Here is a 113,407-nt window from a genome sequence, read left to right as displayed (position 1 = left end):
GTTTCGCAGTCCGCGCCGCTACTATCCGGCGGTGATCGCCTCGGTCGTGCTCGGCTACCTGTGCACGCGCCTCGGCGGTGCCTACGTCTCGGCGCCGTTCGGCGTCTTCCTCGGCGGTCTGGTGCTCGGCGCGGTCAGCAACGTGTTCGCGCGCGTCTGGAAGCGTCCCGGCGCGCTGATCCGCGAACCGGGCATCATCCTGCTGGTGCCGGGCAGTGTCGGCTTTCGCACGCTGAGCTTCGTGCTCGAGCGCGACGTGATGCTCGGCCTCGATACGGCGGTGACCTTGCTGACGCTGCTGATCGCGCTGGTGGCGGGGTTGTTGTTCGGGGATTTGCTGGTGCCGCCGCGGCGCAAGTTGTGAGGGGGCTGCGGTCTTGGTGTTGCGCGGGTGGCGTGATTGGCTGGCCGCATCGAGGGATTGAGTGGTCCCTTCTTTCTCTTCTTGGTAGGCGGGCGGCGTCCGTGCCTTTTCCTGCGCGCCTCGGGGCGGGCGGGTCCTTTCGCTGGCGATCGATCTGGGAGGCTTTCCTTCGTAGGGAGGCGGCGTCCCTGCTTTTTCCGCTCGCCTCCGGGCGAGCGGGTCACTTTCTCTTGCATGCCCACTGCGCCGCAGGAGCGGCGCGAACGGCGAAGCCGGCCCGGAGGGCGGAGCGCAGGATGCGCGGAGTCAGAGAAAGTAACCAAAAGAGAAGGGCACCCCGGAGATGCGCCCTCCGGGCTTCCTGCCCTGCGGGTGCGTGGACCGGCGCCGGGGTTCGTCGACAGCACCTCCTGTGCTGACGACGAACGCGCGGGCCTCCTGCCCGCGCCCCTGCGGACTGACTAATGAGAACGGTTTGCGTTGGCAAACCGGCGATGGGCGCGAATGGGCCCGATCGCGCCAAGTAAGGTCCGTCGCCAGCGATGAGGTAACGGTTCATTGAGAAAATGTTAATTGTTGCGCCCGTTTTCATCCCATCCTCAGTTCATCCCACCCCGAGGGCGTTCCGATGGCTTCCTACCGCATGCCGTTCCCCCGTCTGCTCCCCGCGCTCGGCCTCGCCGCTGGCCTGGCCTCGATCGCCGCTCCCGCCGCGGCGGCACCTTCCCAGGCGCTGGACCGCATCAGCGTCTGGCTCGGCGGCTATCGTGCCGATGCCGACCTCGACCTGACCCTGCGCGAGAGCGAGAGCGGCCTCGACAGCGGCCGCCTCGACGTCGGCGATTTCAAGGACACGGTCGGCCGGGCGCGGCTGGATTTCCTGATCATGGATTCGCAGGGCTTCTCGTTCGACTACTACGGCCTCAGTCGCGACCGCTCGCTGACCCTGGTCGAGCCCTTCAGCTTCGGCGGCACCGATTTCGACGCCAATGCCGTGCTCGATACGCGCCTCCAGTTCGACGTCGGCAATGCGGCCTACCGCTGGTGGTTCGGGGGCGACCAGACCGTGTTCGGCTTCGGTCTCGGCGCGGCCTGGTACCGCCTCGACGCGCGCGTGCGCGGCGAGGCCACGTTCGACGGTCAGACCGTTACGGCGACCGAACGCTACAAGGACGATGCGGTCGCGCCGCTGGTGCAGCTCGGCTGGCGTCATGCGTTCTCGGACAACGTGCGCACCTACATCGACATCTCGGGCGTCAAGAAGAACGGCGGATCGCTCGAGGGCCACATCTACAACGGCTCGCTGGGTGTCGAATGGTTCCCATGGCAGAACCTCGGTCTCGGTGCCGAGTACAGCGTGTCGCGGATCAAGCTCGACGGCAGCGAAGGCAGCTACGACGCGACGGCCGACATCAAGCTGCACGGCCCGTCGGCTTATCTGCGCCTGCGCTTCTGACCGGCGCCGCCGGCCGGATGCATTCCGGCCGGCTTGGGCCCGGCCCTGAAAGCTTCGTCCGGACCGCGCCGCCCCTGCGGTAGCGGCGCGGCGGCGCCGTCCGCGCGAGCGGCCATCCTGCGCCGATCGCGGTTCACCCGCCGCGTGGCCGGTCCTCGCCGGCAAGGTGGACGTCGGTCTCGCGCCAGTAGCCCTCCTCGACATGGCGCCAATGGCGAGGCGCCGCGGCGCCTTCGGCGGACCAGACCTGTTCGCTCAGCGCCGGCCGCCCGGCGGCATCGATCGTCACCAGCGTGCTCGCCCGCGTGCCGTAGCGCTCGCCGCGCACCAGGATCGGTGCCAGCTGCCGCTCCAGTACCGGTCCGATCCCGGTGTCGGGCAGTTCGTCATCGCCGGGCTGCGTGTCGTCGGCGAGCAGCGCCAGCCAGCGGTCCCCGTTCGCGCCGGGATCGTCCGCGTGTGCGGCGAAGGCGCGGCCGAGGCGCTCGGTCTTCGGCCAGCGCGTGCCGTAGGCACCGTTGCTGACGACGTGAATGCCGTGCCCGAGATGATGGATCTGGGTCGATCCGCTCGAGAGCAGCCAGGCGCCGTGCGCGTCGCCGACGATCAGATTGAATGGTCCGTAGGCGTCCATCTCCGCGCGCACGGCGGCGAGATGGGCCGCCGGCGACTGCGTGCCGCGCAGGTAGTCGGCGACCAGCTGGCCGCGCGAACGCGGCGCCGTCGCGGGCAGGCCGTTGCGCAGATTGGTGACCGCGGCGTAGCGGCCGCCGCCGTCGATCGCCAGCCACGAGCCGCCGGCGACGAGGTCGCGGCCGCCGAGGATCTGGGGCGCATCCGGCCAGGGCGCCGCGGCCGTCGACGGCCGGGCACGGAATTCGTCGCGGTTGCCGAGCAGGACGATCCGGTGCCGGGGCGTATGGTCGACCGCAATCAGCAGCAGGCACATCGCCGGATGCCGCTCAGCTGCCGCCTTCGGGCACGCTGCGCAGGCGCGCCTCGAGCGGGCCGACGCGCGGGTCGGCGGGGCTCAGCTTGCGCACCGAGTCGAGCGCGCGCGTCGCGTCGGCGCGCCGTCCTTCGGCGATGCGCGCGGTGGCCTCGTCGATGAAGGCGTTGACGAGCTGGCCCTGCAGCGGTCCGATCGCCGGATCGGCCGGCGCGAGCTGGCGCAGCGCTTCCCATTCGTCCAGCGCTTGCGGCAGCTGGCCGACCTTCAGATGCTCGGCGAACAGCTCGCGCGCGCGCACCGGCAATACCGACAGGCCGCGCTGGGCGTCGGCGTTGTTGCGGTCGATCGCGAGCGCCGCGCGGTATTTGTCGTAGGCGCTGTTGCCGGGCGGCACCAGCAGCCGCCCCTGCGCTGCCGCCTCTTGGGCCTCCTCGATCAGCGTGCGGACGCGTTCGGCCGCCGCCGGCGTCAGCGGCGCCTGCGAGCTCTCGATCGCCAGACGTTCGCGCAGCTCGCGCAGCTGGCTGCGCACGCCGGCGGCCCCCGGCAGGCCCGGTGCGATGCGCACGGCTTCGGCGATCAGGCGTTCGGCGCGTTCGGTATTGCTGTCCTCGACTGCCGTCTGTGCCTGGGCGAGCAGGGCGGTGGCCGCGCGGCGCAGCCCGTCGCGGGCCTGGGCGTGGTCGGGCTGCACGGCGAGCACCGATTCGAACAGCGCGACCGCGCTGTCGGCATCGCCGACGATGCGCCCGGCGCGCAACTGGGCCTGGGCGCGCTGCACGCTGCGCTCGAGTTCGGCCTGAGCGGCATCGCGGGCCTGGGTCAATTGGGCCTGGAGTTCCGGCAGGCCCGCGTAGTCGGACGCGATCTCGCCGAGCTCGGTCATCCGCTGCGCCGCCGTGGAGAGATCGTGCTCGGCCAGCGCCGCGCGTGCTTGCGCCGCCAGCGCATCGGCGGACCTGCGCAGGCCGGCCATCGCCAGCGCATTGCCGGCATCGGCGGTCAGAATGCGCCGGTACAGCGTGCTCGAACCGTCGGTTCCGACGATGCGGCCGGCGTCGAGCGCGGCCTGCGCCTGGCCGAGCAGCACCTCGATCTCGGTGCCGCGCGACTCGATCTGGACCAGCCGTCGCTCGAGTTCCTCGATCGCGCTGCCGCCGCCGAGCAGTTCGCGCGCGGCCGAGATCGACTCGCGTGCGACGCCGAGGTCGCCGCGGCCGAGCGCGTCGCGCGCCCGGTCGAGCAGCCGGGCACCCACCTCGCGCAGGCCGTTGCGCGCGATGTCGTTGTCGGGCTCGCGCGAGCGTGCGCCTTCGAACAGCTCGCGGGCGCTGTCCGAGCTGCCGCTCAGACGCCCGGCCGCGAGCGCCTGCTGCGCTCGCGCCAGGGTGTCGTTGAGTTCGGTATCGGGCAGCAGCGTGCGCAGCCGGTCCTGGTAGCGCCAGGCACCGGCGCCGCCCGCTACGGCCAGTGCGACGACGACGGCCAGCGCGATCGGACCGCGGCGCCGTGCCGGACGGCGCGGCGGCGGCGTCGAGCCGCCGCGCGAGGAGCGGCCTGGTCCGTTGGCGACTGCGACGATGTCGTCGAAGCGGCCCATGCTCGGCTCGGCGCGCTGCCGGTCGACCGCCTCGGCCGGCGCGACCGCCGCGATGCCGGCGGTGGCCGGCAACGGCGAAACGCGCGTATCGGACCGCCGCGCCTGACGCCGTGACGCGCGCGGTTTGGCGTCGGGCAGTTCGGGCCATTCGCCGCTGGCGGCACGCTGCTCGATCGCGGCGATCGCCGCCGCCGTCTCGCGACCGCTCTGGAACCGCTGCTCCGGCTCCTTGGCGAGCAGCCCGTCGATCAGCGTCTGCAGCGGCGCGAGTGGTTCGGGCAGCTCCGGAACCGGCTGCGTGATGTGCATGATGCCGACGGCGAGGGAGTCGTCGGCGTGATAGGGCACGCGTCCGAGCAGCATCTCGTGCAGGACGATGCCGAGCGCGTACAGGTCCGAGCGTCCGTCGATCTGCCGTCCACGCGCCTGCTCAGGACTCATGTAGTGCGGCGTGCCGACGACCGCGCCGGTCTTGGTCATCCGCGTCACCGCGTCGCTGGCGCGGGCGATGCCGAAATCGGTCAGCACGCTCGAATCGTCGTCGCGCAGCAGGATGTTGTCGGGCTTCACGTCGCGGTGGACGAAGCCCTTCTCGTGCGCGTAGGCGAGCGCGCCGGCGATCTCGCGGATGATGCGCAGCGAGAACGACACCGGCCGCGGACGGCCGTCCTTGAGCAGGACCGGTCCGCCGGCCAGGTACTCCATCGCGATGTAGTGGTAGTCGCCGGCACGGCCGACGTCGTGCACGCCGACGACATGCCGGTGGTGCAGGCGTGCGGCGATCTTGGCCTCGCGCAGGAACCGCTCGCCGAAGTTCGGATCGATCAGCAGCGCCGGCGACATGACCTTCAGCGCGACTTCGCGATCGACCGATTCCTGGATCGCCAGATAGACCGTCGCCATGCCCCCACGGCCGAGTTGGCGCAACAGGCGGTAGCCGGGTATCTCGATCACGTGGGCATCATGTCCGCGGCGGTGGTCGGGTGCCCCCGGGCACCCCGTCTCGTCCGCGAAGCATAGCAGGGGGCCGCCGCTCAGACGATGCGGCGCGCCTCGATGACGTTGGGCAGCGCGAGCAGACGGTCGAGCACGTCGCTGAGCTGGCCGAAGTCGGCCACGCGCAGGCCCAGATTCATCTCGGCGATGCCGCGCGCCTGGTCGATGCGCGAGTGCACGCCGACCAGGTGGACATGCGTGGCCGCGATCGCGGCGGTGACGTCCTTGAGCAGTCCCTTGCGGTCGTAGCCGCGCAGCAGCACGTCGACCTCGTAGGACTGCGCGGACGATCCCCATTCCACCTCGATGAGGCGCGAGGCATCGCGCGCGCGCAGCCGCGCCAGCTGCGGGCAGTCGCTGCGGTGCACGCTGACCCCACGTCCGCGCGTGATGAAGCCGGCGATCGGATCGCCCGGCAACGGCTGGCAGCAGCGCGCCAGCACGGTCAGCAGATTGCCGACGCCTTCGACGACGAGACTGCCGCGCGGCGGCGCCTTGATCGCCGCGGGCGCCGGCGGTGGCGCGGCCGCGGGCGGCGCCGCCCGCTCGTGCAGCACGCGCGTGACCTGGCCGGGCGTGACGTCGCCGAGCGCGAGCGCCTCGTACAGCTCTTCCGCCGATCTGAGCTTGAACAACGCGGGGATCGTGTCGAGCTGCGCATGCGAGAGGCCGACGCGCCTGAGTTCGCGGTCCAGCAGGGCGCGGCCGGCTGCCACGTTCTGCGCGAGGTCGATCCGCTTGAACCAGGCGCGAACCTTCTCGCGTGCGCGATGCGTGGCCAGGAAGCCGTGATGCGCCGACAGCCAGTCGCGTCGCGGTTCGGCGGTCTTGCCGGTCAGGATCTCGATGCGGTCGCCGGTCTCGGGCCGGTGGTTCAACGGAACGATCCGGCCGTTGACCTTGGCGCCGCGGCAGCGGTGGCCGACATCGGTGTGCACGTGATATGCGAAGTCCAGCACCGTCGCGCCGCGCGGCAGGTCCTTGACCTCGCCCTTGGGCGTCAGCAGGTAGACGCGGTCGTCCATGATGTCGGTGCGGAAGCCCGCCATCAGCGCCGCATCGTCGTCGTGCTCGTCGCGACTCTCGAGCAGCTGGCGCATCCAGGCGATCTTGCGTTCGAAGCCGGCGTCGCCGCCGCCGCCTTCCTTGTAGCGCCAGTGCGCGGCCACGCCGAGCTCGGCCTGGGCGTGCATGTCGTGGGTTCGGATCTGCACCTCGAGCGGCCGGCCGCCGGGGCCGATCACCGCCGTGTGCAGCGACTGGTAGTGATTGCCCTTCGGATTGGCGATGTAGTCGTCGAACTCGCCCGGAATGAACGGCCACAGCGCGTGGACGCTGCCCAGCGCGAGGTAGCAGGTCGGCACGTCGGCGACCAGCACGCGCAGCGCGCGCACGTCGTAGAGCTCCGAGAACGCCAGCCCCTTGCGCTGCATCTTGCGCCAGATCGAGTAGATGTGTTTCGGACGGCCGGAGATCTGCGCGCGGATCCCGGCCTGCGCGAGCGAGGCCTCGAGCTGCCGGCGCGCCTGTTCGATCCAGCTCTCGCGATCGCCGCGCCGCTCGTCGAGCAGCTGCGCGATGCGCTTGTAGGTGTCGGGCTGCAGGTAGCGGAACGCCAGATCCTCCAGCTCCCACTTCAGCTGCCAGATGCCGAGGCGGTTGGCCAGCGGTGCGTGGATGTCGAACGTCAGCTGCGCGAGCGCGTCGCGTTGCGGTCCGGGCCAGCCGGCCGCCTGCTGCAGGCGCGCGGCCTGGCGCGCCAGCAGGATGAAGACCACGCGAAGATCGCGAATGATCGCCAGCAGCAGCCGGCGCAGGCCCTCGGCGCTCGAACGCGCCGTGCCTGCGTGCAGGATCCAGATCTTCTCGGCCGCCTGCTGGCCCTCGAGCAGCTCGCGCACCGTCGCCGGGAACGAGGCGAGCTCGTCCCCGAGTGCGATCCCGGCCTGAGCCGCGGCATGCAGGATGCAGGCGGCGAGCGCATCGGGCCCGACCTCGAGCTGTTCGAGCCGCGACAGCGTAGCGGCCAGTTCCGCGCCGCCGTCGAGCTGCCAGCGCGCGCTCGCGGCAGGGTCCGCCGCGAGCGCGGCTTCGAGCAGCCGAGCCGCGCGCGCGGCCTCACCCGTCAGCGAACGGGCCATCGGCAACGCGGGATCGAAGGCGGATTTCACGGTGCGATGACGGCGAAACGAAAAGAGCGCCCCCGAGGGCGCTCTTCTTCGAAGCGAGACCTGGAGGCAGGTGGCGCCGCTTACTGGGGCGGCAGGCTGAAGACGACGTTGTCGCCGACGTAGCGATCGGCTTTCGGAACGCGCGGATCGATGAACGCGGCCGCCCCTGCCAGCGGCTCGGCGCCCAGCGGCTGCGAGCCCTGGATCACCCGATGGACGATGACGTAACGGCGCTTGGGAGCGCTGTCCAGATAATACGAGATCTCGATGTTGCCGCTGGTCGCCTGTGCCGAGGGACAGAGCGCCCGCAGATCGAGGTTGCCGGCGGGAATCTGGTCGAGCTCACAGGTCCAGGCGGTATTGCCGAGCCGCGTGGCGTCATAGGCGTCGCGAACGCGCAGGTTCACGTTCGGACTGGTGCTGTTGATGCGATTCTCGCCGTAGACCTCGAACATGTACATGTACACCCAAAGGCCGCCGCTGACGTAGGTCTGCGTCAGCATCCTCGGTGCATAGCCGCCGGTCGACGTCAGGCCGCTCACGGATGCCAGCACGTTTTCGTTCGCGCCGTAGGGATTGGCGGGCAGCTGGAACTCGAACGTGTCGTAGAACAGGCCGCCCTGGAACGGCGTGACCGGCCAGCCCTGGGTGGTGGCGACATGGCACACGAGCGACGATGGGGCGCTGAAGCCGCCGTTGTTGATGCGAATCTGGTTACCGCCGACACCGTACGTGAACGTGCCGATGTCCTTCGCGGTCGGCAGTGCCCAGCCGCCGTATTCGGGCGTGAGCGCGATCGTCGAGAACTGGGGAGTCTGATTGGGTGCCAGCGGATTGGCGCAGAGAATGAAACCCTGGGTGGGAACACGCAGCTCGACGCCACCGCCCCCGAACGCATAGCTCATGCCGGGCGCCGTGATCGACATCGGCGGGAGATCCCTGATGAGGACCGAGGTTTGCGCGCCGGCGGCTGCGGGTGCCAGCACTGCAGCAAGAAGGAGGAAGCTGGTTGCGGACTTCGATGAGAACATTGAGGCGGATCTCTGCGGGAGCGGGACACAAGTGCATGCACACAGGCCTCACGGCGTCGTCCGTGACGGCGCGAACGACGGGACAGTCCGATACGACCCTTTCCCCTGTTCACACGCGACACCCGTCGTGCGGGCGCGCGATCACGCCATGCTACACTTGCGCTGAAGGCAATTGTAACGCCTTGTTTTGCTTGCTGCATCTGTTAAGTTCGCATTAGAGCGTGATCACCTCCGCCATTTTCCCATTCCGGCCTCACCGTCGACCGATAACCATGCGTCCAATCCGCCTAGCTCTGTGTCTGGCTCTCGCTGCCTCTGCCGCCTCCGTCGCTGCCCAGTCCGAGTTCTCCTCCCTCGAGGAGCGCATGACCCAGGGTGATTTCACCGCCGCCGGTCTCGACAAGCTGTCCCCTGAAGAGCTGAAGTTCCTGAACGAATGGCTGCGCCGCCAGGGGGCCAGCGTGCCGTCGACCGTCGTCGGCAAGCCGTCCGCGTCGCGCTATTTCTATCCGGAAGGCGGCCAGCGCGAGACCGTCAGCAGCCGCATCGAGGGCGAGTTCACCGGCTGGCGCGGCAATACGGTGTTCAAGCTCGAAAACGGCCAGGAGTGGCAGCAGGTCCAGACCGGCCTGAACGACATCTCGCTGCCGTCGCCGGCCGTGAAAATCCAGCCGATGATGTTCGGCAGCTGGCTGATGGAAGTGGAAGGCTGCGACTGCCGCCTGCGCGTGCGGCGCATCCGCTGACGGTTCCTGCGTTCTCGACGGCGGCCGGGTAAGCGGCCGCCGCCTCACGGCAGGGCCGCGACGACCTTGGCGAGCCGCTTCGGCGATACCGGTTCGGGCGTCTTCAGTTCCTGCGCGAACACCGACACGCGCAGTTCCTCGACCAGCCAGCGCAGCTCCTCGAGCGCGTCCGTATCGACGCCGCTGGCGCGGCGCTTGAGGTACTCGCGCCAGTACAGCTGCACGCCGAGCATCTTGGCCTGATCGCGCGCCGGATCCTGGCGCAGCCGCTCGGCGCGCAGCCGCATCGCCTGCAGGTAGCGCGGATAGTGCTGCAGACGCGCCGGCGCGACCTCGCGCAGGAAGCCCGGAAACACCAGCTCGGCCAGCTGTTCGCGCAGGTCGTCGTAGTTGGCGCGCGCGAAACCGATGATCGGCGGCTCGAGCCAGGGGGCCAGCGCGGCGTACGCTTCGATGATCGTCTCGGCGCGCGCGAGACCCTGCACGGCGGCGCGGAACAGTGCCTGGGCGATGCCGGCCTTGAGCCGTTCGTAGCCGCCGCGGTCGCGCACGTCGAGGTCGCTGCCGGCCAGCAGGCCGTTCAGCGCAGCCTCGACGAGGTCGCCGCGCAGCGTCTCGGCGCTGCCGAGCGGTGCCCATTTCAGCGCGGTCTTGCCGTTCAGCGGCAGCTGCCGCCGCGCCTGCTTGATCTCGGCGGCCAGGCCGCGCCGCAACAGGCGCTCGACACCGCGACGGTGTTCGGTCAGCGCTTCGTCGCGGTGCTCGAAGACGCGCAGCGCGACGCTCTCGCCGAGATCGACCAGGGCCGGAAACGCCTGGAGTCCGGACGGCGATGCGACCTGCTCGGGTATCGTCTCGAAGTCGAAATCGGCGACGTCCTCGCGCGTCAATTCGGCGTCGGCCTGCTGTGAGAACGCGCTGCGCGCGGCCTGGCTCCACTGGGCCCGGATCGCGGTCAGATCGCGGCCCTCTGCCAGCGTGCGGCCGTCGGCGTCGTAGACCCGCAATCTCATCGTCAGATGCGCCGGCAGCTCGATTCCGGCGAAGGCGGCCGGCCCGATCTCGACGCCGGTGACGCGGCGCAGATACGCCGCCAGCACGACCAGCAGCGGTTGGTCGCGCGGGCTTTCGGCTTCGACGAACGCGCGCGCGAAGTCGGGTGCCGGTACGAAGTTGCGCCGCAATGCCTTGGGCAGGCCGCGGATCAGCTCGGTGACCTTCTCGGCGAGCAGGCCCGGCACCAGCCATTCCATGGCTGCGGTCGGCAGCGCGTTGACGAGGGCCAGCGGCACGTTGAGCGTGATGCCGTCGGCCGGATCGCCCGGCACGAAGCGGTAGTCGTAGCGCAGCGCATGGCCGGCCAGCTCCATCCGGGCCGGAAAATCGCGCGCAGACGATCCGCCCGCGCCGGTCAACACATCGGCCAGCGACCAGCGCAGCGCGGCCTGCTCGGCCGGCGCGGCACGGCGATACCAGGCATCGAGCGCGGCCGTGGTGTGGATGTCGCCGGGCAGCTTGCCGGCGAAGAACGCGGCCAGTTCGTCCTCGGACCGGATCAGGCCGGAGCGGCGCTGCTTGGCTTCGATATCGCGTGCTTCGGCCAGGACGCGGGCATTGGCGCGCACGAAGTCCGCGCGTGCGTCGAGCTCACCGCGGACCAGTGCCTCGCGCACGAAGATCGCATGGGCCAGTTCCGTATCGCGCGCGCCGAACTGCACGATCCGCTTCTCGACCAGGGTCAGGCCGAACAGCGTGACCTGCTCGTAGGCGAGCACGGCGCCGCGCTTGCGCGACCAGTGCGCGTCGCGCCAGCTGCGCCGGACCAGATGGGCCGCCTGCTGCTCGATCCAGGCCGGCTCGATCCGTGCGCAGCTCATCGCGTAGATCTTGCCGATGTCCAGGATCTGCCCGGCCAGCAGCCATTGCGGCGGCGACTTGGCGAGCGCCGATCCCGGGAAGATCGCGAATCTGCGTTCGCGCGTGCCGCGATACTGGCCGCGCTCGTCCTTGAGGCCGACCTGGGTCGGCCAGCCCGACAGCAGGCTGCGATGGATCGCCTCGTAGGCTTCCGGGGGGGCTGGCGCCGTTGCGCCTTCGGCCGCGGCGACGGCGGTATTCGCACCGCTCGCCTCCTTCATGTTTGTCGCGGCGGCCGCGCCGGACCGGCGCGAGCGCGGCGGCCGGCCGTCGAGCGCCCAGTCCAAATTGCCGGCGACGACCAGCAGCTGACGGTGCAGCTCGCGCCATTCGCGCATGCGCAGGAACGACAGGAAGTGTTCGGCGCACCAGTCGCGCAGTCTGGACTGCGTCAGCGCCTCGTGAGCCGCGCTGTAGGCGGTCCACAGCTTCAGGACGCCGAGGAAGTCGGACTTGGGCTCGACGAAGCGTGCGTGCGCGGCGTCGGCCTGCTGGCGCGCGTCGGCCGGGCGTTCGCGCGGATCCTGGATGCTCAGGAACGACACCAGGATCAGCAGCTCGCGCAGCACGCCCTGGCCGCGCGCCTCGAGCAGCATGCGCCCGAGCGCGACGTCCACCGGAATCCGCGCCAGCGCCTTGCCGATGCCGGTCAGGCGGCGCTGCTCGTCGATCGCGCCGAGCTCGGCGAGATGGCGATAGCCGTCGCCGATTGCGCGGTCGGCCGGCGGCTGGACGAATGGAAACTCAGCGACGTCGCCGAGTTTGAGGTCGAGCATGCGCAGGATCACGCCGGCCAGCGAGGTGCGCAGGATCTCCGGATCGGTGTAGCGCGGTCGGGCCGCGTAGTCCTCTTCGGCGTAGAGGCGATAGCAGATGCCCGGGCCGACGCGGCCGCAGCGGCCCTTGCGCTGGTCGGCGGCGGCCTGAGAGATCGGCTCGATGTGCAGGCGCTCGAGCTGCGTACGCGCACCGTAGCGCTTGACGCGCGCGGTGCCGGTGTCGACGACGTAGCGGATGCGCGGAACCGTCAGCGAGGTCTCGGCGACGTTGGTCGCGAGCACGATGCGGCGCTGCGCGCCTGGACGGAACACGCGATCCTGCTCCTGCGCGGACAGGCGCGCATACAGCGCGGCGACCTCGGTCGCGCGGTACTTGCGGCGCGAGATCGCCAGGTGCGCGTCGCGGATCTCGCGCTCGCCCGGCAGGAACACCAGGATGTCGCCGCGCGGATCCTCGGCGGTGATCTCGTCGATCGCCAGCGCGACCTGCTCGGCCGTGCTCGCCTCGCCGCGCTCGGGCGGCGGGCGCCAGCGCACCTCGACCGGATACGCGCGTCCCTCGACGTCGACCACCGGCGCGCCGCCGAAGTGCTCGGCGAAGCGCGCCGTGTCGATCGTCGCCGAGGTGACGATCAGCTTGAGGTCGGGCCGCCGCGTCAGCAGGCGCTTGAGGTAGCCGAGCAGGAAGTCGATGTTGAGGCTGCGCTCGTGCGCCTCGTCGAGGATCAGCGTGTCGTACGCGCCGAGCCAGGGGTCGGACTGGGTCTCGGCGAGCAGGATGCCGTCGGTCATGAACTTGACCAGCGCCTGGTCGGAGGTCTGGTCGGTGAACCGGACCTGGAAGCCGACCAGGGCGCCGATCTCGCTGCCGAGCTCGGCGGCGACGCGCCGCGCCACCGTGCGCGCGGCGATCCGGCGCGGCTGCGTGCAGCCGATCAGGCCGGCGCTGCCGCGGCCGGCGGCCAGGCACAGTTTCGGCAGCTGCGTGGTCTTGCCCGAGCCGGTCTCGCCGGCGAGCACGATGACCTGATGACGGCGGATCAGATCGACGATCGCATCGGCGCGGGCCGCGATCGGCAGGCTCTCGTCGACGTGGATCGGCGGCAGGCGCGCGGCCCGCTCGGCCACCTGCGTGCGCGAGGCGGCCGCGGCCTCGATCAGGGCCGCCACGGCCTGTCCGGGCGCACCCTCGCGCTGGGCGGCCAGCTTGCGCCAGCGGCCGATCAGCCGGCCGCGGTCGCGCGTCCGCACGCCGTCCAGCAGCAGCTCGAGAGAGGGCAGGTCGTTCATGGGGTCTCTTGGGGCCTTTCCGCACGCCGGCCCGCGACGGGCGGCGCGGCGAACCGGCAATGATAGCGGCGCTCGATGAGCGCGATCCAACGCGTCGATTTCCCTTGCCCGGGTGACCGGTTCACAATGCGCCGGCTTCTTCCCCCGACACGGAGACGGTGATGGCCATCGATATCGGTATCGACCAGAAAGATCGCAAGAAGATCGCCGACGGCTTGTCCAAGCTGCTGGCGGACACCTACACGCTGTATCTCAAGACGCACAGCTTCCACTGGAACATCACCGGCTCGATGTTCAACAGCCTGCACACGATGTTCGAGACCCAGTACAACGAGTTGTGGAGCGCGGCCGACGTGATCGCCGAGCGCATCCGCTCGCTGGATTTCCCGGCGCCGGGTTCGTACTCGCAGTTCGTCAAGCTCTCGGCGATCAAGGAAGAGCCGGGCGTGCCGGACTGGCGCGGCATGGTCGAGCAGCTCGTCGACGGTCACGAGACCGCGGCGCGGACCGGACGCACGGTCTTCAAGCTGGCCGACAAGGCCGACGATCAGCCGACCGCGGACCTGGTCACGCAGCGGCTCGAGGCGCACGAGAAGACCGCCTGGATGCTGCGTTCGCTGCTGAAGTGAGCTTTCGACCGCCGCCGGGCCCGGCGTCCGGCGGCGGCCGTTGCACCTCGGCGCGAAGCCTCGAGTGCGCCGCCGCGGCCGCTCAGCCGGCCGGCTCGAAGCGCAGACCGCCGGTCATCGCGACCGGTGCGTCGATGTAGTGGTCGGCCAGCAGGAACGCGAACAGCACCATCAGATAGACGATCGAGTAGTTGAACACCTTCATCGCGAAGAACTCGTCCGGCGGATCGAGCAGGACGATCGCGTGCCACAGGAAGCCGGCGCCGAGCACCAGCGCGCCGCCGAGATAGAACACGCCGCTCATGCCGGTCAGATACGGCAGTACCGTGACCAGGACCAGCAGGATCGTGTAGGCCAGCACGTGCCAGCGCGTGTAGGTGACGCCGTGCGTGACCGGCAGCATCGGCACCTGCGCGCGCGAGTAGTCCTCGCGCCGGAAGATCGCCAGCGCCCAGAAGTGCGGCGGCGTCCAGATGAAGATGATCAGGAACAGCAGCAAGGCATACGGATGCACCTCGCCGGTGACCGCGGCCCAGCCGAGCACCGGCGGTGCCGCGCCGGCAGCGCCGCCGATCACGATGTTCTGCGGCGTGGCGCGCTTCAGATAGGCCGTGTAGACGATCGCATAGCCGATCAGCGAGGCGAACGTCAGCGCCGCGGTGAGCGGATTGACCAAGCCGATCAGGATCGCCATCGACGCGGCGCCGAGCGCGATCGCGAAGGCCAGGACCTGCACCGGCGACAGCGCGCCGGTCGCCAGCGGGCGGTGCGCGGTACGCACCATCAGCCGGTCGATGCGCTGGTCGATCAGATGGTTGATCGCCGCCGCCGAGGCGGCCGCGAGCCAGATGCCGATGAAGCCGGCGACCGACTGGCGCAGCGGCGGCAGACCGGGCACGGCCAGGAACATGCCGATGATCGCGGTGAACACGATCAGCGCGACGACGCGCGGCTTGGTCAGTTCCAGGTACTGGCGGGCGAGACTGGCCATGCGATCCGGATCGGTCAGAGGGGGCGGGGCGGCGCCGCCGGCAGCGGCAGCTGGGTGCGCACCAGCAGCGCCAGCAGCGCCAGCAGCAGCAGCGCGGCGACGCCATTGTGCGCGGTCGCGACCGCCAGCGGCAGGTCGAGCAGGACGTTGCCGATGCCGAGGCTGACCTGCAGGCACAGCAGCGCGCCGATCACCAGGCCGAGTCCGCGCCGGCCGCGCCGGATCGCCAGCCAGGCCAGCGCGCCGACGTGGCCGAACACGATCAGCGCGCCGATGCGGTGCGTCATCTGGATCGCCGTGCGGGCCGGTCCGTCGAGGATGCCGCCTTCGTAGTTGACGCCGATGCCGCGCCACAGCACGAAGCCTTCGCCGAAGTCCATCGGCGGCCACCAGCGGCCCTGGCAGGTCGGGAAGTCCAGGCCGCACGAGAGCGCGGCATAGTTCGCGCTGACCCAGCCGCCGAGCGCGATCTGCGCGGCGAGCAGCACCAGGCCGACCACGACCATCGGCTGCAGCCGGCGCAGCGCGGCCGTCGGCGCGGCCGTCCACGACAGGCGCAGCGCGACGTAGGCGATCAGCACCAGAGTCAGCAGGCCGCCGAGCAGGTGCGCCATCACGATCACCGGCTTGAGCAGCCAGGTGACCGTCCACATGCCGAGCATCGCCTGGAAGACGATGACCGAGAACGCGACGATCGCCACGCGCCATGGCGCGGGCCGTTCGATCCGCCAGGCAGCCAGCAGCGGCAGGATCATCGCGATCGCCGCGAGCGATCCGGACAGCCCGGCGTGGCCGAGCATGTACGCGCGCACCGCGCAGGCGGCCGCCAGCGCGGCGACGCCGAGCGCGCCGACCCAGGTCCAGCGCCGCCAGGCGGCGGCGGTCGCGATGCCGAGCACGAGCAGGCCGAGCGTGCCGGCGATCATGCGGTGCACCTGCTCGCGCCAGGCGCGGTGGGTCTCGACCGGCCGGTCGAAGTTGGCATTGGCGTGCGCGATCTCGTGCTCGTGGCCGGGCCAGGTCGCCTTGCCGTAGCAGGTCGGCCAGTCCGGGCAGGACAGGCCGGCATTGGACAGGCGCACGAACGCGCCGAACACGATCACGCCGAGCGCGAACACGGTGGCGATCCAGGCGAGGCGGCGGAGCACGGTGGTGGCGGACATGTCAGTGCCGGGAGCGGATCAGGCGGGAGAGGTCCTTGCGCAGGCCGGTGCCGTCGTAGCCGGCGCGATAGCGCAGCGCATAGAAGCCGGAAGGATCGACCAGAGCGGCCGCCAGATCGTCGGCGCCGGGTCTGATCTCGGCGAACAGCGCATCGGCGTCGTGGCCGGCGATCATCGGCGCGAGCGCGGCGAGCTGCTCGGACGACAGCGCCGTGTCGAGCACGACCAGGCGCAGGCGCTGGGCGTTCTGGTTCAGCGTCAGACGCGCGCGGCGCAGTTCGTCCAGGCGCTGCAGGCAGCGTTGCGCGCAGCCGGGACCCGGCACCGCCAGCAGCGTCCAGTGCTCGAGCTCGGGATCCTTCCAGGCCAGCGTGCTGCCGTCGGCGAGCACGATCGGATGCGCGCTGATGTCGCGCGCCGGCGTCAGCAGCTCGCCGTGGTTGCGCGTATGCGACGGCTTCCAGCCGGACAGGAACAACGCGTAGGAACCGACCACCGGAATCACGAACAGCGCGGTGATCAGCGTCAGCGCGAGGCGTTTGCGGCGTTTGGCGGTCTGGACGGACAGGTTCATGAGGGATTCTTGCGCCAATGCAGAACGAGAAAGATCACGATCGCCGCGGCCGCGAACGAGAACCATTGGAACGCGTAGCCGCGATGGCGCTCGGGCGGCATCAGCTCCGGCGTCCAGACCCGCTCGAACCCGCTGGCCGGATCGGGGTCGAGCAGCAGCACGCGATCGTCGACGCGCCGCCCGATGTCGGCGGCGATCTCGGCGGTATCGAGGTAGATCGTCGTCTTCGGCCAGGTCGTCTGCTTCGGCAGCGCATTGCCGCCGAGCCGCAAACCGCTGCCGGGAGGCGGAGCGTACAGGCCCGACAGCTCGATCGGGCCGTCGGCGAGCGGCGGAACCTCGATCCGGCGGCTGTCGCGGCGCGGCAGAAAGCCGCGGTTGACCAGCAGGGCCGGGCCGCCTTCGCGCGGCTCGAAGACGCCGTAGACGACCACGCCGGTCCGCCGATCGCGGATCTGATCGTCGAGCAGATAGGCGTGCTCCGCATCGAAACGGCCTTCGACGCGCACGTGCGGAAAATGCCGCGCATCGGCCTGCCGGCGCGCTTGGGCCAGATCGACCGGCGCGATCTGCGCCGTACGCGCGAACGCGGCGAGCAGCTGTTCCTTTTCCGCGCCGCGGCGCAGCTGCCACAGGCCCAGCGACACGAAAGCGGCCGTGCCGAGCGCCGTGAGGATCACGGCGAAGGCGCCGGGACGGTGCCAGCGCCGCGTCACGGCCGGACTATACTGGCGTCGATGGGGGGCAGCGGCTGCCCCGTGGAAACCCTAGACATGCTTTTTGCCAAGATCGTGATCGTGGTCGCCCTGGCGGCGATCCTGTGGAACCTCGGCGCCGGCCTGTACTACATGATGACCGACCGCAGCGGCAGCGACCGCGTCGTCAAGGCGCTGACGCGGCGCATCGCCCTCTCGGTCGGCCTGATCGTCGTCGTGGCGATCCTGATCCTGACCGGCGTCATCCAGCCTCACGGCATCTGACGATCGAAAGCCGGCCGCGTCGAGCGACGCCGCCGGCCGTTCGCGCTTCTTACAGCACGTAGACGAACAGGAACAGGCCCAGCCAGACCACGTCGACGAAGTGCCAGTACCAGGCCACCGCCTCGAACGCGAAATGGTTGTCGCGCGTGAAGTGGCCCTTGGCGCAGCGGAACCACATCACCGTCAGCATGATCGCGCCGAGCGTGACGTGCATGCCGTGGAAGCCGGTCAGCATGAAGAACGTCGAGCCGTAGACGCCGCTGCCGAGCGTGAGGTTGAGGTGCTGATAGGCCTCGATGTACTCGTGGGCCTGGTAGTACAGGAACACGCCGCCGAGCAGGATCGTCGCGGCCAGCCAGACCAGCAGGGCGGTGCGGTGGCCGGCGCGCAGCGCGTGATGCGCCAGCGTGATCGTCACGCCCGAGGCCAGCAGCAGCATCGTGTTCAGCAGCGGCAGGCCCCAGGCCGGGATCGTCTCGAACGTGCCGCCGATGTTGCCGGGGCCGTTGGTCGGCCAGGCCGCGGTATAGCCTTCCCAGATGAACTGGTTGGTCAGCGCGCCGTGGCCCTCGCCGCCGATCCACGGCACCGACAGCATGCGCGCATAGAACAGCGCACCGAAGAACGCCGCGAAGAACATGATCTCCGAGAAGATGAACCACATCATCCCCATGCGGAACGAGATGTCGACCTGCTTGTTGTAGAAGCCCGACAGCGATTCGCGGATGACCGCGCCGAACCAGCCGAAGAACAGCACGACGAAGACCGCGATGCCCGCGAACATCAGCGGACGGCCCATCAGCCCGGTCGAATCGTTGATCCAGTTGGCGGCGCCGACCGCGGTCATCAGCATCGCGGCCGATCCGACCAGCGGCCAGATGCTGTGATGCGGGACGTAGTACTGCTCTTGGCTGGTAGCTGCTTCGGACATGGTGAGGCCTCTCGAGGATCCGCTCGTCAACCCGCGTGGGGCGGCGCGCCGACGGTTTCCGCGACCCGGCGGGTCGCGTCGGTGTTTTCGTAGAACGTGTAGGACAAGGTCAGCTCGGTGACGTCGCGCGGCAGCGCCGGGTCGACGATGAATCGCACTGGCATCCGCCGCGACTCTCCGGCCGCGAGCAGCTGCTCGGTGAAGCAGAAGCACTCGGTCTTGTTGAAGAACGCCGAGGCTGTGTTCGGCGCGATGCTCGGTACGGCGTTGCCGACGATGGCCCCGTCCGAGGTGTTGGCCGCGTCGAACCAGACCTCGGTCAGCTCGCCCGGATGCACGTCGATCCGCGTCACTTCCGGCGCGAACGTCCACGGCAGCTTGCTGTTGACGCTGGCGAGGAACTGGACCCGCACGCTGCGGCTGGTGTCGACGCTGGCCGCGGCGAGCGCCCGTCCGGTGACCGGTCCGTCCTCGAGCTTGATGCCGAGCACCTGCTCGCAGGCGATGCGGTACAGCGGAATCATCGCGAAGCCGAACAGGAACGCGCACGCGCACACCATCAGCGTGATGCGGACCACGCCGCGGGCGTCGCGGGTCGGAGCGGCGGCGTTCATCGGGCGAGCAGGGCCTTGAGCAGGATGCCGGCGTAGACCAGCGCCGCCGCGCCGCCGACCAGCCAGGCGGTGCGGCGCGCCTTGCGGCGGGCTGCTTCGCTGACGTCGTGCGGCTGTCGGATCGGAGTCACGGTGCTACCTCGGTCGTTCGGACGGGCGGCCGGCGCCGGCCGGCCGCCCATCGCGTCAATGCGAAACGTCGTCGTGCGCCAGCATGCCCGGCTTGAGCACCGGCGGCACCGAGAAGGTGTGGTGCGGTGCCGGCGAGGGCACTTCCCACTCCAGACCCCTGGCGCCTTCCCAGACGCGAGCCGGAGCCTTGACCTTCGAGAAGAACGCGCAGTGCACGACCACGCCGAGGAAGATCAGCTGCGACAGGCCGAACCAGAAGCCGCCGATCGAGGAGATCATGTTGAAGTCCGCGAACGCGACGTTGTAGTCCGGGATGCGGCGCGGCATGCCGGCCAGACCCAGGAAGTGCTGCGGGAAGAACAGCACGTTGACCGAGATCACGCTCGACCAGAAGTGGATCTTGCCCCAGCGCTCGCTGTACATGTGGCCGGTCCACTTCGGCAGCCAGTAGTAGGTGGCGGCCATGATCGAGAACACCGCGCCGGTCACCAGCACGTAGTGGAAGTGGGCGACGACGAAGTAGGTGTCGTGGTACTGGAAGTCGGCCGGCACGATCGCCAGCATGACGCCCGAGAAGCCGCCGATCGTGAACAGGATGACGAAGCCGATCGCGAACAGCATCGGCGTCTCGAACGTCATCGAGCCTTCCCACATCGTGCTGACCCAGTTGAACACCTTCACGCCGGTCGGAATCGCGATCAGCATCGTGGCGTACATGAAGAACAGCTCGCCGCCGAGTGGCATGCCCACCGTGAACATGTGGTGGGCCCAGACGATGAACGACAGGAACGCGATCGAGGCCGTCGCGTAGACCATCGCCTGGTAGCCGAACAGCGGCTTGCGCGCGAAGGTCGGGATGATCTCGCTGACGATGCCGAACGCCGGCAGGATCATGATGTAGACCTCGGGGTGCCCGAAGAACCAGAAGATGTGCTGAAACATCACCGGGTCGCCGCCGCCGGCCGCGTTGAAGAAGCTGGTGCCGAAGTACTTGTCGGTCAGCAGCATCGTGACCGCACCGGCCAGCACCGGCATCACCGCGATCAGCAGGAACGCGGTGATCAGCCAGGTCCAGACGAAGACCGGCATCTTCAGCAGGTCCATGCCCGGCGCGCGCATGTTGAGGATCGTCGCGATGATGTTGATCGCGCCCATGATCGAGCTGATGCCGGCGACGTGGATCGCCAGGATCGAGAAGGCGATGCCGTTGCCGCCCTGCAGCGACAGCGGCGGATACAGCGTCCAGCCGCCCTGCGGGCCGCCGCCCGGCATGAACAGCGTCGACAGCAGCAGGCCGAACGCGACCGGCAGCAGCCAGAACGACCAGTTGTTCATGCGCGGCAGCGCCATGTCGGGCGCGCCGACCATCAGCGGGATCATCCAGTTGCCGAGGCCGACGAAGGCCGGCATGACCGCGCCGAAGATCATGACCAGGGCGTGTACCGAGGTCATCTCGTTGAAGAAGTCCGGTTCGACCAGCTGCATGCCCGGCTGGAACAGCTCGGCGCGGATGATCATCGCCATCGCGCCGCCGATGAAGAACATCAGCAGCGAGAAGATCAGATACAGCGTGCCGATGTCCTTGTGGTTGGTCGAGAAGCACCAACGGGCGATGAAGCCCTGCGGCTTGTGATCGTGATGGTCGTCGTGAGCGACGTGATCGTGGGTGGCTGCGTGCGCCATGGCCTTGAAACCTCTCGACTCTTGAATCCGGTTGGTGCGCCTCAGCCCTGCGTCTGCGACGCGGGGGCGGCGGTCTGGGCGGTGCCGCTGGCGGCGGCCTTGGCCGCCTGCTGCTCGGCGAGCCAGCGTTCGAACTCGTCCTTGGGCAGCGCCTTGACGACGATCGGCATGAAGCCGTGATCCTTGCCGCACAGCTCGGCGCACTGGCCGCGATAGGTACCCGGCTGGTTGATGCTGGCCCAGGCGCTGGTGACCATGCCCGGGATCGCGTCCTGCTTCCAGCCCAGGACCGGCACCCACCAGGAGTGGATGACGTCGTCGGCGGTGATCACGAAGCGGACCTTGACGCCGACCGGCAGCACCAGCGGATTGTCGACGTCGAGCAGATAGGTCGATTCGTTGCCGACCTTGACGCTCTTGGGATCCAGGCCCGATCCGACCTGGCGCACGAGGTTGGAATCGGCGTGCAGGGTCGACATGAAGCCGATGTCCGGATTCTGCTCGTAGTAGTCGACGTACTCGTAGCGCCACTTCCACTGGTAGCCGGTGATCTTCACCGTCATGTCCGAGCCGTCGGTCTGCGCCATGTCGACCAGCAGCCGCGTCGCCGGCCAGGCCATCACGATCAGGATGACGATCGGCGTGACCGTCCAGATCACCTCGAGCTTGGTGCTGTGGTTCCAGGTGGCCGGCACCGCGCCCTTGGATTTGCGGAAGCGCAGCATCGCGTAGATCATCGCGCCGAACACGACGACGCCGATGGCGACGCAGACCCAGAGGCTGATCATGTGCATCGTGTGCACGCGCTCGGAGGTCGGCGTGACGCCCTTGGTCAGGTTGAGCTGCCAGGGCTCGGGGTTCGCGAGCGCCGCCACCGGTGCCAGGCTCAGAGCCGCCAGGCTTGTCGTCACGTAAGCGCGCCGCAGGCGCGCAATCCAGACTGAAATCATCGCCACCATCCCGATCGAGAACTAGTGATCGCCGCGGCGGATGATCGGCCGCCGGCGGGTCGCCAACCGTATTCGCGGGTCGTGTCCGACCGGATCGGTTGCGCACTGGCGCGGCCGGCGCCGCCGCGACAAAGCCTTCAGGCCCTGTCCGCGCAACCGCCCCACGTCCCCGATGCACGGCCCGCGAAACCCATGCATGATAGTGGACCCCTTGCGAGCCGGGCAAGGACGCAGATCGCGCACAGGCGCTACCTCTGCGTCAATCGGCCGCAGCCTGCGACGGCGGCGCGGACCGCCGCCGCGCTGCGGGAGCGCCGCTCCGGTCGACCCGACCCGATGCCCGCCGCCGGCACGGTCCGGTGGCGCGACCGGTCGCCGCCTTGGTCGTGGTGTGTCCCGGCGCGCGGACACGATCTAGACTATGCGGCTGCCGCACGCATGCCGGCCGCCGTCGGCGGCCCAATCCGCACATCTTGTCCGAGAGCGCCGCCTTGAGCGAAATCCTCACTCCCGAACTGCCCGGCGCGGCCGAACCGGCCCGCGCGCGCATCACCGCCGCCTGGACCCGCGACGAGACCGACGCCGTCAACGAGCTGCTGGCCCAGGCCAGCCTGCCGCCGGCCGAGCGCGAACTGGTGCTCGCCAAGGCCTCGGAACTGGTCGCGCGCGTGCGCGCCAAGGCCTCGAACCAGAGCGCGGTGGAATCGTTCATGCGCGAATACGACCTCTCCAGCGAAGAGGGCGTGCTGCTGATGTGCGTGGCCGAGGCGCTGCTGCGCATCCCCGATGCCGAGACCGCCGACAAGCTGATCCGCGACAAGCTCGGCGAGGCCGACTGGAAGAAGCACGTCGGCGCCAGCGAGTCGCTGTTCGTCAACGCCTCGACCTGGGGCCTGATGCTGACCGGCCGCCTGGTCGGCCTGGCCGAGGAGACGCGCAGCAACTTCACCGGCGCGCTCAAGCGCCTGGTCGGCCGTGCCGGCGAGCCGGTGGTGCGGCTGGCGGTGCGCCAGGCGATGCGCATCATGGGCCACCAGTTCGTGATGGGCCGTACCATCGAGGAGGCCCAGGACCGCGCCGAGCACAAGGACAACCGCGCCTACCGCTATTCCTACGACATGCTCGGCGAGGCCGCGCTGACCCAGGCCGATGCGGACCGCTACCTGCAGGCGTATCGCGACGCGATCACCGCGCTCGGCCGGCGCGGGCCTTGGCCGGACGTGCTCGACGCGCCGTCGATCTCGGTCAAGCTGTCGGCGATCCATCCGCGCTACGACGTCGCCAACCGCGCCCGCGTGCACGCCGAGCTGACGCCGCGCGTGCTCGAGCTGGCGCAGCTGGCCAAGTCCCAGGCGATCGGCATGACCGTCGACGCCGAAGAAGCCGATCGGCTCGAGCTGTCGCTGGACGTGATCGGCGCGGTGTTCGCCGACCCTTCGCTGGCCGGCTGGAACGGATTCGGTCTGGCGGTGCAGGCCTACCAGAAGCGCGCGCCGCTGGTCATCGACTGGCTCGCCGAGACCGCGCGCAAGGCCGGGCGGCGCTGGTGCGTGCGCCTGGTCAAGGGCGCGTACTGGGACTCGGAGGTCAAGCGCGCGCAGGAGCAGGGCCTGGCCGGCTATCCGGTCTACACGCGCAAGCCGAACACCGACGTGTCGTACCTGGCCTGTGCGCGCCAGATGTTCGAGGCCGGCGCCGACCTGATCTATCCGCAGTTCGCGACGCATAACGCGCACACGATCGCGGCGATCCACCACGTCGCGCGCGGCCGTCCGTACGAGCACCAGCGCCTGCACGGCATGGGTGCCGATCTCTACGCCGAGGTCATCGGTCCCGGCAACCTCGGCGTGCCGTGCCGCGTCTACGCGCCGGTCGGCAGCCACGAGGACCTGCTGCCGTATCTGGTCCGGCGCCTGCTCGAGAACGGCGCCAATACCAGTTTCGTCAACCGCGTCGTCGACGAGGACGTCTCGATCCGCGACCTGGTCGCCGATCCCTGCGAGCTCGTGCGCCACTTCGACAGCAAGCCCCACCCGCGCATCCCCCAGCCGATCGCTCTGTTCGGCGAACAACGGAAGAATTCCATGGGCGTCAACTTCGCCAACGACCTCGAACTGCGCGCGCTGGCCGACAGCGTCAACGCCGCGCTCCGCCCCTGGATCGCCGGCCCGCTGGTGCCGGGCGCCGCGACCGCCGAGCCGGCCAAGCCGGTCACCGATCCGTCCGACCGCCGCCGCGCGATCGGCGAGTACCGCCCGGCCGACGCCGCGACGATCGAGAAGGCGCTGGCCAATGCGGTCGCCGCGCAACCGGCCTGGGACGCGCTGCCGGCCGCCAGCCGCGCCAAGATCCTCGAGCACGCGGCCGACCTGCTCGAGTCGCGCCGCGCCGAGTTCATCGCGATGGCGGTGCGCGAGGCCGGCAAGACCTTGCCCGCGGCCGTTTCCGAGGTGCGCGAAGCGGCCGACTTCCTGCGCTACTACGCGGCGATGGCGCGCAAGCTGTTCGGCCAGCCCGAGATCCTGCCGGGCCCGACCGGCGAATCGAATCAGCTGTTCCTGCACGGGCGCGGCGTGTTCGTCTGCATCAGTCCGTGGAATTTCCCGCTGGCGATCTTCATGGGCCAGGTCGTCGCCGCGCTGGCCGCCGGCAATGCCGTGCTGGCCAAGCCGGCCGAGCAGACCACGCTGATCGGCTACGCGGCGACACGCCTGCTGCACGAGGCCGGCGTGCCCGAGGACGTGCTGCAGTTCGTGCCGGGCAAGGGCTCGGCGATCGGCAAGCTGCTGCTGACGCGGCCGGAAGTGGCCGGCGTGTGCTTCACCGGTTCGACCGAGACCGCCTGGACGATCAATCGCACGCTGGCCGCGCGCGACGCCTCGATCGCCGCGCTGATCGCCGAGACCGGCGGCCAGAACGCGCTGATCGCCGACTCCTCGGCGCTGCCCGAGCAGCTGGTCAAGGACGTCGTCGCCTCGGCCTTCGATTCGGCCGGTCAGCGTTGCTCGGCGGCACGGATCCTGTTCGTGCAGGACGACATCGCCGACAAGGTCAAGACGATGCTCGCCGGCGCGATGCAGGAACTCAGCGTCGGCGATCCGGGCCTGCTCTCGACCGACGTCGGCCCGGTCATCGACGAAGCCTCGCGCGAGACGCTGGCCGCGCACGCCGAGCGCATGGACCGCGAGGCGAAGAAGATCGCCGAGGTCAGGCTCGGCGCCAGCACCGCGCACGGCACGTTCTTCGCGCCGCGTGCCTACGAGCTGCCGTCGCTGGACCTGCTGCAGCGCGAGGTGTTCGGCCCGATCCTGCACGTGGTGCGCTGGAAGGCCGGCGAGCTCGACCAGGTGATCGACGCGATCAACGCGACCGGCTACGGCCTGACGCTCGGCATCCACAGCCGCATCGACGACACGATCGACCACATCGTGCGCCGCGCTAAGGTCGGCAACTGCTACGTCAACCGCAACCAGATCGGCGCGGTGGTCGGCGTGCAGCCGTTCGGCGGCGAGCAGCTCTCGGGCACCGGCCCGAAGGCCGGCGGACCGCACTATCTGCTGCGTTTCGCGACCGAGCGCACGCTGACCGTCAACACCACCGCCGCCGGCGGCAACGCCTCGCTGCTGACGCTCGACGAGTGAGGCGCGCGCGTCCGGCCGGTCCGGACGCTCAGGCCAGCAGCGTTGCGGTGCCGGCCTCGACGATCGCGTGCGGCAGGAAGCGCGCGCCGTCGCGCGTGATCGGCGAGGCGTCCTCGCGCACGCCGATGCCGCAGGCGCGGTCGCCGACGACCCAGCTGCCGACCAGCGCATGGCGGCCGTCGAACTGCGGCAGCGGATGGAACGCCTGGCGGATCGCCGGTCCCGAGTAGGGGCCGGCGGTTTCGATGCGCTGCCCGTCGGGCAGGGCGATCCGCACGTTGGCGCCTTCGCGCGAATGCAGCGGCTTGCGCACCCAGCCGGCCGGCAGCGGCTCGGTCTCCTCGTCGAAGTACGCCGGCAACAGGTTCGGATGGCCTTCGTGCGCTTCCCACAGCAGCGGCAGGATGCCCTTGTTGCTGAGCACGGCCTTCCACGGCGGCTCGACCAGGCGCAGACCCGAATCGGGCAGGTGGCGCCCGAACGGCTCGCGGAACAGGTCCTCGAGCGGATACAGCTTGAACAGCGTGCCGATCACGGTGTCGTCCAGATCGGTGTAGCGGCCATCGGCGCTGAGCCCGATGTCCTCGATCGCCAGCGCGGCACATTCGATGCCGGCCTGCAGCGCGCAGTCGCGCAGGTAGTCGCTGGTGCCCTGATCCTCGACGGCATCGCGCAGCGCCGCGAAGCGGATCGGGCGCGGCAGCCGTGGCGCGATCGTCGCCAGTGCCTCGACCAGCGATTCGTAGATCGAATTGAACTGGTCGGCCGCCACCGGCAGGCGGCCGTCGCGCTGCTGGTCGTCGAGCCACTGCCACTGGAAGAACGCCGCCTCGAACAGCGACGTCGGCGTGTCGTAGTTGAACTCGTAGAGCTTGGCCGGGCCGTGGCCGTCGTAGCCCAGATCCATGCGGCCGAGCAGATGCGCGTCGCGCGCCTGCCAGCTGCGCGCGATCCAGTCCCAGAACGGCTCGGGAATGTCGAGCCGGCGCAGCTGTTCCTCGCTGGCGACGATGCCGCCGACCAGATCCAGCGCCATCGCGTGCAGCTCCTCGGTCGGCGCTTCGATGTCCTGCTCGATCTGGCGCAGCGTGAAGGCGTAGTACGCCGACTCGTCCCAGTACGGCTCGCCGTCGATCGTGTGGAAGCGGAATCCGCTGTGTTCGGCCCGTTCGCGCCAGTTCGCGCGCGGCGGGATCGCGACCCGCCGCATCAGCCGCCGCTGCCGGCGCTGCGCGATCCGAAGCCGCCGCGGGTCACCGTCGGTGCACGGTCGGGCTGGGCCGCGATCGGCGCCATCGCGGTCGTGCCGAGACTGCCGGGCCGGTAGACGCCGCCGCTCGCCGGCGTCGCCGGGCGCTGCCAGTTGCCGGCCCGGTCCTGGAACGCGGGCGAGCCGTTGAGGCCGACGGTCTGGCCGCCGCGCATCAGCTGGCCGATCAGGAAGCCGGTCATCAGCGGCATGAAATAGGAGTGGCCGCCCGCATCGCTGCGCGCCTGGCAGGCATTGGCGCCGTGCGCGGCCACGCAGTCCTCGCGCGAGGCGTAGCGCGGCGCCTCGGTGTGGGCCTGGCGCTGCGCTTCGTCGAAGGCCTGCTGGCAGTTGTAGCTATCGTTGGTCTGCGCGACGCAGGCCTCGACCGAGGTATAGAGGCCTTCGGTCTGGGTCTCGCGGCTGCACGAGGTCAGCGCCAGCGGGGTGGCGCCCATGATCAGCAGGGCAGCCGTTCGCGATCGTTTCATGAGTGTTCGTCCATCGGTCCAGGGGCGGAGCTTGCCCGCTTCCGGGTACCGAGGGGAAGAGTCCGGCGCCGGGCGTGGTGCCGCTCCTCAGCCCTCCGTTGGCTGGGCGGCGCGCGGGCTAGAGGATGCGGCGCTGCGCCCAGCGCCGGCGCGAACCGGAAGAGCGCGGCGGCGCCGGGCGTCCGCGTGCGGACAAGCGCGACCGTCCGCGATCGGACCTTCGGCCGTCCGATCGCGCCGGCGTGACTTTCGGACTAGCAACCCAAGTCCTTGTTCGTGCATCTCATTCGCTGCAGGTGTCGAGGATCGCGTGATTGGCATGGTGCTTGCGATACCCAACCTGCAACCCACCCCAGGAGTTTTCGCCATGAGCATCCGCACGTCCTTGGTCCCCCTCGCATGTCTGCTCGCGGGCCTCGGCGGCACCTTTGCCGCCGCCGTCGCCGGCGAATCGGCCATGGTCGAGGCTCGCGAGCCCCTGCAGGCCACCCTGCTGCCGACCGTCACGGTCGTCGCCAATCCGGCCGATCCCGACGGCCCCGTGCGCTGGCACGTCGACGCGGCCGCGCCGCTGCCGGTCACGCTGATGCCGACCGTGCACGTGACCGCGCACGCCGAACCGGCGGCCCTGCCGGTGCTGCCGACGGTCACGGTCGTCGCCGACCGCGCGCCGCCGGTGCAGGCCAGCATGGCGTCGAACCAGCCGGTCGAGTCCGCGATCCCGTATGAGTCCGCGTCGCAAGCAGCTGATTTCCGACAGGATCTGTGGGTCTGGCTGGCGCTCTGATCGATCGTTTCGCGGTGGCCGGCAGCGGCGCCGGCCACCGCGCCGACCGCCCGCTCGCGACGGGCGGAGGGCGCTCGGCCGGATCGGAAATCGGTTAGTCTGCGCCCCCATTTTGCGGAGACTCCCATGTCCGACCTCACCGCCGTATTCGCGACCGCGCGCGGCCCGATCCGCGTCAAGCTGTTCGCCGATCAGGTCCCGGTCACCACCGCCAGCTTCGTCAATCTGGCGCGCCGCGGCTTCTACAACGGGCTGAGCTTCCATCGCGTCATCAGCGATTTCATGATCCAGGGCGGTTGTCCGAACGGCACCGGTACCGGTGGACCGGGCTACCGGTTCGACGACGAGATCGTGCCCTCGCTCAGACACGATGCACCGGGCGTCCTGTCGATGGCCAACGCCGGCGTCCAGGGCGGCAAGGGCACCAACGGCAGCCAGTTCTTCATCACGCACGGACCGACGCCGTGGCTCGACGGCAAGCACACCGTGTTCGGGAAGGTCGTCGATGCGGACGACCAGAAGGTCGTCGACGCGATCCGCCAGGGCGACGCGATCGAGTCGGTCACGATCGAGGGCGACACCGCCGCACTGTTCGAGAAGACCCGCGCGCAGCTCGATGCGTGGAACGCGGTGCTCGACGCGCGCTGAGGCGCGCTGTTGCGTGAAACCGCGGCAGGGCCGGTCGCCGGCGCCTGCCGCGGGCGGGGCTCAGCGCTTGCGCGTCAGCAGGCCCCAGAGGATCAGCAACACGATCGCGCCGACCACCGAGCCGATGAAGCCGGCAGTCTGGCCCGGCTGGTACCAGCCCATGCTCTTGCCGACGAAGGTCGCGAGGAACGAGCCGGCGATACCGATCAGCGTGGTCACGATGAAGCCGCCCGGATCCTTGCCGGGCTTGAGGAACTTCGCGATGATGCCGACCACCAGGCCGATCAGGATCGTCATGATGATCCCGTAGGTGCCGCCGAATACTTCCATTGACGTCTCTCCGCAAGAACGTTGAGGGGATGTGCCGCGCAGCCGTTCGTGCCGGCGCGGGCGGCGGCCAGCATACTCCGCCGTCGTGTCATCCAGCGTCCCGCACCGGGAATTTTTGGCTCGCGTAACGATTGTTTGGAGCTGCCTCGGCGAGGCGGCATGCATGCGGACCCTGCGCGCGGCGCGCCAGCGCTTCGCTGCGGCGCGTCGGCCGGGCGTGCTAAAATCAGCTGTTGTCCCGCGTGTCTTCCGCCCGCTTTTCCCACGAGGTTTTTCCCATGCCTTCACTTGCCGCGCGCATGAGCCGCGCCAAGCCCAGCGCCATCATGGCCGTCGCCGAGAAAGCCAAGCGTCTCAAGGCCGAGGGGCGCGACATCATCAGCTTCTCGATCGGCGTTCCGAACTTCCTGCCGGGCGAGCACGTCTACCAGGCGGTGCGCGACGCGCTGGCGAAGGACTCGGGCCAGTACGGCTCCAACCGCGGTCCCGACGCGCTGCTCGACGCGTTCATCGCGCACCTGGAAGGCAGCGGGCTGAGCGGCTACGGGCGCAAGAACATCGCGACCGGCATCGGCGCCAAGCACGTGCTGTACAACCTGGCCGAAGCGCTGCTCGATCCGGGCGACGTGATCGTCTTCCCGACGCCGTACTGGACGACCTACGTCGACATCGCCGACATCGTCGGTGCGCAGACCCGGCTGCTGCCATGCCCGGCGACGCAGAACTACAAGCTCACGCCGGCGCAGCTCGACGCGGCGCTGCCGGGTGCCAAGGTGTTCCTGTTCAACAACCCGTCCAATCCCACCGGCATGGTGTATTCGAAGGACGAGATCGCCGCACTGGCCGATGTCCTGGCGCGCCATCCGGACGTGTGGATCGTCTGTGACGACATCTACAACCGCATGGTCTTCGACGGCATCGGCTACCACAACTTCGTCAATGCGCGGCCCGAGCTGCGCGACCGTACGATCCTCGTCGATTCGCTCTCCAAGACCTACGGCATGCCGGGCTGGCGCGTCGGCTTCGTCGCAGGACCGGAAACGGTCGCCCAGGCCGTGGTGACGCTCAACTCCAACCACATCACCAACGTGCCCGAGATCGTCAACGCGGCCGCGATCGCCGCGCTGAGCGGCCCGCAGGACGTGCCGACTGCCAAGAACGCCGAATTCGCGGCCAAGCGCGACACCGTCATGGCCGCGCTGGAGGCGATCCCCGGCGTGGTCTGTCCGCGTCCGCAGGGCGCGTTCTACGTGTTCCCGGACATCTCCTGCGCGTTCGGCAAGTCCTACCAGGGACGGCTGATCGCCAACGACGTGGACTTCTGCAACGTCCTGCTCGAAACCAAGGGCGTGGCCTGCGTGCCGGGCAGCGCCTTCGGCGAACCGCGCGCGCTGCGCATTTCCTACACCTGCCCCACGCCGCAGCTGGCGCCGGGCATGCAGCGCATCCAGGAATTCTTCGCCGAGCTGCGCTGATGATCGCGCGCCTGCTGGTCGGTCTGACGCTCGCCGCCGCGCTGGCGGGCTGCGAGCGTCAGCCGCGCGCCGGCGCCGATGCCGCCGCGTTGCGGCAGCTGGTCGGGTCCGAGCCGGTCGTGCTGTTATCGACGCGGCACTGCGGCTACTGCATGAAGCTGCGTGCCGACCTCGGTGCCTGGGGCGTGCGCTATCGCGAAGTCGACGTCGAGCGCTCCGATGAAGGCCGTCGCGCGTTCGCGTTGCTGCGCTCGGCCGGCGTGCCGATCGTGCTGATCGACGACACCGTGGTGCACGGCTACGCGCCGCGGCGCATCCGCCGCCTGCTCGCGGAGGCCGGCCAGCTGCCGGCCGGCGATGCGGCCCCGTCTTCCTGAAGTTCCTCTCCCACCGTCCCCCCGATGAGGTTGTTGCGATGAAAGCTCCCGTCCGCGTTGCCGTCACCGGCGCTGCCGGCCAGATCGGCTATGCCCTGCTGTTCCGGATCGCCGCCGGCGACATGCTCGGCCCCGACCAGCCGGTGATCCTGCACCTGCTGGAGATCACGCCCGCACTGCCGGCGCTCAACGGCGTCGTGATGGAACTCAACGACTGCGCGTTCCCGACCCTGCACGGCGTGGTCGCGACCGACGACGTCAACGTCGCGTTCAAGGACGTCGACTACGCGCTGCTCGTCGGCGCGCGCCCGCGCGGCCCCGGCATGGAGCGCAAGGATCTGCTCGAAGCGAACGGTGCGATCTTCGCGCCGCAGGGCAAGGCGCTCAACGATCATGCCAAGCGCGACGTGCGCGTGCTCGTGGTCGGCAACCCGGCCAATACCAATGCCCTGATCGCGCAGCAGAACGCGCCGGATCTGGATCCGGGCCGTTTCACCGCGATGGTCCGCCTCGACCACAACCGTGCGATCAGCCAGCTCGCCGAGAAGACCGGCGCGCTCAACACCGATATCGCCAAGGTCACGATCTGGGGCAACCACAGCTCCACGCAGTATCCGGACATCCACGCGGCCACGGTCGGCGGCAAGGCGGCGCTGTCGCTGGTCGACCAGGCCTGGTACGAGAACGACTTCATCCCGGTCGTGCAGCAGCGCGGCGCGGCAATCATCAAGGCGCGCGGCGCGTCATCGGCGGCCTCGGCGGCCTCGGCCGCGATCGATCACATGCGCGACTGGACGCTCGGCACGGCGGAAGGCGACTGGGTGTCGATGGGGATTCCGTCCGACGGTTCCTACGGCGTCGAGCCGGGCGTGATCTTCGGCTACCCGGTCACCGTCAGCAACGGGGCGTACCAGATCGTCCAGGGTCTGGACATCAACGCGTTCTCGCGCGGGCGCATCGAGGCCACCGACAAGGAGCTGCGCGAGGAGCGCGCCGCGGTCGAGCACCTGTTCGCCAAGCGCTGATCGCGATATCCGCGCGTCCGGCACGCACGTATGCGTGCCGGACGCATGGCGGCTGGCCGGCCGGATGATCGCGGCGGCTGGCCGAACGGCGGCACGGTCAGCGCCGCCGCCGCGCTCAGCCGTCGACCGGCCGCTGCGGAGCGACATCCGCCTCGTCCGGCGCTGCCTGCTCCTGCGCTTTGGCGATCCAGCCGAGCACGATCGGCGCGAACGGCGATCGCAGCGCCATGCCGGCCAGTGCCCCGACGGTCGAGCCGGCGCGCGCGAACGCGCGGACCGGCAGCAGGCTCACGATCACGCCGGCGGCCATGCCGCCGCCGATGACCAGCGCCGTGCGATGCCGGCGCCACAGCCGCGCCAGCGGACTGCCGGCTCGCTGCAGTTCGCGCTTCATGACGATCGCCCGGATTTCCGCGGCCTGCGCGGCCCGGCGGTCCTGTCTGAGACTCATGCCTGCACCTCCCGTCGTGCTTCGTCGAGCATGCGGCGCGTTCGCGGCAGCGACAGGTCGCGCCAGCAGTGGCGCATCGCGAACAGCACCCAGGCGATGCCGCCGAGATTGGCCAGCGCGACCGCGGCGATGCCGACGAAGACGTTGCCGGTCAGCTGATAGATGCCCGCCGCGATGGCGGCGCTGGTCGCCAGCCAGGCGCCGACGCCGAGGAACACCAGGCCGAACCCCAGCCAGACCAGGTTCAGCGCGGAACTCCGTGCCAGGCGCAGTTCTGCCCGCACCAGGCCCAGCGCGGCTTCGGCGGCGCCGACCGCGGCATCGAGCGTGTCGCGCAGGTCGGTCAGCGTCGGCGTCGCATCGGCGGCCTGCGGCGCCGGCGGCTGCTCGTTCGGCCGTTCCCCTTGCGGCTCCATCGCGGTGCCCTTCAGCGACGCAGCCAGCGCGTGACGATCATGCCGGCGGCGAAGGCGATGCCGAACGCGGCCAGCGGATGTTCGCGGATCTGCTCGGCGGCCGCATCGCCGAACTTGCGCGCGCCGTCGGTGAAGCGCTGGCTCGCATCGCGCAGCTCGTCCTCGAGCTGGGATCCGTTCGCGCGCAGGCGGTCGCCGAGGCGATGCAGCTCCTCCGCGGTGTCCTTCAGGCCTTCCTTGATCGTCTCGCCCGCGCCGTCTGCCGCATCGGCAAGATCGTCGGCAGTCTTCGAGGCGCCCTGTTTCATGTCGCGGATGGTGGCCATGCTGATCTCCAAGTCAGTGCAGGTCGGGAAATCCCGGTCGGCCGGGTCATCGGACTGTAGGTCGGGCCGGCTGAGGGAAACATGACCGCCGTCAAGCGCGGCGCGGTCGGGGCGCAGGTCGCAACTGCCAAACGCGTCCGGTTATGCGAATTGCCGTATTTGCAAAGACTGCGTTATGGTTACGCGGGCCAGGGGGCCAGTCGAACAGCCAGGCGGCGGACGGTCGGGCAGCACCGCGCGGGCATCGGAGGCCTGCTCGTTCTTCTAGCGGGCGTCAGTGTCCAGCCTTTGGGGGGGCTTTTCGGCATGACCAACCAATGCCATCGGGTTCTTTTTCCGCGAAGCGCCGGGCCGCGGCCGCTGATCCTCGGGGCGCTCTTCGTCGCCACGCTGATGCTCGCGGCCTGCGGCGAATCGCCGGCGCCGACGACACCGGCCGCACCGGCGGCTCAGCCGGCCGCACCGGCCACGCCGACCGCCACGCCCGACGCACCCGCGGCGCCGGCTGCCGCGCCGACCGCGTTCGACACCCTGAGCGTGGACGATCTGTTCCAGAGAGCGAACGAAGCGGTCTCGGACAATCGGATTGCGGCGCCGGTCGGCAATAACGCGGTCGAATACTACCTGGCGATCCTCGCCCGCGAGCCGAATCGGGACGGTGCCCGCGACGGCCTGCGCGAGCTGTTTCCGTTCGCGACCGGCGTCGTCGAGCAGGCGATCAATCGCGGCGACGTCGACGAGGCCGAACGCGTGATCGATCTGCTCGCGCGCGCCGATTCGAACAACTACAGCCTGACGATCCTGCGCAGCAAGCTCGACGTACGGCGGCGCCAGGTGGAGCGCGAAGCGGCCGCGCAGACCGCGCAGCAAGCCGCCCAGGCCGCGGCCGCCGCGCAGGCAAGCCGTCCGCCTGCGACGCCGGCGCCGCAGCGCCCCGAGCCCGCAGCGCCGACCGCCGACACGCGGCCGGCCACGCCGTCGCCGGCCGCGACGCCGGCGCCGCCTCCGGCACCCGCCGCGACGCCACCGCCGTCGCCGCCGCCCCCGGTCGGAGAGACCCGCGACGCGGGCATCGTCAGCAGTGCCAGTCCGGACTATCCGGCTCGGGCCTATCGCGATCGCCAGGAAGGCTGGGTCGAGGTCGAGTTCACGGTCACGCCCGACGGCAGTCCCAGCGGCGTCCGTGTGGTCCGCTCCAATCCGCCACGCGTGTTCGACCGTGAGGCGATCCAGGCGATCGAGCGCTCGACGTTCCGGCCGCGCCTGGAGAACGGCGTCGCGGTCAGCTCGACGCTGCGGCGGCGCATCGAGTTCACGATGGGTAACTGAGCGGCGGAACGGAGTCCGCGGCGCGCGGTGCCGCGCGGCGCCGACGGTTGAGAGTTCCCGGCCGCTTGCCTAGAGTAGGCACCTGCTCGCGCAGGTGCCCTCGTCTTGAATCGAATCCGCCGCTTCGCCGTTTGCACCTCCTGTGCATGGATCGTCGCCTTGATGCCGGCCACGGCGTTGCCGGAGATCACCGATCCGCAGGTGTTGAGCTTCGCCGCCGAGCTGGCGCGCGACGACGGCTTGTCCGAGACGCAGGTGCTGGCGACGCTGGAAGAGGCCAAGATCCAGCAGTCGATCCTCGACGCGATCGCACGGCCGGCCGAAGCCAAGCCCTGGAAGGACTACCGGCCGATCTTCATCAGCGACCGGCGCATCGACGACGGCATCATCTTCTACCGGCAGCATCGCGAACTGATCGACCGGATATCGGGCGAGTTCGGGGTGCCGGCCGCGATCATCGTCGCGATCATCGGCGTGGAGACCAACTACGGCCGCAACACCGGCCGCTACCGCGTGCTGGACGCGCTGTACACGCTGGCGTTCCACTACCCGCCGCGGTCGGCCTATTTCCGCGGCGAGCTGCGCCAGCTGATGCTGCTCGGCGACGACCGGCTCGCGTTTCCGGTCGACCAGCTCAAGGGCTCGTACGCGGGCGCGATGGGGCTGGGCCAGTTCATGCCGACCAGCATCGCCAAATGGGCGCGCGACTACGACGGCGACGGCCGCATCGACCTGTGGAACTCCTATCCGGACATCGTCGCCAGCATCGCCAACTATTTCGTCGAGCACGGCTGGGAGCGCGATGCGCCGGTGACCGTGCGCGCGGTCCGCGACGCCGCCGCGCAGCCGGTCGAGCGCACCGGCCTCGAGCCGCTGCTGACGGTCCAGCAGCTGGAAGCCTGGGGCTATGCGCCGACCGCGCCGGTCAGCGCCGAACGGGCGGCGACCCTGCTGACGCTGGATGGCGCCGAGCAGGAGGACTGGATGATCTTCCGGAATTTCTACGTGATCTCGCGCTACAACCGCAGCCCGCTCTACTCGATGGCCGTCTGGCAGCTGTCCGAGGCGATCGCTCGCGGTGCGTCGGACGAGGGGCCGTGACCGGAACGCGCTGGCTGGCGGCGGCGCTGGCCTGGGTGGTGCTGATCGCGACCGTCAGCGGTTGCGCCGGCGGCAAGAAGCGGCCCGATCGTCCCGGTGCGGTGCCGCCCGCGGCCGGACAGAACAATGACGGCCGCGGCCAGGCGTCCGAAACGAGCCGCCCCCAATCCTCGCGCTATCGTCACGGCCGCGACGGCGAGCCGACGCTGCCGATCCCCGACATCGCCGCGCTGCCCGAGCCGGTGCCGCGTGTCGAGCCGCGTTCACGTTATGGCAACAAGTCGCCGTATACCGTGCTCGGTCGCACCTACACCGTGCTGCCTTCGGCCAAGGGCTACAAGGAGCGCGGCATTTCCTCCTGGTACGGCCAGAAATTCCACGGTTACATGACATCGAGCTTCGAGCCGTACGACATGTACCAGTTCACCGCCGCGCACAAGTCGCTGCCGCTGCCGAGCTATGCGCGCGTGACCAACCTGGAGAACGGCAAGAGCGTGATCGTCCGCGTCAACGATCGCGGGCCGTTCCACGAAAACCGCGTGATCGACCTGTCCTATGCCGCCGCCGTGCGGATCGGCATCTGGCCCAAGGGCACCGGGCTGGTCGAGGTGCAGGCGATCGATCCGGAGCACCCGAAGGATCTGCCGGCGCCGAGCCGCGCGCAGCCGGACGCCGGCGGACGCCTGTTCCTGCAGGTCGGCGCGTACGCCGAGCGCGCCAATGCCGAGCGCGTGCTGCGCCAGATCGAGCAGGCCGGCATCGGACCGGTGCGGATCGAGCGGATCGTCGCCGCCGACGGTCGCCCGGTGCATCGGGTCCGGATCGGTCCGGTCGCCGACGTCGGCGAGGCCGATGCGCTGACGCCGCGCATCCGTTCGCTTGGTCTGGGATCGCCGCGTGTCGCGATCGACGACCGCTGAGCCGCTCCGCCCCATCATTCCCTTGGACTCACCCAGAGATTCCCGCCGCAGATGAAACCGACTCCGCTTCTTTCCGCCGCCGCGCGCGCCCGCCGCTGGTCCGTGTGGCTGTCCGCCGCGCTGTGCGCCGCCGCCGTCACCGCCCAGACGCCGACGCCCGCGCCCCAGCCCACGCCTCAACCTGCCCCGCAGCCGGTCGCCCGGCCGGCCGCGCCCGCGGCGGCCGCGACGCCGACGCCGCCACCGCCGGCCATCGAGGGCACCAGCTGGGTGCTGATGGATTACGCGACCGGGCAGATCCTGGCCGAATCCAATGCGGACCTGCGCGTCGAGCCGGCCTCGATCACCAAGGTCATGACGTCCTACGTAGTGTCCTCCGAGCTCGCGCTCGGCAAGATCAAGCGCGAGGACCCGGTGCGGATCTCCGAGAACGCCTGGCGCTCCGGCGGCGCCGGCACCGACGGCTCGACCAGCTTCCTCGCGCTCGGCAGCGAGGTGCCGCTCGATGCGCTGCTGCACGGCATGATCATTCAGTCCGGCAACGATGCCGCCATCGCGCTGGCCGAGCATACGGCCGGCTCCGAGCCGGTCTTCGCCGACCTGATGAACCGCTACGCCGCACAGATCGGCATGACCGGGACGCATTACGTCGACGCCAGCGGCCTGCCGCATCCGGACCACTACACGACCGCGCGCGACGTCGCGATCCTGTCGCGCGCGCTGATCCGCGACTTCCCACAGGACTACGCGATCTACGCGATCAAGGACTACGAGTGGAACGGCATCAAGCAGCACAACCGCAACACGCTGCTGTGGCGCGATCCGACCGTGGACGGCATCAAGACCGGCCACACCAGCTCGGCCGGCTATTGCCTGGTGACCTCGGCCAAGCGCGGCGAGCAGCGCCTGATCGCGGTGGTCATGGGCTCCTCGGGCGAAAAGCGGCGCGCCGACGACAACCAGGCCCTGCTCAACTACGGCTTCCGGTTCTTCGAGGCGCACAAGCTCTACGAGGCCGGCAAGCCGCTCGCGCAGCCGGAACTGTGGAAGGGCACGACCGCGACCGTGCCGCTCGGCATCGCCGAGGATGCCGTCGTGACGATGCCGCGCGGACGCTACGATCAGCTCAAGGCCAGCCTCGAACTGCCTTCGCGCGTGATCGCCCCGCTGCCGAAGGGGCAGGCCGTGGGCACCTTGAAAATCGAACTGGACGGCAAGACCTTGCTCGAGCGCCCGCTGGTCACCCTCGAGGACGTCCCCGAAGGCGGCTTCTTCAAGCGCCTGTACGACGGGGTCTGGCTCTGGTTCAAGGGTGACGACGGCGGCAAGGTGTCCTCCGCCCCCAATACCTGACGGTCCTGCCGATGAAGAACCTCGACGACATCCAGCCCACGCGACCCGACCAGGGATTCCAGTTCCCGGGCGTCTTCGAGGTCAATGCGATCGGCACCGCGGGCGGCGGCATGGAAGCGCGCGTCGCCGACATCATTGCCGGGCTGGGACTGTCGGTCCTCGAGGGCAGCCGCCGCGTGCGGCCGTCGCGCGAGGGCCATTACGTCTCGATCGCGGTCAGCTTCACGTGCCCGTCGCGGGAAGCCTACGAGCAGGTGCACGCGGCGCTGCGCGCCGACCCGGACATCCGTTGGACGCTGTGACCGGGCGCCCGCTGCTGGTCCGGCGGTTCGGCCGGATTCCGTATCGGCCGGTGCTCGAGGCGATGCGGCGGTTCACCGACGCCCGCGGCGAGGACACGCCCGACGAGCTGTGGCTGCTCGAGCACGACCCGGTGTTCACGCTCGGCCAGGCCGGCAAGGACGAGCACGTGCTCGCGCCCGGCGACATCCCGGTCGTGCGCGTCGAGCGCGGCGGCCAGGTCACCTACCACGGGCCGGGGCAGATCGTCGGCTACCCGTTGATCGACCTGCGCCGGCTCGGCGTCGGCGTGCGCGATCTGGTCTGCCGGCTCGAGCAGGCGCTGATCGATACGCTCGGCCACTGGAACATCGAGGCGGTGCGGCGGCCCGGCGCCCCGGGCGTCTACGTCGCCGGCGCCAAGGTCGCCGCGCTGGGCCTGCGCGTGCGCCGCGGCTGCACGTTCCATGGCCTCGCGTTCAACGTCGACATGGACCTGGAGCCGTTCCGGCGCATCAATCCGTGCGGCTACCAGGGGCTGGCGGTGACCCAGATGCTAGACTTGGGCGGCCCCGGATCGCTTTCCGCCGTGGAGGACGTCCTCGTCGCCGAGCTCGCCGGGCAGTTCGGATTCGCGCCGGTCCCGGCCGCCGCGGAACTCTTCCCACCCGTGGACAACGGCGCATCGGTCGCCGCATCGGCATGAGCGCGACAGACAAGACCATTCCCCTCACCGTCGTCGGCGAGAAGCAGCTCGGCGAAGACAAGATCGCGCGCAACCGCGCCGGCTTCGCCGAGGCGCCGGTACTGCGCAAGCCGTCGTGGATCCGCGTGCGGATTCCGCCCGGCAATGCGGTCGCCAAGCTCAAGTCGCAGCTGCGCGCGAACCGCCTGGTCACGGTCTGCGAGGAGGCGTCCTGTCCGAACATCCACGAGTGCTTCGGCAAGGGCACCGCGACGTTCATGATCCTCGGCGAGGTCTGCACGCGGCGCTGCTCGTTCTGCGACGTCGCGCACGGCCGGCCCAAGCCGCCCGATCCGATGGAGCCGATCCATCTGGCCGAGACGATCCGCGACATGCGTCTGCGCTACGTGGTCATCACCTCGGTCGACCGCGACGATCTGCGCGACGGCGGCGCCGGCCACTTCGCCGCGTGCATTCGCGCGGTCCGCTTCGAGAGCCCGGACATCCGCATCGAGATCCTGACACCGGACTTCCGCGGCCGCGGCCGCGTCGAGCGCGCGCTGGAACTGCTCGCGACCGACCCGCCGGACGTGTTCAACCACAACATCGAGACCGTCCGCGAGCTCTATCGCGAGGTGCGTCCCGGTGCCGACTACGACTGGTCGCTCGATCTGCTGCGGCGCTTCAAGGCGCAGCATCCGGACGTGCCGACCAAGTCCGGCATCATGCTCGGCCTCGGCGAGACGATGGAGCAGGTCGTGCGCGCATTGAACGATCTGCGTGCCCACGATGTCGACATGGTGACGGTCGGCCAGTACCTGCAGCCGACCGCGCATCACCATCCGGTGCTCCGCTACTGGACGCCGGAGGAATTCAAGGAAATCGAGACGGTCGGGTACCGGCTCGGCTTCCAGCACGTGGCATCCGGTCCGCTGGTCAGGTCGTCCTACCATGCGGACCAGATGGCGCACGCGGCAGGTTATGTTCAGGTGGCCTGATCGGACAATCACCGGCCGTTCGCGCAGCCGCCCACTTCCGGAGAGTCTCATGCGTCGTTTCCTTCTCGCCCTGGCTCTGGTGTCGCTGGCCGGCCTGGCGCAGGCCAAGCCGGTCGCCGATTCCGGCGCGCCGGTCCTCAAGCCGACGCCGACCCAGGGCGAAGCCGCGGTCTGGTCGGCGCGTTTCCTGACGCGTTTCCACTACAAGCCGCTGCCGCTCGACAAGGCGATGTCGGAGAAGATCTTCGAGAACTATCTCGAATCGCTCGACGGCGAGAAGCTGTTCTTCACCCAGGCCGACATCAACACCTTCGGCGCCTCGCGCGACAAGCTCGACGAGGCGATCTACAACAAGGACCTGAGCGCGCCGTTCGCGATCTACAACATCTATCTGCAGCGCGTCGGCCAGCGCGTCGCCTATGCGCGCTCGCTGCTCGCCAAGGGTTTCGATTTCTCCAGCGACGAGAGCTACCGCTACGACCGCGCCAAGGCGCCGTGGCCGAAGGACGACGCCGAGATCGAGGACCAGTGGCGCCAGCGCATCAAAAACGACTGGCTGCGCCTCAAGCTCACCGGCAAGTCCGACAAGGACATCCGCGAGACGCTCGACAAGCGCTACGCGAACTACCTCGACCGCGTGCACCAGATCAACAGCGAGGACGTCTTCCAGACGTTCATGAACGCTTACGCGACCGCGATCGAGCCGCATACCAACTATCTCGGCCCGCGCGCGAGCGAGAACTTCGACATCGCGATGAAGCTCTCGGTCGAGGGCATCGGCGCAGTGCTCCAGCGCGACAACGAGTACACGGCGATCCGCGAGATCGTGCCGGGCGGGCCGGCGTCGCTGTCGGGCAAGATCCAGGTCGGCGACCGCATCCTCGGCGTCGGCCAGGGCGCCAACTCGGCGCTGCAGGATGTGATCGGCTGGCGCCTCGACGACGTCGTCGACAAGATCCGCGGCCCGCGCGACACCGTGGTCCGGCTCGAGGTGCTGCCGGCCGATGCCGGTCCGGACGGCAAGTCCTACATGATCGAGCTGGTCCGCAAGAAGGTCACGACCGAGGCGCAGGCCGCCAAGAAGTCGATCATCGAGGTCAAGGACGGCGAGGCGACGCGGCGGATCGGCGTGATCTCGCTGCCGACGTTCTACCAGGACTTCGAGGCGCGCCGCCGCGGCGACCGCGACTACAAGAGCGCCACCCGCGACGTCGAGCGCCTGCTCGGCGAGCTCAAGCAGGAGCGCGTCGACGGCGTCGTCGTCGACCTGCGCAACAACGGCGGCGGCTCGCTGTCCGAAGCGACCGATCTGACCGGCCTGTTCATCGAGCGCGGCCCGGTGGTGCAGGTCCGCAACGCCGCCGGCCGCGTCGACGTGGAGAACTCCACCTCGCGCACGATGGCCTGGGACGGTCCGCTGGCGGTCGTCGTCAACCGGGTGTCGGCATCGGCCTCGGAGATCTTCGCGGCGGCGATCCAGGATTACGGCCGCGGCGTCATCATCGGCGAGCCGACGTTCGGCAAGGGCACCGTGCAGAACCTGGTCGACCTCGACGACGTCGCGCAGAGCGAATCGGCCTCGCTCGGCGAGCTCAAGATGACGATCGCGCAGTTCTTCCGCATCAACGGCGGCTCGACCCAGCTGCGCGGTGTGTCGCCGGACATCAGCTTCCCGATGACCGTCGGCGCCGAGGATTTCGGCGAGTCCAGCTACGACAACGCGCTGCCATGGACGTCGATCCCGGCGGCGCGCTACCAGCCGCTGGCCGACCTGTCGCCGATCGTGCCGCAGCTGATCGCGCGCCACGAGACGCGCACCGCGCAGAGCCGCGACTGGAAGAACTTCCGCGACGACCTCGCCGATGCGCGCAAGCTGCGCGAAGAGAAGACCATCTCGCTCAACGAGGCCGTACGCCGCAAGGAGCGCGACGAGCAGGAGGCCAAGCGCAAGGCGCGCCAGGCCGAGTCCGAGCAGGTCGCCGACGGTACAGCGGCCGACGCGGACGGCGTGCCGGCCCCGGTCGCGCTGCAGGACGACGGCCTGCAGGCCGACGAGCGCAGCATCCGCGACGACGTCCGGCGCGAGCAGGCGCGCAAGGACAAGCCGGACTTCATCCTGATCGAGGCCGCGCACATCCTCGCCGACGAGATCACCCTGGTCCGCGCCGACACCAAGCTCGCCTCGCGCGTGCTGCCCTACAGCGCCGCCTTCCGCGTCAACTGAGCGCCGCGCTCCGGATCGCCCGCAGGCGATCCGGAGCCGCACCGCGCCTGCATCCGGGCTAACATCGCGGTTTTCCCGGCTGCGGATGCGATCGACCCCATGAAGACCCTGCTGGTCACCGGCGGCGCCGGTTTCATCGGCGGCAATTTCGTTCACGACGTGCTGGCCACGGGCGGCTACCGCGTGGTCAATCTCGACGCGCTGACCTACGCCGGCAACCCGGACACGCTGGCCTCGCTCGCCGGCCACCCGGACCACCGTTTCGTGCACGGCGACATCGGCGATCGCGCCTGCGTGGCCGCCCTGCTGGCCGAGCATCGCCCCGCCGCGATCATCAACTTCGCGGCCGAGTCGCACGTGGACCGCTCGATCGACGGCCCGGCCGCGTTCGTGCAGACCAACGTCGTCGGCACGCTGGCGCTGCTCGAGTGCGCGCTGGCGTACTGGCGCGAATTGCCGATCGATCGCCAGGACGCGTTCCGCTTCCTGCACGTGTCGACCGACGAGGTCTACGGCTCGCTCGGACCGATCGGGCGCTTCAGCGAGACCTCGCCGTACCAGCCCAATTCGCCGTACTCGGCGTCGAAGGCCGCATCGGACCATCTGGTCCGCGCGTTCCACCATACTTACGGCCTGCCGACGCTGACGACGAACTGCTCGAACAACTACGGGCCGTTCCAGTTTCCCGAAAAGCTCATCCCGCTGATGATCCAGAAGGCGCTGGCCGGCGAGGCGCTGCCGGTCTACGGCGACGGACGCAACGTGCGCGACTGGCTCTACGTGCTCGACCACTGCCGCGCGATCCGCCGCGTGCTCGAGATCGGCCGCACCGGCGAGGTCTACAACGTCGGCGGCGACGCCGAGCGCGAGAACCTGCACGTGGTGCGCACGGTCTGCGCATTGCTCGATGCGCGCCGCCCGCTACCGGACGGCCGTCCGCGCGAAGCGCTGATCCGCTACGTCACCGACCGGCCCGGGCACGACCGGCGCTACGCGATCGACGCGTCGAAGATCCGTCGCGATCTGGACTGGCGTCCGCTCGAGAGCTTCGAGAGCGGCATCGAGCGCACGGTGGACTGGTACCTGGCGCACCAGGACTGGGTCGGGCGCGTGCTCGACGGCAGCTACCGCATGGAGCGCCTCGGCGGCGCGAGCTGAGCCGCCGATGGACGCGGCCGGCCTGCAGCGGATCTGGTATGGCGGCGCCGCGGTGCCGGGGTGGCTGTCCGCGCTGGTACCGGTCTACCGGCTGCTGCGCTGGCTGCACCGGATGCCGTATCGCCTCGGCTGGCGGCGCGCGACGCGCCTGCCGGTGCCGATCCTCGTCGTCGGCAATCTGACCGCGGGCGGCAGCGGCAAGACGCCGCTGGTGATCGCGCTGGTCGAGGCCCTGCATGCGCGTGGCTGGCGGCCCGGCGTCGTCAGCCGCGGCTATGGCGGGCGCACGCGCACGCCGCGCCTGCTCGATGCGCATCCGGACCCGGCCGAGGTCGGCGACGAGCCGGCGCTGATCCGGCGCAGGACCGCCGTGCCGGTGGCGGTCGGCCGCGACCGTGCGGCTGCCGCGCAGCTGCTGCTGGCCGAGGGCGTCGATGTCGTGATCGCCGACGACGGCCTGCAGAATCCGGCGCTGGCCCGTGACCTCGAGATCTGCGTGATCGACGGCGAGCGCCGTTTCGGCAACGGCCGTCTGCTGCCGGCCGGACCGCTGCGCGAGCCGCTGACGCGGCTTGCCACGCTGCCGTGGCGGGTCTGCAACGGCGGCACCGCGCAATCCGGCGAGGTGCCGATGCGCCTGCACGGTGATCGTGCGGTCAACCTCGCGACCGGGCAGGTGCAGCCGCTCGCGGACTTCGCCGGGCATGCCGTGCATGCGATCGCCGGCATCGGCCATCCGGAGCGCTTCTTCGCGGCGCTGCGCGCGCGCGGCATCGACGTGCAGGCGCATCCGTTTCCGGACCATCACGCCTACGTGCCGTCCGATCTCGCGTTCGGCGACGGTCTGCCGGTGCTGATGACCGAGAAGGACGCGATCAAGTGCGCCGCGTTCGCCGCCGACCTGCAGTGGAGCGTGCCGGTCGATGCCGAGTTGCCGGGCGATTTCGTCGACGCGCTGACGTCGGCGCTGGCATCGGCGCGCGCGCGATGAGGCGTCCGGTCACGGCACGCGACGGCAGCCCGACGGTCCGTCACGGTCTGGCGCGCGTGTTGTCCAAGCTCGGCGTGTGCTCGCGCAGCCAGGCGGCGCGTCTGATCGCCGAGGGCCGCGTCAGCGTCAACGGCCGCATCGTGCGCGATCCGGAATGGCCGACCGATGCACGCGCGGACGCGCTCGCGATCGACGGCACGGCGCCGGCCGCGGCCGAGCGCGTCTATCTGGCGCTCAACAAGCCGCGCGGACTGGTCACCAGCGCCGCCGACGAGCGCGGCCGAGCCACGGTCTACGCGCCGTTCGCGGCGGCCGGCCTGCCATGGGTCGCGCCGGTCGGACGGCTCGACCGCGCCAGCGAGGGCCTGCTGCTGCTCACCAACGACACCGCCTGGGCGGCCGCGATCACCGACCCGCGCACGCATCTGGACAAGCGCTATCACGTGCAGATCGACCGGCTGCCGGACGCCGCGCTGCTCGAGGCGCTGCGGACCGGCGCCGACGTCGACGGCGAGCGGCTGGCGCTGAAGGCGGTCGAGGTGCTGCGCAGCGGCGAGCGCAACGCCTGGCTCGAGGTCGTGCTCGACGAGGGCCGCAACCGCCACATCCGCCGCGTACTGGCCGCGTTCGACGTGGCGGTGCTGCGCCTGGTCCGCGTCGCGATCGGCCCGGTCGTGCTCGGCGCGCTCGCCAAGGGCGCCTGGCGTCATCTGGAACCGGCCGAGATTGCTGCATTGCAGCCGCCGGCGCGAGCGAACGCACCGGCCGGCGCCCTACGCAGCGGCGGACATCTGCGGTAACGTTCGCGCTTCGCCTGAGCCGGGGAGCCTCGATGAGCAGCACCGCAGCACCGCAGTTGACCGTTCGCGCGGTCGTCCTCTCGATCGTCCTCGCCGTCATCCTCGCGGCGGCCAATACCTATCTCGGCCTGTTCGCCGGCATGACGATCGCCTCGGCGATCCCGGCGGCGGTGGTCTCGATGGGCGTGCTGCGCCTGCTCGGCGGCGGCGGCATCCTCGAGAACAACATCGTGCAGACCGGTGCCTCGGCCGGCTCCTCGATCGCCTCGGGCGTGATCTTCACGATCCCGGCGCTGGTGATCCTCGGCTACTGGACCGAGTTCAAGTATTCCTGGGTGCTCGCGATCGCCGGACTCGGCGGCCTGCTCGGCGTGATCTTCTCGGTGCCGCTGCGGCGCTCGCTGATCGTCGACCAGGGCCTGGCGTTCCCCGAAGGCAAGGCCGCGGCCGAAGTGCTCAAGACCGGCGAGAACCCGGGGCAGGGCATCCGCACGCTCGGCGTCGCCGCCACGCTCGGCGGTCTGGCCAAGCTCGGTGCCGAGAGCGGCCTGCGCCTGTTCCCCGATGCGGCGGCCTCGGCCGCCTGGGTCGGCAAGGGCATCGCCTACGTCGGCACCAACCTGTCGCCGGCCCTGCTCGGCGTCGGCTACATCGTCGGCCTCAATATCGGCATCGTCGTGCTGCTCGGCGGCATCATCGGCTGGAACGTCGCGATCCCGATCTACAGCACGTTCTTCCTCGACACCGATCCGGCGCTCGCCGCGCGCGTCGCCGGCGCCAGCGCCGCCGATGCGGCCGGCATGATCTGGTCGGCGCAGATCCGCTATCTCGGCGTCGGCGCGATGCTGATCGGCGGCATCTGGACGCTGATCTCGCTGCGCAACTCGCTGTTCTCGGGCATGCGCAGCGGCTTCGCCGCGACGCGTGCCGGCGCCGGCACGGTGATCGCCGACACCGAGCGCGACATCCCGATGAAGCTGATCGCGATCGGCCTGGTCGTCTTCACGCTGCCGCTGCTCGCGCTGTACCAGAACATCGTCGGCCAGTGGAGCGCCAGCGTGCCGATGACGATCATCATGATCGTGGCCGGCTTCCTGTTCGTGTCGGTGTCGGCCTACATGGCCGGCCTGGTCGGCTCGTCGAACAATCCGGTCTCGGGCATCACGATCTGCACGATCCTGTTCGCAGCCTTCGTGCTGGTGCTGCTGCTCGGGCGTGATTCGCAGATCGGTGCGGTCGCCGCGATCATGATCGGCGCGGTGGTCTGCTGCGCGGCCTGCATCGGCGGCGACAACCTGCAGGACCTCAAGGCCGGCCACATCGTCGGCGCGACGCCGTGGAAGCAGCAGGTCATGCTGGCGATCGGTGCGGTGTCCTCGGCGCTGATCATGGCGCCGATCCTGCAATTGCTAATGACCGCCTACGGCGTCGCCGGCGCGCCCGGATCCGAGGCGTTTCCGCGTCCGCTGCCGGCGCCGCAGGCCAACCTGATGGCCTCGGTCGCCAAGGGCATCTTCGGCGGCCAGCTGCCGTGGACGACGATCGGCATCGGCGCGCTGATCGGCGCGGTGATCATCGCGGTCGACTCGTGGCTGAAGGCGACCGGCAAGAAGTTCCGCATTCCGGTGCTGGCCTGCGCGATCGGCATCTACCTGCCGATCGAGCTGATGGTGCCGATCTTCCTCGGCGGCCTGCTCTCGCACTTCGTCGAGCGCGCGCTCGGCGGCGCCCGCAACGAGGAAGAGCACGGCCGCATCCATCGCAAGGGCATGCTGTTCTCGGCCGGCCTGATCACCGGCGAGGCACTGATGGGCATCATCATCGCGATCCCGATCGTGGTCACCGAGAACAAGGACGTGCTGGCGCTGCCCGACTCGCTGCACTTCGGCGGCTGGCTCGGCCTGGCGCTGCTCGCCTTCATCGCCTGGCTGCTGTACCGCTACGCGGTGCGCCGCGATCCGGCCTGACCTGGCGGAATGACCTGTGGCGGTTGGCCCGACCTGATCCGAATCCGTACCATGCGCCTCCCTTCGTCTTCCGGGGCTGTCCGATGAAGTCTTGCTGCGCGATCCTGATCCTGTTGGCCGCCGCGTCGGCGTCGGCCGCGCCGCGGCCGTTCGAGGTTCGCGATCTGGCGACGCTCGACCGGCTCAGCGACCAGGTGCTGTCTCCGGACGGCCGTCATGCGGCGATCCAGATCCGCCAGACCGACTTCGAGGCCAACCGCGGCGTCAACGGTATCTGGACCGTCACCACCGATGGCCGCGGTACGCCGCGCCGGCTGACCGACCAGGCGCTCGGCGCGACCACGCCGCGCTGGTCGCCGGACGGCCGCTGGCTGTACTTCCTGGCCGCGAAGGACGGCGTCAGCCAGCTGTGGCGGATGCCGGCCGAGGGCGGCGAGGCGACCCAGCTCAGCGTGCTGCCGCTCGACGTCGGCGGCTACAAGCTGTCGCCGGACGGCCGCCGCGTCGCGCTGTCGCTGGAGGTGTTCGTCGACTGCGCGACACTGGCCTGTACGCGCGAGCGCCTCGATCAGGCGGAAAAGAGCAAGGGCAGCGGGCGCGTCTACGAGCAGCTGTTCATCCGCCACTGGGATACCTGGTCCGACGGCCGCCGCTCGCAGCTGTTCGTCGCCGAGTTCGGCGCGGACGGCAAGCTCGCCGGCGAACCGCGCCGGCTCTCGCGCGGCATCGACAACGACGTGCCGTCCAAGCCGTTCGGCGATGACAGCGAGTACGCGTTCTCGCCCGACGGCGCGACGGTCTACTTCGGCGCGCGCAATGCCGAGGGCAGCAGCGAGGCCTGGTCGACCAACTTCGATCTGTATGCGGCCAGCGTCGACGGCAGCGCCGCGCCGCGCAACCTCACCACCGCGAACCCGGCCTGGGACGCCTATCCGCTGCCCTCGCGCGACGGCAAGACGCTGTACTACCTCGCGATGAAGCGGCCCGGTTTCGAGGCCGACCGCTTCGGCATCCGCGCGCTCGACCTCGAGACCGGTGCGCTGCGCGAGATCGCGGCCGACTGGGACCGCTCCGCGTCGGCGCTGAAGGAATCGTTCGACGGCCGCACGCTGTACACCGCGGCGGACGACCGGGGCCGGCATCCGCTGTTCGCGATCGACGCCGCCAGCGGCAAGGTCCGCCAGCTGGTCGAGGACGGCACCGTCGCCGGCTTCGACGTCGGTGCGCGGCAGCTGCTGATCGCGCATCAGACGCTGCAGCGGCCGAGCGATCTGTTCGTCGCGCCGCTCAAGGGCGGCACGCTGCGTCCGGTCGCGCGCTTCAACGCCGAGCGGCTGGCCGGTCTCGCGGTCGGCCAGAGCGAGTTCTTCACGTTCAAGGGCTGGGGCAACGAGGAAGTCCAGGGCTACGTGGTCAAGCCGGTGGACTTCGATCCGGCCCGCAAGTACCCGGTCGCCTTCATCATCCACGGCGGCCCGCAGGGCGCGATGAGCGACGGCTGGAGCTACCGCTGGAATCCGCAGACCTATGCCGGTCAGGGGTTCGCGGTCGTCACGATCAATTTCCACGGCTCCACCGGATACGGCCAGGCGTTCACCGACTCGATCTCGGGCGACTGGGGCGGCAAGCCGCTGGAGGATCTCAAGCTCGGCTGGCAGGCCGCGCTCGACCGCTACGCCTTCCTCGACGGCGATCGCGCCTGCGCGCTCGGCGCCTCCTACGGCGGCTACATGATCAACTGGATCGCCGGCAACTGGAACGCGCCGTGGAAGTGCCTGGTCAACCACGACGGCGTGTTCGACACGCGCTCGATGGGCTACGTCACCGAAGAGCTGTGGTTCACCGAGTGGGAGAACGGCGGCACCGCGTTCGCCAAGCCCGATCACTACGAGCGCTTCAATCCGGTCAACCATGTCGGCAAGTGGCGCGTGCCGATGCTGGTGGTGCAGGGCGAGAAGGACTATCGCGTCCCGGTCGATCAGGGCATCTCGACGTTCACGGCGCTGCAGCGGCGCGGCATCCCGAGCCAGCTGCTGTACTTCCCGGACGAGAATCACTGGGTGCTCAAGCCGCAGAACAGCGTGAAGTGGCACGACACGGTCAACGCCTGGCTCAAGCGCTGGACCGGCGCCCGCTGATACCGCGCGAGCCGCCGCGATGAGCGCGATCGAACTGCCGCCGTCCGAAGCCATCGCCGAGGACGTGCGGCGTGCCCTGGCCGAGGACATCGGCAGTGGCGACGTCACCGCCGACCTGCTGCCGGCCGAGGCGCAGGCGCGCGCGCGCGTGATCACGCGCGAGGCGAGCGTGCTGTGCGGACAGGCCTGGTTCGACGCATGCTTCCATCAGGTCGACCGCCGCGTCGCGGTCGAATGGGCCTGCGACGAAGGTGCGCCGGTCGCGGCAGGGGCCGTGCTGTGCCGCCTGACGGGACCGGCGCGCGCGCTGGTCACGGCCGAGCGCGCGGCGCTCAATTTCCTGCAGACGCTGTCGGCGACCGCGGCGACCGCGGCGACCTACGTCGAGGCGGTGCGCGGCACCCGCGCACGCATCCTCGACACGCGCAAGACGCTGCCGGGTCTGCGCCTCGCGCAGAAGTACGCGGTGCGCGTCGGCGGCGCCAGCAACCATCGTCTGGGCCTCTACGACATGGTGCTGATCAAGGAGAACCACATCGCCGCGGCCGGCTCGATCGGCGCCGCGGTCGAGCGTGCGCGCGCGCTGCATCCGGGCGTGCCGGTCGAGGTGGAGACCGAGAACTTCGTCGAGCTGCGCCAGGCCCTCGCGGCCGGGGCCGACCGCATCATGCTCGACGAGTTCGAGCTCGACGAACTCGCGCAGGCAGTCGCCGAAGTCGACGGACGCGCCGCGCTCGAGGTATCCGGCGGCGTCGGCCTGGACCGGGTGCGCGCGATCGCGCAGACCGGCGTGAACTTCATCTCGATCGGCGCGCTGACCAAGCACGTGCGCGCGGTCGATCTGTCGATGCGCATCGAGGTCGGAGCGGCCTGAGCCGCCCGGCCGGTCCCTCCGCCTAGTGCGGAATCAGACCGGTGAACCAGGCGGCCGCGGCGAGCGCCGCCAGCGCGACGATCACGATCGCGACGACCAGACCGGTCCGCGAAGCGACCTTCTGTTCCGGCACGGCGGTGCTCGCGGCCGCGGCCGCGCCGGGGTTGAGTTCGGCGCCGGGCGTCAGCAACAGGAAGCGCACGGTGTCCAGGCGCAGTTCCTCGCCGGTCCGCAGCAGGCCGCCCTGCACGCGCTTGCCGTTGATGTAGGTGCCGTTGGCCGAGCCGAGATCCTCGACCAGCAGGCCGTCGGCGGTCGCCTGGACGCGCGCGTGGTGGCGCGAGATCTCCTCGGTCGCGACCGTGATGTCGCAATCGGCCTGCCGGCCGATCGTCATCGTGCCGTGGATCGGAAACGCCTTGCCGAAGGTCGGGCCCGACACGCCGCGCAGCACGAAGCGCGGCAGCGCGATGCGCAGCCGCGTGCTGCCGGACTCGTCGACGCTGGCCTTGGCCGGCGGCACCGCCGCAGCGGCGCGTTCGACCGCGGCCAGGCGGCAGCCGACCGGTCCGATCGTGATCAGGTCGCCGGGCTTGAGCGCTGTTTCGGCCGCGACCGGCCGGCCGTTGACGGCCAGCGCCGCGCCGGCCGCCAGGCCCTGCACGCTGACGGCGCCGCCGGCGACCTGCAGCTGGGCATGGCGCGGCGCTACCCCCGGCAATGCGATCGCGATCTGCGCATCGGCGGCGGAGCCGACGATCCAGCGGCCGTCGGACAGGTCGACCGACGCATGCTCCCCGTTCGGAAAGATCAGCTTCATCTGCTTGCGTTCCCCTTCGATGTCACGGCGCGATCTCGCGCGCGATGCGGAATCCCACGCTGTTGAGCGCCACGTCCTCGCCGTAGCTCTCGACGTTGCCGACCGCCTCCTTGCCCGGCATCGACAGCCAGCCGCGTCCCTTGACCGTGTGTTCGCGGCAGCCCGGCTTCAGCGGCGCCCCCTTGCCGCAGCCGGCGACCCATTCGCGCACGTTGCCGTCGATGTCGAACACGCCGACCGAGATCGACGGGTAGCGGCCGACCGGCGAGGTGCCGGCCGCGCCGTCGTCGCAGTCCTGGCCTTGCTGGGTCTCGTAGCGGCGCCGATAGGCCTGGTCGGCCAGATTCGCCGTACGGCAGTCGGCGGTGGTCGCCGAGCGCGCAATGCGATCCCATTCGGCCGGCGTCAGCAGCCGGTAGCGCTGGCCGGTGCGTTCGCTGAGCCAGGCGGCGTAGCGCTGCGCCTGCGCGAAACCGACGCAGACGACCGGATGGTCGTCACCCTGCTCGAGGTCGGGCTTGAGCCAGCTGCGATTGCGCGAGGAGCGGAAGAACGACTCGCGATCGCGGCAGGCCTGCGCGCCTTGCGCCGCATCGCCGGCGGCCTGCGCCCAGCGTGCGAACTCGCCGCGCGTCACCGGAAACTGTCCGACCGCCAGCGTCGCGTCGAGCACGACCAGCGACGGACCGCTGCCGCCGTCGACCGCGTCGCGGAACACGTAGCCCGGCGCACCGACGCGCTGCAGCCGGCGCTGCGCCTCGAGCACGGCGGCATTGCCCGGGTCGATCGCGAGCGCGCGCTCGTACAGCGCACCGGCGCCGGCCTTGTCCCAGGCCTCCACCAGCGGGCGCGCCTGCTCGATCAGGCGAGCGGCCTCGCGGCTGCGCCGCTCGCGGATCTGAGCGAGGACGGCCTTGCCTTCCTCGCCGGCGAGCGCCCCGACCGTGCCGGCCTTGTCGAGCTGTTCGAGGAAGGCGTCGGTCTGACCGGCCTGATGGGCATTCTCGGCCAGATCGAGATAGCCGCGCGCGACCTGGGCGATGCCCTCGCGCGCGGCGCGCGTGCGCGGATTGATCTTCAGCGCGAGCTGGAAGCGCTCGAGCGCATTGCGCTCCGGCGGCAACGTCAGGCGCTGCGCCGCCAGATCGGCGCGGCCGAGCCGGACCAGCTCGGCGACCGGATCGACGACGGTCGGCAGCAGGCGCAGGTCGATCGGCGCGATCGGCCGGCCTTCGGCGTCCAGGCGCGGATCGGACAGGAAATCCGGTTCGGCCGGTGCCGCGGCGGGCGGCTCGGCCGGATCGGCCGGTAATGGTTCCGGCAACTCGATCGGATCGGGGACGCTGGCCGACAGCGCCGGCTGGCTCGACGGCGCGCGCGAGGCCCACAGGCCATAGCCGACGCCGCCGATCAGCAGCACGCCGAGCGCAGCGATCGCGATCGGCAGCCAGGCGCCGTCCGCGGCCGCGCCAGGTGGCGCCGGTGCGTCGCCATGACTTGCCGGCGCTACGTGGCCGTCGGGAGCGCTGCCGGCCACCGCGGCGGACGCAGACGCAGCCACGACCGGTGCCGGCGGCGGCGCGCTCGGGATCTTCGGCGGCAGCGCCGGCGCAGCGGCGCCTTCGCCGGCAGTGACATCGATCGAAGCCAGCGCGGCCAGCAGGGCTTCGGCGCTCTGGAAGCGCTTGTTCGGATCGGCGGCCATCGCCTTGTCGAGCAGCGGCTGCCAGTGCGCACGCTCGGGCGGCAGGCGCGGGACCGAGGGTGCGGCGTCGCCGGCTTCGGCCGGCGAGCGGCCGCTCAGGCCGAAGAATGCGACCGCGCCGAGACTGTAGATGTCCGAGCGTGCGTCCGGCGCGTCGCCGCGCGCGACCTCCGGACCGACGTAGCCGTCCGTGGCGGCCGGTGCGGCGTCGCCCTCGGCGGCCAGCTTGCGCCGCGCCGCGAGCAGGCCGAAGTCGCTGAGGATCGCCGTGTCGTTGGCGTCGAACAGGATGTTGTTCGGACTGATGCTGCCGTGCACGTGGCGGCGGCGATGGATGTAGCCGAGCGCGCGCGCGACGCTCTCGAGGATGCGCCGCAGCTCGCGCTCGTCGAGGCCGCGCCTGACCCGGCTCGCGAGATTGCCGCCGGACAGGTACTGCATCGCGTAGTACGGAGCGGGCTCCAGCCCGATGTCGTAGACCTGCACGACGTTCGGATGCGCGAACGAGGCCAGCGTCCGCGCCGACTGCAGGAACTGCTCGCTGATGTCCGGATCGGCGGCGGGACCGGGCGACAGGATCTTCAGCGCGACGTCGCGTTCCAGCGAGGTCTGCGTCGCAAGCCTGACGCTGGCCAGCCGGCTGGAGCCGAGCTTGTCGACCGGCCGATAGTCGGGGATGTCGATCGTCGCCATGTCCGGATCAGCGCACCTCGGGCTTCGAGGTCGCAGCGTGCCCCTGATGTTCTGGTTATGACGGGGATTCTAGCGAAAACGGTGCCGGCCGCCGCGACCGGCCGCCGGCCGTGCGCCCGCGCCGGTCGGACCGGGCACCCTTGCAAGGCCGACCGGCCGTCTCCACACTCGGGCGATGCTCAGTCAATGGATTCCCCTGCTGCTCATCGGCGCCGCGATCGCGCTGTGGTTGCGCGCGCTGCGCGCGCGCGAGCAGGCGGGGCGCCTGGCGCGCGAACTGTGCCATCGCGCCGGCGTGCAGCTGCTCGATCAGACCGTGTCGCTGCGACGGGTCGGGCTGGCACGCGTCGACGGCCGCCTGCGGCTCAAGCGCCGCTACGGTTTCGAGGTCAGCACGCACGGACACGATCGGCATCCGGGACATCTGGACCTGCTCGGCGACGCCTTGCGGACCTGGAGCATTCCGGTCGCGCAGACCTCGCCGGTGCTGCAGACACAGGCGCCGGGACAGCGGCCGTCAACGATCGAGGCGACGATCGAGGTCGACCGCAGCCTGGAAGCCCGCCGCCTGACGACGGAAGCGCAGCGTCAGCAGCAGCGCAGCCATCGTGAGCCCGGCGATCAGTCCGATCCACATGCCGCGGGCACCGTATCCGGCCTGAAAGGTCAGCCACCCGCCGACCGGCATGCCGACGCCCCAGTAGGCTAGCAGCGTGATGACCATCGGCGTGCGCGTGTCCTTGAGGCCGCGCAACGCGCCGTTGGCGGCGACCTGGATGCCGTCGGACAGCTGGAACATGCCGGCCAGCACCAGCAGCTGCGCGGCCAGTGCGACGACGACGGCATCGCGCGTGTAGAGCGAGGCGATCGCATGCGGCATCGCGAACAGCACGCTTGCCGACAGGCACTGGATCGCCAGCGTCAGCGCGAAGCCGGCGCCGCCGGCCAGGCGCACGCCGACGCCGTCGTTGCGCCCGACCGCATGACCGACCCGGACCGTCGTCGCCATCGCGATGCCGAGCGGCACCATGAACGCGAACGAGGCGACGTTGATCGCGACCTGGTGGCTGGCGACGACGTCGGCGCCGAGCCGGCCGATGATCAGCGCGACCGCGACGAACAGGCTCGCTTCCATGAAGACCGCCACGCCCATCGGTGCGCCGATGCGCAGCAGCTCGCCGATCGCGCGCCGCTCGGGCCGCTCGCGCCGGCCGAACGGCTGCACGCGCCGGTACGCCGGGTGCCGCGCCACATAGGTCAGCAGGCTTGCCATCTGGATCCACAGCACCAGCGCGGTCGCAATGCCGGCGCCTGCCGCGCCGAGCCGCGGCAGGCCGAACCGGCCGTACATCAGCACGTAGCCGATCGGCGCCAGCAGGGCCGGGCCGAGCAGGCCGAACATCATCGTCGGCCGGGTCAGGCCGATGCCTTCGCTGAGCCCGCGCAGCGCGAAGTAGAGCGCCATCGCCGGTGCGCCGAACGCGATCGCGTGCAGGAAGCGGCGCACGTCCTCGGTCAGGACCGGGTCGACGCCGATCAGCTCGAACAGCAGCGGACCGCCGAACGCAGTCGCCAGGCCGAGCGCAGTGCCGAGGCCGCCGGCCAGCCACAGCGCTTGGCGCAGCAAGGCGCCGATCGCCTCGTGGCGGCCGGCGCCGTGCAGCTGCGCGACCGATGGCGGCACCGCCATCATGACGCCGAGCGAGGCCACCAGCGCCAGCGACCAGATGCTGGTGCCGACCGCGACCGCGGCCAGCGTATGCGCATCGAGATGCCCGGCGAGCAGCGTGTCGATGACGTTCATGCCGACTGCCGACAGCTGGCCGAGCACCAGGGGGCCGGCCAGACGCGCGGTATCGGTCAGCTCGCGCGCGAAGCGCTGCCGGTCGGTAGCAAGCCAGGTCATTGCAGGAGAGAAGACGACGAGTTGCGGTCGTCAGTGTAGAGCCTGCGCCGGCCGGCGCGTGAGCGGCGGCGCCGGCCCTTCGCGGCGAACGTCAGAACGGGCGCCAGTCCGCGTTGCGATGCCGGGCGAGCGGGCTTGGCGGTGAGGAGGTGCGGCAGCGCCGCAGCCGCGCGGACGGGGGCCGTTCGATCGAAGAGCGTCGGACGAATCGGGCGGCGCGCCGCGGCCCGGCAGTTCCGGCGGCCATCTGTGACGAGGTCGTTGGCGCATCCGGGTGCTGGCGCGGCGCATGCGGATCGGCGCCGGCGCCGGTGCGCGGACGCGAACAGGGCCCGGCGTATGCCGGGCCCTGCAACGGGCCAGGGCGATCCCTCGCCGCGTCGCGCTACGGTTCGAACCCGTCCTCGAAGATCAGATCGGCCAGGCCGCCGCAGACCTCGCAGCCGCCCTCGAACGCCGGCGTCGGAATCAGCTCCCAGTCGACCAGGGTGCCGGTGTCGATGTTGGCGTGGTCCGAGATCGTCAGCACCCAGTTGCCGAGCGTGCTCTGGCCGTCGAAAGCCGACAGCGGCTGGGTCGGACCGGCATCGGTGACCGGCCATGCCGCGCCGGTGCCGGCCGTATCGCAGACGGCTTCCGGATCGGACTGGCCGTCGGCGAACGTGAGGTCGAGATCGTTGTTGTTGCAGCCGTTGGTGGTGGCCGGTACGCCGGGGCGATCGAGCAGCGTCACCGTCGTGCCGGCCGGGCTGGTCAGCTGGACGATCAGATCGCCGACCCAGGTGTGGGTGGCCCGCACACGCACCTGCAGGTCGGTCAGCGTCAGGTTCTGGGTGACCGCGATCGTCGAGCTGATACCGGTGGGGTTGTTGTCGGGAATCGCCACCGGCACGTCGGCGGGCGCCGGCGATGCCGGGGCGCCGACGGTCACGTCGATCGATCCGGTCGCACTGCCCTCGTTGCTGGTGACGGCCAGCGGCAGCGTGAAGTCGCTGAGGCAGGTGAAGCTCTTCTCGACGCGAATCTGGAAGTGGGCGGTCGCGCTCTGGCCGGCGTTCAAGGTGCCGAGGTTCGCGCTGGATACCACATACACAACCGAGCCCGGTGCCGGTAGCGCGAGGCTGGCGACGACGTTCGTGAAGTTGCCGCCGGTCGCATGCACCGGCACCGCGATGTCGACGGTTTCGCCCGGCTCGACCACGCCGTTGTCCTGCGCCGGATTGGCAGCGCACGAATCGGTCAGCATCGCCGCAGCGGTATCGAAGGCGAGTGCCGGGCCGGACGGTCCCTCGAGCACGAACGGCAGGCCCTGCGTGGTACCGCTGCCGGTGTCGAGCAGGGGGCCCCAGGTGGCGGCAGTGGGTTCGAACTGCATCGCGTTGCCGGTCGTCGCCTGACCGGCGATCACGATCGGCGGCGCCCACGGTCCGCTGGCGAGCGAGCCGCCGGTCTGCCAGTCGATCCAGTAGGTGCCGCTGCCGAGCGGCGGGCAGGCCGACAGGTCGACGTGCTGCACCATGACCGGGCGCGTGCAGTCCGGTCCGCTCTCGAGCGTGCGGAAGACGCCGGACGCGGCCGTGGCATCCATCCGGTTGGTCGTCGTATCGCCGCAGACCACGGTGCCGGTGCCCGGTACGCCGTTCCAGATACGCACGTTGACGGCGTTGATCGTCGAGGTGGCTCCCGAGCCGGTCTGGTACGCGAAGAAGTTTGCGCCGGTCACGTTCCAAGTCTGGCCGCCCGGCACGACGAAATCATCGGCGACGCGGAATCCGCTGCTGACCGCATGGCCCGCGCCGAACGTGCTCATCGCCAGCGCCGCGTCCTGCAGGATGCTCGCGTTGCCGGCGTCGCCCGAACAGCCCGGCGCGGTGCCGCTGGTCAGTGGACCGTTGTCGTAGATCGCGTTGGCGGGCGGCTGCCAGATCGCGCGCGGCGCGGCCGCATCGGCCGTGAGCTGCGCTTTCGCGCCGGGTCGCCAGGGGGCTTCGTCCAGTTGCTGGGCGTGTACCGTCGCGCTCGCGATCGCTGCGGTCACGCAGGCGGCGACCAGCGCTGCGCCGGGCGGGTGACCTAGTCTCGATAGCTTGGACATCACTGAAATTCTCCTTTTTCACGGATGATCATCGGGTCGGGGACCGATGCAGGGCCCAGTAAAAATAGATTCGTATGCGAGACGCCCCAGGGACCTGACGGTGGTCGTCGGCAGATGCTCAACGCAATTCCGCTGCGAGCTAATGAAGGAATTGCATCTGTCAAGTGCCGACCGTCCTACCATAGCACGGGTTCCGCCGGTCGAATGCGAGCGGATCGGCGTCTCGGTCCGGGCTCCGCCAAGCCCGAATGCGGGCGCGCGGGGCGCGGCGCGGACCGCTGCGCCGGCCGTCCGCCTGACCGCACCGGCGGCCGTCGAAAACGGTTATCGTCCGCCGTTTGGCGAGCGCGTTGCGGCCTCGCGGAGACCTCTGTCGATCGATGAACAACGATCCGAAGACATCGCTCGGCGGCGAGTCGGCCGCCGCGCTGCCGGCCGATTCGCTGCCGGTCACGGTGGCGGTCGCCGAGCCGGCTGCGCCGCCGCCGCGGTTCTCGGCGTGCGGCAACTGCGCCTCGCCGCTGTACGGCGGGTATTGCTACCGGTGCGGCCAGCCCGAGAAGGGCATGATCCGCAGCCTGCGCGAGGTCGGCTCGGATCTGGCCGACATCGTCTTCAACGTCGATTCGCGCATCTTCCGCTCGATCTTCGACCTGTACTTCCGGCCCGGCTTTCTGACGACCGAATACTGCGCCGGCCGCCGCGTCCGCTATGTCACGCCGTTCCGCCTGTTCTTCGTGCTGTGCGTGCTGTCGATCTTCGCGGTGCAGCTGACGATGGAAGATCTGTTCCAGAGCGACGGCATCGGCGTCGTGGTCGATGCCGGAGATGATGCCGAAGGGACCGAGGCCGCTACCGAGCCGACCCAGGCGGCGACCGCGCCGTCCGGCGAAGCCGCTCCCCCGCGGTCCGCGAGCCCGTCCTCACCGCCGCCGGCCGAGGGCGCAAACGACCCGGGGTCGGCGGACAGCGGCGCCCGGACACCGGCCGCCAAGCCCGGCGAAACAAAGCCCGACACCGCCGAGACGGTGCTCGACGTGATGTTCACGTTCAACGACCGGCCCTGGGACCCCGTCACCAATCCGGTACAGATCGCCTGGCTGCCCCAGGCCGTCAATCGGCGCATCAACGCTTCTCTGGAGCACATGCGTGCCAACGCGAGTCTGGCGGCCAAGAAGCCGGCGCTGTTCGCGACGGCGCTGTTCTCGGTGCTGCCGCAGACGCTGTTCGTGCTGATGCCGATCTTCGCGGTGCTGCTGAAGATCGTCTACGTGTTCAAGCGCCGTCTGTACATGGAGCATCTGATGGTGGCGTTGCACAGTCACGCCTTCATCTTTCTGTCGATGCTGGTGCTGATCGTGCTGTACGCGCTGCGCGACGCGCTGGTCACCGTGCCGGCGGCGGCGACGTCGCTGGGCTGGCTGATCACGGCGGCCTGGGTCTGGCTGCCGCTGTACCTGCTGCTGATGCAAAAGCGCGTCTATCGCCAGGGCTGGTGGATGGGCGTGATCACGTACGGGGTGGTCGGCACCTGCTATTCGATCCTGCTGTCGCTCGGGATCGTCGCCGCGCTGGTGATCGGACTGGCCGTCACCTGAGCCGCTTGCGGCCGCTTGTCAAGCATTTTGTGCACAGGCAGCACGAGGACGGCAGACGTGCCGCCGTGCGTCATCGCGGTGTCATCCGCCGCGCGCAGCCATCATGCAAGTCATTGATCCACCAGTACCATTTAAGATTGGTTAAACATTCACCAACATGACCGCGAGCGCGTCGCTGTGCGCTCCGCAAGCGGCTCGCGGCCGCTCGTCCACAGACTTATCCACAATGCTTGTGGATAAGCGACAAATGCCCGGCGCCACGGCCACTTGGCGATGCTTCCGCGCAGTGAGGGTGAGAAGAAGGCGATAAACGCGCCGAACTTCGGAGCTGCCGCTAGACTGGGGCGATGTCCGATGCCGTCGATCCCGGGCCGCCGACGATCGTTCGCGTCGCGGTCCCGGTGCCGCTCACCCAAGCCTTCGACTATGCCGTCCGCGACGGCGACCCGGTGCCGCCGGTCGGCAGCCGCGTGCGCGTGCCGTTCGGCCGCCGCGACACGGTCGGCGTCGTGATCGGCCATGCGACGGACGCGAGGGTCGCCGCCGAGAGGCTCAAGGCGGTCGAGGCGGTGCTCGATCCGGTTCCATGGCTGACCGGGGAGCTGCTGGCCAGTCTCGACTGGGCGGCGCGCTACTACCACCATCCGCTTGGCGAGGTGCTCGAGACCGCGTTGCCGCTGGCGCTGCGCGGGCCGCGCACGCCGTCGCCGGACCAGGAGGAGCTCTGGTCGCTCGAGCCGGCCGGCCGCGAGGCTCGTCATGCGCCGCGTCATCGCCGCGGCGCGCGGACCGACACCCTGCTCGCGCTGCTCGAGGACGGCGCACTGACCGCCGGCCAGCTCGACGAGCGGCTGCCGGGCTGGCGCACCGCGGCACGCGCAGCGCGTCGGCGCGGCTGGATCGAGCGGCAGCACGTCGCACGTGCCGAAGCGCCGCCGCGACCGCTGCCCGGCCCGCCGCTCAATGCCGAGCAGCGCGATGCCGTCGAGACGGTTTCGTCCGCGTTCGGCCGGTTCGCGCCGATCGTGCTCGACGGCGTTACCGGCAGCGGCAAGACCGAGGTCTATCTCGAGCTGATCGGCCGGGCCATGGCCGCCGGGCGGCAGTCGCTGGTGCTGGTGCCCGAGATCGCACTGACGCCGCAGATGCTGCGCCGATTCCGGCAGCGGCTCGGCGTCGACATCGCCGTCCTGCATTCGGGGCTCGGCGAGACCGAGCGCGCGCGCGCCTGGATGGCGGCAGCCCGTGGCGACGCGCCGGTGATCCTCGGCACCCGCTCGGCGGTGTTCGTGCCGTTGCCGCGGCCGGGACTGCTCGTGATCGACGAGGAGCACGACACCTCCTACAAGCAGCAGGAGGGCTTTCGCTATCACGCCCGTGACTTCGCGGTCGTGCGCGCGCGCGCGCAGCAGGTGCCCGTCGTGCTCGGCTCGGCGACGCCGTCGCTCGAATCGCTGGCCAATGTCGAGGCCGGGCGCTACGCATCGGTGTCGATGCGTCAGCGCGCGGGCGACGCGCGGCCGCCGACGCTGCACGTGCTCGACGTGCGGCGCCAGCCGCTGCAGCATGGTCTGGCCGAACCCACGCTGGCCGCGATCCGCGACTGCCTCGATCGTGGCGACCAGGCCCTGGTGTTCCGCAACCGGCGCGGCTTCGCGCCGGTGCTGCAATGCCGCGATTGCGGCTGGAGCGCGCAGTGCCGCCACTGCGACCGGCCGCTGACGCTGCATCGCGGCCGGGCGCGCCTGATCTGCCACCATTGCGGCGCCGAGGAGGCCGTGCCGAGGGCATGCCCGGATTGCGGCGGTCTGGCGATCCAGCCGCAGGGCCACGGCACCGAGCGGCTCGAGGACGGATTGCGGCTGCGCTTCCCGGACGTGCCGATCGTCCGCATCGACCGCGACACCACGCGCAGCAAGCGCGCGCGCGAGACCTTGCTCGAGGGTCTGACCGAGGCCGGGCCGCGCATCCTCGTCGGCACCCAGATGCTGGCCAAGGGCCACGATCTGGCCGGCCTCAACCTGGTCGTGCTGGTCAGCGTCGACGAGGGTCTCTTCAGCGCCGATTTCCGAGCCGGCGAGCGCCTCGGCCAGCTGGTCGTCCAGGTCGCCGGCCGCGCCGGACGGGCGGCCCGGCCGGGCCAGGTCTGGCTGCAGACGCACCATCCGGACCATCCGCTGCTGACGATCCTGCGCAACGGGGGTTACCGCGCGCTGTCGCGCAGCCTGATCGAGGAGCGCCGGGCGGCGGGCCTGCCGCCGTACGGCTGCATGGCGCTGCTGCGTGCCGAGGCCAAGGAGCCGTCTCGATTGCAGGGTTTCCTGTCGGCGGCCTGCCATGTGCTCGACGTGCCCGCGCCGGTGCGGCTGCTCGGACCGCTGGCGGCGCCGATGCCGCGCCGCGCCGGCCTGCACCGCGGCCAGATCGTGCTGGAGGCCGACGAGCGCAGCGCCCTGCAGGGGTATCTGTCGAGCTGGCTGCCGGCGCTGGCCGCTCTGCCGGCGCAGAGCGGACTGCACTGGTCGATCGACGTCGATCCGATCGACATGGGCTGATCGTGGTACGGAAAAACCAACGGCCCCGTTGCCGGGGCCGTCATCGCCGGCGCCTGCGCGCCGGCATCGTCAGGTGATCGGGCCGATCAGGCCACGAACAGCGTGCGCATCTTCTTCATCGCGTTCGCCTCGATCTGGCGGATGCGCTCGGCCGACACGCCGTATTCATCGGCCAGCTCCTGCAGCGTCGCCTTGTCGCTCTCGCGCAGCCAGCGGCGCTGGATGATGTCGCGGGAACGGTCGTCGAGCTTGGCCAGGCCGCGCTGCAGCGTGTCGAGGCTCGACTCCTCCTCCGATTCGCTCTCGATCGCGCCGTACGGATCGGCCGTGTGGTCGACCAGGAACATCGCCGGCGACGGCTTGGCGTCTTCGTCGTCATCGGTCGGCGCATCGAACGCGATGTCCTTGCCCGACAGCCGCGCTTCCATTTCGAGCACCGTGGCCGCCGGCACGCCGAGCTCGCGCGCGACCGTATTGACCTCTTCGGCATTCATCCAGCCCAGGCGCTTCTTCGACTTGCGCAGGTTGAAGAACAGCTTGCGCTGCGCCTTGGTGGTCGCGACCTTGACGATGCGCCAGTTGCGCAGGATGAACTCGTGCATCTCGGCCCGGATCCAGTGCACCGCGAACGACACCAGGCGCACGCCCTGATCGGGGTCGAAGCGCTTGACCGCCTTCATCAGGCCGATGTTGCCCTCCTGCACCAGATCGCCGAGCTGCAGGCCGTAGCCGGAATAGCCGCGGGCGACGTGCACGACGAAGCGCAGATGCGACATCACCAGCTGCTTGGCGGCGTCGAGGTCGTCGGCGTCGATGAAACGGCGCGCCAGCGACTGCTCGTCTTCCTGACTGAGCATTGGAAAACGGTGTACCGCCGCCACATAGGCATCGAGGCTGCCGATCGCGCTCGGAACCGGCAGGTTCGAGATCGGCAGGGTGCTGGCGACCATGGCATTGCTCATGTGGATGTCCTCCTGATCGAGTGGCAAATTAGCACTCCCGCTAAGAGAGTGCTAACCGCGCCGGAAGTTCCGGTCGGAACGACCGCGGCGGCCTTTTCTGAACTGACCGGTATACTACACCCGAATTCGTGAATCGCCAGTTATTTCTGTGCTGCCCTGCGGTGAACAATCGCGGCCGGGCGGCCGGCGTTCACGGCGACAGTTCGGCGGCCGGCGGCAGCCGCCAGTCGATCGGGGTCAGGTCGCGCTGCGCCAAGTACTCGTTCGTGCGGGAAAAATGTCCGCAGCCGATGAAGCCGCGGTGCGCCGACAGCGGGGATGGATGCGGCGCCTTGAGCACGCGATGGCGCCGACCGTCGATCAGCTTGCCTTTGGCCTGGGCGTAGCTGCCCCAGAGCAGGAACACGAGATTCTCGCGCTCGCGATTGAGCGCGTCGACGCAGGCATCGGTGAAGCCTTCCCAGCCCTTGCCCTGGTGCGATCCGGCATGGCCGCGCTCGACCGTCAGCACCGCATTGAGCAGCAGCACGCCCTGGCGCGCCCATGGGATCAGGCAGCCGTGGTCGGGCCGCGCGATATGCAGATCGCGCTCGATCTCCTTGAAGATGTTCTCGAGCGAGGGCGGCACGGCGACGCCGGGCAGCACCGAGAAGCACAGGCCGTGCGCCTGGTTCGGGCCGTGATACGGATCCTGGCCGAGCACGACGACCTTGACCGACTCGAACGGCGTCGTGTCGAGCGCCGCGAAGATCTTCGAGCCGGGCGGATAGATGATCTTGCCGGCCTGCTTCTCCTCGCGCAGGAAATGGCCGAGCGCGATCATCTCCGGCCGATCGAACCAGTGCCCGACCCGCTGCTTCCAGCTCGGCTCGAGCTTGAGGCGATCCGCGGCGGTCTGCTCGGGCGCGCTCATCGTGCCGGCTCGGTCTGCTGGCGGCGCAGATGCTGGCTGACGCGCAGCTGGAACTGCAGCTTGGTGACCAGCAGCCGCTCGTCGATCGGCTTGCTGACCAGGTCGTTGGCGCCGGCACGCAGCAGTACGGCCTGGCTGCGCGGATTGTCGTCGCCGGTCATCACCAGCACCGGCAGCAGGCCTTTGCCGAGGCCGCAGTGGTTGCGGACGCGGTCGAGCAGATCGCCACCGGTCAGCGCGCCCTTCAGGCTGACGTCGGTCAGCACGAGGTCGACGGTCGGCAGGCCGTCGGCGCCACGCTCGCCCTCGACGATCTGGATCGCCTCCTCGGCGCTGACCACGTGGCGCACCGACAGTCCATGCCGCTCGAGGATGCGCGAGGTCGCCAGCGCGACCACGCGGCTGTCCTCGACGTAGAGCACCTGGCCGGTGATGCGCTCGACCGGGTGCACGTAGCCGCCGATGAACGCGGCCAGCGCCTGGAAGCCGAGCGACTTGTCGAAGTAATCGGTGACGTCGTCGCCGAGCGTACGCGCCATCAGCCGCTCCTGCGCCGAGCCGGACACGACCACGATCGGCACGTAGGCCTGCGGCGCATGGGTGCGGATCCGCCGCGCCAGGTCGACGCCGTCCATGTCCGGCAGGCGCAGCGCGGTGGTAACGAAATCGAAGCCGCCTTCGTCGAGCCGCGCCAGCGCTTCCTCGCCGCTCGCGCAGGCGACGACCGTCACCCCGGGCAGCTCGGCCTGCAGCACCTGCTCGATCAGCCGGCGCACGACGCGCGAGCCGTCGACGATCAGCACGCGCGGCTGCTGGCCGATTTCGCCGAGCGCGGTCATGCGGTTCTCCTCAACTGGCGCGTGCTGGCGATCCAGGCGCCGAGCCAGCCCAGCGCCGCACCGCCGGCCAACGTCGCCAGCAAGGCCGTCGGCGCGATGCCGCGCACCGTCAGCTGGCCGCCGTAGCTGGCGATCAGCTGCGCCAGCGCATCGCGGAGCGCCAGATGCATCGCCAGTACGATCAGGATCGCGACGACCGCGCCGAGCAGGCCGTACCAGAGCCCGGCGTACAGAAACGGCCGCCGGACGAAGCCGTCGCCGGCGCCCATCAGCTGCATGATCGCGATCTCCTCGGCGCGGCTCTGCACGTCGAGCCGCACGGTATTGCCGACGACCAGCAGGGTCGCCAGGCCGAACAGCGCGGCCAGCGCGACCGCGGCGCGTTCGCCGAGCGTCATGATCGCGGTCAGACGGCGCCGCCAGGCCGCATCGTGCTGCACCAGGTCGACGCGGGCATCCGCCTCGATCGCGGCGACCAGCGCGCCGTCGCCGCCTTCGGCCGCGGCGCCGGCCGGCGCGACGACGAGCACGGTCGGCAGCGGATTGGAGTCGAGCACCTCGAGCGCCTCGGAGAAGCCCGACAGCTGGCGGAACTCGGCCAGCCCCTGCTCGGGCGTGCGGACGATCACCTCGGCGACGTCGGGCCGCGCGCGCCAGCCGGCGGCGATCTCGGCGGCCGCCGCGGCGGCGACGTCCGGATCCAGGAACACGGTGATCTCGCGTGCCTCGCGCAGGCCGCCGGAGAACGCGCGCAGATTGTCGAGCGCCGCCTGCAGCAGCAGCGGCAGCGCCAGCGCGACGCCGAGCACGGTGACCGTCAGCACGGTCGCCAGCGGCCGTACCGCGAGCCGGCCCAGGCTCGACAGCAGACCGTAGAGGTGATGGTCGCGCCAGCGCCCCAGACGCGCGCCGGCGGTCTGCCGCGGTGCGCGCGCGCGCTTCGGAGGGGCCGGTTCGGGGGCGCTGCGGCGCGCCGGTCGGCGGCGGACGTTCATGCGGCGGCCTGCGGGCGGAAGTCGTCGATCAGCCGTCCGTGGTCGAGCACCAGCACGCGCTGGTTCATGCGCTTGATCAGATGCAGATCGTGGCTGGCGACCAGCACCGCGGTGCCGACCTGCGCGAACTCCGCGAACAGCTGCATGATGCCGACCGACAGCTGCGGGTCGAGATTGCCGGTCGGCTCGTCGGCGATGATCAGCGGCGGCTTGCCGACGATCGCGCGGGCGATGCCGACGCGCTGCTGCTCGCCGGCCGACAGCAGCGTCGGCGCCGCCTTCTCGCGTGCCAGCAGTCCGACCTTGTCGAGCGCCGCGCGCACGCGCTTGGCGGCCTCGGCGCGCGGCGCGCCGGCGATCACCAGCGGCAGCGCGACGTTGTCGAACACGCTGCGGTCCATCAGCAGGCGATGGTCCTGGAACACCATGCCGATGCCGCGGCGCACCTGCGGCACGCGGCGCCGCCGCACCCGCGAGAGGTCGACGTCGTCGACGTGCACCGAGCCGCGCGTCGGACGCTCGACCAGGCTCAGCAGCTTCAGCAGCGTACTCTTGCCGGCGCCCGAGTGGCCGGTCACGAACACCATCTCGCCGGCCGCTACGGTGAAGCTGAGGTCGATCAGCGCATCGTGTCCGCCCGGATAGCGCTTGGCGACCTGCTCGAAGCGGATCATCGACCGGCCCCGCAGGTCATGCATGCACCGAGCGCGCGGCTCGTCGGGGCGGGATCTCGCGCACAGGCGCCGAGTCGGAGCGGACCGCTCATTTCACCATCCTGTTCATCTCGAAGATCGGCAGCAGGATCGCCAGCACGATGAACAGCACCAGCGCGCCGACGACCAGGATCACCAGCGGTCCGAGGATCGACGCCAGCGCGGTCAGCCAGCGGTCGAGGTCGCGCTGCTGCTGGCGCGCGGCCTGATCGAGCATGCGCGGCAGCTGGCCGGAGCGTTCGCCGCTGGCAATCAGGCGCAGCGCGACCGGCGGGAAGTGGCCGGTGTCGCCGAGCGCGCGTGCGAACGGTGCGCCCTCGCGCACGCGCAGCGCGGCGCGTCGCAGCGCCTCGCGCATCGGCAGATTCGGCACCACCTGGGCGGTGATCGACAAGGCGTCGAGCAGCGGCACTGCGCTGGCCGAGAGCAGGGCCAGCGTGCGCGCGGCGCGTGCAGTGTTGGCCGCGCGGATCAGCCGGCCGAGCAGCGGCAGGCGCAGCAGGGCCGCATGCCAGCGCCGCCGCACCGATTCCCGCCGCAGCGCCAGCGCCGCGCCGATGCCGGCGAGGACGAGCAATGCAGCCAGCAGCCAGCCCCAGGCGCGCAGGAAATCGGAGATCGCCAGCAGCAGGCGCGTCGCCGTCGGCAGTGTCTGTCCGGTGCCCTGGAACACGCCGACGATCTGCGGCACGACGAACGTAAGCAGGCCGGTCACCACGGCTGTGGCGACCAGGGTCAGCAGCAGCGGATAGGCCAGCGCACCGAGCAGCTTCTGCGCGAGCGCGTCGCGTGCCTCGGCATGGTCGGCCAGCTTCTCGAGCACCTCCTCGAGCTGGCCGGACTGCTCGCCGGCGGCGACCGCGGCGCGGAAGACGTCCGGAAACGTCTCCGGAAACTGGGCCATCGCCAGCGCGAGACCGGCGCCTTCCATCACGCGCGAGCGCAGCGCGACCGTCACGGTGCGCTGACGCTCGCTCTCGCTCTGTTCGGACAGGGCGGCCAGGGCTTCGTCGATCGGCAGGCCGGCGCCGACCAGGGTCGCCAGCTGGCGCGTCAGCAAAGCGACCTGGTGGCCGCTCAGGCCGCGCGCGGCGAACGGTCCGCGCCGCGCGTCGCCGGCGACCTCCTGGACTTCCAGCGGACTGAGGCCGCGTTCGCGCAGACTGCCGCGCACGGCGCGGGCGGTATCGCCCTGCAGCACGCCGCGGCAGGTGCGTCCGTCGGCGTCGAGGGCCTGGTAGGCGAAAGCCGGCATGAGGCGGATCGGAGGCTCGGAAAGGGCCGGAAGCGGGCATTGTCGCCGGAAGCGGCGGCTTCTGTCTCGGGGGTGTGCGCCGATCGCGCCGGAGCGACTATGATGGCGCGCATCGCGCGGACCGGGGCGGACGCGCATCCATTCGGAGTGTCCTGACATGTGTGGAATCGTCGCTGCCGCAGCCCAGCGAGACGTCGTGCCGATCCTCATCGCCGGTCTCAGGGCGCTGGAGTACCGCGGCTACGATTCGGCCGGCCTGTCGGTGCTCGTCGACGGCGAGCTGGCGCGCGCCCGCACCGTCGGCAAGGTGCGCGAGCTCGAAGGCCGCCTCGCCGAATCGCCGCTGGCCGGCGTCAGCGGCATCGCGCACACGCGCTGGGCGACGCACGGCGTGCCGAACGAGGCCAATGCGCATCCGCATCTGTCGACCGGCACCGTCGCCGTCGTCCACAACGGCATCATCGAGAACCACGCCGAACTGCGCGAGGAGCTCAAGGGACTCGGCTACGCGTTCACGTCCGACACCGACACCGAGGTCATCGCGCATCTGGTCCATCATCTGATGGCCGGCGGTACCCCGCTGCGCGAGGCGGTGCAGGCCGCGATCCGGCGCCTGCACGGCGCCTACGCGATCGCCGTGATCAGCAGCGAGGCGCCCGGCCACGTGATCGGCGCGCGGCGCGGCAGCCCGCTCGTGGTCGGCATCGGCATCGGCGAGCATTTCCTCGGTTCGGACGTGCAGGCGCTGATCAAGGTCACCAACCAGTTCGTCTATCTGGACGAGGGCGACCTGGTCGAGATTACGCGCGAGGACATGCAGGTCTACGACGCCAACGGCCTTCCGGTCGAGCGGCGCGTGCACACCAGCGAGCTCTCGGCCGATGCGGTCGAGCGCGGCGAGTACCGGCACTACATGCTCAAGGAGATCTTCGAGCAGCCGCGCGCGATCAACGACACGCTCGAAGGCCGCATCGCCGACGGCCACATCCTGCCGAACATCTTCGGCGTCGACGCCGACTCCCTGCTCGCGCGGGTCCGCCACGTGCAGATCGTCGCCTGCGGCACCAGCTTTCACGCCGGCCTGGTCGCGCGCTACTGGCTCGAAGGCATCGCCGGCATTCCGTGCTCGATCGAAGTCGCCAGCGAGTACCGCTACCGACGCGCCGTCGTCCCGGCCGACAGCCTGTTCCTGACGATCTCCCAGTCCGGCGAGACCGCCGACACGCTGGCCGCGCTGCGCGAGGGCAAGCAACGCGGCTATCTCGGTTCATTCGCGGTCTGCAACGTCCCCGAATCGAGCCTGGTGCGCGAATCGGACCTGGTGCTGATGACGCGCGCCGGTCCCGAAATCGGCGTCGCCTCGACCAAGGCGTTCACGACGCAGCTGGCCGCGCTGGCGCTGCTGGTGCTCGAACTGGCGCGCATCAACGGCATCGCTGAGGACAAGGTCCGCAAGCTGGTGGGTGAGCTGGCCAGCCTGCCGCGCCTGCTCAACGACGTGCTCGCGCTGGAGCCGACGATCGCCGCCTTGGCCGAGCGTTTCGTCGCCAAGCATCACGCCCTGTTCCTCGGCCGCGGCGTCAACTATCCGGTCGCGCTCGAAGGCGCGCTCAAGCTCAAGGAGATCTCCTACATCCACGCAGAGGCCTATCCGGCCGGCGAGCTCAAGCACGGTCCTTTGGCCCTGGTCGACGAGGACATGCCGGTGATCACGGTCGCGCCGAACAACCAGCTGCTCGAGAAGCTCAAGTCCAACCTCGAGGAAGTGCGCGCACGCGGCGGCGAGCTGTTCGTGTTCGCCGACGAGGAGGTGCAGATCGACGGCGCGGGCGATCGGGGCGCGGTCGTCAAGGTCGCCTCGGGCGGCAACCTCTGCGCACCGGCGGTGTTCACGGTGCCGCTGCAATTGCTGGCCTATCACGTCGCCGTGCTGCGCGGCACCGATGTCGACCAGCCGCGCAACCTGGCCAAGTCGGTGACGGTGGAGTAGACCGGGCTGGGTGGCTGCGACGTCGTGGTAAGACCTAATTTAGTTTCCAACGGGGGAATCAAGTCTCCAAAATCGGCGAGCTGAACCGGGCAACCCGCGGTAATTTTGAGTCCAAAAGTCCGCGGTCGGACTGGTGTGGCTAATAGTTGCTCCAACGGGCGATAGAACGTCCAACCGAATCGTTGGAATCAACAATAGACGTCCCAACAAGCGAGCGAGTCTCTGGCTCGTGTCGGACGTGACCCATTTATCGCTTGGGCCACGGGAGATGGCCAGTAAGCTCTGGAAGCAACTCTTCACTCTCGTCGGCCTCGCTGCTATTCGACGGTGGCCGCCCCACCTGTTCGAAGGTGATCAGCGACAGTGTCTGCTTCCAAGTGCGGATGTGAAACGCCTCCTCATAGCAGCAGAACGCGTCTGCTGCATCACTTGAACTCCAGTCAGTCGCGTCGAGATCTACTTTTTCGACGGTCGTGCCGTTGGAAAGGCACCTCGCAGCCGCAGATGCCCTCGGTAGAGCGACGCCGGACTGGATGAAAACGCGGCGGTCTCGGAGCGCGCTCGACGGGATCACATTCTGGACCTTGCCCCCTTCAGCGAAGACGTAGGCTACCAGGGTCGTGGATGCGCGAGCGAAGCTGGAGGCGACGCAAGGGCGCGAAGCCTGGAAGTGGTCGGACAGTCGTTGTAGCGCATCCACGGAGAAAATTTCTTCGGAAACCAAGGGTCGGAGCAAATGGGATGGCACCAGGCACTCCGCAGCAAACACGTCGCAGAGTCGCTCCTCGATCGGGCGTCCTGAAAATCGCTCAAGTTCATTCGAGTGAATCTTCGCGCCGTGATTCGACGGCAGGCCGAGCACGTGATGTGCGATTTCGTGGAGGATCGTGAATCTCCGTCGATAGGGGTCGTCGTTTTTGTTGACGACTATGTAGTTCTTGCCGCCTTTTGAAAACGTGTTCCCTGCTTCTCCCGATGCGAGCAGATCACTCTCTCGCACCTCGAAGCCCTGGGAAGAAGCTAGCGCCATCACATCGATCGGCGCCGAAGTCAGCTGTCCCACGAACTGTCTGGCGCGGCCAATGACCGATAGCTCGTCCATGAATCTTCAGAAAGACCTGACCATATCGATGAGCTTCAACCAGCCCGCCTGATCACTAGGCCTGTTGCCGCGAAAGCTCATAGTTGCGACAGGCTCAATATCCTCCAATGGAATGTCTGGCCTCTCGACGATCAGTGCATACAGCCCATCGTCGATGTCCGACTTGAGAAGCAGCGACACGATTTCCCTTTCCCGCTGCGATAAATCCAACGCGTTTGTCAGCTTCGCGATGGTCTCCGCGGAGGGTGCGTCTCGGTCGCCTTTCTCCAGCCGCCAGATATAGACATGGTTGAGATCGTCTGCTCTCTTCTCCAACTCTCTGAGACTAAAGCCTTTTCGCTCCCTAACCTCGGCGATGTAGCGTCCGAAATCCACTCTGCCTCCTGAGGCCTTGATCCTAGTCGGGAGAGAGTATAGGCTTGTTGCCCAAGTCAGTAACACCCCGCCGCTACAGAGCGGCTTTTTTCGGAAGCGAGTGTTGCCTGATGACGTAACAGCCCGCGTGCCGCGGGCTTTTTCTGGGCAACACTGTTGCCTGAGAACGTAACGAGGTGTCGACATGAGCAAAACACGAAATCTGAAGCCGGGCCAGCCGGCCCCCGCTTCTGGTCAGTACCAGATCACCGGCCCGCGTGGTGGAAAGGGTCCTGAACGCACAGTGGTTCGCAATGAGCCGCTTCCGCCCACGCCCAGCCCCAAGTCCACGTACACCCTGGTAGATCGCACAAAGACCAAGTAGCCCGACCGAACGGGCGCCGCACGCTGTAAGACACGAACCGGGTCTGATCAGCGGCGGCGCCCGCCGGCCATCTCCCACATCGATAGAGGCCCACAGATGAACTCCTTCCCTAACCTCAGGCTGCCTCTGTCGGAGCCCATCGACTTCCTGCTGGCGGATGTTGCGATCCGTGTGCAGTTGAGCTCCACTCACCATGCCCTCGCGGTCAGTCGCTACGCGACCGTCAACAAGTGGATCGAGCGCCCGGGTAGTCCGTTGCAAGATCGTGTCGAGATTTTCTACCCGCAGGGCTCGATGGCGATTGGAGCGACTATCGCGTCGAAGCTGGAGTACGACGAGTTCGACATCGACTTGATCGCGCAACTCGACCTTCCTGACGACACTCCGCCCCACCAGATGCTCAACATCCTCGAGGCCGCAATTCGCGGTGAGCCTGGGTCGCGGTATTACGACATGACCGAGCGATGCACTCGTTGCGTCCAGGTCCGGTACGCCGACGGCATGCATCTGGATGTCACACCTATGGTGCGGATACCGCTGTTGGCCGAGCGCTGCGGATTCATCTTCCATGCAAGGCATCGGCACGCTGGTGTCGATGATCGAAGAATTGTTGCCAACCCCTGGGGCTTTGCGCAGTGGTTCATTGCGCTCACGCCTGCAGAGCGGCGCTTCGTGGAAGCCTTCGATGCTCGCGTGGCTGCCTATGCCAACACGATCGTTCTGGCGGAAGCGGAGGTTGAGCCAGTTCCTGATCTTTGCCCCGTGCACGAGAAGTCGATGGCCGTTATCGCCTTGCAGTTGCTGAAGCGCTGGCGAAACGTGCAATACGACCAACGCGAGGGACGGTTTCCGCCGTCGGTCGTGCTGGCCAAGTTCGTCGCGGATAACGCCAATAGGACTCAAACGCTCTCCGAAGAGCTGCTCCACCAGGCACAACAGCTCAAGCTCGTTTTCGAGCAGGCGCAACGATGTCGAGAGAAGATCGTCGTGCGGAACCCTGCGTGCGAGAGCGATGTGTTCACTGATCGTTGGCCAGAATGTCTTGAGGCCCAGGATTTGTTCCTCACCGACCTCACGACCTTGGTTCGCAAGCTTGAGCTTCTGCGCGGAGACTGCGACCTGGCCACGATGCAGCACCTTCTCTCCGAGCTCTTCGGCGAGCGACCCACGCTGGAGGCGATCAAGTCGTATAACAGGGAAGCTGGCCGGGCGATCGTTGAAGGGCGGTCCCGCCACATCGCCGGCAGCGGACGCTTCGAGATGCCGAGCGCGCCGGCAGTTGCCGCTGTTACCTCCACCCTCGCAACGACAAGCCACGCAACACCGAAGCACACCTACTTTGGATCGACCACCGAATGATGGCGATGCGCGATCAGATTCGGCGCATGCGCCAGCTCTACCCAGGCTTCCAGGTCACCTTCGACGGAGGTTGGCTGGTAGTCTGGGAAGGAAATCTACGACCCATTGCGAAGACTTATCGGGTCCAAGTCGCGTTAACGCTGAAAGACTGGCTGGGCGATATGCGCATCGATGCCCCCTTCCCTCAGGTTTGGCTGATCGAACCCAGGTTGGTGATTGCATGCGAGTTAGCGCCTGATCAGCTGGTGCCACACATCTACCCCAACACATCGGATCTGACACGCTCAGGTCTCTGCCTCTTCGATCCCGCGCAACGCGAATGGACTCGCGACATGGCCATCGCGGACACAACGCTTCCGTGGACTATTGACTGGTTGACGAGCTACGAAGGATGGCTGGCGACTGGTGAGTGGACTGGTGGCGGAAGGGATCATGTAAGGGCAAGCGTTTGAACAGTCTCATGCCGGAGCCGCGGTCTGCCGGTGCCCTCTCGAAGCGCCGCGCGCAGCAGCCTTGGCCGGCGGACCGAGAATTTCGAATCCTCTCGATCGACGGCGGTGGCATCAAGGGAATCTTCCCTGCGTCAGTCCTGGCGGAGCTGGAGGAACGCTATTTGACCGGCGGCTCTGTTGCCGATCATTTTGACCTGATCACGGGCACATCCACGGGTGGCATCGTCGCACTCGGTCTATCCATTGGACTGCCGGCTCGTGACATCGCCAACCTCTACGTAGAACGCGGCGCTGAGCTATTCCCTCCCTATCCTTCAAATTGGTTCGGGAGGCTTCGACAGCGGTGGGACGGTGCACGAAACCTCTTCTACAACCGCTACGACAAAAGTGCTCTAGCACGACTCCTCGATGAGACGTTCGGTCAGCGCTTGTTCGGACACGCAAAGTGTCGCCTGTGCATTCCGTCCATCGATGGTCGTCACGGCAACGTCTATATCTTCAAGACGCCCCACCACCCGGACTATGTGAAGGATCAACACGAGCGGATGACCACCGTCGCCTCTGCCACATCGGCCGCCCCAACCTACTTCAAGCCGCTGGAATCCGGAGGCTACCGCTTTGTGGATGGGGGACTCTGGGCCAACAATCCCCTCATGGTCGGGTTGGTCGACGCGCTCGCGTGCTTCGAAGTCGATCGGCACAAAGTCAGAATCCTGAGCCTCGGATGCGGCGACGAGCCCTACACCGTGAGCGATCGAATGATCGAACGAGGTGGCCTATTGTCCTGGCGAACTGCGATCGATGCGGCGATTGCATTTCAATCAGAGAGCGCGCTTGGCCAAGCAAGGCTGCTGATAGGGGCAGAGCGCTTGCTGCGTATTGCTCCAACGACGTTCAATCCACCGATCAAGTTGGATGATTGGGCGGCCGCCAGAAGCAAGTTACCTGGGGAGGCCGTAGCAGCCGTTGATGCGAACGGCGACTTCATCCGGCGCGCCTTTCTCGATCGAGATCTCGGCCAAGCAGAAATGGCCGAGCCAGTCAGACGGGCCTTGCTCCGAGCGGGCCCGGCTGCTACACCCTGCGTGTTCGGATTCTAGTGAAGGAGCTCGCTATCCCGGTGGTCAAGGAGCATGTCCTGTCGATTGATGGCGAGGTCAAGAAAATGGAGCTACCCGAACTGGGACGCCTGCTCCTCGATCGCCGTCTCGATGCCGCCGAGTGAAGCATCGCACCGGCGGCCACCTTCATCTGCAGAAGATGACGATCCGCACGCCACACCCCACGATCCCACACGCGTCAGCCGTTCACCGGCCGTCGAGGTCTAACCCGCTGCGCGCCAGAGGCTGCAGGGCGCCGTCAACCCCCTCGACGTCCGGCAACGCTGGCTCCCGTAGCGGCACCCGTTGCTACGCCTCTCTCCACGCGCCAGAATCGAGGCCTGAGCCCGCTTTCAGCCCGCGCGTGGGGCTGGCATCTCGCTCTGCCGAGGGTTCTGCCCTGTTCCTGGAAATCGACGACTGGCGACGCTGGTGCGAATCGCTGGCCCCGTGGCTGGACCAGCGGTTTCATCCGACGGTGCTGGAGCGGTTCCACGAAGCGGTGCAACCCGACTGGCTGACTTGGCTCGACGCAGAGCAGGCGGCGCAGACTGGAACGAACGATTCGAGCCGGGCGCTCTTCGCGCCTTACCTGCACGCCACATATCAGGGCGTCCGGGTCTTTCACGCCACGCGATTGCCCGATTTGAATGGGGTTCGGGCACAGGGATTGCGGGCATGGAGTGCGGATGAACTTCGTTTGGCAGCTCGCGACGCGCTGGACGCCGCAGTGGCGCCCGTCCAGCTCGAACGGTCCATCGCGCTCAACGACCCCGTCCACCGAGGTGGCAGGGTGTACTCCTTCGCGTCCCTGAGCCACACACTCGGGACTCTCGATGGCGATCGCCCAGGAAGGCTGCCCGCCTTCGCTCGCCAAGGCGGGGAGTTCCTGGGCAGCGTGGCCGAACAGGCAGGAGTGGGAGAGCACTACACGCGTCGACCCGGACGGGCCTTTCTTCTAGCCTGCGATGTGCCATGGGAGAGCATGTCAGACGACCTCGCCAGCGGCATCGCGCACGATGTCCTGACAAGCCTCTTGACTTGGCGCTTCCTGGACGTGAGCGCCTACTCGATGCTGGGCAGGTATGAGTGCATTTCCACCCACCGCGACATACCACCGGAGAGCATCCAAGCCTTCGCCGATGTAGAACACGCGGTCGACCGCACCGACGTGAAGGCTTCGGAGATCCCATGGCAGGCATTCCGGCACGACGAATCGCTCCGCTGAGCGGCAGCATTACTCACGACCCATGACGATCTCGCGCTTAGCGCCGACCGATCGGATCGGCGCTGCTTCGGCAGCGGCGTGTCAGCGCCGCGGCGGATCGGCCACGAACGCGCCCGGGAACGGCTGCGGAGCGCGCTCGGCGAGCGGCCGCGCGATGATGCCGCGCGCGACCAGGTTGCGATAGCTGTCGTACCAGACCGCGACCTGTTCGGCCGGGCGATCGCTGGCGCGTACGAAGCGCGTCTGCGTCACGCTCGAGCTCTCGCGCTCGCCATGGCCGGTGCCGAGCCGTTCGGCCGGGCGCGCCGCGCGGGCCTGCGCCTGCGCCGCGTCGGCCGATTGCGCCTTCTCTTCGTGGGCGGTTGCCGGTGGTGCCGGCATCGCTTCCGCGGCGATCTTCGGCGCCGGCTCGCGCCGCCGGATCGGCAGGCGCTCGCGGAACGCGGCGACGCCGATCACGCCGACGTCGTCGGGCCGGCCGGTCAGCGCCGCGTAGCTGTCGGGCAATGCCGTGAACGTGAACTGCGCGACTTCGTCCAGGCTCTTGCGCCAGCCGAGGATCTCGGTGGTTTCCCACGGGCCGAGCACGTAGCCGTTCTGGCCCGGATCGGCGGTCTCGCCGGTCACCGCGTTGACGCCGTCGACCGACAGCACCGCCAGGACGCGGCCGCCGCTGCGATTGGTCAGGCGGATCGCGTAGCGGTGATCGGGCGCGCCGGCGACGTGCGCGCGGCCGTCGCGATGGTGCTGGGTGAGAACCTGGCCGGTTTCGCGGTCGACGACGGCGAGGTCGATCAGCGTGCCGGCCTGGAGCGGAGCGGCGAACAGGGCGGCGAGAGCGGTGGCGAGGACGATGCGCATGGTGGAGCTCCTGTGTCGGGTGGGGCTCTGCAACGCGGCGGCCGTCGCGGCGGGGTTGCGCATCGCGGCCATCGGCCGTTCGTGCAATGGCGGCCGGCGCGGTTTCGCGAGAAACTGGCGGTCCTTTTTCCAGCCCGACGAAGACAACGCGTGAATAAAGTCCATGCAAACGCGGCGGAAGCGCTGAACGGCCTGCTGTTCGACCGCATGACCATCGCCGCCGGCGGCTTCGGCCTGTGCGGCATCCCGGAGAACCTGATCGGCGCGCTGCTGGCGGCCGGTACGCGCGAGCTGACGATCGTCGGCAACAATGCCGGCGTCGACGATTTCGGCATGGGGCCGCTGCTCAAGACGCGCCAGGTCAAGAAGGTCGTCGCGTCCTACGTCGGCGAGAACAAGGAGTTCGAGCGCCAGGTGCTGGCCGGCGAGCTCGAGCTCGAGCTGGTGCCGCAGGGCACGCTGGCCGAGCGGCTGCGCGCCGGCGGCGCCGGCATCCCGGGCTTCTACACGCGCACCGCGTTCGGCACCAAGCTGGCCGAGGGCCGCGAGACCAAGGTGTTCGACGGCAAGGAGTACGTGCTCGAGGAAGGCATCCGCGCCGATGTCTCGCTGATCAAGGCATGGAAGGGCGATGCGCTCGGCAACCTGGTGTTCCGCAAGACCGCGCGCAACTTCAACCCGATGATCGCGACCTGCGGCAAGGTCTGCGTCGCCGAGGTCGAGGAGCTGGTCGAGGTCGGATCACTCGATCCGGACCAGATCCACGTGCCGGGCATCTACGTCGACCGCATCATCCAGGGCGAGCGCTACGAGAAGCGCATCGAGTTCCGCACCGTCGCCGGCGCCAACACCGGCAAGGAAAGCCCGATACGCGTCGCGATGGCACAGCGTGCCGCGCGCGAGCTGCGCGACGGCTACTACGTCAATCTCGGCATCGGCATTCCAACCCTGGTCGCCAACTTCATTCCGGCCGGCATGGACGTCACGCTGCAGTCGGAGAACGGCCTGCTCGGCATCGGCCCGTTCCCGGCCGACGCCGATGTCGACGCCGATCTGATCAATGCCGGCAAGCAGACGATCACGGCGCTGCCGGGCGCCAGCTTCTTCTCGAGCGCCGACTCGTTCGCGATGATCCGCGGCGGCCACATCGACCTGTCGATCCTCGGCGGACTCGAGGTATCCGGCACCGGCGATCTGGCCAACTGGATGGTGCCCGGCAAGATGGTCAAGGGGCCCGGCGGCGCGATGGATCTGGTCAGCGGCGTCAAGCGCGTCGTCGTGCTGATGGAGCACACCGCGAAGGACGGCACGCCGAAGATCCGCAATGCCTGCACGCTGCCGATCACCGGCCAGCAGGTGGTGGACCTGATCATCACCGACCTGGCCGTGTTCGAGGTCGAGCGCGGCAAGGGCCTGACCCTGATCGAGCTGCAGGACGGCGTCAGCGTCGAGGACGTGCGTGCCAAGACCGAGTGCGCGTTCGCGGTGGCGCCGGGCCTGGCCTGATCGATCGCCGTCCGCGTGCCGCGCCGGCTCCGGTGCGGCACGCCGGACGCACTCATTCGAGTACTCCTGGGTATTCAAAACGACCGGCCGGCTGGCTATGCTCGGGCGGTCGCCGACGGCGTCCGCTGCGCCTGCGTGCGCGATCGGCCGAGCGTCGCCGACGGCTCGGCAGCGGCCGTCCTCGGGCTGATGCGGGCCTCCCCTGACGAAGGCAGGCGCGGATCCTTCCGGATCCGGGTCGACCCACGAACCGGAGATCGACGATGGTCACCCTGACCGTTAACGGCCGCGAGCAGCGCTTCGACGGCAATCCCGAGATGCCGCTGCTGTGGTACCTGCGCGACGTGCTCGGCCTGACCGGCGCCAAGTACGGCTGCGGCATGGCCCTGTGCGGCGTTTGCACGATTCATCTCGACGGCGTCGCAATGCGCGCCTGCGTGACGCCGGTCGCGGCGGCCGAGGGCCGCCAGGTGACGACGATCGAAGGTCTGTCGCCCGATGCGAGCCATCCGGTCCAGCAGGCCTGGACCGAGTTGAACGTCGCGCAGTGCGGCTACTGCCAGTGCGGTCAGATCATGCAGGCGGCCTCGCTGCTGAAGGACAAACCCAAACCGACCGACGCGGACATTGACGCGGCGATGGTCGGCAACCTGTGCCGCTGCGGCACCTATACGCGAATCCGCGCGGCGATCCATCTGGCGGTCGAGAAGAGCGGAGGTGGCGCATGATGCCCGACGGTCTGGACGGCCCGCGCGGCGCCGCTGCGGCGCCGGCCGAGGCACACGACGCCGACGCGCAGCCGATCGTCAACGTCAGCCGGCGTGCATTCCTGCTCGGCCTCGGCGCCGGCGCGCTGGTGCTGGCGGTGGCGCCGGCGCTCGCTGCCGATCCGCCGCGCCGCTACGGCGGCGATGGCATGCCCGGCGGCCTCAAGGACGATCCGCGGCTGTTCGTCGCGATCGCCGCCGACGGCACCGTCACGATCCTCAACCACCGCGCCGAGATGGGGCAGGGCGTGCGCACCAGCGTGCCGATGATCATCGCCGACGAGCTGGAGGCGGACTGGGCGCGCGTGCAGGTCCGCCAGGCGCCCGGCGACGAGACGAAGTACGGCAACCAGAACACCGACGGCTCGCGCTCGATCCGCCATAACTTCGAGCCGCTGCGGCGTGCCGGCGCAGCCGCGCGGCAGATGCTGATCGCGGCCGCGGCCGCAAGCTGGAAGGTGCCGGCCGCCGAGATCGTCGCCGAGCAGCACGTGCTGACGCATGCCGGCAGCGGCCGGCGTGCCGGCTACGGCGAGTTCGCGGCCGCCGCGGCCGCGCTGCCGGTGCCGAGCGGCGAGGCCTTGAAGCTCAAGCAGCCGGCGCAGTTCCGCTACATCGGCAAGGGACGCATCGGCGGCATCGACAACCGCGACATCGTCAGCGGCAAGGCGCAGTACGGCATCGACACGCGCGTGCCGGGCATGGTCTACGCGGTCGTCGCGCGGCCGCCGGTCTACGGCGGCCGGGTCAAGCGCCACGATGCCGCGGCCGCGCTGAAGGTGCCCGGCGTGCTCAAGGTGCTGCCGCTCGACGGCGCGCCGATTCCGTCGGCGTTCTTCCCGCTCGGCGGCGTCGCGGTCGTCGCCGAGAACACCTGGGCCGCGATCGAGGGCCGCAAGGCGCTGCAGATCGAATGGGACCACGGCCCGAACGCGGGCTACGACTCGCAGCGCTATCGCGCCGCGCTCGAAACCGCCTCGCGCGCCGAGGGCCAGCTCGTCTACGAGCGCGGCGCGACCTATGCCGAACTGGCCAAGGCCGAGCGCAAGATCGCCGTGGAGTACTACGTGCCGCATCTGGCGCATGCGCCGATGGAGCCGCCGGCGGCGGTGGTGCGCGCCGATGCCGACGGCGCCGAGGCCTGGGCCTGCGTGCAGGCGCCGCAGGCCACGCGCGCCTTGCTGGCCGGCCTGCTGAAGCTGCCCGAAGAGCGCGTGACGATCCACCAGACCCTGCTCGGCGGCGGCTTCGGCCGCAAGTCCAAGCCGGACTTCGTCGCCGAGGCGGCCGTGCTGTCGCGTGCGCTGGACGGCAAGCCGGTCAAGCTGACCTGGACGCGCGAGGACGACATCGTCAACGACTATTTCCACACCGTCTCGCTGGAGCGCATCGAGGCGGCGGTCGACGCGGCCGGCAAGCCGCTGGCCTGGCTGCACCGCAGCGCGGCGCCGTCGATCGCCTCGCTGTTCGGGCCCGACCCGAAGCATCAGCGCGACTTCGAGCTCGGCCAGGGCCTGACCGACCTGGCGACTGCGGTGCCGCACTACCGCGTCGAGAATCCCGAGGCGCCCGCGCATACGCGCATCGGCTGGTTCCGCTCGGTCTACAACATCCCGCACGCGTTCGCGACGCAGTCGGCCGTGGCCGAGCTCGCGCATGCGGCCGGCCGCGACCCGAAGGACTTCCTGCTCGACTTCATCGGGCCGGCGCGCACGATCGATCCGGTCTCGATGAAGACGCCGAACTACGGCGAGGACCCGGCACGTTATCCGCTCGACGCCGGCCGGCTGCGCCGCGTCGCCGAGGTCGCCGCGCAGGGCGCCGGCTGGGGCCGCACGCTGCCGCGCGGCAAGGGGCTCGGCATCGCCGCGCACCGCAGCTTCGTCAGCTACGTGGCCGTCGTCGTCGAGGTCGAGGTCGGCGACGACGGCACGCTGTCGATTCCGCGCGTCGATATCGCGGTCGACTGCGGACCGCAGGTCAATCCGGAACGCGTGCGCTCGCAAATGGAAGGCGCGGTGATCCAGGGCCTGGGCTTGGCGGCGACCGGCGAGATCCGTTTCGCCGAAGGGCGCGCCGTGCAGAGCAACTTCCACGACTATCTGCTGCCGCGCATCGATGCCGCGCCGCGCGCGATCCACGTGCACGCGGTCGGTGCCGACGACTACGCCCGGCCGCTCGGCGGCGTCGGCGAGCCGGGCCTGCCGCCGGTGGCGCCGGCGCTGACCAATGCGATCTTCGCGGCGACCGGCCAGCGGATCCGCAGCCTTCCGATCGGCCGGCAGCTGGCCGGCTGGCGCGACGCCGGCAAGGCCGACGGCTGAGCGCGGACGAGGCCACGATGGCGCTCGTCTGCGGCGGCGACGCCGGTCCGGCCGCGCCGGCCACGGCCGCTGCGGCCAGCGGCGGACCGCGCGCGGTCGTCGAGGCGCTGCTCGCCGCGGCGCACGCCGGCGTACCGGCCGCGCTCGGCCTGGTCGTCGACACGCTCGGCTCGACCTATGCCAAATCCGGCGCCGCGCTGTGCATCGGCGGCGCCGGCCGCGTCGGCTGGATCAGCGGCGGCTGCCTGGAGTCCTCGCTCGAGGCCAGTGCACAGGCGCTGGTCGCGGCCGGCCATGCCGGCCTGATCGAGTACGACACGCGCGACGACGCCGATCTCATCGTCGGCAGCGGCATCGGCTGCCGCGGCGTGGTGCGGATCGCGGTGATTCCGCTGGCCGTGCTGCCCGGCATCGCGCGGGCGCTGCAGGCCTGGATCGATCAAGGATGCGCGCTCGCGATCGAGCTGGAGGTCGGCGGCGCACTCGCCGTCTCGGCCGGTGGCGAGGCGTTGCGCTGGCCGCTGGCGTGGACCGATTCCGCGCCGGTCGCGAGCGGCTCGACCTATGCGCTGCTGATCGCGGCTGCGCCGCGCGTGCTGGTCGCCGGCGCCGGTCCCGAATCGGACCGGCTGGTGCCGTGGCTGCGCCAGCTCGGCTGGTACGTCGACGTCGTCGAACGGCGGCCGCGCTGGGCCGCGGCGGCCGCCGCGGCCGACCGGCATCTGCAAACGGCGGTCGGCGCCGCGCTGGCGCGGTCGCGCTACGACGCGGCCCTGGTCATGAACCACGATTTCGAGCTGGACCGCGATGCGCTCGAGCAGCTGTCGGCCGATCCGGTGCCGTGGATCGGCCTGCTCGGCCCGCCGGCGCGGCGTGACGATCTGCTGCGCCTGCTCGGTGCGGCGGCCGCCGACGCGCTGCGGCCGCGTCTGCACGCCCCGGTCGGCCTCGATTTGGGCGGACGCGGGCCGGAGTCGATCGCATTGGCGATCGTCGCGCAGCTGCACGCCTGGCGTCATCGTGGCGAGTGAGCATGCTGCGGTGGTGCTCGCGGCCGGTCTCAGCCGGCGGCTCGGACGCCCGAAACAGCTGCTGCGCCGAGACGGGGTGAGCCTGCTGCGGCATGCGCTCGATGCGGTGCTGGCGACCGCGCCGCTGCGCGTCGTCGCGGTGCTGTCGGCGGACATGCCGGCGCTCGAGCGCGAGCTCGACGGCCTGCCGGTCGAGCGCTGCGTCAATGCGGCGCCGCAGACCGGCATCGCCGGCTCGCTGCAGCGGGCCGCGGCCGCGCTCGCCGATCACGCCGGGCCCACGCTGATCGTCGGCGTCGACCAGATCCACCTGCGCCGCGCGCATCTCGATGCGCTGCTCGCGGTCGGCGGCGAAGGCGACGTCGCCAGCGGCTACGGCCCTGCCTTCGGTCTGCCGGCGCGGGTCGGCGCGGTCACGCTGCGGCGTGCCGCCGAGCTGAGCGGCGATGCCGGCTTCCGATCGCTGTGGTCGCGCTCCGGTGCGTCGCCGCGACGCGTGGAGGCGCCCGAGCTCGCGTTCGATCTCGACACGCCCGACGCACTCGCGACCGCGATCGCGGCCGGCTGGATCGACCGCTGACGCCCGCTGCGACACGGTCCGCGAAGCGCTGCCGCTGTGCCGCAGGCCTCGCGACAGGTGCTGCGGCGCTCCGGCGCATCGCCGCCGGCTCCGCCGGCCCAAGCGGCCCAGCCCAATCGATGCTGAACGCCAGCGCGCGGCGAGCGCAGGAGATTGCCCGCGATTTCGTTCTGGTCGGCATCCCCTTGCCGACGAGACCCGCCATGAACCTGTTCCTCGCCACCTGGATGCGCGCCACGCCGCGCCACCTGCCGGCACGCCGGCCGCATCGACGCAGAAGCCGCGACGGCGCGGCGGCATCGACGCCGCGCGCGATCGAGCAGGCTCCCGCCCCCGGTGTTGCAGCGGTCCCGCGCCGCGCCGGCTGAGACCGGTTCAGTCCTCCGCGTCGCGGCGCGCGATCGCGCGCGAGGTCGCCAGCCCGATCAGGCGCGAGACGACCAGGGCGATGTACATCACGCCGGCGAACTGCTCGAGCATGACCAGGGCGCGCGCCGGCGGCCGGATCGGCATGATGTCGCTCAAGCCCACGCCCGACAGCGTGCTGAAGCTCAGGAACAGAAGCTCCATCCAGGTCCGCGGCGCCTGCGGATCGACGGCGGCGACGAAGCTGCCCGGAAACCACTGCTGGCAGACCAGGTATGCGAACGCGAACGCCCAGGCCAGCAGCGTGAACGTCGCGCCGGCCGCGAACAGCTCGTCGCCGGTGACGCGGTGATCGCGCAGCATGTAGGCGGTCAGGCCGCCGGCCGCGTAGAAGTACAGCGCGCCTTCGAGCAGCTGCGCGGCGACCGCCAGACCCGGCGGGCCGATCCCGCCGCCGGCCAGCAGCGACAGCAGCACGGCCGGCGCGGCCAGCAGCCAGGCGATCCAGTTGACGGCGGGGCCGCGATTGACGACCCACAGCGCCAGCGCGAGCACCAGCATGCCGAACGCGCCGAACGCGGCGCGACCCGGCGCGGTGTGTTCCATCGCCGGATACAGCACGACGCCGAGCAGCTGCACCGACAGCAGCAGCGCCGAGGGATGGCGCTTGAGCGTCGCCAGCGTCTTGAGCAGGTTCGGGGCCATCGGCTGCGGTCCACGGCGTGGGCGCGCGTCGGCTGCGTCCATGATGGCGCGCCGGCGCGGGCGTAGAATCCGCGCGCATTCTGTCACGGGAGCGATCATGCGTGTCTGCGTCTACTGCGCATCGAGCGAGCACTGCGACCGCGTTTACCACGAGGCGGCGTTCGCGCTCGGCCGGCAACTGGCCGAGGCCGGCTGCACGACGGTCTACGGCGGCGGCGCGGTCGGTCTGATGGGATCGCTGGCCGACGGTGCGCTGGCGGCCGGCGGCCAGGTCGTCGGCATCATTCCGCGCTTCATGACCGAGGTCGAATGGCAGCATCCGGGCCTGGCCTCGCTCGAGGTCGTCGAGGACATGCGCGAGCGCAAGCACCGCCTGCTGACCGGATCGGACGCGGTCGTCGCGCTGCCGGGCGGCTGCGGCACGCTGGAGGAGCTGTTCGAGGCGATCACGCTCAAGCGCCTCGGACTCTATTTCAATCCGATCGTGCTGGTCGACGTGCAGGGCTTCTACGCGCCGCTGCAGGCGTTCATGGAGCAGGTGGTCGCGCAGCGCTTCATGAATCCGGAGCACCTGGACATGTGGCACCTCGTCGACCGCGTCGAGGAGGTGCTGCCGGCGATCCGGCGCATTCCGCGCTGGCGCGAGGATGCGCGCAACTACGCGGTGGTGCGCTGAGCGCGGTGCGCTCGCGCCGCTTCGCTCAGGCCGCGCCGGGCCCGGCGAAGAAGCGCTGCACGTCAGCCAGCTCGCGGGTCTGCGGCAGCGGCGGCAGGCTGCGCAGGAACAGCTTGCCGTAAGGCCGCGACACCAGACGCGGATCGCACAGCATCAGCACGCCGCGGTCGCCGACGTCGCGGATCAGCCGGCCGGCGCCCTGCTTGAGCGCGATCACCGCGGCCGGGATCTGCCATTGCGTGAACGGATTGCCGCCGGCCTCGCGCAGCGCTTCCAGCCGCGCGGTCAGTACCGGATCGTCCGGCGCCGCGAACGGCAGCTTGTCGATGATCACGCACGACAGCGCCTCGCCGGCGACGTCGACGCCTTCCCAGAAACTGGCCGCGCCGAGCAGCACGCCGTTGCCGGACGCGCGGAACGCGTCGAGCAGCTGGTGCCGCGGCGCGGTGCCCTGCACGAACAGCGGCCAGGTGCCGATTTCGGTCAGCCGCTCGGCCGCGCGGCGCAGCGCGCGGTGCGAGGTGAACAGCAGGAAGGCCCGGCCGCGCGAGGCCTCGAGCACCGGCAGCGCCGCGTCGACGACGTGATCGGTGTACAGCGGCGAGGACGGATCGGGCAGGCCCGGCGGCAGATAGGCCAGCGCCTGATGCGCGTAGTCGAACGGGCTCTCCAGCGACAGCGTGTCCGGATCGTCGAGGCCGAGCTGACGCGCGAAATGATCGAAGCGGCCGCCGACCGACAGCGTCGCCGAGGTGTAGATCCAGGCCGCGCGGCTCTGCGCGCGCAGCTCGCGCAGCGGCGCGGACAGGTCCAGCGGCGTGGCGTGCAGCGAGAAGCCGTGCGGCGTGGTCTCGTACCAGTGCACGAAGTCGCGTGCGCCGGCCTCGCGCACCTGGCGCAGCCGCGCGATCTGCTCGCCGGCGCGCTCGTGCAGCGCCGCGAAGCCGCGGCTGCGTTCGGCCTGGCCTTCGAGGCCGTCGGCCAGCCGATGCAGCGCCTGGTCGAGCTGGTCGAGCAGATCCGGCACCTCCGGCGCGGCCATCACCAGCGACAGCGCGCCGCGCGAGGGCAAGCTATCGATCGCCAGGCGCAGCCGCTGCAGCAGAGGCGCCAGCGGCTCGGTCAGCGGCTGCAGCAGCGCCAATGCACCGCTGACGTTGCCGCATTCGGCCAATGCGTCCTGTGCGAGTTCGCCGACCTGGCGCGCCGACAGGCTGGTCGAGAAGAACTGGCCGGCCAGTTCCGGAATCTGGTGCGCCTCGTCGAGCACGAAGGCCTGCGCGCCCGGCAGAATCTCGCCGAAGCCTTCCTGGCGCAGCGCCAGATCCGCAAACAGCAGGTGGTGGTTGACGACGACCAGGTCGGCTTCCTGCGCGGCGCGGCGCGCCTTGACGACGAAGCAGTCGTTGAACATCGGACATTCGGTGCCGAGGCAGTTCTCGGTGGTCGAGGTCACGCGCGGCCACAGCGGCGAGTCCTCGGCGATCTCGGCCAGTTCGGCGCGGTCGCCGCTGATCGTGCGCGTCGACCAGGCGCGGATCGTCTGCAGCTGGCCGACCTGCTGGCGCGACGCGAAGCGGCCGTCCTTGTGCGCCTGGTCGAGCCGGTACAGGCACAGATAGTTGGCGCGGCCCTTCAGCAGCGCCGCCGACAGCCGCGCGCCGAGCACGCTGCGCACGCGCGGCAGATCGCGATGGAACAGCTGGTCCTGCAGCGCCTTGGTGCCGGTCGAGACGATCACGCGGCGGCCCGATTCGAGCGCCGGCACCAGGTACGCGAAGGTCTTGCCGGTGCCGGTGCCGGCCTCGGCGATCAGCATGCGGCGGTCGGCGATCGCGTCCTCGACCGCCGCGGCCATCGCCTGCTGCTGCGCGCGCGGCGCGAAGCCCGGCACCTCCGACGCGAACGGACCGTCCGCGCCGAGCAGGTCGGCGGCCGCCAGCGCGGCGCCGCCGAACGTCGCCGCGTCACCGGCCTCGGCGCGCGCGGCGGCCGTCACATGCGGACCGGCGGCGCCTTGCGACATTCCTTGACCTGCCGTTCGGCCTCGGCCTTGCGAGGCGGGTCGCCGAGCAGCTCGCGTGTCTCGACCAGGGTCTGCCAGTTGCGCGCGCACAGCCCGCCCAGGCGCGGGCCGAGCCGGTAGCTGTGCATCGCGCGCTCCTCGGCCTCGCGCAGGCGGCCGCGGCCGAGCTCGATCTCGGCCAGCAGCTGCAGGATCTCCGGCGCCTCGGGCGCGAGCTTGAGCGCGCGCTCGGCCGCCTCGGCGGCGGCGTCGAGCCGGCCCTCGGCTTCGGCCTTCTCGGCCTGTTGCAGATAGCCGTCGACGGCCGGATCGCGCAGCGGCTGGACCTGCACGACCGAATCGTCGCCCTTGCCGGCGGCGCGCACCGCGGCGACCGCATCGCGGGCCGGCGGCGCGGGCGGCGGCGGTGCCTTCGGCGGCGGCTGCGCGCAGGCGGCGAGCAGTACCGCGGCGGCGGCAGGCAGCGTGAGGCGGAATCGGCGGATGGATGCGTGAGTCTTCATCAGTCGGTTTCTTCGGAGTCGGCGCGGTCACCGCCGAGCCATTGTCGCAGACGATCGAGCGCGCAGCCGCGTTGTTCGGTCGGGCCGTAGCCGGCGATGAACGGCACCTGCCGCGCGCCCTCGCAGGCCGCGTCGGTGCGGTGGCCGCTCGGCGGATCGATCCAGAGCCATTCCAGGCCGTCGCGTGGCGGCGCCAGCGGCGTGCTCGGCAGCTGCCGGAACAGCTCGATCCAGATTCGCAGCGCGCCGGTGGAGCCGTACAGGCCGGTCGGCTTGTTGTCGTCGCGGCCGACCCAGGCCACCGCGAGATGGCTGCCGGTGTAGCCGGCGAACCACGAATCGCGCTGGGTGTCGCTGGTGCCGGTCTTGCCGGCGGCGGCGAGGTGGCCGAGGCCGGCCTGCACGATCGTGCGGCCGGTGCCCTCGCGCGCCGCCTGCTGCAGCGCATGGGTGACCAGGCGCGACGGCGCGACGTAATCGCCGGTGCCGCTGCGGGTCTCGTAGCGCGCCAGCGGCCGGCCCTGCGCGTCGAGCACGCCGCGCAGCGCGCGCAGCGGCACGGCATGGCCGTCGGCCGCGAAGTACTGGTAGAGCTGGGCCACGTCGAGCGGGCTGAGCTCGACCGCGCCGAGCAGCAGCGACGGATTCGGGTTGATCGGCCGGCCCAGGCCGAACGACTCGACCAGGCCGCGCACGCGGTCGACGCCGACGCGCAGGCCCAGCTGCACCGTCGCCAGGTTCCAGCTGTTGGCGAGCACGTCGGCCAGCGGCACCTCGCCGTGCAGCAGGCCGTCGTCGTTCTTCGGACGCCAGCGGCTGCCGTCGCGCTGCGGCAGGTCGACCGGCGCGTCCTCGATCAGCGAGGCCAGCGAGTAGCGCTGCGGCTGCGCCAGCGCGACCAGGAACACGAACGGCTTGATCAGCGAGCCGATCGGCCGGCTTGCGGTCAGCGCGCGATTGAAGCCCGGGGCGTCCGGATCGCGGCCGCCGATCAGCGCCTGCACGTCGCCGTCGCGCGCGCCGGTGACGACGATGGCGGCCTCGACCGGATCGGCACGCGTGCCGAGCGCGGCCATCGCCTTGCCGAGCGCGGCCTCGGCCAGCCGCTGCGTCGACGGTGCCAGCGTGGTGTGGATCGCCAGGCCCGCGCTGTCGAGCTCCGCGTCCGGGTAGTCGCGCTGCAGCTGCGCGCGGACCAGGTCGAGGAAGGCCGGATAGCGGTTGCGCGGCAGCGCGCCGGCGGCCGAGACGTTGAGCGGCTGCGACTGCGCGGCGGTCAGCGTCTTCTCGTCGATCAGGCCGGTTTCGTAGAACTGCGCGAGCACGCGGTTGCGCCTTGCCATCGCGCGCTGCGGATAGCGGCGCGGATCGTGGTAGCTCGGCCCCTGCACGAGGCCGACCAGCAGCGCGATGTCGGCCGGTCCGAGGCTGCGCACGTCGCGCCCGAACCAGAACTCGCTGGCGGCCGCGAAACCGTGCACGGCCTGGCCGCCCTGCTGGCCGAGGAAGACCTCGTTGACGTAGGCCTCGAGGATCGCGCGCTTGTCGTAGCGCGCTTCGATCAGCAGCGCGATCAGCACCTCGTTGAGCTTGCGCAGCAGGTTCTGGCTGCGGTCGAGGAACAGGTTGCGGACCAGCTGCTGGGTCAGCGTCGAGCCGCCCTGGACGACGCGGCCGGCGCGCAGGTTGGCCCAGGCCGCGCGCGCGATCGCGACGCTGTCGATGCCGTGATGGTCCTTGAAGTCGCGGTCCTCGACCGCCTGCAGTCCGGCGACCAGCAGCGGCGGCGCTTCGCCGAGGCTCAGGATGCGGCGCTCCTCCTGCTGGCTGCCGTACAGCGTCGCGATGCGCGCCGGCTCCAGGCGGACCGGGCCGAGCGCCTCGCCGCTGTCGGCGTCGGCGACGCGCGCGACGCGGCCGTCGGCCAGCGTGACCGCGATGCGGCGCTCGCGCTCGCGGCCGTCGAGCCAGACGAACGCGCGCCGCGCGATCACGAAGCGGTTGCCGCCGCGCTCGTAGGTGCCGGGCCGGCGCGCGCCGGCCTCGTCGCGGTAGCGCGCCGCCTCCAGCTCCATCGTCAGCGTCTGCGCGTCCAGCGGCACGCCGGTGCCGAGCGTCAGCGGCCGCGCGTAGACGCGGCTCGGAATCTGCCAGGACAGGTCGTCGAAGCGGCTGCGCACCTGCCGGTCGAGCACGTACAGGTACGGCGCGAGGAAGCCGATGGCGACGCCGACGGCGAGCAGGAACGGAGCGCGCAGCCAGCGCCAGATCCAGGCGATCAGGGAGAACAAGCCGGAGAGCTAAGCAGCGTCGAGGCGACGGGAGCGGTCCAGTGTAGCCAAAGTGACAGGGCGCGGCGCCATCCCGGATAATCGCCGGTCGCCCCGCGGCTGGTCACCATGACGTCGATCCGCAGTTACCGCCTCTGCCTGTTCGGTTCGGACGCGCCGACCGCCGCGACGCTGGCCGCCTTCGGCCGGACCGCGACGGTACCGGTGCTGGCCGGCGCCTGGCCGCTGCCCGCCGTCGATCGAGAGGTCGTCCATTTGTCGGGCCTGCCGGCCGGCGACGATCCGCAGGTCCTGCTGCCGGCGCTGGCCGCGGCGTTCCCGGGCGAGACCCTGGTGCTGATGCGGACCGATGCCCGCCTGCCACCGCAGGCGATCGAACGCCTGCTGCGCGCGCTCGACGAGCCCGGCGTGCTGGTTGCGGTGCCGCTCGACGACGTCGACCCGGCGCGCTCGCCGCTGCCGCCGGGCTCGGTCAGCGACGCGCCGGTCGAGCGCCTCGATGCGCTGTGCTACGCCTACGGCGCGCGTGGCTGGTTCGACGGGCCGATCGCGCATGCGCCGCTGTCGGCCTGGAGCCCGTCCGCACTGGCGAGCCTCGATCTGTCGCAGCGGCGCTGGCTCGAATCGGCGCTCGACGCCGGCCTGCGCGGCGTCGTGCTCGACCATCTCTACGTCGCGACCGGCGGTGGCCTCGCCGGTGCGCCTGCCGAGACCGATCCGCGCGATCCGGAACCGCCTTCGCCGCTGGCGGCGCTGCGCGAACAGGTGCGCGCCGCGCTCGATGCCGATGCGGCGCCGGGCCTGGCCGGATTCGATACGCGCCCGGTGCTGCTGCACGTGCTGCACGGCTGGGGCGGCGGCGCCGAGCGTTGGGTGCGCGACTTCGCGTCGAGCTACGGCGACGCCCATCATCTGGTGCTGATCGCACGCGGCAGTCCGGCGCGCAAGCGCCCCGGCGAATGGCTCGAGCTGCACGACGGCGCGCTGCGCGGTCCGCCGCTGCGGCGCATCGCGCTGCCGCGGCCGATCGCCGACACCGCGATCGCCGATGCCGGCTATCGCGCCGTGCTCGAGTCCGTCCTCGCCGACTACGGCGTCGACGCGGTCGTCGTCTCCTCGCTGATCGGTCACAGCCTCGACGCGCTGCGCACCGGCCTGCCGACCGTGCGCATCGTGCACGATCACTATCCGCTGTGGCCGGTGCTGCATCGCGATTTCGGCGATCCGCGCCTGGCCTTCGACGCCGCGCAGCGCAGCGCCGACCTGGCTGCCGCCGGCGCCGACTACGAGTTCACCGAGCGCGATCCGGACCACTGGGCGCGGCTGCGCGACGCGTTCGTGGCCGCCGTGCTGGCGGCGCGCGTGCATCTGGCCGCGCCGAGCCGGTCCGCGCTCGAGGACGATCTGCGCTTGGCGCCGGAGCTGCGCGAGCTGCCGGCGACGGTGATTGCGCACGGCATCGCCGACTGGCGCCGGCCCGCGCTGCCGGCCGCGGTGCCGGCACGGCCGCGGCTGCGCCTGCTGATTCCGGGCCGGATCCGCCGCGGCAAGGGCGGCGAGCTGCTGCAGGCGGTGCTGCCGGCCCTGCGCGAGCGTGCCGAGCTGGTTCTGGTCGGCGCCGGCAGCGACGCGCATCGCCTGTTCGGCGAGCGCGGCGTGCATATCGTGCTCGACTACCGGCGCGACGAGCTGCCGGACCTGGTCGCGCGCGTCGCCGCCGATGCGGCCCTGCTGCTGCCGACCGTCGCCGAGACCTTCGGCTACACGCTGTCGGAGCTGCGCAGCCTCGGCGTGCCGGTCGTCGCCACGCGCGTCGGCGCGCTGGCCGAGCGGATCCGCGACGGCGTCGACGGCCTGCTGGTCGATCCGGACCCGGCGGCGGTGATCGCCGGCATCGACGCGATCCTCGCCGATCGCGGCCGGCTCGAGGCGGTGCGCAGCACGCTGGCCACGTTCCGCGAGCCTGATCTGGCCGCGATGAGCCGGGCCTATGCGGACCTGCTGCCGTCCTCGCCGCGACCGCCGCTGCGCTATCGCGCCGCGTCGATCGGCGCGGCGACGATGCAGGCCGCCGCCGCGGCTCGCGATCTGGCCGCGATCGGCCGGCGCGCGGCGACGCTGGACCGCGATCTGGCCGCGGCCGAGCGCGAGAGCGCGCGCCGCGGCGAATGGGGTCACCGGCTCGATCACGAGCTCGGCGTGCTGCGCGGCGAGTTCGACGAGCGCTCGCGCTGGGCGCTGGCGTTGAACGAGGAGCTCGATCGCATCAAGCCGGTCTACGAGCAGATGCTGGCCAGCACGTCCTGGCGCATCACCGCGCCGCTGCGTGCGGCGATGGTGCGGCTGCGCGGCCTGCGCGCCGCGGCGCGGTATCACCGCCTGCGCATGGCCGGCCTGCTCGGTCGCGTGCGCGGCAGTCTGGCGCGACGTGGCCTGGCCGGCACGCTGGCGCGAATCGGTCGCGAGCTGCGCGCGGCGCCGCCGCCGAAGCGGCTGAAGACCTACGCCGAACCGGACGGCCGCTTCGCGCCGTTCGTGGTACCGGCCGCCGCCGAGCCGGTGGTGTCGATCGTGATCCCGGTCTACAACAAGATCGCCTATACGGTCGCCTGCCTGCGTTCGCTGGCCGAGCACGCCGGCGCGGTCGCGTTCGAGACGATCGTCGTCGACGACGGCTCCAGCGACGACACGCCGGTCAAGCTCGCGCAGGTCGACGGCGTGCGCGTGATCCGCAATGCCGCCAATCTCGGCTTCATCGGCTCGTGCAATGCCGGCGCGGCGGCCGCGCGCGGCGAGTACGTGCTGTTCCTCAACAACGACACCGTCGTCACCGCCGGCTGGCTCGAGGCGCTGCTGCGCTGTTTCGAGCAGGAGCCCGAGGCCGGCCTGGTCGGCGCACGGCTGGTCTATCCGGACGGGCGCCTGCAGGAGGCCGGCGGCATCGTCTTCGACGACGCCTCGGGCTGGAACTACGGCCGCTTCGACGATCCGGACGATCCGCGCTATCGGTTCCGGCGCGAGGCCGACTACTGCTCGGGTGCGGCGATCATGTTGCCGCGTGCCCTGTTCGAGCGGCTCGGCCGCTTCGACACGCGCTACGCGCCGGCCTACTACGAGGACACCGATCTCGCGTTCGCGGTGCGTGCGGCCGGCCTGCGCGTGTTCTACGAGCCGGCCTCGACCGTCGTCCACTTCGAGGGCATCACCTCGGGCACCGACACCTCCAGCGGCATCAAACGCTACCAGGTCGTCAACCACGGCAAGTTCCGCGAGAAGTGGCGCGACGCGCTCGCGCGTCAACCGGCACCCGGCGCGCCGATCGGCCTGGCGGCGACGCACCGCGCGCAGCGGCGCGTGCTGATCGTCGATGCGACCACGCCGGCGCCGGACCAGGATTCGGGCTCGCTGCGCATGGTCAATCTGATGCGCGTGCTGCGCGACCTCGGCTGCCAGGTCACGTTCCTGCCCGACAACCGCGCCTGGGTCGAGCGCTATACCGAGGCGCTGCAGGCGCTCGGCGTCGAGGTGCTGTACCACCCCTACGTGTCCGATCCGGTCGCATGGTTCCGCGCGCGCGGCGCCGAGTTCGACGCGATCGTGCTGTCGCGCCACTACGTCGCCAGCCACTACGTCGGCCTGGCGCGCCTGCACGCGCCGCGCGCGCGGCTGATCTTCGACACGGTGGATCTGCACTACCTGCGCGAGCGGCGCGCCGCCGAGCTGGCCGGACGCGAGGATCTGGCACGCCAGGCCGCGGCGACGCGCACGCAGGAGCTGCGCCTGATGCGCGAGTGCGACGTCACCGTCGTGGTCAGTCCGGCGGAGCGCGAGCTGCTCGCGGTCGACGCGCCGGGCGCACGCGTGGACGTCCTCTCCAACGTGCATGAGGTCTACGGCTGCCGCCGGCCCTGGGCCGAGCGCAGCGGACTGGTCTTCGTCGGCGGCTTCGAACATCCGCCGAACGCCGATGCGGTGACCTGGTTCGTCGGCGAGGTCTTCGCGCGGATCCGCGCGGTGCTGCCGGAGGTGCGCTTCCACATCGTCGGCAGCAAGCTGACGCCGGCCGTGCAGGCGCTGGCCGGCGACGGTGTCGAGGTGCACGGCTACCTGCCGGATCTGGCGCCGATGATGGACGGCTGCCGCGTCTCGGTCGCACCGCTGCGCTACGGCGCCGGCGTCAAGGGCAAGGTCAACATGGCGATGAGCTACGGACTGCCGGTGGTCGCGACACCGATCGCGGTCGAGGGCATGCACGTCGTGGCCGGCGAGGACGTGCTGGTCGCCGACGATGCGGCCGCGTTCGCCGACGCGGTCGTGCGGGCGTATCGCGACGAGGCGCTGTGGAACCGGCTGTCCGCGAACGGGTTGCGCAACGTGCGCGAGCATTTCTCGTTCGAGGCGGCGCGGCGCGCGGTGCAGCGCATCCTGTCCTGAGGCGCCGAGGCGGCTGCGTAGCCGTCGCGGCAAGCGTTCAAGCGTGCTCAGAATCGGCGCTTGAATCGAACGCTATGCCCCCGACCGCTGCCCAAGCGCCGGTCGCGCACGGCCATGCAGCATCTCGATGCGAGCCGATACGCAGGCGAGCCGGGGCCGGCAGCGAAGTCGAAAGCGGAAGGCAGCGCCGGCGGCAGCTGCGCCGGCGCGGTGATCGACGGCGAGCGCCGTCGATCGTGATGCGGCGCGCGGAACGCGGAGGCGTCCGGCGCCGCGGGCCGATCAGGCCAGCTGGCTGGCGACGAAGTCCCAGTTGACGAGGTTCCAGAACGCCTCGACGTACTTCGGCCGCGCGTTGCGGTAGTCGATGTAGTAGGCGTGCTCCCAGACGTCGCAGGTCAGCAGGGCGCGGTCGCTGCCGGTCAGCGGCGTGCCGGCGTTGGACGTGCTGGCGAGCGCGAGGCTGCCGTCCGGACGCTGCACGAGCCAGCCCCAGCCCGAGCCGAACGTGCCGACCGAGGTCTTCGTGAACTCGTCCTTGAACTTGGCGAAATCGCCGAACGCCTGGTTGATCTTGTCGGCCAGCACGCCGCCCGGCTCGCCGCCGCCGTCCGGCGACAGGCAGTTCCAGTAGAACGTGTGGTTCCAGATCTGTGCGGCGTTGTTGAACATGCCGCCGCTGGACTTGCGGATGATCTCCTCGAGCGGCAGATCCTCGAACTCGGTGCCCTTGATCTGGTTGTTGAGGTTGGTGACGTAGGTCTGGTGATGCTTGCCGTAGTGGTAGTCGATCGTCTCCGCCGAGATGTGCGGCGCCAGCGCGTCGCGTGCCCAGGGAAGCGGGGGAAGTTCGATGGCCATGGTTGAGCTCCTGCCGATGGGTGGGGAAGGATACGAAAGTGTAGGCCCTGCCATCGATCGTGGATACCGGCGGCCGGTGCCCTGCATGTCGCTCGTGCCGCGCCGGCCGCCGGGGTTGCGCGGAACAGGTAGAATGCCCATCTAGGCCTGAACGCCCCCGTCCTCTCCGGCAGCCGCGATGGAAACCACCGAACGCATCAAGAACACCCTGGCCGCGCATCCGGTCGTGCTCTACATGAAGGGCACGCCGCAGTTTCCGATGTGCGGTTTCTCCAGCCGTACCGTCAAGGCGCTCAAGGCGGTCGGCGCCGACTTCCACGCCGTCAACGTGCTCGAAGATCCCGAGGTGCGCGCGACGCTGCCGCGCTATTCGAACTGGCCGACGTTCCCGCAGCTGTTCGTGCACGGCGAGCTGATCGGCGGCTGCGACATCACGCTGGAGCTCTACGAGTCCGGCGAGCTCGAACGCATCGTCAAGGACGTGCAGAAAGCGTGATCGGACGCCTTGCACTGGCCCGCCTCGCGGAGCCGGCGCCTGCGGCCGGTGCCCTCGACGGGCGCACCGTCCTCGTCACCGGCGCCGCCGGCGGCCTCGGCCGCGCGGCCGCGCTCGCGTGTGCGGCGGCCGGTGCCGGCGTGGTCCTGCTCGGCCGCAAGGTGCGCGCGCTCGAGACGCTCTACGACGAGGTCGCCGCGGCCGGTCCGGCGCCGCCGGCGATCTATCCGCTCGATCTGGCCGGCGCCACTCCGGCCGACTTCGGCCAGGTCGCCGACACGATCGAACGCGAATGCGGGCGGCTCGACGGCATCGTGCACGCCGCGGCCCAGTTCGCCGGCCTGCAGCCGGTCGACCAGATCAAGCCCGAGGAATGGACGCGCACGCAGCAGGTCAACCTGACCGCGCCGTTCCTGCTGACCCAGGCCTGCCTGCCGCTGCTGCGGCTGCGCGAGCGCGCCGCCGTCGTGTTCGTGTTCGACGATCCGGCGACCGTCGGCAAGGCGTTCTGGGGCGGCTACGGCGTCGCCAAGCACGCGCTGGCCGGCCTGGTCTCGATCCTCCACGAGGAGACCGACAGCGGTCCGGTGCGCATCCATGGCCTGCTGCCCGGTCCGATGCGCAGCGCCTTGCGGCGCACCGCCTGGTTCGGCGAGGACACGTTGCGCCTGCCGGCGCCCGATGCGGCCGGTGCGGCCGCGGCGTTCCTGCTCGGCGACGCGGCAGCCGGCCTGCGCGGCGCGATCCTCGACCTGCGCGCACAGAACATCCCCGCCGCGACCTGAGCGGCGCAGCGCCTCGGCCGGCCTCGCCTCAGAGGCGCGCGGCGAGCCGCGTGCCCTGATCGATCGCACGCTTGGCGTCGAGTTCGGCGGCGACGTCGGCGCCACCGATGACGTGCACCGTCATGCCGGCGGCCAGCAGCGCGTCGGCGAGCGAGCGTTCCGGCTCCTGACCGGCGCAGACCACGACATGATCGACCGGCAGCAGCTGCGTCTGCTCGCCGATCCGCAGATGCAGACCCTGCGCGTCGATGCGCTCGTAGGCGACGCCGCCGAGCATCGTCACGCGCTTGGCCTTGAGCGTGGCCCGGTGCACCCAGCCGGTGGTCTTGTTGAGGCGCCGCCCCGGCGTGCCGGGACTGCGCTGCAGCAGCCAGACTTCGCGCTGCGGCGGCTCGGGCTCGGCGCGGACCAGGCCGCCGCGCTCGCGATGATCCAGATCCACGCCCCACTCGCGCGTCCAGCGCGCAAGGTCGGTCGTCGGCGACGGCGTCGCCTCGACCAGGAACTCGGCGACGTCGAAGCCGATGCCGCCTGCGCCGATGATCGCCACGCGCGGACCGACCGCAGCGCCGCCGCGCAGCACGTCGACATAGCTCAGCACGCGCGGATCGTCGCTGCCGGGAATCGACAGCCGGCGCGGCCGGATGCCGGTCGCGACGACGACCGCGTCGTAACCGCCGGCGCGTAGCGTCTCGACGGTGGCGTCCGTGCCCAGGCGCAGCTCGACGCCGGTGTCGGCGAGGCGATGGCCGAAATAGCGCAGGGTCTCGTGGAACTCCTCCTTGCCGGGAATCTTCTTGGCGAGGTTGAACTGCCCGCCGATCATAGCGTCGCGCTCGAACAGCGCGACATGATGGCCGCGCTCGGCCAGCGTCGCTGCCGCGGCGAGGCCGGCCGGTCCGGCGCCGACCACGGCATAGCGGCGCGGCTGTGCGGCCGGCGCGATCGTCAGCTCGGTCTCGTGGCAGGCGCGCGGATTGACCAGGCAGCTCGCGGTGCGGTTCTCGAACACGTGGTCCAGGCAGGCCTGGTTGCAGGCGATGCAGGTGTTGATGCGGTCGGTGCGGCCGCTGCGCGCCTTGGCGGCCCAGTCCGGATCGGCCAGCAGCGGCCGTGCCATCGAGACCAGGTCGGCGTCGCCGTCGGCGAGCACGCGCTCGGCGACCTCGGGCATGTTGATGCGGTTGGTCGCGACCAGCGGCAGCGCGACCTCGCGCTTGAGCTTGCGCGTCAGTGCCGCGAAAGCGGCGCGCGGCACCGAGGTGACGATCGTCGGCACGCGCGCCTCGTGCCAGCCGATGCCGGTGTTGATCAGGCTCGCGCCGGCTGCCTCGATCGCGCGCGCCAGCGTGACGATCTCATCCCAGCTCTGCGCGTCGTCGACCAGATCGAGCATCGACAGCCGGTAGACGATGATGAAGGCCTCACCGACCGCCGCGCGCGTGCGCTGCACGATCTCGATCGCCAGCCGCATGCGCTTCTCGGCGTTGCCGCCCCAGGCGTCGTCGCGGCGGTTGCTGCGCGCGGCCAGGAACTGATTGATCAGATAGCCTTCCGAACCCATGACCTCGACGCCGTCGTAGCCGGCGTCCTGCGCCAGCCGCGCGCAGTCGACGAATGCGCGGATCGTGCGTTCGACGCCGGGCGCGCTGAGGGCGCGCGGCGTGAACGGCGTGATCGGTGACTTCAGCCGCGACGGCGCAACCGACAGCGGATGGTAGGCATAGCGGCCGCCGTGCAGGATCTGCAGGCAGATGCGGCCGCCCTCGGCATGGACCGCGCCGGTCAGGCGGCGGTGCCGCGCGACGTGCCACGGCATCGACAGCCGGCCCGCGAACGGCTTGAGCCAGCCTTCCACGTTCGGCGCGATGCCGCCGGTCACCATCAGGCCGACGCCGCCGCGCGCGCGTTCGGCGAAGTAGGCCGCGAGGCGGTCGTAGTCCTTCGCGCGATCCTCCAGGCCGGTGTGCATCGAGCCCATCAGGATGCGGTTGGGCAGCGTCGTGAAGCCGAGGTCGAGCGGCGCGAACAGATGCGGATAGTCCACCGGCCCCTCATCGGTTTCAAACGAGCGTTTAAGATGCCTGTGCGACATGGTGGCCGGCAAGACGCGGCGCCGCACGAGGCCGATCGCCCGCGGGTGCGCGCGACGCCGCGCCGGATACGGCTCGATCCGGCAGCGCGGCCGAGGCGGCGCCGCTGCCCGCCGATCAGGTGTTCACGGACCGGCGCCGGCGCGTTCGTTCGGTGTGCGACGGGCCGCGTCGCGATCGCGCAGATATCGCAGTGGCAGGCGGCGCGGCGGCTCGCGCGCCGCGCCGGCGTCGTTCACCAGCCGGCCAGTGCCAGCTTGCCGATCGTCGTGCCGGACTCGAGCCGGCGATGCGCCTCGCGCAGGTTCGCGGCATTGATCGGCGTCAGCGTCTCGGTCAGCGTCGTGCGCAGCTCGCCGGCGTCGATCAGATCGGCGACGCGGTCGAGGATCGCGCCCTGTTCGGCCATGTCGGCGGTCCGGAAGCGCGGCCGCGCGAACATCATTTCCCAGTGGATGCCGATGCACTTGGCCTTGTACGGATCGCCGATGCGCAGCGTGCCGGTCGGCTCGACGATCAGGCCGAGATGCCCCTGCGGCGCGAGCAGCTCGCCAAGCGTCTGCCAGTAGCGGTCGGTGTCGGCCAGGTTGATCGCCGCATCGATCGTCGTGAAGCCGAGCGCGGCCAGCTGCGGCGCGAGCGGCTGGCGGTGATCGACCACGTGGTGCGCGCCGAGCTCGCGGCACCAGGCCGCCGTCTGCGGACGCGAGGCGGTCGCGATCACCGTGAAGCCGGCACACCGCGCCAGCTGGATCGCGATCGAGCCGACGCCGCCGGCACCGGCGATGATCAGCAGCGTCCTGTCGGCGCCGCCGCCGTCGGCGTCGTACGGCATGCGCTGGAACAGCAGTTCCCAGGCGGTGATCGTCGTCAGCGGCAGAGCGGCGGCCTGCGCGAAGTCGAGCGTTGCCGGCTTGCGTCCGGCCAGGCGCGCATCGACGCGCTGCAGCTGCGCATTGCTGCCGGGACGCGTGACGTCGCCGGCGTAGTAGACCGCGTCGCCGGGCTTGAAGCCGCTCACATCGGCGCCGACCGCGACGACCGTGCCGGCCGCGTCGAAACCGAGCACGCGCGGTTCGGACTCGACCTGGGCCTTGGGCGCGCGCAGCTTGGTGTCGACCGGATTGACCGAGACCGCCTCGACGCGCACCAGCAGGTCGTGGCGGTCGGGGGTGGGGTCGGGCAGGTCGACGTCGACCAGGGACTCGGGGTCGTCGATCGGCAGGTAGCGGGTCAGCGCGATGGCTTTCATGGGGAGGGCTCCGGGGATGGGCGGGAAGAGGGGGGTTGCGCGAGCGGGCCGTGTCCGCTGCGATGATACGGTCCGGCCGCGATGCGGCCGCGGCGGCGGATCACGGTCGGCAGGTCGCGAGCGCCGGCGTGCGAATCGCGCCGCGCCGCTCGATCAGCCGGCTCCAGATCGCGATCAGCAGGCCGCCGAGCGTGACCACGGCGGCGACCCAGGGCACCGCGGCGAGGCCGGGGCCGTGCTCGATCGTCCAGCCGCCGAGCCAGGCGCCGAACGCGTTGCCGAGGTTGAACGCGGCGATGTTGAGGCTGGACGCGAGGTTCTGGCCGGCGCCTTCGGCCTGCTGCAGCACGCGCAGCTGCAGCGGCGCGACGGTCGCGAACGCGGCGACGCCGAGCACGCCGGCGAACACCACCGCGGCCGCTTGCTGATGGATCGCCAGCGTGCCGAGCGCGAGCACGCCGGCCAGCACCAGCAGCGTGCCGAGCAGGGTCGCCGTCAGGCGCCGGTCGGCGAGGCGGCCGCCGAGCAGGTTGCCGACGATCAGGCCGGCGCCGAACACCAGCAGGATCGGCGATACCGCGCTCTCGGCGAAGCCGCTGACGCGGGTCAGGATCGGCTGGATGTACGTGAACACCGTGAACACGCCGGCGAAGCCGAGCACGGTCATCGCCAGGCCCAGCAGCACCTGCGGGCGCTTGAGCACGGCGAACTCGGCGAGCGCGCCGTCGGCCGGCGCGGCGTGCCCGCGATCGGCCGGCACCCAGGCCGCGATCACCAGCGTCGCGACGACGCCGACCGCGGTGACCGCCCAGAACGTGGCGCGCCAGCCGAATGTGAAGCCGAGCCAGGCGCCGGCCGGCACGCCGAGCAGAGTCGCGACGGTGAGGCCGGTGAACATGATCGAGATCGCCGAGGCCTTGCGCTCGGGCGCGACCAGCCCGGTCGCGACGACCGCGCCGACGCCGAAGAAGGTGCCGTGCGCCAGCGAGGTGACGACGCGCGCGGTCATCAGCAGCGCGTAGCTCGGCGCCAGCGCACAGGCCAGATTGCCGAGCGTGAAGATCAGCATCAGCGCGATCAGCACGGTCTTGCGCGGCAGCCGGGCGGTCAGCGTCGTCAGCAGCGGCGCGCCGACGAAGACGCCGAGCGCATAGCCGGTGATCAGCAGGCCGGCCGCGCCGACCGACACGCCGAGGTCGGCGGCGACCTGCAGCAGCAGGCCCATGATCACGAATTCGGTGGTGCCGATGCCGAAGGCGCCGGCGGTCAGCGCGTACAGCGCGACCGGCAGCCGGGACGGCGAGGGAGCGGGCGTGGCGGACATGGTCGGGCCGTATCGAAAGGACGACGCGCAGCATCGGCGCTTTCCTGTTGGCGTAAAACCGACATAATGGCTAATCACACTCAATGGATTCTTGATAATCGTGGAGCGCCTCGACGACCTCAGCCTGTTCCTGCGCGTACTCGATCTCGGCTCGATCACCGCGGCGGCGCACAGTCTTGGCCTGTCGGTCGCGGTGGCCAGCCAGCGCATCAAGCGGCTCGAACGCGATCTGGGCGTGCGCCTGCTGCACCGGACCACGCGGCGCCTGCATCCGACACCCGAGGGCGTGCGCCTGGCCGAGCAGGGCCGGGCCCTGGTCGAGGATCTCGAGTCGCTCGGCGCCGGCCTGCGCGAGGCTTCCGCGGCGGTGGCCGGCACGCTGCGCGTGACGCTGTCGGCCTCGTTCGGGCGCCAGTACGTGTCGCCGCTGCTGCCGCGCTTCCTCGCGCAGCATCCACGGCTGCGCCTGAGCGTGCATCTGAGCGATCAGGTCGTCGATCTGGTCAGCGAAGGCTTCGACCTGGCGATCCGCATCGGCGAGCTCGAGGACTCGCGGCTGGTCGCACGGCGCATCGCGGTCAACCGCCGCCTGCTCTGCGCAGCGCCGGCATACCTGGCGCGGCGCGGCCGGCCGCGCAGCCCCGAGGCGCTGGCCGGACACGACTGCCTGCTGCTGTTCGGCAGCAGCGGACGCCAGGACGTGTGGCGCTTCGGCACGCCCGGCGGCGGCGAGGTCGCGGTGCGCGTGCAGGGACGCTTCGAGAGCAACTACGGCGAGCTGCTGCGCGACGCCGCGCTGGCCGGCGAGGGCATCGCGATGCACTCGCTGTGGCACATCGCCGAGGATCTGCGTGCCGGACGGCTCGAGGCCGTATTGCCCGACTATCCGATCGCCGCGACCGCGATCAGCGCGGTGATGCCGCAACGGCGCCTGGTGCCGCCGCGCGTACGCGCCTTCGTCGATTTTCTCGCGGCGGAATTCGCCGAGCGCGCGCCGTGGCAGCGCGGGTTCGAGGCAGTGCCGACGTAGCGCGATGCACGTCGTGGCGTGGACGGCGCGGCGCAAGCATCCGACGCGCCAGGCACGGCTCCGTTGCGATAGGGCGGCATCGCCTTGCGCTGCGCGTCGCAACGTCCGATGCGCAGCGCCTCCGCGCTCGTTCGATCCGCCATCGCGGGATCCGCCGGATGCTGCCGAACCTGTGCAGCCGATCCGGCCCAGACTGGGCGGTCTCGGGGCCGCCGTGCCTCGTCCGACGAGACGCGCGGTTCCAAGCCTGCCGACGTCCGCTAGGAGGCCCGGCCCTCGAACGCGAACGCATCGAGCGCCAGCGAGCCGAGCTCGACCGAGGCATGCAGCAGGCGCGCGGCCGGCTCGGCGCCGGCTGCGCCGAGTGCGACGAACAGCGGCAGCAGATGCTCCGGACTCGGATGGTTGCGCAACGCCTGCGGCAGCTGCCGCCAGTCGAGCACGCCGTCGACGTCGCCGGCGAGCAGGCGCGCGCGCAAGGGGTCGGTGAATGCGGTCATCCAGTCGGCCGGCATGCCGCCGTGCCAGTCCAGTTCGCGCAGATTGTGCGAGAACCCGCCCGAGCCGATCACCAGCACGCCCTCCTCGCGCAGCGGCGCCAGTGCACGGCCGGCGCGGTAGTGCCAGGCCGCATCCTGCATCGGGTCCACCGACAGCGACACGACCGGCACGTCGGCATCGCGGTACATGCGCAGCAGCGGCACCCAGGCGCCGTGATCGAGACCGCGTGCCGCGTCGCGCACCGGTGCGAAGCCGGCACCGGCGAGTAGATCGGCCGCGCGTGCGCACAGCGAGGCCGAGCCGATCGCCGGATAACGCAGTGCATACAGCGCCGGCGGAAAGCCGCGGAAATCGTGGATCGTCTGCGGTTGCGCGGCCGCGCTCAGCGCCGGTCCCGGATGCTCGAAATGAGCCGAGGCGATCAGGATCGCGCGCGGCCGGCCGATCGCCGTGCCGAGGCCGTCGAGAAAGCGGCCGGCCGGGGAGTCCTCGAGCGCCAGCATCGGCGATCCGTGGGAGACGAACAGGCTCGGCAGGGTGGGAGTGGTGGTCATGGCGGTCCCGGCGGCGCAGCGGCGCGATGCTGCCCAAGATGCGGCCGCGGCAGCCGGCGATCGAGGCGGCGGCGCGCGAAAGACTGTTGCGGGCATGGCCGCCAATCGCGGCGGCAGCGCTGTCCGGACGGGGCGCATCTGGCACAATGCGCGGCTTCGCGCCGCGCCTCGCGCGGCGCTCCCGTCTCATCCCACCGCTACGGAACCCCTCATGTCCGGACACGACATCCGCTCGGCCGCACGGCCCGATCCCGACCAGCCGATGGTCGACATCGCCGACTACGTGGTCGACACCGCGATCGGCTCGCAGGAAGCCTACGACACCGCGCGCTACATGCTGCTCGATTCGATGGCCACCTCGATGCTGGCGATGAAGTTTCCCGAGTGCGTCAAGCACCTCGGGCCGGTCGTGCCGGGCGCGACGCTGCCCGGCGGCGCGCGAGTGCCGGGCACCAGCCACGAGCTCGATCCGGTGCAGGCCGCGTTCGCGATCGGCACGCAGATCCGCTGGCTCGACTTCAACGACACCTGGCTCGCCGCCGAATGGGGCCACCCCTCGGACAACCTCGGGACGATCCTGGCGGTCGGCGACTACCTGTCGCGCAAGGCCGAGCGCGAGGGCGGCACGCCGCTGACGGTCCGCGATGCGCTGACCTACGCGATCAAGGCGCACGAGATCCAGGGCTGCTACGCGCTCAAGAACAGCTTCAACCGGGTCGGCCTCGATCATGTGATCCTGGTCCGGCTCGCCTCGACCGCGGTCGCCACGGCGATGTTCGGCGGCGGCAAGGACGAGATCGTCACCGCGGTCTCGCATTCGTGGATCGACAACGGCGTGCTGCGCACCTACCGCCACGCGCCCAACACCGGGCCGCGCAAGAGCTGGGCCGCCGGCGACGCCTGCCGCCGCGCGGTGATCCATGCGCTCAATGCGGTGGAGAAGCGCGTGGTCGGCTACCCGTCGGCGCTGAGCGCCAAGACCTGGGGCTTCTACGACGTCGCGTTCAAGGGCAAGACGTTCGAGTTCGAACGGCCGTTCGGCAGCTACGTGATGGAGAACGTACTGTTCAAGATCAGCTTCCCGGCCGAGTTCCACGCGCAGACTGCGGTCGAGTGTGCGATGCAGCTGCACGCCGAGGTCGCCGATCGGATCGATGAGATCGAGCGCGTCGAGATCGAGACGCAGGAGGCCGGCGTGCGCATCATCGACAAGACCGGCCCCCTGGCCAACTACGCCGACCGCGACCACTGCATCCAGTACATGGTCGCCGTGCCGCTGATCTTCGGTCGCCTGACCGCCGACGACTACAACGACGCCGTGGCCGCCGATCCGCGTATCGATGCCCTGCGCGATAAGATGACGGTCAAGGAGAACCCGCAGTTCACGAAGGACTACTTCGACCCGGACAAGCGCTATATCGGCAACTCGGTGCAGGTCTTCTTCAAGGACGGCTCGAGCACGCAGAAGGTCTCGATCGACTTCCCGATCGGCCACCGCAAGCGCCGTCAGGAAGGCATTCCGGTGTTGCTAAACAAGTTCCGCGACGCCCTGGCCGGCCACCTGCCGGCCGCGCGGACCGAACGGATCCTGGCCGCCACCGCCGACTCGGCCGCGCTAGACCGTATGCCGCTGCACCATTTCATGAACCTGTTCGCACTTTGACCAGTCCTGGCTGAACGGCTGACTGCGGGCTTAATACCGTTTTTACATGTGCTGGTTGGTCCTGGGCCATCCGTCTAGACTGTTCAGCCGGGCGGGCGTAATAAATCGTTAAAAACACGTTCTGTTCCTTAGGCTTTTGTTGTAGAGTGCGCACTGCGATTCGCGTCCAATCGGAGCGACTCTTCCGGACGCCAAGCAAGTACCAACGATCAGGAGACTCCAAATAATGAAGCAGAAAGCCTTGTATGCGCTGATTGCACTGGCTCTGGGCGGTGCGGCTACCGTCGCTCAGGCCCAGGACTACGGCAACTGGTACATCACGCCGCGCATCGGCGCCGTGATCCCCGATAGCGACCGCGACACCAAGGAGTCGCTGTACGGCGGCCTCGGCGTCGGCGTCTGGGCCACCCCGAACCTCGCGGTCGATTTCGAGTACGGCATCAACAACGCCGACTACGAGAACGACTCGGCCCGTCCGGGCAAGGAATGGGAGTCGGTCAGCCTCGGTGCGACCGCTCGCTGGTTCTTCGGTGAGCAGGGTTCGACCTGGCGCCCGTACGTGCTCGGCGGTGTCGGCTTCCTGCGTCATGCGGCCTATGCCGACAGCGTGCAGAAGAGCGGCTGGGATCCGTTCGCGACCGTCGGTGGCGGCGTGCAGTACAACGTCTCGCAGCGCGTCGCTCTGCGCGGCGAGCTGGCTGCCCGTTACGACGGCGACAACAACTCGCTGCAGGCCCAGTTCCCGGGCGTGAAGAAGAAGACCGGCTTCACCGACGGTCTGGCGACGATCGGCCTGGTCTACAACTTCGGTGGCGAACCCGCTCCGGAGCCGGCCCCGCCGGCCGCCGAGCCGCCGCCGCCGCCGCCGCCGCCGCCGGCTGAAGAGCCCGCACCGGCCAAGGTCGTGATCGACCTGCGTGGCGTGAACTTCAAGTTCGACCGTCCGAAGGTCGGCGAGAAGAACATCGTCCCGACCCTGCGCGAGCCGACCGCCGACTCCGTCGCGATCCTCGACCAGGCCGTGGACGTGCTCAAGCGCTACCCGGAGACCGTCGTCGAACTCGACGGCCACACCGACTCGATCGGTTCGGACGCCTACAACCAGGGCCTGTCCGAGCGTCGCGCCCAGGCCGTCTACGACTACCTGACCGCGAACGGCGTCAGCTCGAGCCAGATCAGCGGCGTCAAGGGCTTCGGCGAGTCGAACCCGATCGACACCAACGACACCAAGGAAGGCCGCGCCCGCAACCGTCGCGTGGAGCTGCAGGTCCAGGGTCAGTAAGAAGACCCGTCGTCACGTGTTCGGAAAAGGCCCGGTTCTGCCGGGCCTTTTCTTTTGGGCGGCTCGCAGGTGCCGTCGTGTCGTGAGGATGCGCGCATCTGAGCGCAGCGGCCGTGCGTCGGTAGCGCCCCGGCCTTCGCCGCGCCGGCAACATGGCATGCCGGGTCATCCACGCCCCCAGCCCGGAATGCCGGATCGCGATCGCGCTGCGCGGTGATGTGCGCGCAGCGGCGCCAGGGCCGCGATCGCCGGTCGCGGCGTGGCGTTCGAGGGGGCGTTCCGGGAGCCGCCGCCGCGCGCAGGCGCACGGCAGGGGTGATGCGCGAGCGGCGGCGAATGCCGTCGCCGTCGCGCGCTCAGCGCGCGAGTTCGGGCGTCAGATCCTTGGCGATCGTCTTGATGATGCCGTCGACGACCTTGAGATTGCCGGCGATCAGGTTGCCGCTGTCGGGCACGCCGTCGCGGCCGGTGAAGTCGCAGTAGCGGCCGCCCGATTCGCGCACCAGCAGGCAGCCGGCCGCCATGTCCCACGGTTTCAGGCCGATCTCGAAATAGCCGTCGACGCGGCCGGCGGCGACGTAGGCCAGATCGAGCGCGGCCGAGCCGGTGCGGCGGATGTCCTCGGCCTCGCCGAGCAGGGCTTCGGTCATCGCCAGCTGCGTGCGCAGGTACTTGCGCTGGCGGTACGGGAATCCGGTCGTCAGCAGCGAACCGGCGAGGCCCTCGCGCTTGCTGACGCGCAGGCGCCGATCGTTCAAGAACGCGCCATCGCCCTTGCTGCTCGTGTACAGCTCGCCGCGCAGCGGGTCGTAGATCACGCCGTGTACCGGTTCCTTGCCTTCCAGCAGCGCGATCGACACGCAGAAGTGCGGAAAACCGCGCAGGTAGTTGTGGGTGCCGTCGAGCGGGTCGACGACCCAGGTGTAGCGCGACTTGCCGATGGCGCCGCTTTCCTCGGCGAGGATCGCGTGGTCGGGATAGGCGCGGCGCAGTTCGCGTATGATCTCGGCCTCGGCCTGACGGTCGACCTCCGAAACGAAGTCGTTGCGCTGCTTTTCGACGACGTCGAGGTTCTCGACGCGGTTGATGTGGCGCAGGATCACCTGGCCGGCGGCGCGCGCGGCGCGCACCGCCACGTTCACGGCGGGTCTTGGCATGGCTCGGGCTGAGAAAGAACGCCGGAGGCGGCGGTGCGCAAGGGTAGCAGATGCGCCGGTCGCCTCCCACCGGGACGGCCGCGCCGCCGCCCTTCGCCGCTGACAGGATCCCATGTCCTCACCTGCTTCGACGCTCGCCTCGCACCTGCGCATCGTCCTGGTGCGTCCCTCCCACCCCGGCAATATCGGAGCCGCCGCGCGCGCGATGCGCACGATGGGGCTGCACCGCCTCGGTCTGGTCGCGCCGCACGCGTTTCCGCATCGCGAGGCGGTGGCCCTGGCGGCCGGCGCCGACGACGTGCTGGACGCGGCCGTGGTCGTCGACGAGCTGCCGGCGGCGATCGCCGACTGCCGACTCGTGCTCGGCGCGACCGCGCGCCGGCGCGGCGTGCCGCTGCCCGAGCTCGATCCGCGCGAGGCGGCGCGTCTGGCCTGGGACGCCAGCGCGGCCGGCGACGAGGTGGCCCTGGTATTCGGCAACGAGCGCACCGGCCTCGAGAACGACGAGCTCAAGCGCTGCCACTACGCGGTGACGATCCCGTCCGATCCCGCGTTCTCGTCGCTCAATCTGGCCCAGGCCGTCCAGGTGCTCGCCTACGAGCTGCGCATGGCGCTGCCGGACCGCGAGCCGCTGGCGCCGGCCGCCAGGGCCGATCCGCCGGCCAGCAGCGAGCAGCTCGAGCAGTTCTACGAGCACCTGGCGCAGGCGCTGGTCGACATCGACTTCCACAAGGGCCGCTCGGACCGCACGATCATGCAGCGCCTGCGCCGCCTGTTCCAGCGCGCCGAACCGGATCAGCGCGAGCTGCGGATCCTGCGCGGCATCCTCGGCGAGGCGCAGCGCATGGCGCGCATCGCACGCGAGGGGCGCGCCTCGTAACGCCGCTGTCACGAGGCTGCCTTGCGACGGTCCGCCGCGGCGTCGCAGCCGCCACCGGGTGGCAGGAGCCGGCGGCTGGCGCGGCCGATGCTGTAACATATCGGTCATCGTTCCGACCCAGTCGAGCGGTCGCTCGGCGACCGGAAGAGCCCGCATGTTTTCCCTGCAAACGATTTTCGGCAAAGGCGACAAGTTCTTCGGCCTGCTCGAGGCGAGCGCGGACGCCGCGCGCGACGCGGCCACGGCGCTGGTCCACCTGCTGCAGAACCGCAACGTCTCGCCGAGCCTGGACGAGTTCTCGCTGGCGCGCCGCCGCGAGAAGGCGCTGTCCGAGCAGATCAGCCAGGAGCTGGTCAACACCTTCGTGACCGCGCTCGAGCGCGAGGACATCGAGGCGCTCTCGGCCGTGCTCTACAAGACGACCAAGGCGATCTCGAAATTCGCCGAGCGCTACTCGCTGGCGTCGGACCGGCTCGGCGACGTCGACTTCGCCTCGCGCGCGGTGCTGCTCGAGAAGGCCGGCGAGGTCATCACGCAGATGGTGCGCCAGCTGCGCAAGGGCATGAACCTGGAGATCATGAAGTCGCTCAACGATCGGCTGCAGGCGATCGAGGGCGAAGCCGACCGGATGATGCTCCAGCTCTACAGCGAGCTCTACGACGGCCGCTACGAGCCGGTGATGATCCTGCTGCTCAAGGACCTGTTCGAACTGCTCGAGAAGGCCATCGACCGCTGCCGCGACGCCGGCAACGTCGCCTATCAGATCGTGCTCAAGAACTCCTGACCGCCATGGATCTGACGCTGGTCCTGGTCGTCGTGCTGGTCGCGCTGGCCTTCGAGTACATCAACGGCTTCCACGACACCGCCAACTCGATCGCCACGGTCGTCGCCACCAAGGTGCTCAGTCCCGGCCAGGCCGTGCTGCTGGCGGCCGGTACCAATCTGATCGGCGCGCTGATGGGGACGGCGGTCGCCAAGACGATCGCGTCGGGACTGATCGACACCGACGTCGTCGTCGTCACGCCCGAGATCCTGATCTGCGCGCTGCTCGGCGCGATCATCTGGAACCTCATCACCTGGTGGTGGGGCCTGCCGTCGAGCTCGTCGCACGCCCTGGTCGGCGGCCTGGTCGGCGCCGCGCTGGCGGCCGCGCACAACGACTGGTCGGCGATCATCTGGGCCCAGGGCGGCACGCACTGGTGGGGCGAGAAGGGCCTGCTGCCGAAGGTCGTCGTGCCGATGCTGACCTCGCCGCTGGCCGGCTTCGTGCTCGGCCTGCTGGTGATGGGTCTGCTGTTCACGCTGATCGACTTCCTCGCGTCGCGTCCGGGTCCGGTCAGGCGGATCGCGCGTCCGCGCATCGTCAACGCGTTCTTCGGCAAGGCGCAGATCTTCTCGGCCGCCGCGATGGGCTTCTCGCACGGCATGAACGACGCGCAGAAGACGATGGGCATCATCGCGCTGGCGCTGGCCGGCGCGACCACCGCCGGCACGCTGCAGGATCTGCCGGCCTGGCTGGCGTTCCTGCGCGTCGAGCACGACCCGACCGGCGGCTTCGAAGTGGCGGCCTGGATCAAGATCGTCTGCGCGCTGGTCATGGCGGCCGGTACCGCCGCCGGCGGCTGGCGCATCATCAAGACGCTCGGTCACAAGCTCGTCAAGCTGCACCCGATCAACGGCTTCGCGGCCGAGACCGCCTCGGCGAGCGTGATCATCACCGCTTCGCATTTCGGCATCCCGGTCTCCACGACGCACAACATCTCCTCGGCGATCATGGGCGTCGGCGCCGCCAAGCGGCCCAATGCGATCCGCTGGACCGTGGTCGAGCGCATGGTCTGGGCCTGGATCCTGACGATCCCGGTCACCGCCACGCTGGCCTGGCTGCTGGTGCGCCTGGTCGACGCCTGGCTGCGCTGACCGCGCGGCCGCCTCCGGCCGCGGTGCCGACTCCGGTCAGAGGAGGTCTTCGCCTTCGGCGTAGATCGCCTGCTCCAGGCGATCGCCGAGCGCGGCGATCTCGGCGATGACGCGATCGAGCTCGGCCCCGTCGAGGATCGCGTACGGACGGTTCTCGCACAGATGCAGATACGGCGAGCCATCGAGGTTGCTGAGCGCGAGGAAGCCGGTGCGCTGCTCCCAGTTGAAGCGCAGACAGCGCGCCGGATCGAGGCCGGTGAACGGCCCGACCGGCGTGGACACGCGCAGGTACTTGATGCCGTCCTCGTCCTCGACCTCGGTGAGGTAGATGCCCTGATGGCGCTCCGACGCGACGCCGTAGTCGAAGCTGATCAGATAAGGATCGTTGGTGCGCAACGCATGGCGGCTGCCGACGTGCGAACGGATCTGCTCGAAACTCTGCATCGGCGCTTCCCGGTCCGGACCGGGGCGTATGCTAACGTGACCGCGCCATGATGTCTGCGACCGATACGCCCGCCGCCGACGCCATCGCGCGCGTCGTCGCGGCGATTCCTCGCGGCCGCGTGACCAGCTACGGCGCGGTGGCGGCGCGCGCCGGGCTGCCGGGACGGGCGCGCCTGGTCGGCCGCGTGCTCGGCGAGACCGAACGGGATCTGCCGTGGCAGCGCGTGCTGCGCTCGGACGGGCGCATCGCGCTGCCGCCGCGCAGCGCGGCATTCCGCGAGCAGGTCAGACGCTTGCGCGCCGAGGGCGTCACGGTGAGCGGCGGCCGGGTCGATCTGCGCCGCTTCGGCTGGGACGGCGGCGATCTGGACGCCGTGCTGTGGGCGATGCCCGGCCCGCGGGTCTGACGGCCGGGCGTGCGAGAATCGCGATCCGTCCGATGGAGTTGCCATGCTGACCGACGTCCCGCCCGTCACGCGCGCGCTGCTGATCGCCAACGTCGCGATGTTCGTGCTGCAGCAGTGGTTCGACCCATGGCTGATCGTGAATTTCGCGCTGTGGCCGCTCGGGCCGCACCAGGTCTACGGCATCGAGAACGGCGTCGCGCTGCGCGTCGGCTTCGAGCTCTGGCAGGTGCTGACCTACGGCTTCCTGCATGGCAGCGTGATGCACATCGCGTTCAACATGCTCGCGCTGTGGATGTTCGGCGGACCGATCGAGCGCCTGTTCGGCTCGCGGCCGTTCGCGGTCTACTACCTGGTCTGCGTGATCGGCGCCGCGGCCGCGCAGCTGATCGTCGTCAGCTTCTTCACCGGCGGCTTCTACCCGACGGTCGGCGCCTCCGGTGGCGTGATGGGCCTGCTGCTGGCGTTCGGCATGATGTATCCGCAGGCCCGCGTGATGGCGCTGCTGATCCCGGTGCCGATGCCGGCCTGGCTGTTCGTGATCCTCTACGGCGTCATGGAGCTGATCTTCGGCATCACGCGCACCCAGTCCGGCGTCGCCCACTTCGCTCATCTGGGCGGCATGGTCGTGGGCTGGGTGCTGATCCAGTACTGGCGCGGACGCCTGCCGATCAAGCCGCGCCGGATTCTGATGCGTTGAGTCCGGACCCTCGCCGGCCGGCCGTCGGGCGCGCCGGCCGGCGCCGATGCGGGCCGCGACCGCGCGTGGCATAATCCACGACCTTTTTTCCGGCCGCCCGGGCCGGGTCCGAAGACTGGAGTCGCCATGGATTTCCTGATCAGTTCCGCCTATGCCCAGGCCGCGCCCGGCGCCGCCCCGAATCCGCTGATGTCGTTCCTGCCGCTGATCATCCTGTTCGGCATCTTCTACTTCATGCTGATCCGGCCGCAGATGAAGCGCGCCAAGGAGCAGCGCGCGATGATCGCGGCGCTCGCCAAGGGCGACGAGGTCCTGACCAACGGCGGCCTGCTCGGCCGGATCGAGGACCTGGCCGAATCCCACGTCACGCTCGAGATCGCGCCCGGCGTCAGCGTCAAGCTGCAGAAGCAGGCGATCGCGGCGGTGCTGCCGAAGGGCACGCTCAAGTAATTCCCGGCGTCCGCGTTTCCCGTGCCGCGACGGGTGGTCGCGGCTTTCGATCGGTCCTACACGAATGAACGATTTTCCACGCTGGAAGTACTGGCTGGTGGCCCTGGTCATCCTCGCCGGTCTGATCTACTCGTTGCCGAACATCTTCCTGCAGGAGCCGGCCGTGCAGGTCTCGGCGAACCGCGGCGCCACGATCGACGACGCGCTCCGTGAGCAGGTCCAGGGCGTTCTGGAGACCGCCAAGCTGCCGTTCGACAGCATCAAGATCGAAGGCGAGCGCCTGATGGTCCGCGTCGAGACGCTGGACCTCCAGAACAAGGCCGCCGATACGATCAAGAGCGCGTTCGCCGAGAAGGGCGAGGGCGACAAGTACGTGGTCGCGCTGAACCTGGCGTCGACGGTGCCGGGCTGGCTGCGCGCGATCGGCGCCAATGCGATGCCGCTCGGCCTGGACCTGCAGGGCGGCGTCAGCTTCCTGATGCAGGTCGATCAGAAGAGCGTGCTCGAAGCGCAGGAGCTGCGCTACGTCGGCGACATCCAGTCCACGCTGCGCGAGAAGGGCATCCGCGCCAAGTCGGTCAGCCGCGGCACGCAGGGCCTGATCGCGCAGCTGCGCAGCGAGGAGGACCGCGCCGCGGCGTTCAGCGCGATCAGCGCGGCCACCGCCGAGCTCGAGCTCGAGAACGGCCCAGTGGTCGGCGATTCCTACACGCTGATCGCACGCATCAAGCGCGAGCGTCTGGTCGCGATCGCGCAGAACACGATCAAGCAGAACGTCGCCACGCTGCGCAACCGCATCAACGCGATCGGCGTCGCCGAGCCGGTGATCCAGCAGCAGGGCGACAGCCGCATCGTCGTCGAGCTGCCGGGCCTGCAGGACACCACCGAGGCCAAGAAGATCCTCGGCGCCACGGCGACCCTGGAATACCGCGCGGTCGACGAGAACACCAATGCGATGGAGGCCCAGCGCACCGGCCAGGTGCCGCCGGACGCGCGGCTGTACCGCCATCGCGACGGCACGCCGATCGTGCTCAAGAAACGCGTCATCGTGACCGGCGACGAGCTCGTCGATGCTTCCAGCGCGCCCGATCCGCAGACCGGCGAGCCGTCGGTGTCGATCACGCTGAACGCCGCCGGCGGCCGCAAGATGCTCGACTTCACGCGCGAGAACGTCGGCCGCCGCATGGCCACGGTCTACATCGAGCGCATTCCGGAGACCAAGATCGTCGACGGCAAGGAAGTCACCGTGCCGAAGATCACCGAGGAGGTGATCAACGCGGCGACGATCCGCGGCGTGTTCTCGAACAAGTTCCAGACCACCGGCATCGGCAGCATGAAGGAGGCTTCGGATCTGGCCCTGTTCCTGCGCGCCGGTTCGCTGGCGGCGCCGGTCGACATCGTCGAGGAGCGCGTGATCGGCCCGAGCCTCGGCCAGGACAACATCCGCACCGCGATCCGCGCGGTGCTGATCAGCCTGCTGCTGGTGGTGATCTTCGTGGCGATCTACTACAAGCTGTTCGGCCTGATCGCCGACTTCGCGCTGCTGCTGAATCTGGTCCTGCTGGTGGCGATCCTCAGCCTGTTCCAGGCCACGCTGACGCTGCCCGGCATCGCCGGCATCGTGCTGACGCTCGGCATGGCGATCGACGCCAACGTGCTGATCTGCGAGCGCATCCGCGAGGAAGTCCGCAACGGCTCCACGCCGCTGGCGGCGATCCGCGCCGGCTACGACAAGGCCTGGGCGACGATTCTCGACGCCAACGTGACCCATCTGATTGCCGCATTCGGCCTGATGGCGTTCGGCTCGGGCCCGCTGCGCGGATTCGCGATCACGCTGGCGATCGGCATCCTCACCTCGATGTTCACCGCGGTCACGGTCACGCGCGCCCTGGTCCAGGGAACGTTGGGCGGTCGCAAACTCAAAACCCTTTCGGTCTGACGACCGAGCCGAGAGCGCCATGGAACTCTTCAATCCGAACGCCAACATCAACTTCATGGGCTGGCGCAAAGTCAGCCTGGCGGTCTCCTGTCTGCTGATGATCCTGTCCGCCGGCGTGATCTTCGTGCGCGGCCTGGACTACGGTCTGGACTTCACCGGCGGTGCGCTGGTCGAGGTGGTCTATCAGGAGCCGGCCGAGGTGGCCGACGTGCGCTCGGCGCTGACCACGGCCGGCTTCGAGAACCCGGTCGTGCAGAGCCTCGGCGGTACGCGCGAATTCGCGATCCGCTTCGCGCCGCGCGAGGAGGAGGCGGCCGCCGAAGGCGCCGAGGCTTCCGCGTCGCAGGCCGCGCACAACCGCATCGCCAACGACGTGCTGTCCGCGCTGAAGGCGGGCCGCTCCGACGTCGCGATCAAGCGCAGCGAGTTCGTCGGACCGCAGGTCGGCGAGGAGCTGCGCACCGACGGCCTGATCGCGGTGATCGTCGTCGCGCTCGGCATCGCGGTGTACCTGTGGATCCGCTTCGAATGGCGTTTCGCGGTGGCCGCGGTCGCCAGCGAGATGCACGACGCGCTGCTGACGCTGGGCATCTTCGCACTGACC

99 protein-coding genes and 2 pseudogenes (2 of these 101 only partly in view) are annotated in these 113,407 nt (G+C 70.0%); 57 read left to right on the top strand and 44 right to left on the bottom strand.

What is annotated here, in order from left to right; all coding sequences use genetic code 11:
- Window positions 1-364, top strand: partial view of a threonine/serine exporter family protein gene (locus VMR06_RS11805; protein WP_325376530.1) — the 3' portion only. 872 nt of this gene lie to the left of the window's left edge; the window shows 364 of its 1,236 coding nt (coding positions 873-1,236); its start codon lies off the left edge, out of view; it ends in the stop codon at window positions 362-364.
- Between the two features lie 628 nt (window positions 365-992).
- Window positions 993-1,820, top strand: coding sequence for a hypothetical protein (locus VMR06_RS11800; RefSeq protein ID WP_325376528.1), 828 nt, complete (start codon window positions 993-995; stop codon window positions 1,818-1,820).
- A gap of 133 nt (window positions 1,821-1,953) precedes the next feature.
- Here the strand turns inward: VMR06_RS11800 and VMR06_RS11795 are convergent, their stop codons facing one another.
- The 4 genes from VMR06_RS11795 to VMR06_RS11780 all read right to left on the bottom strand — a co-directional run bounded on the left by VMR06_RS11795 (window position 1,954) and on the right by VMR06_RS11780 (window position 8,570).
- The gene (locus VMR06_RS11795) at window positions 1,954-2,769 is read right to left on the bottom strand and encodes an NRDE family protein (protein WP_325376526.1); all 816 of its coding nucleotides are present in this window, start codon (window positions 2,767-2,769) and stop codon (window positions 1,954-1,956) included.
- A 13-nt stretch (window positions 2,770-2,782) separates the two neighbouring features.
- Window positions 2,783-5,326 carry a serine/threonine-protein kinase gene (locus VMR06_RS11790; protein ID WP_325376523.1) on the bottom strand — a complete coding sequence of 848 codons (2,544 nt, stop codon included), beginning with the start codon at window positions 5,324-5,326 and terminating at the stop codon, window positions 2,783-2,785.
- A gap of 80 nt (window positions 5,327-5,406) precedes the next feature.
- Window positions 5,407-7,509: a bifunctional (p)ppGpp synthetase/guanosine-3',5'-bis(diphosphate) 3'-pyrophosphohydrolase gene (locus tag VMR06_RS11785; protein ID WP_325376519.1), complete on the bottom strand. Its 2,103-nt coding sequence runs from the start codon at window positions 7,507-7,509 to the stop codon at window positions 5,407-5,409.
- A gap of 110 nt (window positions 7,510-7,619) precedes the next feature.
- Complete coding sequence (locus VMR06_RS11780) at window positions 7,620-8,570, bottom strand: hypothetical protein (RefSeq protein WP_325376515.1); 951 nt, start codon at window positions 8,568-8,570, stop codon at window positions 7,620-7,622.
- 272 nt (window positions 8,571-8,842) lie between these two features.
- Here VMR06_RS11780 and VMR06_RS11775 point away from each other — a divergent pair, with 272 nt between their 5' ends.
- A complete protein-coding gene (locus VMR06_RS11775; RefSeq protein ID WP_325376513.1) occupies window positions 8,843-9,316 on the top strand; it encodes a hypothetical protein in 474 nt (157 codons plus the stop codon).
- Between the two features lie 44 nt (window positions 9,317-9,360).
- On the opposite strand, the gene hrpA is transcribed toward VMR06_RS11775, so the two are convergent.
- Complete coding sequence (hrpA, locus tag VMR06_RS11770) at window positions 9,361-13,302, bottom strand: ATP-dependent RNA helicase HrpA (protein WP_325376509.1); 3,942 nt, start codon at window positions 13,300-13,302, stop codon at window positions 9,361-9,363.
- 161 nt (window positions 13,303-13,463) lie between these two features.
- Here hrpA and VMR06_RS11765 point away from each other — a divergent pair, with 161 nt between their 5' ends.
- A complete protein-coding gene (locus VMR06_RS11765) occupies window positions 13,464-13,931 on the top strand; it encodes a Dps family protein (RefSeq protein WP_325376506.1) in 468 nt (155 codons plus the stop codon).
- A gap of 82 nt (window positions 13,932-14,013) precedes the next feature.
- Here the strand turns inward: VMR06_RS11765 and cyoE are convergent, their stop codons facing one another.
- Genes cyoE through VMR06_RS11745 form a run of 4 tightly spaced genes read right to left on the bottom strand, consistent with a single transcriptional unit; the run spans window position 14,014 to window position 17,375 of the window.
- Window positions 14,014-14,922, bottom strand: a complete 909-nt coding sequence (cyoE, locus tag VMR06_RS11760; protein ID WP_325376503.1) for a heme o synthase — start codon at window positions 14,920-14,922, stop codon at window positions 14,014-14,016.
- A gap of 14 nt (window positions 14,923-14,936) precedes the next feature.
- Window positions 14,937-16,085, bottom strand: coding sequence for a COX15/CtaA family protein (locus VMR06_RS11755; protein WP_325376500.1), 1,149 nt, complete (start codon window positions 16,083-16,085; stop codon window positions 14,937-14,939).
- A 1-nt stretch (window position 16,086) separates the two neighbouring features.
- On the bottom strand, window positions 16,087-16,659 hold the full coding sequence (locus VMR06_RS11750) for a hypothetical protein (protein ID WP_325376498.1): 573 nt from the start codon (window positions 16,657-16,659) through the stop codon (window positions 16,087-16,089).
- Window positions 16,656-17,375 carry an SURF1 family protein gene (locus VMR06_RS11745; RefSeq protein ID WP_325376495.1) on the bottom strand — a complete coding sequence of 240 codons (720 nt, stop codon included), beginning with the start codon at window positions 17,373-17,375 and terminating at the stop codon, window positions 16,656-16,658. The genes VMR06_RS11750 and VMR06_RS11745 overlap by 4 nt, the downstream gene beginning before the upstream one ends.
- Before the next feature lie 57 nt (window positions 17,376-17,432).
- On the opposite strand from VMR06_RS11745, the gene VMR06_RS11740 reads away from it, so the two are divergent.
- On the top strand, window positions 17,433-17,639 hold the full coding sequence (locus VMR06_RS11740) for a twin transmembrane helix small protein (protein ID WP_325376492.1): 207 nt from the start codon (window positions 17,433-17,435) through the stop codon (window positions 17,637-17,639).
- 49 nt (window positions 17,640-17,688) lie between these two features.
- Here the strand turns inward: VMR06_RS11740 and VMR06_RS11735 are convergent, their stop codons facing one another.
- Genes VMR06_RS11735 through coxB form a run of 5 tightly spaced genes read right to left on the bottom strand, consistent with a single transcriptional unit; the run spans window position 17,689 to window position 21,910 of the window.
- Window positions 17,689-18,570 carry a cytochrome c oxidase subunit 3 gene (locus VMR06_RS11735; RefSeq protein WP_325376489.1) on the bottom strand — a complete coding sequence of 294 codons (882 nt, stop codon included), beginning with the start codon at window positions 18,568-18,570 and terminating at the stop codon, window positions 17,689-17,691.
- Between the two features lie 26 nt (window positions 18,571-18,596).
- Window positions 18,597-19,184 carry a cytochrome c oxidase assembly protein gene (locus VMR06_RS11730; protein WP_325376486.1) on the bottom strand — a complete coding sequence of 196 codons (588 nt, stop codon included), beginning with the start codon at window positions 19,182-19,184 and terminating at the stop codon, window positions 18,597-18,599.
- On the bottom strand, window positions 19,181-19,315 hold the full coding sequence (locus tag VMR06_RS11725; RefSeq protein WP_325376483.1) for a hypothetical protein: 135 nt from the start codon (window positions 19,313-19,315) through the stop codon (window positions 19,181-19,183). Before VMR06_RS11725 ends, VMR06_RS11730 begins: the two co-directional genes overlap by 4 nt.
- A gap of 55 nt (window positions 19,316-19,370) precedes the next feature.
- Window positions 19,371-20,999, bottom strand: a complete 1,629-nt coding sequence (ctaD, locus tag VMR06_RS11720; protein ID WP_325376481.1) for a cytochrome c oxidase subunit I — start codon at window positions 20,997-20,999, stop codon at window positions 19,371-19,373.
- Window positions 21,000-21,040: 41 nt separating this feature from the next.
- On the bottom strand, window positions 21,041-21,910 hold the full coding sequence (coxB, locus tag VMR06_RS11715; RefSeq protein ID WP_414648120.1) for a cytochrome c oxidase subunit II: 870 nt from the start codon (window positions 21,908-21,910) through the stop codon (window positions 21,041-21,043).
- 530 nt (window positions 21,911-22,440) lie between these two features.
- Between coxB and putA the strand changes: the two genes are divergently transcribed.
- Window positions 22,441-25,590, top strand: a complete 3,150-nt coding sequence (gene putA / locus VMR06_RS11710; protein ID WP_325376477.1) for a bifunctional proline dehydrogenase/L-glutamate gamma-semialdehyde dehydrogenase PutA — start codon at window positions 22,441-22,443, stop codon at window positions 25,588-25,590.
- Window positions 25,591-25,618: 28 nt separating this feature from the next.
- Here putA and VMR06_RS11705 read toward each other — a convergent pair whose 3' ends face one another.
- A complete protein-coding gene (locus VMR06_RS11705; protein WP_325376475.1) occupies window positions 25,619-26,800 on the bottom strand; it encodes a glutathionylspermidine synthase family protein in 1,182 nt (393 codons plus the stop codon).
- Window positions 26,800-27,330 (bottom strand): DUF1190 domain-containing protein, encoded by a 531-nt coding sequence (locus tag VMR06_RS11700; protein WP_325376473.1) that lies wholly within the window; start codon window positions 27,328-27,330, stop codon window positions 26,800-26,802. Before VMR06_RS11700 ends, VMR06_RS11705 begins: the two co-directional genes overlap by 1 nt.
- A gap of 319 nt (window positions 27,331-27,649) precedes the next feature.
- Between VMR06_RS11700 and VMR06_RS11695 the strand changes: the two genes are divergently transcribed.
- Together VMR06_RS11695 and VMR06_RS11690 are read left to right on the top strand one after the other, a co-directional pair.
- Window positions 27,650-28,117, top strand: coding sequence for a hypothetical protein (locus VMR06_RS11695; protein WP_325376472.1), 468 nt, complete (start codon window positions 27,650-27,652; stop codon window positions 28,115-28,117).
- A 126-nt stretch (window positions 28,118-28,243) separates the two neighbouring features.
- Window positions 28,244-28,765, top strand: a complete 522-nt coding sequence (locus VMR06_RS11690; protein WP_325376470.1) for a peptidylprolyl isomerase — start codon at window positions 28,244-28,246, stop codon at window positions 28,763-28,765.
- 60 nt (window positions 28,766-28,825) lie between these two features.
- Here the strand turns inward: VMR06_RS11690 and VMR06_RS11685 are convergent, their stop codons facing one another.
- The gene (locus tag VMR06_RS11685) at window positions 28,826-29,095 is read right to left on the bottom strand and encodes a GlsB/YeaQ/YmgE family stress response membrane protein (RefSeq protein WP_325376468.1); all 270 of its coding nucleotides are present in this window, start codon (window positions 29,093-29,095) and stop codon (window positions 28,826-28,828) included.
- A gap of 278 nt (window positions 29,096-29,373) precedes the next feature.
- Between VMR06_RS11685 and VMR06_RS11680 the strand changes: the two genes are divergently transcribed.
- The 3 genes from VMR06_RS11680 to VMR06_RS11670 are packed head-to-tail and all read left to right on the top strand — an operon-like array spanning window position 29,374 to window position 31,972.
- Window positions 29,374-30,570 carry a pyridoxal phosphate-dependent aminotransferase gene (locus tag VMR06_RS11680; RefSeq protein WP_325376467.1) on the top strand — a complete coding sequence of 399 codons (1,197 nt, stop codon included), beginning with the start codon at window positions 29,374-29,376 and terminating at the stop codon, window positions 30,568-30,570.
- Entirely contained in the window at window positions 30,570-30,947 is a 378-nt protein-coding gene (locus VMR06_RS11675) for a glutaredoxin family protein (RefSeq protein WP_325376465.1), read from the top strand. Before VMR06_RS11680 ends, VMR06_RS11675 begins: the two co-directional genes overlap by 1 nt.
- Before the next feature lie 38 nt (window positions 30,948-30,985).
- On the top strand, window positions 30,986-31,972 hold the full coding sequence (locus tag VMR06_RS11670) for a malate dehydrogenase (RefSeq protein ID WP_325376463.1): 987 nt from the start codon (window positions 30,986-30,988) through the stop codon (window positions 31,970-31,972).
- Window positions 31,973-32,087: 115 nt separating this feature from the next.
- On the opposite strand, the gene VMR06_RS11665 is transcribed toward VMR06_RS11670, so the two are convergent.
- The 3 genes from VMR06_RS11665 to VMR06_RS11655 are packed head-to-tail and all read right to left on the bottom strand — an operon-like array spanning window position 32,088 to window position 33,165.
- The gene (locus VMR06_RS11665; protein ID WP_325376461.1) at window positions 32,088-32,423 is read right to left on the bottom strand and encodes a hypothetical protein; all 336 of its coding nucleotides are present in this window, start codon (window positions 32,421-32,423) and stop codon (window positions 32,088-32,090) included.
- Window positions 32,420-32,839 (bottom strand): hypothetical protein, encoded by a 420-nt coding sequence (locus tag VMR06_RS11660; RefSeq protein WP_325376459.1) that lies wholly within the window; start codon window positions 32,837-32,839, stop codon window positions 32,420-32,422. Before VMR06_RS11660 ends, VMR06_RS11665 begins: the two co-directional genes overlap by 4 nt.
- 11 nt (window positions 32,840-32,850) lie before the next feature.
- Complete coding sequence (locus VMR06_RS11655) at window positions 32,851-33,165, bottom strand: hypothetical protein (RefSeq protein ID WP_325376457.1); 315 nt, start codon at window positions 33,163-33,165, stop codon at window positions 32,851-32,853.
- A gap of 306 nt (window positions 33,166-33,471) precedes the next feature.
- Here VMR06_RS11655 and VMR06_RS11650 point away from each other — a divergent pair, with 306 nt between their 5' ends.
- The 14 genes from VMR06_RS11650 to nadC all read left to right on the top strand — a co-directional run bounded on the left by VMR06_RS11650 (window position 33,472) and on the right by nadC (window position 49,982).
- A complete protein-coding gene (locus tag VMR06_RS11650; protein ID WP_325376455.1) occupies window positions 33,472-34,494 on the top strand; it encodes an energy transducer TonB in 1,023 nt (340 codons plus the stop codon).
- A gap of 162 nt (window positions 34,495-34,656) precedes the next feature.
- Window positions 34,657-35,595: a lytic murein transglycosylase B gene (gene mltB / locus VMR06_RS11645; protein ID WP_325376582.1), complete on the top strand. Its 939-nt coding sequence runs from the start codon at window positions 34,657-34,659 to the stop codon at window positions 35,593-35,595.
- Window positions 35,592-36,515, top strand: coding sequence for a septal ring lytic transglycosylase RlpA family protein (locus VMR06_RS11640; protein WP_325376453.1), 924 nt, complete (start codon window positions 35,592-35,594; stop codon window positions 36,513-36,515). The genes mltB and VMR06_RS11640 overlap by 4 nt, the downstream gene beginning before the upstream one ends.
- 51 nt (window positions 36,516-36,566) lie before the next feature.
- Complete coding sequence (locus VMR06_RS11635; protein WP_325376451.1) at window positions 36,567-37,868, top strand: D-alanyl-D-alanine carboxypeptidase family protein; 1,302 nt, start codon at window positions 36,567-36,569, stop codon at window positions 37,866-37,868.
- 11 nt (window positions 37,869-37,879) lie between these two features.
- The gene (locus tag VMR06_RS11630) at window positions 37,880-38,170 is read left to right on the top strand and encodes a DUF493 family protein (RefSeq protein ID WP_325376449.1); all 291 of its coding nucleotides are present in this window, start codon (window positions 37,880-37,882) and stop codon (window positions 38,168-38,170) included.
- A complete protein-coding gene (gene lipB / locus VMR06_RS11625) occupies window positions 38,158-38,853 on the top strand; it encodes a lipoyl(octanoyl) transferase LipB (RefSeq protein ID WP_414648119.1) in 696 nt (231 codons plus the stop codon). The genes VMR06_RS11630 and lipB overlap by 13 nt, the downstream gene beginning before the upstream one ends.
- Window positions 38,850-39,830: a lipoyl synthase gene (lipA, locus tag VMR06_RS11620; protein ID WP_325376447.1), complete on the top strand. Its 981-nt coding sequence runs from the start codon at window positions 38,850-38,852 to the stop codon at window positions 39,828-39,830. Before lipB ends, lipA begins: the two co-directional genes overlap by 4 nt.
- Before the next feature lie 49 nt (window positions 39,831-39,879).
- Window positions 39,880-42,054 carry a carboxy terminal-processing peptidase gene (locus VMR06_RS11615; protein ID WP_325376445.1) on the top strand — a complete coding sequence of 725 codons (2,175 nt, stop codon included), beginning with the start codon at window positions 39,880-39,882 and terminating at the stop codon, window positions 42,052-42,054.
- Window positions 42,055-42,153: 99 nt separating this feature from the next.
- Window positions 42,154-43,212, top strand: coding sequence for a dTDP-glucose 4,6-dehydratase (rfbB, locus tag VMR06_RS11610; RefSeq protein WP_325376443.1), 1,059 nt, complete (start codon window positions 42,154-42,156; stop codon window positions 43,210-43,212).
- A gap of 7 nt (window positions 43,213-43,219) precedes the next feature.
- Window positions 43,220-44,203: a tetraacyldisaccharide 4'-kinase gene (lpxK, locus tag VMR06_RS11605; RefSeq protein WP_325376441.1), complete on the top strand. Its 984-nt coding sequence runs from the start codon at window positions 43,220-43,222 to the stop codon at window positions 44,201-44,203.
- Window positions 44,200-45,003, top strand: a complete 804-nt coding sequence (locus VMR06_RS11600; protein WP_325376438.1) for a pseudouridine synthase — start codon at window positions 44,200-44,202, stop codon at window positions 45,001-45,003. The genes lpxK and VMR06_RS11600 overlap by 4 nt, the downstream gene beginning before the upstream one ends.
- Before the next feature lie 32 nt (window positions 45,004-45,035).
- Window positions 45,036-46,970 (top strand): OPT family oligopeptide transporter, encoded by a 1,935-nt coding sequence (locus VMR06_RS11595; protein ID WP_325376436.1) that lies wholly within the window; start codon window positions 45,036-45,038, stop codon window positions 46,968-46,970.
- Between the two features lie 83 nt (window positions 46,971-47,053).
- Window positions 47,054-49,108 carry a S9 family peptidase gene (locus VMR06_RS11590; protein WP_325376434.1) on the top strand — a complete coding sequence of 685 codons (2,055 nt, stop codon included), beginning with the start codon at window positions 47,054-47,056 and terminating at the stop codon, window positions 49,106-49,108.
- Window positions 49,109-49,127: 19 nt separating this feature from the next.
- Window positions 49,128-49,982 carry a carboxylating nicotinate-nucleotide diphosphorylase gene (gene nadC / locus VMR06_RS11585; protein WP_325376432.1) on the top strand — a complete coding sequence of 285 codons (855 nt, stop codon included), beginning with the start codon at window positions 49,128-49,130 and terminating at the stop codon, window positions 49,980-49,982.
- 22 nt (window positions 49,983-50,004) lie between these two features.
- Here nadC and VMR06_RS11580 read toward each other — a convergent pair whose 3' ends face one another.
- Window positions 50,005-50,802 (bottom strand): FHA domain-containing protein, encoded by a 798-nt coding sequence (locus tag VMR06_RS11580; protein WP_325376430.1) that lies wholly within the window; start codon window positions 50,800-50,802, stop codon window positions 50,005-50,007.
- A 22-nt stretch (window positions 50,803-50,824) separates the two neighbouring features.
- Window positions 50,825-53,200: a bifunctional serine/threonine-protein kinase/formylglycine-generating enzyme family protein gene (locus VMR06_RS11575; protein WP_325376428.1), complete on the bottom strand. Its 2,376-nt coding sequence runs from the start codon at window positions 53,198-53,200 to the stop codon at window positions 50,825-50,827.
- Window positions 53,201-53,375: 175 nt separating this feature from the next.
- Between VMR06_RS11575 and VMR06_RS18205 the strand changes: the two are divergent.
- A pseudogene (locus tag VMR06_RS18205) lies at window positions 53,376-53,606 on the top strand (DUF3301 domain-containing protein); the annotation flags it as partial.
- Window positions 53,607-53,717: 111 nt separating this feature from the next.
- On the opposite strand, the gene VMR06_RS11565 reads toward VMR06_RS18205, so the two are convergent.
- Complete coding sequence (locus tag VMR06_RS11565; RefSeq protein ID WP_325376424.1) at window positions 53,718-55,106, bottom strand: MATE family efflux transporter; 1,389 nt, start codon at window positions 55,104-55,106, stop codon at window positions 53,718-53,720.
- A 385-nt stretch (window positions 55,107-55,491) separates the two neighbouring features.
- The gene (locus tag VMR06_RS11560; protein ID WP_325376422.1) at window positions 55,492-57,201 is read right to left on the bottom strand and encodes a proprotein convertase P-domain-containing protein; all 1,710 of its coding nucleotides are present in this window, start codon (window positions 57,199-57,201) and stop codon (window positions 55,492-55,494) included.
- Window positions 57,202-57,581: 380 nt separating this feature from the next.
- Between VMR06_RS11560 and VMR06_RS11555 the strand changes: the two genes are divergently transcribed.
- Together VMR06_RS11555 and VMR06_RS11550 are read left to right on the top strand one after the other, a co-directional pair.
- Window positions 57,582-58,799 carry a DUF3667 domain-containing protein gene (locus tag VMR06_RS11555; RefSeq protein WP_325376420.1) on the top strand — a complete coding sequence of 406 codons (1,218 nt, stop codon included), beginning with the start codon at window positions 57,582-57,584 and terminating at the stop codon, window positions 58,797-58,799.
- Window positions 58,800-59,146: 347 nt separating this feature from the next.
- The gene (locus VMR06_RS11550) at window positions 59,147-61,354 is read left to right on the top strand and encodes a primosomal protein N' (RefSeq protein WP_325376417.1); all 2,208 of its coding nucleotides are present in this window, start codon (window positions 59,147-59,149) and stop codon (window positions 61,352-61,354) included.
- Window positions 61,355-61,440: 86 nt separating this feature from the next.
- Here the strand turns inward: VMR06_RS11550 and rpoH are convergent, their stop codons facing one another.
- The 6 genes from rpoH to gspF all read right to left on the bottom strand — a co-directional run bounded on the left by rpoH (window position 61,441) and on the right by gspF (window position 67,031).
- Window positions 61,441-62,316 carry an RNA polymerase sigma factor RpoH gene (gene rpoH, locus VMR06_RS11545; RefSeq protein WP_325376415.1) on the bottom strand — a complete coding sequence of 292 codons (876 nt, stop codon included), beginning with the start codon at window positions 62,314-62,316 and terminating at the stop codon, window positions 61,441-61,443.
- A gap of 190 nt (window positions 62,317-62,506) precedes the next feature.
- Entirely contained in the window at window positions 62,507-63,229 is a 723-nt protein-coding gene (gene ung, locus VMR06_RS11540; protein ID WP_325376413.1) for a uracil-DNA glycosylase, read from the bottom strand.
- Window positions 63,226-64,068, bottom strand: coding sequence for a response regulator (locus VMR06_RS11535; protein ID WP_325376411.1), 843 nt, complete (start codon window positions 64,066-64,068; stop codon window positions 63,226-63,228). Before VMR06_RS11535 ends, ung begins: the two co-directional genes overlap by 4 nt.
- The gene (gene ftsX, locus VMR06_RS11530; RefSeq protein ID WP_325376409.1) at window positions 64,065-65,063 is read right to left on the bottom strand and encodes a permease-like cell division protein FtsX; all 999 of its coding nucleotides are present in this window, start codon (window positions 65,061-65,063) and stop codon (window positions 64,065-64,067) included. Before ftsX ends, VMR06_RS11535 begins: the two co-directional genes overlap by 4 nt.
- Window positions 65,060-65,737, bottom strand: coding sequence for a cell division ATP-binding protein FtsE (ftsE, locus tag VMR06_RS11525; RefSeq protein ID WP_325376406.1), 678 nt, complete (start codon window positions 65,735-65,737; stop codon window positions 65,060-65,062). The genes ftsX and ftsE overlap by 4 nt, the downstream gene beginning before the upstream one ends.
- 88 nt (window positions 65,738-65,825) lie before the next feature.
- Window positions 65,826-67,031: a type II secretion system inner membrane protein GspF gene (gene gspF, locus VMR06_RS11520; RefSeq protein WP_325376404.1), complete on the bottom strand. Its 1,206-nt coding sequence runs from the start codon at window positions 67,029-67,031 to the stop codon at window positions 65,826-65,828.
- Between the two features lie 157 nt (window positions 67,032-67,188).
- On the opposite strand from gspF, the gene glmS reads away from it, so the two are divergent.
- Entirely contained in the window at window positions 67,189-69,021 is a 1,833-nt protein-coding gene (gene glmS, locus VMR06_RS11515; protein WP_325376401.1) for a glutamine--fructose-6-phosphate transaminase (isomerizing), read from the top strand.
- 247 nt (window positions 69,022-69,268) lie between these two features.
- Here the strand turns inward: glmS and VMR06_RS11510 are convergent, their stop codons facing one another.
- Window positions 69,269-70,123, bottom strand: a complete 855-nt coding sequence (locus tag VMR06_RS11510) for an ImmA/IrrE family metallo-endopeptidase (protein ID WP_325376399.1) — start codon at window positions 70,121-70,123, stop codon at window positions 69,269-69,271.
- A 6-nt stretch (window positions 70,124-70,129) separates the two neighbouring features.
- Complete coding sequence (locus VMR06_RS11505) at window positions 70,130-70,498, bottom strand: helix-turn-helix transcriptional regulator (RefSeq protein ID WP_325376397.1); 369 nt, start codon at window positions 70,496-70,498, stop codon at window positions 70,130-70,132.
- Between the two features lie 460 nt (window positions 70,499-70,958).
- On the opposite strand from VMR06_RS11505, the gene VMR06_RS11500 reads away from it, so the two are divergent.
- The 5 genes from VMR06_RS11500 (at window position 70,959) to VMR06_RS11480 (ending at window position 75,001) form a co-directional block, all read left to right on the top strand.
- Window positions 70,959-72,221 (top strand): nucleotidyltransferase, encoded by a 1,263-nt coding sequence (locus VMR06_RS11500; protein WP_325376395.1) that lies wholly within the window; start codon window positions 70,959-70,961, stop codon window positions 72,219-72,221.
- 5 nt (window positions 72,222-72,226) lie between these two features.
- Window positions 72,227-72,673 carry a hypothetical protein gene (locus tag VMR06_RS11495; protein ID WP_325376393.1) on the top strand — a complete coding sequence of 149 codons (447 nt, stop codon included), beginning with the start codon at window positions 72,227-72,229 and terminating at the stop codon, window positions 72,671-72,673.
- On the top strand, window positions 72,670-73,773 hold the full coding sequence (locus VMR06_RS11490) for a CBASS cGAMP-activated phospholipase (RefSeq protein ID WP_325376390.1): 1,104 nt from the start codon (window positions 72,670-72,672) through the stop codon (window positions 73,771-73,773). The genes VMR06_RS11495 and VMR06_RS11490 overlap by 4 nt, the downstream gene beginning before the upstream one ends.
- The gene (locus VMR06_RS11485; RefSeq protein WP_325376387.1) at window positions 73,773-73,898 is read left to right on the top strand and encodes a hypothetical protein; all 126 of its coding nucleotides are present in this window, start codon (window positions 73,773-73,775) and stop codon (window positions 73,896-73,898) included. Before VMR06_RS11490 ends, VMR06_RS11485 begins: the two co-directional genes overlap by 1 nt.
- Before the next feature lie 239 nt (window positions 73,899-74,137).
- On the top strand, window positions 74,138-75,001 hold the full coding sequence (locus tag VMR06_RS11480; protein ID WP_325376385.1) for a hypothetical protein: 864 nt from the start codon (window positions 74,138-74,140) through the stop codon (window positions 74,999-75,001).
- A gap of 81 nt (window positions 75,002-75,082) precedes the next feature.
- Here VMR06_RS11480 and VMR06_RS11475 read toward each other — a convergent pair whose 3' ends face one another.
- On the bottom strand, window positions 75,083-75,862 hold the full coding sequence (locus tag VMR06_RS11475; protein WP_325376383.1) for a hypothetical protein: 780 nt from the start codon (window positions 75,860-75,862) through the stop codon (window positions 75,083-75,085).
- Between VMR06_RS11475 and VMR06_RS11470 the strand changes: the two genes are divergently transcribed.
- The 8 genes and pseudogenes from VMR06_RS11470 to VMR06_RS11435 all read left to right on the top strand — a co-directional run bounded on the left by VMR06_RS11470 (window position 75,861) and on the right by VMR06_RS11435 (window position 82,438).
- Window positions 75,861-76,016, top strand: coding sequence for a hypothetical protein (locus tag VMR06_RS11470; protein ID WP_325376585.1), 156 nt, complete (start codon window positions 75,861-75,863; stop codon window positions 76,014-76,016). The genes VMR06_RS11475 and VMR06_RS11470 overlap by 2 nt on opposite strands.
- Window positions 75,944-76,648: pseudogene (locus VMR06_RS11465) on the top strand (CoA transferase subunit A); the annotation flags it as partial. The gene VMR06_RS11470 and the pseudogene VMR06_RS11465, both read left to right, overlap by 73 nt.
- A 93-nt stretch (window positions 76,649-76,741) precedes the next feature.
- Window positions 76,742-77,368 carry a 3-oxoacid CoA-transferase subunit B gene (locus VMR06_RS11460; protein ID WP_325376578.1) on the top strand — a complete coding sequence of 209 codons (627 nt, stop codon included), beginning with the start codon at window positions 76,742-76,744 and terminating at the stop codon, window positions 77,366-77,368.
- Window positions 77,369-77,631: 263 nt separating this feature from the next.
- Window positions 77,632-78,096, top strand: coding sequence for a (2Fe-2S)-binding protein (locus tag VMR06_RS11455; protein ID WP_325376381.1), 465 nt, complete (start codon window positions 77,632-77,634; stop codon window positions 78,094-78,096).
- Entirely contained in the window at window positions 78,093-80,459 is a 2,367-nt protein-coding gene (locus VMR06_RS11450; RefSeq protein ID WP_325376379.1) for a xanthine dehydrogenase family protein molybdopterin-binding subunit, read from the top strand. Before VMR06_RS11455 ends, VMR06_RS11450 begins: the two co-directional genes overlap by 4 nt.
- 17 nt (window positions 80,460-80,476) lie before the next feature.
- On the top strand, window positions 80,477-81,490 hold the full coding sequence (locus VMR06_RS11445; protein ID WP_325376377.1) for an XdhC family protein: 1,014 nt from the start codon (window positions 80,477-80,479) through the stop codon (window positions 81,488-81,490).
- Entirely contained in the window at window positions 81,480-82,070 is a 591-nt protein-coding gene (locus VMR06_RS11440) for a nucleotidyltransferase family protein (protein ID WP_325376375.1), read from the top strand. Before VMR06_RS11445 ends, VMR06_RS11440 begins: the two co-directional genes overlap by 11 nt.
- A 203-nt stretch (window positions 82,071-82,273) precedes the next feature.
- Window positions 82,274-82,438 (top strand): hypothetical protein, encoded by a 165-nt coding sequence (locus VMR06_RS11435; RefSeq protein WP_325376373.1) that lies wholly within the window; start codon window positions 82,274-82,276, stop codon window positions 82,436-82,438.
- A 7-nt stretch (window positions 82,439-82,445) separates the two neighbouring features.
- Here VMR06_RS11435 and VMR06_RS11430 read toward each other — a convergent pair whose 3' ends face one another.
- Window positions 82,446-83,141 (bottom strand): ion channel, encoded by a 696-nt coding sequence (locus VMR06_RS11430; protein ID WP_325376371.1) that lies wholly within the window; start codon window positions 83,139-83,141, stop codon window positions 82,446-82,448.
- A gap of 97 nt (window positions 83,142-83,238) precedes the next feature.
- Here VMR06_RS11430 and VMR06_RS11425 point away from each other — a divergent pair, with 97 nt between their 5' ends.
- On the top strand, window positions 83,239-83,817 hold the full coding sequence (locus tag VMR06_RS11425; RefSeq protein ID WP_325376369.1) for a TIGR00730 family Rossman fold protein: 579 nt from the start codon (window positions 83,239-83,241) through the stop codon (window positions 83,815-83,817).
- 25 nt (window positions 83,818-83,842) lie between these two features.
- Here the strand turns inward: VMR06_RS11425 and VMR06_RS11420 are convergent, their stop codons facing one another.
- Genes VMR06_RS11420 through mrcB form a run of 3 tightly spaced genes read right to left on the bottom strand, consistent with a single transcriptional unit; the run spans window position 83,843 to window position 88,637 of the window.
- Window positions 83,843-85,843 carry an ATP-dependent DNA helicase gene (locus VMR06_RS11420; protein ID WP_325376366.1) on the bottom strand — a complete coding sequence of 667 codons (2,001 nt, stop codon included), beginning with the start codon at window positions 85,841-85,843 and terminating at the stop codon, window positions 83,843-83,845.
- Complete coding sequence (locus tag VMR06_RS11415) at window positions 85,813-86,346, bottom strand: tetratricopeptide repeat protein (protein WP_325376364.1); 534 nt, start codon at window positions 86,344-86,346, stop codon at window positions 85,813-85,815. The genes VMR06_RS11420 and VMR06_RS11415 overlap by 31 nt, the downstream gene beginning before the upstream one ends.
- Entirely contained in the window at window positions 86,346-88,637 is a 2,292-nt protein-coding gene (gene mrcB, locus VMR06_RS11410; RefSeq protein WP_325376361.1) for a penicillin-binding protein 1B, read from the bottom strand. The genes VMR06_RS11415 and mrcB overlap by 1 nt, the downstream gene beginning before the upstream one ends.
- Before the next feature lie 108 nt (window positions 88,638-88,745).
- Here mrcB and VMR06_RS11405 point away from each other — a divergent pair, with 108 nt between their 5' ends.
- Complete coding sequence (locus VMR06_RS11405) at window positions 88,746-93,071, top strand: glycosyltransferase (RefSeq protein WP_325376359.1); 4,326 nt, start codon at window positions 88,746-88,748, stop codon at window positions 93,069-93,071.
- A gap of 282 nt (window positions 93,072-93,353) precedes the next feature.
- On the opposite strand, the gene VMR06_RS11400 is transcribed toward VMR06_RS11405, so the two are convergent.
- Window positions 93,354-93,932: a superoxide dismutase gene (locus tag VMR06_RS11400; RefSeq protein WP_325376357.1), complete on the bottom strand. Its 579-nt coding sequence runs from the start codon at window positions 93,930-93,932 to the stop codon at window positions 93,354-93,356.
- Window positions 93,933-94,110: 178 nt separating this feature from the next.
- On the opposite strand from VMR06_RS11400, the gene grxD reads away from it, so the two are divergent.
- Both grxD and VMR06_RS11390 read left to right on the top strand, forming a co-directional pair.
- Entirely contained in the window at window positions 94,111-94,428 is a 318-nt protein-coding gene (gene grxD / locus VMR06_RS11395) for a Grx4 family monothiol glutaredoxin (protein WP_325376353.1), read from the top strand.
- Window positions 94,425-95,213 carry an SDR family NAD(P)-dependent oxidoreductase gene (locus VMR06_RS11390; RefSeq protein ID WP_325376351.1) on the top strand — a complete coding sequence of 263 codons (789 nt, stop codon included), beginning with the start codon at window positions 94,425-94,427 and terminating at the stop codon, window positions 95,211-95,213. Before grxD ends, VMR06_RS11390 begins: the two co-directional genes overlap by 4 nt.
- 28 nt (window positions 95,214-95,241) lie before the next feature.
- On the opposite strand, the gene VMR06_RS11385 is transcribed toward VMR06_RS11390, so the two are convergent.
- The 3 genes from VMR06_RS11385 to VMR06_RS11375 all read right to left on the bottom strand — a co-directional run bounded on the left by VMR06_RS11385 (window position 95,242) and on the right by VMR06_RS11375 (window position 99,882).
- A complete protein-coding gene (locus VMR06_RS11385) occupies window positions 95,242-97,260 on the bottom strand; it encodes an NADPH-dependent 2,4-dienoyl-CoA reductase (RefSeq protein WP_325376348.1) in 2,019 nt (672 codons plus the stop codon).
- A 281-nt stretch (window positions 97,261-97,541) separates the two neighbouring features.
- Entirely contained in the window at window positions 97,542-98,558 is a 1,017-nt protein-coding gene (locus VMR06_RS11380) for a zinc-binding alcohol dehydrogenase family protein (RefSeq protein WP_325376346.1), read from the bottom strand.
- Between the two features lie 100 nt (window positions 98,559-98,658).
- On the bottom strand, window positions 98,659-99,882 hold the full coding sequence (locus VMR06_RS11375; protein WP_325376344.1) for an MFS transporter: 1,224 nt from the start codon (window positions 99,880-99,882) through the stop codon (window positions 98,659-98,661).
- Between the two features lie 100 nt (window positions 99,883-99,982).
- Between VMR06_RS11375 and VMR06_RS11370 the strand changes: the two genes are divergently transcribed.
- A complete protein-coding gene (locus tag VMR06_RS11370; protein WP_325376342.1) occupies window positions 99,983-100,912 on the top strand; it encodes a LysR family transcriptional regulator in 930 nt (309 codons plus the stop codon).
- A 260-nt stretch (window positions 100,913-101,172) separates the two neighbouring features.
- Here VMR06_RS11370 and VMR06_RS11365 read toward each other — a convergent pair whose 3' ends face one another.
- Complete coding sequence (locus VMR06_RS11365) at window positions 101,173-101,967, bottom strand: class III extradiol ring-cleavage dioxygenase (RefSeq protein ID WP_325376340.1); 795 nt, start codon at window positions 101,965-101,967, stop codon at window positions 101,173-101,175.
- Between the two features lie 211 nt (window positions 101,968-102,178).
- Here VMR06_RS11365 and VMR06_RS11360 point away from each other — a divergent pair, with 211 nt between their 5' ends.
- Entirely contained in the window at window positions 102,179-103,630 is a 1,452-nt protein-coding gene (locus VMR06_RS11360; protein ID WP_325376338.1) for a bifunctional 2-methylcitrate dehydratase/aconitate hydratase, read from the top strand.
- A gap of 226 nt (window positions 103,631-103,856) precedes the next feature.
- The gene (locus VMR06_RS11355) at window positions 103,857-104,912 is read left to right on the top strand and encodes an OmpA family protein (protein ID WP_325376336.1); all 1,056 of its coding nucleotides are present in this window, start codon (window positions 103,857-103,859) and stop codon (window positions 104,910-104,912) included.
- 356 nt (window positions 104,913-105,268) lie between these two features.
- Here the strand turns inward: VMR06_RS11355 and VMR06_RS11350 are convergent, their stop codons facing one another.
- On the bottom strand, window positions 105,269-106,069 hold the full coding sequence (locus VMR06_RS11350) for an inositol monophosphatase family protein (protein WP_325376334.1): 801 nt from the start codon (window positions 106,067-106,069) through the stop codon (window positions 105,269-105,271).
- Window positions 106,070-106,181: 112 nt separating this feature from the next.
- On the opposite strand from VMR06_RS11350, the gene VMR06_RS11345 reads away from it, so the two are divergent.
- From VMR06_RS11345 to VMR06_RS11335, 3 genes are all read left to right on the top strand, one after another.
- Complete coding sequence (locus tag VMR06_RS11345) at window positions 106,182-106,949, top strand: RNA methyltransferase (protein WP_325376332.1); 768 nt, start codon at window positions 106,182-106,184, stop codon at window positions 106,947-106,949.
- A gap of 154 nt (window positions 106,950-107,103) precedes the next feature.
- Window positions 107,104-107,733: a pit accessory protein gene (locus tag VMR06_RS11340; protein ID WP_325376330.1), complete on the top strand. Its 630-nt coding sequence runs from the start codon at window positions 107,104-107,106 to the stop codon at window positions 107,731-107,733.
- A gap of 5 nt (window positions 107,734-107,738) precedes the next feature.
- Complete coding sequence (locus tag VMR06_RS11335; protein WP_325376328.1) at window positions 107,739-108,866, top strand: inorganic phosphate transporter; 1,128 nt, start codon at window positions 107,739-107,741, stop codon at window positions 108,864-108,866.
- A 36-nt stretch (window positions 108,867-108,902) separates the two neighbouring features.
- Here the strand turns inward: VMR06_RS11335 and VMR06_RS11330 are convergent, their stop codons facing one another.
- A complete protein-coding gene (locus VMR06_RS11330) occupies window positions 108,903-109,310 on the bottom strand; it encodes a hypothetical protein (protein WP_325376326.1) in 408 nt (135 codons plus the stop codon).
- A gap of 50 nt (window positions 109,311-109,360) precedes the next feature.
- Between VMR06_RS11330 and VMR06_RS11325 the strand changes: the two genes are divergently transcribed.
- The 5 genes from VMR06_RS11325 to secF form a co-directional block, all read left to right on the top strand.
- Window positions 109,361-109,717, top strand: a complete 357-nt coding sequence (locus VMR06_RS11325) for an MGMT family protein (protein ID WP_414648117.1) — start codon at window positions 109,361-109,363, stop codon at window positions 109,715-109,717.
- Between the two features lie 43 nt (window positions 109,718-109,760).
- Complete coding sequence (locus tag VMR06_RS11320) at window positions 109,761-110,414, top strand: rhomboid family intramembrane serine protease (protein WP_325376322.1); 654 nt, start codon at window positions 109,761-109,763, stop codon at window positions 110,412-110,414.
- A 126-nt stretch (window positions 110,415-110,540) separates the two neighbouring features.
- Window positions 110,541-110,864, top strand: a complete 324-nt coding sequence (gene yajC / locus VMR06_RS11315) for a preprotein translocase subunit YajC (protein ID WP_325376319.1) — start codon at window positions 110,541-110,543, stop codon at window positions 110,862-110,864.
- A 64-nt stretch (window positions 110,865-110,928) separates the two neighbouring features.
- Window positions 110,929-112,803, top strand: a complete 1,875-nt coding sequence (gene secD, locus VMR06_RS11310) for a protein translocase subunit SecD (protein ID WP_325376317.1) — start codon at window positions 110,929-110,931, stop codon at window positions 112,801-112,803.
- A gap of 19 nt (window positions 112,804-112,822) precedes the next feature.
- Window positions 112,823-113,407 carry the 5' portion of a protein translocase subunit SecF gene (secF, locus tag VMR06_RS11305; RefSeq protein WP_325376315.1) on the top strand. Its footprint extends 390 nt past the window's final position, so the window shows 585 of its 975 coding nt (coding positions 1-585); the start codon lies at window positions 112,823-112,825; its stop codon lies beyond the right edge, outside the window.

Source organism: Dokdonella sp. (genome assembly GCF_035511235.1).
In the GTDB taxonomy this organism is placed as follows: Bacteria; Pseudomonadota; Gammaproteobacteria; order Xanthomonadales; family Rhodanobacteraceae; genus Dokdonella.
The sequence above is the reverse complement of the archived record's forward strand: the minus strand, read 5'-3'. Positions and strand labels throughout refer to the sequence as shown.

Excerpts from the sequence above, each read along its gene's own strand:
- VMR06_RS11355 (WP_325376336.1), top strand. The coding sequence starts at position 103,857 with ATGAAGCAGAAAGCCTTGTATGCGCTGATTGCACTGGCTCTGGGCGGT.
- VMR06_RS11335 (WP_325376328.1), top strand. The coding sequence starts at position 107,739 with ATGGATCTGACGCTGGTCCTGGTCGTCGTGCTGGTCGCGCTGGCCTTC.
- grxD (WP_325376353.1), top strand. The coding sequence starts at position 94,111 with ATGGAAACCACCGAACGCATCAAGAACACCCTGGCCGCGCATCCGGTC.
- VMR06_RS11375 (WP_325376344.1), bottom strand. The coding sequence starts at position 99,882 with ATGTCCGCCACGCCCGCTCCCTCGCCGTCCCGGCTGCCGGTCGCGCTG.
- VMR06_RS11635 (WP_325376451.1), top strand. The coding sequence starts at position 36,567 with ATGAAACCGACTCCGCTTCTTTCCGCCGCCGCGCGCGCCCGCCGCTGG.
- VMR06_RS11360 (WP_325376338.1), top strand. The coding sequence starts at position 102,179 with ATGTCCGGACACGACATCCGCTCGGCCGCACGGCCCGATCCCGACCAG.
- VMR06_RS11400 (WP_325376357.1), bottom strand. The coding sequence starts at position 93,932 with ATGGCCATCGAACTTCCCCCGCTTCCCTGGGCACGCGACGCGCTGGCG.
- VMR06_RS11320 (WP_325376322.1), top strand. The coding sequence starts at position 109,761 with ATGCTGACCGACGTCCCGCCCGTCACGCGCGCGCTGCTGATCGCCAAC.
- VMR06_RS11630 (WP_325376449.1), top strand. The coding sequence starts at position 37,880 with ATGAAGAACCTCGACGACATCCAGCCCACGCGACCCGACCAGGGATTC.
- VMR06_RS11330 (WP_325376326.1), bottom strand. The coding sequence starts at position 109,310 with ATGCAGAGTTTCGAGCAGATCCGTTCGCACGTCGGCAGCCGCCATGCG.
- VMR06_RS11615 (WP_325376445.1), top strand. The coding sequence starts at position 39,880 with ATGCGTCGTTTCCTTCTCGCCCTGGCTCTGGTGTCGCTGGCCGGCCTG.
- lipA (WP_325376447.1), top strand. The coding sequence starts at position 38,850 with ATGAGCGCGACAGACAAGACCATTCCCCTCACCGTCGTCGGCGAGAAG.
- VMR06_RS11800 (WP_325376528.1), top strand. The coding sequence starts at position 993 with ATGGCTTCCTACCGCATGCCGTTCCCCCGTCTGCTCCCCGCGCTCGGC.
- VMR06_RS11560 (WP_325376422.1), bottom strand. The coding sequence starts at position 57,201 with ATGTCCAAGCTATCGAGACTAGGTCACCCGCCCGGCGCAGCGCTGGTC.
- lpxK (WP_325376441.1), top strand. The coding sequence starts at position 43,220 with ATGGACGCGGCCGGCCTGCAGCGGATCTGGTATGGCGGCGCCGCGGTG.
- VMR06_RS11535 (WP_325376411.1), bottom strand. The coding sequence starts at position 64,068 with ATGACCGCGCTCGGCGAAATCGGCCAGCAGCCGCGCGTGCTGATCGTC.
- VMR06_RS11345 (WP_325376332.1), top strand. The coding sequence starts at position 106,182 with ATGTCCTCACCTGCTTCGACGCTCGCCTCGCACCTGCGCATCGTCCTG.
- ctaD (WP_325376481.1), bottom strand. The coding sequence starts at position 20,999 with ATGGCGCACGCAGCCACCCACGATCACGTCGCTCACGACGACCATCAC.
- VMR06_RS11425 (WP_325376369.1), top strand. The coding sequence starts at position 83,239 with ATGCGTGTCTGCGTCTACTGCGCATCGAGCGAGCACTGCGACCGCGTT.
- ung (WP_325376413.1), bottom strand. The coding sequence starts at position 63,229 with ATGAGCGCGCCCGAGCAGACCGCCGCGGATCGCCTCAAGCTCGAGCCG.
- yajC (WP_325376319.1), top strand. The coding sequence starts at position 110,541 with ATGGATTTCCTGATCAGTTCCGCCTATGCCCAGGCCGCGCCCGGCGCC.
- VMR06_RS11365 (WP_325376340.1), bottom strand. The coding sequence starts at position 101,967 with ATGACCACCACTCCCACCCTGCCGAGCCTGTTCGTCTCCCACGGATCG.
- VMR06_RS11460 (WP_325376578.1), top strand. The coding sequence starts at position 76,742 with ATGGCACAGCGTGCCGCGCGCGAGCTGCGCGACGGCTACTACGTCAAT.
- VMR06_RS11555 (WP_325376420.1), top strand. The coding sequence starts at position 57,582 with ATGAACAACGATCCGAAGACATCGCTCGGCGGCGAGTCGGCCGCCGCG.
- rpoH (WP_325376415.1), bottom strand. The coding sequence starts at position 62,316 with ATGAGCAATGCCATGGTCGCCAGCACCCTGCCGATCTCGAACCTGCCG.
- VMR06_RS11510 (WP_325376399.1), bottom strand. The coding sequence starts at position 70,123 with ATGGACGAGCTATCGGTCATTGGCCGCGCCAGACAGTTCGTGGGACAG.
- VMR06_RS11655 (WP_325376457.1), bottom strand. The coding sequence starts at position 33,165 with ATGGCCACCATCCGCGACATGAAACAGGGCGCCTCGAAGACTGCCGAC.
- VMR06_RS11795 (WP_325376526.1), bottom strand. The coding sequence starts at position 2,769 with ATGTGCCTGCTGCTGATTGCGGTCGACCATACGCCCCGGCACCGGATC.
- glmS (WP_325376401.1), top strand. The coding sequence starts at position 67,189 with ATGTGTGGAATCGTCGCTGCCGCAGCCCAGCGAGACGTCGTGCCGATC.
- VMR06_RS11600 (WP_325376438.1), top strand. The coding sequence starts at position 44,200 with ATGAGGCGTCCGGTCACGGCACGCGACGGCAGCCCGACGGTCCGTCAC.
- VMR06_RS11695 (WP_325376472.1), top strand. The coding sequence starts at position 27,650 with ATGGTGCTTGCGATACCCAACCTGCAACCCACCCCAGGAGTTTTCGCC.
- VMR06_RS11775 (WP_325376513.1), top strand. The coding sequence starts at position 8,843 with ATGCGTCCAATCCGCCTAGCTCTGTGTCTGGCTCTCGCTGCCTCTGCC.
- VMR06_RS11415 (WP_325376364.1), bottom strand. The coding sequence starts at position 86,346 with ATGAAGACTCACGCATCCATCCGCCGATTCCGCCTCACGCTGCCTGCC.
- VMR06_RS11325 (WP_414648117.1), top strand. The coding sequence starts at position 109,361 with ATGTCTGCGACCGATACGCCCGCCGCCGACGCCATCGCGCGCGTCGTC.
- VMR06_RS11380 (WP_325376346.1), bottom strand. The coding sequence starts at position 98,558 with ATGAAAGCCATCGCGCTGACCCGCTACCTGCCGATCGACGACCCCGAG.
- VMR06_RS11495 (WP_325376393.1), top strand. The coding sequence starts at position 72,227 with ATGCGCGATCAGATTCGGCGCATGCGCCAGCTCTACCCAGGCTTCCAG.
- VMR06_RS11680 (WP_325376467.1), top strand. The coding sequence starts at position 29,374 with ATGCCTTCACTTGCCGCGCGCATGAGCCGCGCCAAGCCCAGCGCCATC.
- VMR06_RS11675 (WP_325376465.1), top strand. The coding sequence starts at position 30,570 with ATGATCGCGCGCCTGCTGGTCGGTCTGACGCTCGCCGCCGCGCTGGCG.
- VMR06_RS11470 (WP_325376585.1), top strand. The coding sequence starts at position 75,861 with ATGGTGGAGCTCCTGTGTCGGGTGGGGCTCTGCAACGCGGCGGCCGTC.
- VMR06_RS11755 (WP_325376500.1), bottom strand. The coding sequence starts at position 16,085 with ATGTCCGCCACCACCGTGCTCCGCCGCCTCGCCTGGATCGCCACCGTG.
- VMR06_RS11430 (WP_325376371.1), bottom strand. The coding sequence starts at position 83,141 with ATGGCCCCGAACCTGCTCAAGACGCTGGCGACGCTCAAGCGCCATCCC.
- VMR06_RS11500 (WP_325376395.1), top strand. The coding sequence starts at position 70,959 with ATGAACTCCTTCCCTAACCTCAGGCTGCCTCTGTCGGAGCCCATCGAC.
- VMR06_RS11750 (WP_325376498.1), bottom strand. The coding sequence starts at position 16,659 with ATGAACCTGTCCGTCCAGACCGCCAAACGCCGCAAACGCCTCGCGCTG.
- VMR06_RS11455 (WP_325376381.1), top strand. The coding sequence starts at position 77,632 with ATGGTCACCCTGACCGTTAACGGCCGCGAGCAGCGCTTCGACGGCAAT.
- nadC (WP_325376432.1), top strand. The coding sequence starts at position 49,128 with ATGAGCGCGATCGAACTGCCGCCGTCCGAAGCCATCGCCGAGGACGTG.
- VMR06_RS11690 (WP_325376470.1), top strand. The coding sequence starts at position 28,244 with ATGTCCGACCTCACCGCCGTATTCGCGACCGCGCGCGGCCCGATCCGC.
- VMR06_RS11420 (WP_325376366.1), bottom strand. The coding sequence starts at position 85,843 with ATGTCGCAAGGCGCCGCCGGTCCGCATGTGACGGCCGCCGCGCGCGCC.
- VMR06_RS11435 (WP_325376373.1), top strand. The coding sequence starts at position 82,274 with ATGAACCTGTTCCTCGCCACCTGGATGCGCGCCACGCCGCGCCACCTG.
- VMR06_RS11765 (WP_325376506.1), top strand. The coding sequence starts at position 13,464 with ATGGCCATCGATATCGGTATCGACCAGAAAGATCGCAAGAAGATCGCC.
- cyoE (WP_325376503.1), bottom strand. The coding sequence starts at position 14,922 with ATGGCCAGTCTCGCCCGCCAGTACCTGGAACTGACCAAGCCGCGCGTC.
- VMR06_RS11580 (WP_325376430.1), bottom strand. The coding sequence starts at position 50,802 with ATGAAGCTGATCTTTCCGAACGGGGAGCATGCGTCGGTCGACCTGTCC.
- VMR06_RS11575 (WP_325376428.1), bottom strand. The coding sequence starts at position 53,200 with ATGGCGACGATCGACATCCCCGACTATCGGCCGGTCGACAAGCTCGGC.
- ftsX (WP_325376409.1), bottom strand. The coding sequence starts at position 65,063 with ATGAACGTCCGCCGCCGACCGGCGCGCCGCAGCGCCCCCGAACCGGCC.
- VMR06_RS11445 (WP_325376377.1), top strand. The coding sequence starts at position 80,477 with ATGGCGCTCGTCTGCGGCGGCGACGCCGGTCCGGCCGCGCCGGCCACG.
- VMR06_RS11590 (WP_325376434.1), top strand. The coding sequence starts at position 47,054 with ATGAAGTCTTGCTGCGCGATCCTGATCCTGTTGGCCGCCGCGTCGGCG.
- mltB (WP_325376582.1), top strand. The coding sequence starts at position 34,657 with ATGCCGGCCACGGCGTTGCCGGAGATCACCGATCCGCAGGTGTTGAGC.
- VMR06_RS11735 (WP_325376489.1), bottom strand. The coding sequence starts at position 18,570 with ATGTCCGAAGCAGCTACCAGCCAAGAGCAGTACTACGTCCCGCATCAC.
- VMR06_RS11475 (WP_325376383.1), bottom strand. The coding sequence starts at position 75,862 with ATGCGCATCGTCCTCGCCACCGCTCTCGCCGCCCTGTTCGCCGCTCCG.
- VMR06_RS11650 (WP_325376455.1), top strand. The coding sequence starts at position 33,472 with ATGACCAACCAATGCCATCGGGTTCTTTTTCCGCGAAGCGCCGGGCCG.
- VMR06_RS11665 (WP_325376461.1), bottom strand. The coding sequence starts at position 32,423 with ATGAGTCTCAGACAGGACCGCCGGGCCGCGCAGGCCGCGGAAATCCGG.
- VMR06_RS11405 (WP_325376359.1), top strand. The coding sequence starts at position 88,746 with ATGACGTCGATCCGCAGTTACCGCCTCTGCCTGTTCGGTTCGGACGCG.
- VMR06_RS11450 (WP_325376379.1), top strand. The coding sequence starts at position 78,093 with ATGATGCCCGACGGTCTGGACGGCCCGCGCGGCGCCGCTGCGGCGCCG.
- hrpA (WP_325376509.1), bottom strand. The coding sequence starts at position 13,302 with ATGAACGACCTGCCCTCTCTCGAGCTGCTGCTGGACGGCGTGCGGACG.
- VMR06_RS11660 (WP_325376459.1), bottom strand. The coding sequence starts at position 32,839 with ATGGAGCCGCAAGGGGAACGGCCGAACGAGCAGCCGCCGGCGCCGCAG.
- VMR06_RS11340 (WP_325376330.1), top strand. The coding sequence starts at position 107,104 with ATGTTTTCCCTGCAAACGATTTTCGGCAAAGGCGACAAGTTCTTCGGC.
- gspF (WP_325376404.1), bottom strand. The coding sequence starts at position 67,031 with ATGCCGGCTTTCGCCTACCAGGCCCTCGACGCCGACGGACGCACCTGC.
- VMR06_RS11730 (WP_325376486.1), bottom strand. The coding sequence starts at position 19,184 with ATGAACGCCGCCGCTCCGACCCGCGACGCCCGCGGCGTGGTCCGCATC.
- VMR06_RS11705 (WP_325376475.1), bottom strand. The coding sequence starts at position 26,800 with ATGCGGCGGGTCGCGATCCCGCCGCGCGCGAACTGGCGCGAACGGGCC.
- VMR06_RS11740 (WP_325376492.1), top strand. The coding sequence starts at position 17,433 with ATGCTTTTTGCCAAGATCGTGATCGTGGTCGCCCTGGCGGCGATCCTG.
- VMR06_RS11670 (WP_325376463.1), top strand. The coding sequence starts at position 30,986 with ATGAAAGCTCCCGTCCGCGTTGCCGTCACCGGCGCTGCCGGCCAGATC.
- ftsE (WP_325376406.1), bottom strand. The coding sequence starts at position 65,737 with ATGATCCGCTTCGAGCAGGTCGCCAAGCGCTATCCGGGCGGACACGAT.
- VMR06_RS11550 (WP_325376417.1), top strand. The coding sequence starts at position 59,147 with ATGTCCGATGCCGTCGATCCCGGGCCGCCGACGATCGTTCGCGTCGCG.
- rfbB (WP_325376443.1), top strand. The coding sequence starts at position 42,154 with ATGAAGACCCTGCTGGTCACCGGCGGCGCCGGTTTCATCGGCGGCAAT.
- VMR06_RS11565 (WP_325376424.1), bottom strand. The coding sequence starts at position 55,106 with ATGACCTGGCTTGCTACCGACCGGCAGCGCTTCGCGCGCGAGCTGACC.
- secD (WP_325376317.1), top strand. The coding sequence starts at position 110,929 with ATGAACGATTTTCCACGCTGGAAGTACTGGCTGGTGGCCCTGGTCATC.
- VMR06_RS11685 (WP_325376468.1), bottom strand. The coding sequence starts at position 29,095 with ATGGAAGTATTCGGCGGCACCTACGGGATCATCATGACGATCCTGATC.
- VMR06_RS11785 (WP_325376519.1), bottom strand. The coding sequence starts at position 7,509 with ATGGCCCGTTCGCTGACGGGTGAGGCCGCGCGCGCGGCTCGGCTGCTC.
- VMR06_RS11780 (WP_325376515.1), bottom strand. The coding sequence starts at position 8,570 with ATGTTCTCATCGAAGTCCGCAACCAGCTTCCTCCTTCTTGCTGCAGTG.
- VMR06_RS11700 (WP_325376473.1), bottom strand. The coding sequence starts at position 27,330 with ATGAAACGATCGCGAACGGCTGCCCTGCTGATCATGGGCGCCACCCCG.
- VMR06_RS11595 (WP_325376436.1), top strand. The coding sequence starts at position 45,036 with ATGAGCAGCACCGCAGCACCGCAGTTGACCGTTCGCGCGGTCGTCCTC.
- VMR06_RS11350 (WP_325376334.1), bottom strand. The coding sequence starts at position 106,069 with ATGCCAAGACCCGCCGTGAACGTGGCGGTGCGCGCCGCGCGCGCCGCC.